At 52.8% G+C, this 115,343-nt stretch carries 106 protein-coding genes and 1 tRNA gene (2 of these 107 cut by a window edge); 36 read left to right on the top strand and 71 right to left on the bottom strand.

The genetic code is table 11. The features are described 5' to 3' along the window. From R70723_RS06315 to R70723_RS06295, 5 genes are all read right to left on the bottom strand, one after another. A protein-coding gene (locus R70723_RS06315) for a hypothetical protein (protein WP_156123788.1) crosses the window boundary here: on the bottom strand, positions 1-27 show its 5' end (the start). Its footprint begins 195 nt before the window's first position; 27 of the gene's 222 nt are visible here — the first part of the coding sequence; the start codon lies at positions 25-27; its stop codon lies off the left edge, out of view. Between the two features lie 334 nt (positions 28-361). Beyond that, on the bottom strand, positions 362-556 hold the full coding sequence (locus R70723_RS06305; RefSeq protein ID WP_039870649.1) for a hypothetical protein: 195 nt from the start codon (positions 554-556) through the stop codon (positions 362-364). Further along, a complete protein-coding gene (locus R70723_RS33290) occupies positions 553-714 on the bottom strand; it encodes a hypothetical protein (protein WP_156123787.1) in 162 nt (53 codons plus the stop codon). The genes R70723_RS06305 and R70723_RS33290 overlap by 4 nt, the downstream gene beginning before the upstream one ends. Continuing rightward, positions 711-995, bottom strand: coding sequence for a helix-turn-helix domain-containing protein (locus tag R70723_RS06300; RefSeq protein ID WP_039870648.1), 285 nt, complete (start codon positions 993-995; stop codon positions 711-713). The genes R70723_RS33290 and R70723_RS06300 overlap by 4 nt, the downstream gene beginning before the upstream one ends. Before the next feature lie 12 nt (positions 996-1,007). Then, complete coding sequence (locus R70723_RS06295; RefSeq protein ID WP_039870647.1) at positions 1,008-1,193, bottom strand: helix-turn-helix domain-containing protein; 186 nt, start codon at positions 1,191-1,193, stop codon at positions 1,008-1,010. A gap of 225 nt (positions 1,194-1,418) precedes the next feature. On the opposite strand from R70723_RS06295, the gene R70723_RS06290 reads away from it, so the two are divergent. The 3 genes from R70723_RS06290 (at position 1,419) to R70723_RS06280 (ending at position 3,583) form a co-directional block, all read left to right on the top strand. Next, positions 1,419-1,793, top strand: coding sequence for a helix-turn-helix domain-containing protein (locus R70723_RS06290; RefSeq protein ID WP_039870645.1), 375 nt, complete (start codon positions 1,419-1,421; stop codon positions 1,791-1,793). Positions 1,794-1,815: 22 nt separating this feature from the next. After that, complete coding sequence (locus R70723_RS06285; protein WP_039870644.1) at positions 1,816-2,283, top strand: ImmA/IrrE family metallo-endopeptidase; 468 nt, start codon at positions 1,816-1,818, stop codon at positions 2,281-2,283. Between the two features lie 73 nt (positions 2,284-2,356). After that, entirely contained in the window at positions 2,357-3,583 is a 1,227-nt protein-coding gene (locus R70723_RS06280) for a tyrosine-type recombinase/integrase (RefSeq protein WP_039870642.1), read from the top strand. Positions 3,584-3,679: 96 nt separating this feature from the next. On the opposite strand, the gene R70723_RS06275 is transcribed toward R70723_RS06280, so the two are convergent. The 3 genes from R70723_RS06275 to R70723_RS06265 form a co-directional block, all read right to left on the bottom strand. Continuing rightward, positions 3,680-3,750 (bottom strand) — tRNA-Gly (locus R70723_RS06275). 77 nt (positions 3,751-3,827) lie between these two features. Continuing rightward, positions 3,828-5,954 carry a putative bifunctional diguanylate cyclase/phosphodiesterase gene (locus R70723_RS06270; RefSeq protein ID WP_039870640.1) on the bottom strand — a complete coding sequence of 709 codons (2,127 nt, stop codon included), beginning with the start codon at positions 5,952-5,954 and terminating at the stop codon, positions 3,828-3,830. A 166-nt stretch (positions 5,955-6,120) separates the two neighbouring features. Beyond that, positions 6,121-7,080 (bottom strand): aldolase catalytic domain-containing protein, encoded by a 960-nt coding sequence (locus R70723_RS06265; protein ID WP_179088005.1) that lies wholly within the window; start codon positions 7,078-7,080, stop codon positions 6,121-6,123. 251 nt (positions 7,081-7,331) lie between these two features. Here R70723_RS06265 and R70723_RS33705 point away from each other — a divergent pair, with 251 nt between their 5' ends. Beyond that, positions 7,332-7,469, top strand: a complete 138-nt coding sequence (locus R70723_RS33705) for a hypothetical protein (RefSeq protein ID WP_179088004.1) — start codon at positions 7,332-7,334, stop codon at positions 7,467-7,469. A 110-nt stretch (positions 7,470-7,579) separates the two neighbouring features. On the opposite strand, the gene R70723_RS06260 is transcribed toward R70723_RS33705, so the two are convergent. The 5 genes from R70723_RS06260 to leuB all read right to left on the bottom strand — a co-directional run bounded on the left by R70723_RS06260 (position 7,580) and on the right by leuB (position 13,228). Continuing rightward, positions 7,580-9,112, bottom strand: a complete 1,533-nt coding sequence (locus R70723_RS06260) for a leucyl aminopeptidase (protein WP_081957244.1) — start codon at positions 9,110-9,112, stop codon at positions 7,580-7,582. 156 nt (positions 9,113-9,268) lie between these two features. Next, positions 9,269-10,369, bottom strand: a complete 1,101-nt coding sequence (locus tag R70723_RS06255; RefSeq protein ID WP_039870639.1) for an ATP-binding protein — start codon at positions 10,367-10,369, stop codon at positions 9,269-9,271. A 398-nt stretch (positions 10,370-10,767) separates the two neighbouring features. Beyond that, positions 10,768-11,175 (bottom strand): hypothetical protein, encoded by a 408-nt coding sequence (locus tag R70723_RS06250; protein WP_039870638.1) that lies wholly within the window; start codon positions 11,173-11,175, stop codon positions 10,768-10,770. 216 nt (positions 11,176-11,391) lie between these two features. Next, complete coding sequence (locus tag R70723_RS06245; RefSeq protein WP_039870637.1) at positions 11,392-11,931, bottom strand: peroxiredoxin; 540 nt, start codon at positions 11,929-11,931, stop codon at positions 11,392-11,394. Between the two features lie 214 nt (positions 11,932-12,145). Then, positions 12,146-13,228 (bottom strand): 3-isopropylmalate dehydrogenase, encoded by a 1,083-nt coding sequence (gene leuB / locus R70723_RS06240; protein WP_039870636.1) that lies wholly within the window; start codon positions 13,226-13,228, stop codon positions 12,146-12,148. A 230-nt stretch (positions 13,229-13,458) separates the two neighbouring features. Between leuB and R70723_RS06235 the strand changes: the two genes are divergently transcribed. Continuing rightward, positions 13,459-14,439: an aldo/keto reductase gene (locus R70723_RS06235; RefSeq protein WP_039870635.1), complete on the top strand. Its 981-nt coding sequence runs from the start codon at positions 13,459-13,461 to the stop codon at positions 14,437-14,439. A 76-nt stretch (positions 14,440-14,515) separates the two neighbouring features. Here the strand turns inward: R70723_RS06235 and R70723_RS06230 are convergent, their stop codons facing one another. The 9 genes from R70723_RS06230 to ilvB all read right to left on the bottom strand — a co-directional run bounded on the left by R70723_RS06230 (position 14,516) and on the right by ilvB (position 31,433). Then, positions 14,516-15,607, bottom strand: a complete 1,092-nt coding sequence (locus tag R70723_RS06230) for a DUF4097 family beta strand repeat-containing protein (RefSeq protein WP_039870634.1) — start codon at positions 15,605-15,607, stop codon at positions 14,516-14,518. 18 nt (positions 15,608-15,625) lie between these two features. Continuing rightward, a complete protein-coding gene (locus tag R70723_RS06225) occupies positions 15,626-16,123 on the bottom strand; it encodes a hypothetical protein (protein ID WP_039870633.1) in 498 nt (165 codons plus the stop codon). A gap of 43 nt (positions 16,124-16,166) precedes the next feature. Further along, a complete protein-coding gene (locus R70723_RS06220) occupies positions 16,167-16,622 on the bottom strand; it encodes a zf-HC2 domain-containing protein (protein WP_039870631.1) in 456 nt (151 codons plus the stop codon). Then, entirely contained in the window at positions 16,619-17,161 is a 543-nt protein-coding gene (locus R70723_RS06215; protein ID WP_047171045.1) for an RNA polymerase sigma factor, read from the bottom strand. Before R70723_RS06215 ends, R70723_RS06220 begins: the two co-directional genes overlap by 4 nt. A 202-nt stretch (positions 17,162-17,363) precedes the next feature. After that, positions 17,364-26,069, bottom strand: coding sequence for a SpaA isopeptide-forming pilin-related protein (locus tag R70723_RS06210; RefSeq protein ID WP_039870629.1), 8,706 nt, complete (start codon positions 26,067-26,069; stop codon positions 17,364-17,366). 302 nt (positions 26,070-26,371) lie between these two features. Further along, positions 26,372-27,913: a 2-isopropylmalate synthase gene (locus R70723_RS06205; RefSeq protein ID WP_039870628.1), complete on the bottom strand. Its 1,542-nt coding sequence runs from the start codon at positions 27,911-27,913 to the stop codon at positions 26,372-26,374. A gap of 108 nt (positions 27,914-28,021) precedes the next feature. Then, on the bottom strand, positions 28,022-29,014 hold the full coding sequence (gene ilvC, locus R70723_RS06200) for a ketol-acid reductoisomerase (protein WP_039870627.1): 993 nt from the start codon (positions 29,012-29,014) through the stop codon (positions 28,022-28,024). A gap of 185 nt (positions 29,015-29,199) precedes the next feature. Beyond that, the gene (gene ilvN / locus R70723_RS06195) at positions 29,200-29,688 is read right to left on the bottom strand and encodes an acetolactate synthase small subunit (protein ID WP_039870626.1); all 489 of its coding nucleotides are present in this window, start codon (positions 29,686-29,688) and stop codon (positions 29,200-29,202) included. Next, a complete protein-coding gene (gene ilvB / locus R70723_RS06190; protein ID WP_039870625.1) occupies positions 29,685-31,433 on the bottom strand; it encodes a biosynthetic-type acetolactate synthase large subunit in 1,749 nt (582 codons plus the stop codon). Before ilvB ends, ilvN begins: the two co-directional genes overlap by 4 nt. A 588-nt stretch (positions 31,434-32,021) precedes the next feature. Here ilvB and R70723_RS06185 point away from each other — a divergent pair. Continuing rightward, a complete protein-coding gene (locus R70723_RS06185; RefSeq protein WP_039870624.1) occupies positions 32,022-32,474 on the top strand; it encodes a GNAT family N-acetyltransferase in 453 nt (150 codons plus the stop codon). On the opposite strand, the gene R70723_RS06180 is transcribed toward R70723_RS06185, so the two are convergent. The 5 genes from R70723_RS06180 to R70723_RS06160 form a co-directional block, all read right to left on the bottom strand. Then, complete coding sequence (locus R70723_RS06180) at positions 32,471-32,812, bottom strand: hypothetical protein (RefSeq protein WP_039870623.1); 342 nt, start codon at positions 32,810-32,812, stop codon at positions 32,471-32,473. The genes R70723_RS06185 and R70723_RS06180 overlap by 4 nt on opposite strands. 266 nt (positions 32,813-33,078) lie before the next feature. Further along, complete coding sequence (locus R70723_RS06175; protein ID WP_039870621.1) at positions 33,079-34,035, bottom strand: ABC transporter permease; 957 nt, start codon at positions 34,033-34,035, stop codon at positions 33,079-33,081. Beyond that, complete coding sequence (locus R70723_RS06170) at positions 34,036-35,109, bottom strand: ABC transporter permease (RefSeq protein WP_039870619.1); 1,074 nt, start codon at positions 35,107-35,109, stop codon at positions 34,036-34,038. Next, the gene (locus tag R70723_RS06165; RefSeq protein ID WP_039870618.1) at positions 35,102-36,640 is read right to left on the bottom strand and encodes an ABC transporter ATP-binding protein; all 1,539 of its coding nucleotides are present in this window, start codon (positions 36,638-36,640) and stop codon (positions 35,102-35,104) included. The genes R70723_RS06170 and R70723_RS06165 overlap by 8 nt, the downstream gene beginning before the upstream one ends. Positions 36,641-36,813: 173 nt before the next feature. Further along, complete coding sequence (locus R70723_RS06160; protein WP_039870616.1) at positions 36,814-37,890, bottom strand: BMP family lipoprotein; 1,077 nt, start codon at positions 37,888-37,890, stop codon at positions 36,814-36,816. A gap of 308 nt (positions 37,891-38,198) precedes the next feature. Here R70723_RS06160 and R70723_RS06155 point away from each other — a divergent pair, with 308 nt between their 5' ends. Further along, a complete protein-coding gene (locus R70723_RS06155; protein WP_047171044.1) occupies positions 38,199-38,744 on the top strand; it encodes an acyl-CoA thioesterase in 546 nt (181 codons plus the stop codon). A gap of 80 nt (positions 38,745-38,824) precedes the next feature. On the opposite strand, the gene rplT is transcribed toward R70723_RS06155, so the two are convergent. From rplT to R70723_RS06135, 4 genes are all read right to left on the bottom strand, one after another. Further along, a complete protein-coding gene (gene rplT, locus R70723_RS06150; RefSeq protein WP_039870613.1) occupies positions 38,825-39,184 on the bottom strand; it encodes a 50S ribosomal protein L20 in 360 nt (119 codons plus the stop codon). A 32-nt stretch (positions 39,185-39,216) separates the two neighbouring features. Then, positions 39,217-39,417 carry a 50S ribosomal protein L35 gene (rpmI, locus tag R70723_RS06145; protein ID WP_019912828.1) on the bottom strand — a complete coding sequence of 67 codons (201 nt, stop codon included), beginning with the start codon at positions 39,415-39,417 and terminating at the stop codon, positions 39,217-39,219. A gap of 57 nt (positions 39,418-39,474) precedes the next feature. After that, a complete protein-coding gene (gene infC / locus R70723_RS06140; RefSeq protein WP_039870606.1) occupies positions 39,475-39,972 on the bottom strand; it encodes a translation initiation factor IF-3 in 498 nt (165 codons plus the stop codon). A gap of 287 nt (positions 39,973-40,259) precedes the next feature. Further along, a complete protein-coding gene (locus R70723_RS06135; protein ID WP_039870604.1) occupies positions 40,260-41,498 on the bottom strand; it encodes a glycosyltransferase family 2 protein in 1,239 nt (412 codons plus the stop codon). 408 nt (positions 41,499-41,906) lie between these two features. On the opposite strand from R70723_RS06135, the gene R70723_RS06130 reads away from it, so the two are divergent. Then, on the top strand, positions 41,907-42,434 hold the full coding sequence (locus tag R70723_RS06130) for a phosphatase PAP2 family protein (RefSeq protein ID WP_039870601.1): 528 nt from the start codon (positions 41,907-41,909) through the stop codon (positions 42,432-42,434). Between the two features lie 54 nt (positions 42,435-42,488). Continuing rightward, positions 42,489-43,604: a UDP-N-acetylglucosamine--LPS N-acetylglucosamine transferase gene (locus tag R70723_RS06125; protein ID WP_039870599.1), complete on the top strand. Its 1,116-nt coding sequence runs from the start codon at positions 42,489-42,491 to the stop codon at positions 43,602-43,604. An 84-nt stretch (positions 43,605-43,688) separates the two neighbouring features. On the opposite strand, the gene trmB is transcribed toward R70723_RS06125, so the two are convergent. Together trmB and R70723_RS06115 are read right to left on the bottom strand one after the other, a co-directional pair. Then, a complete protein-coding gene (trmB, locus tag R70723_RS06120) occupies positions 43,689-44,405 on the bottom strand; it encodes a tRNA (guanosine(46)-N7)-methyltransferase TrmB (RefSeq protein WP_039870597.1) in 717 nt (238 codons plus the stop codon). A 196-nt stretch (positions 44,406-44,601) separates the two neighbouring features. Beyond that, positions 44,602-44,784 carry a hypothetical protein gene (locus R70723_RS06115; protein ID WP_039870595.1) on the bottom strand — a complete coding sequence of 61 codons (183 nt, stop codon included), beginning with the start codon at positions 44,782-44,784 and terminating at the stop codon, positions 44,602-44,604. Positions 44,785-45,165: 381 nt separating this feature from the next. Between R70723_RS06115 and R70723_RS06110 the strand changes: the two genes are divergently transcribed. From R70723_RS06110 to R70723_RS06090, 5 genes are all read left to right on the top strand, one after another. Further along, the gene (locus R70723_RS06110; RefSeq protein ID WP_039878326.1) at positions 45,166-46,089 is read left to right on the top strand and encodes a tRNA modification radical SAM protein MnmL/YtqA; all 924 of its coding nucleotides are present in this window, start codon (positions 45,166-45,168) and stop codon (positions 46,087-46,089) included. After that, the gene (locus R70723_RS06105) at positions 46,089-46,715 is read left to right on the top strand and encodes a tRNA 5-(aminomethyl)-2-thiouridylate-methyltransferase MnmM (RefSeq protein WP_039870593.1); all 627 of its coding nucleotides are present in this window, start codon (positions 46,089-46,091) and stop codon (positions 46,713-46,715) included. Before R70723_RS06110 ends, R70723_RS06105 begins: the two co-directional genes overlap by 1 nt. Beyond that, positions 46,696-47,088 (top strand): VOC family protein, encoded by a 393-nt coding sequence (locus tag R70723_RS06100; RefSeq protein ID WP_039870591.1) that lies wholly within the window; start codon positions 46,696-46,698, stop codon positions 47,086-47,088. Before R70723_RS06105 ends, R70723_RS06100 begins: the two co-directional genes overlap by 20 nt. 37 nt (positions 47,089-47,125) lie before the next feature. Next, entirely contained in the window at positions 47,126-48,094 is a 969-nt protein-coding gene (locus tag R70723_RS06095) for a type I phosphomannose isomerase catalytic subunit (RefSeq protein WP_039870588.1), read from the top strand. Between the two features lie 117 nt (positions 48,095-48,211). Continuing rightward, positions 48,212-49,174: an alpha/beta hydrolase gene (locus R70723_RS06090; protein WP_039870585.1), complete on the top strand. Its 963-nt coding sequence runs from the start codon at positions 48,212-48,214 to the stop codon at positions 49,172-49,174. A 797-nt stretch (positions 49,175-49,971) separates the two neighbouring features. Here R70723_RS06090 and R70723_RS06085 read toward each other — a convergent pair. Genes R70723_RS06085 through recQ form a run of 3 tightly spaced genes read right to left on the bottom strand, consistent with a single transcriptional unit; the run spans position 49,972 to position 54,344 of the window. Next, positions 49,972-50,580 carry a nucleotidyltransferase family protein gene (locus R70723_RS06085; RefSeq protein WP_081957240.1) on the bottom strand — a complete coding sequence of 203 codons (609 nt, stop codon included), beginning with the start codon at positions 50,578-50,580 and terminating at the stop codon, positions 49,972-49,974. 29 nt (positions 50,581-50,609) lie between these two features. Then, on the bottom strand, positions 50,610-52,493 hold the full coding sequence (locus R70723_RS06080; RefSeq protein WP_039870583.1) for a B12-binding domain-containing radical SAM protein: 1,884 nt from the start codon (positions 52,491-52,493) through the stop codon (positions 50,610-50,612). Between the two features lie 15 nt (positions 52,494-52,508). Continuing rightward, positions 52,509-54,344: a DNA helicase RecQ gene (recQ, locus tag R70723_RS06075; RefSeq protein ID WP_039870580.1), complete on the bottom strand. Its 1,836-nt coding sequence runs from the start codon at positions 54,342-54,344 to the stop codon at positions 52,509-52,511. 408 nt (positions 54,345-54,752) lie between these two features. On the opposite strand from recQ, the gene R70723_RS06070 reads away from it, so the two are divergent. From R70723_RS06070 to R70723_RS06030, 9 genes are all read left to right on the top strand, one after another. Next, positions 54,753-56,321, top strand: coding sequence for a spore germination protein (locus R70723_RS06070; RefSeq protein WP_063837754.1), 1,569 nt, complete (start codon positions 54,753-54,755; stop codon positions 56,319-56,321). After that, positions 56,269-57,366, top strand: a complete 1,098-nt coding sequence (locus R70723_RS06065; RefSeq protein WP_039870578.1) for a GerAB/ArcD/ProY family transporter — start codon at positions 56,269-56,271, stop codon at positions 57,364-57,366. The genes R70723_RS06070 and R70723_RS06065 overlap by 53 nt, the downstream gene beginning before the upstream one ends. Then, entirely contained in the window at positions 57,366-58,586 is a 1,221-nt protein-coding gene (locus R70723_RS06060) for a Ger(x)C family spore germination protein (protein WP_039870575.1), read from the top strand. The genes R70723_RS06065 and R70723_RS06060 overlap by 1 nt, the downstream gene beginning before the upstream one ends. Before the next feature lie 29 nt (positions 58,587-58,615). Beyond that, a complete protein-coding gene (locus tag R70723_RS06055; protein WP_039870574.1) occupies positions 58,616-58,801 on the top strand; it encodes a CLC_0170 family protein in 186 nt (61 codons plus the stop codon). A 119-nt stretch (positions 58,802-58,920) separates the two neighbouring features. Next, positions 58,921-59,958 carry an RluA family pseudouridine synthase gene (locus R70723_RS06050; protein ID WP_039870572.1) on the top strand — a complete coding sequence of 346 codons (1,038 nt, stop codon included), beginning with the start codon at positions 58,921-58,923 and terminating at the stop codon, positions 59,956-59,958. Between the two features lie 545 nt (positions 59,959-60,503). Beyond that, entirely contained in the window at positions 60,504-61,019 is a 516-nt protein-coding gene (locus tag R70723_RS06045; RefSeq protein WP_039870571.1) for a hypothetical protein, read from the top strand. Positions 61,020-61,042: 23 nt separating this feature from the next. Next, entirely contained in the window at positions 61,043-61,438 is a 396-nt protein-coding gene (locus R70723_RS06040) for a hypothetical protein (protein ID WP_039870569.1), read from the top strand. 77 nt (positions 61,439-61,515) lie between these two features. After that, complete coding sequence (gene dhaS / locus R70723_RS06035) at positions 61,516-62,085, top strand: dihydroxyacetone kinase transcriptional activator DhaS (RefSeq protein WP_039870567.1); 570 nt, start codon at positions 61,516-61,518, stop codon at positions 62,083-62,085. A gap of 232 nt (positions 62,086-62,317) precedes the next feature. Beyond that, positions 62,318-63,898 (top strand): oleate hydratase, encoded by a 1,581-nt coding sequence (locus R70723_RS06030; protein WP_197071794.1) that lies wholly within the window; start codon positions 62,318-62,320, stop codon positions 63,896-63,898. Between the two features lie 729 nt (positions 63,899-64,627). On the opposite strand, the gene R70723_RS06025 is transcribed toward R70723_RS06030, so the two are convergent. After that, complete coding sequence (locus R70723_RS06025; RefSeq protein ID WP_039870016.1) at positions 64,628-65,905, bottom strand: IS110 family RNA-guided transposase; 1,278 nt, start codon at positions 65,903-65,905, stop codon at positions 64,628-64,630. Positions 65,906-66,008: 103 nt separating this feature from the next. Between R70723_RS06025 and R70723_RS33285 the strand changes: the two genes are divergently transcribed. After that, the gene (locus tag R70723_RS33285) at positions 66,009-66,173 is read left to right on the top strand and encodes a hypothetical protein (protein ID WP_156123786.1); all 165 of its coding nucleotides are present in this window, start codon (positions 66,009-66,011) and stop codon (positions 66,171-66,173) included. Between the two features lie 22 nt (positions 66,174-66,195). Here R70723_RS33285 and R70723_RS06020 read toward each other — a convergent pair whose 3' ends face one another. Next, entirely contained in the window at positions 66,196-66,918 is a 723-nt protein-coding gene (locus tag R70723_RS06020; RefSeq protein WP_039870562.1) for a DsbA family oxidoreductase, read from the bottom strand. 197 nt (positions 66,919-67,115) lie between these two features. On the opposite strand from R70723_RS06020, the gene R70723_RS06015 reads away from it, so the two are divergent. Further along, positions 67,116-67,370, top strand: a complete 255-nt coding sequence (locus tag R70723_RS06015; RefSeq protein ID WP_039870561.1) for a hypothetical protein — start codon at positions 67,116-67,118, stop codon at positions 67,368-67,370. Positions 67,371-68,081: 711 nt separating this feature from the next. Further along, a complete protein-coding gene (locus R70723_RS06010) occupies positions 68,082-69,014 on the top strand; it encodes a glycosyltransferase family A protein (protein ID WP_039870558.1) in 933 nt (310 codons plus the stop codon). A 110-nt stretch (positions 69,015-69,124) separates the two neighbouring features. Here R70723_RS06010 and R70723_RS06005 read toward each other — a convergent pair whose 3' ends face one another. Both R70723_RS06005 and R70723_RS06000 read right to left on the bottom strand, forming a co-directional pair. Then, entirely contained in the window at positions 69,125-71,221 is a 2,097-nt protein-coding gene (locus tag R70723_RS06005) for a YhgE/Pip family protein (RefSeq protein ID WP_039870556.1), read from the bottom strand. Positions 71,222-71,323: 102 nt separating this feature from the next. Next, positions 71,324-71,896, bottom strand: coding sequence for a TetR/AcrR family transcriptional regulator (locus R70723_RS06000; protein WP_039870554.1), 573 nt, complete (start codon positions 71,894-71,896; stop codon positions 71,324-71,326). Positions 71,897-72,136: 240 nt separating this feature from the next. Between R70723_RS06000 and R70723_RS05995 the strand changes: the two genes are divergently transcribed. After that, complete coding sequence (locus tag R70723_RS05995; protein WP_039870552.1) at positions 72,137-73,255, top strand: FAD:protein FMN transferase; 1,119 nt, start codon at positions 72,137-72,139, stop codon at positions 73,253-73,255. Positions 73,256-73,316: 61 nt separating this feature from the next. Here R70723_RS05995 and R70723_RS05990 read toward each other — a convergent pair whose 3' ends face one another. The 9 genes from R70723_RS05990 to R70723_RS05950 all read right to left on the bottom strand — a co-directional run bounded on the left by R70723_RS05990 (position 73,317) and on the right by R70723_RS05950 (position 82,275). Next, complete coding sequence (locus R70723_RS05990) at positions 73,317-74,393, bottom strand: LCP family protein (RefSeq protein ID WP_039870551.1); 1,077 nt, start codon at positions 74,391-74,393, stop codon at positions 73,317-73,319. Positions 74,394-74,846: 453 nt separating this feature from the next. Beyond that, positions 74,847-75,557 carry an HAD family hydrolase gene (locus tag R70723_RS05985; protein WP_081957235.1) on the bottom strand — a complete coding sequence of 237 codons (711 nt, stop codon included), beginning with the start codon at positions 75,555-75,557 and terminating at the stop codon, positions 74,847-74,849. A gap of 25 nt (positions 75,558-75,582) precedes the next feature. Beyond that, entirely contained in the window at positions 75,583-76,047 is a 465-nt protein-coding gene (locus R70723_RS05980) for a GNAT family N-acetyltransferase (RefSeq protein WP_039870546.1), read from the bottom strand. A 114-nt stretch (positions 76,048-76,161) separates the two neighbouring features. Then, positions 76,162-76,668, bottom strand: a complete 507-nt coding sequence (locus R70723_RS05975; RefSeq protein ID WP_039870544.1) for a metallophosphoesterase family protein — start codon at positions 76,666-76,668, stop codon at positions 76,162-76,164. Positions 76,669-76,845: 177 nt separating this feature from the next. Continuing rightward, positions 76,846-78,057 carry an anti-sigma factor gene (locus R70723_RS05970; protein WP_039870542.1) on the bottom strand — a complete coding sequence of 404 codons (1,212 nt, stop codon included), beginning with the start codon at positions 78,055-78,057 and terminating at the stop codon, positions 76,846-76,848. Continuing rightward, on the bottom strand, positions 78,050-78,553 hold the full coding sequence (locus tag R70723_RS05965; protein WP_039870541.1) for a sigma-70 family RNA polymerase sigma factor: 504 nt from the start codon (positions 78,551-78,553) through the stop codon (positions 78,050-78,052). The genes R70723_RS05970 and R70723_RS05965 overlap by 8 nt, the downstream gene beginning before the upstream one ends. 168 nt (positions 78,554-78,721) lie before the next feature. Then, the gene (locus tag R70723_RS05960) at positions 78,722-80,008 is read right to left on the bottom strand and encodes an ATP-binding protein (protein WP_039870539.1); all 1,287 of its coding nucleotides are present in this window, start codon (positions 80,006-80,008) and stop codon (positions 78,722-78,724) included. A 1-nt stretch (position 80,009) separates the two neighbouring features. Next, entirely contained in the window at positions 80,010-81,458 is a 1,449-nt protein-coding gene (locus R70723_RS05955; protein ID WP_039870537.1) for an RtcB family protein, read from the bottom strand. Positions 81,459-82,014: 556 nt separating this feature from the next. Further along, positions 82,015-82,275 (bottom strand): YqkE family protein, encoded by a 261-nt coding sequence (locus tag R70723_RS05950; protein WP_039870535.1) that lies wholly within the window; start codon positions 82,273-82,275, stop codon positions 82,015-82,017. A 90-nt stretch (positions 82,276-82,365) separates the two neighbouring features. Between R70723_RS05950 and R70723_RS05945 the strand changes: the two genes are divergently transcribed. Beyond that, a complete protein-coding gene (locus R70723_RS05945) occupies positions 82,366-82,695 on the top strand; it encodes a winged helix-turn-helix transcriptional regulator (RefSeq protein WP_039870533.1) in 330 nt (109 codons plus the stop codon). Positions 82,696-82,719: 24 nt separating this feature from the next. On the opposite strand, the gene R70723_RS05940 is transcribed toward R70723_RS05945, so the two are convergent. After that, positions 82,720-83,238, bottom strand: coding sequence for a GNAT family N-acetyltransferase (locus tag R70723_RS05940; RefSeq protein ID WP_039870531.1), 519 nt, complete (start codon positions 83,236-83,238; stop codon positions 82,720-82,722). Positions 83,239-83,324: 86 nt separating this feature from the next. Further along, on the bottom strand, positions 83,325-84,170 hold the full coding sequence (locus R70723_RS05935; protein WP_039870529.1) for an SDR family oxidoreductase: 846 nt from the start codon (positions 84,168-84,170) through the stop codon (positions 83,325-83,327). A 167-nt stretch (positions 84,171-84,337) separates the two neighbouring features. On the opposite strand from R70723_RS05935, the gene R70723_RS05930 reads away from it, so the two are divergent. Continuing rightward, positions 84,338-85,054: an MBL fold metallo-hydrolase gene (locus R70723_RS05930; protein ID WP_039870527.1), complete on the top strand. Its 717-nt coding sequence runs from the start codon at positions 84,338-84,340 to the stop codon at positions 85,052-85,054. Between the two features lie 48 nt (positions 85,055-85,102). Next, positions 85,103-86,197 (top strand): M24 family metallopeptidase, encoded by a 1,095-nt coding sequence (locus tag R70723_RS05925; RefSeq protein ID WP_039870524.1) that lies wholly within the window; start codon positions 85,103-85,105, stop codon positions 86,195-86,197. 121 nt (positions 86,198-86,318) lie between these two features. On the opposite strand, the gene R70723_RS05920 is transcribed toward R70723_RS05925, so the two are convergent. Then, positions 86,319-87,044 carry a queuosine precursor transporter gene (locus tag R70723_RS05920; protein WP_039870522.1) on the bottom strand — a complete coding sequence of 242 codons (726 nt, stop codon included), beginning with the start codon at positions 87,042-87,044 and terminating at the stop codon, positions 86,319-86,321. A gap of 392 nt (positions 87,045-87,436) precedes the next feature. Here R70723_RS05920 and R70723_RS05915 point away from each other — a divergent pair, with 392 nt between their 5' ends. Beyond that, positions 87,437-89,125, top strand: a complete 1,689-nt coding sequence (locus R70723_RS05915) for a methyl-accepting chemotaxis protein (protein ID WP_039870518.1) — start codon at positions 87,437-87,439, stop codon at positions 89,123-89,125. 476 nt (positions 89,126-89,601) lie between these two features. On the opposite strand, the gene R70723_RS05910 is transcribed toward R70723_RS05915, so the two are convergent. The 9 genes from R70723_RS05910 to R70723_RS32765 form a co-directional block, all read right to left on the bottom strand. Next, the gene (locus tag R70723_RS05910; protein WP_039870516.1) at positions 89,602-89,928 is read right to left on the bottom strand and encodes a YnfA family protein; all 327 of its coding nucleotides are present in this window, start codon (positions 89,926-89,928) and stop codon (positions 89,602-89,604) included. 2 nt (positions 89,929-89,930) lie between these two features. Further along, on the bottom strand, positions 89,931-91,481 hold the full coding sequence (locus tag R70723_RS05905) for a cobyric acid synthase (protein WP_047171336.1): 1,551 nt from the start codon (positions 91,479-91,481) through the stop codon (positions 89,931-89,933). A gap of 113 nt (positions 91,482-91,594) precedes the next feature. Next, positions 91,595-92,407 carry an adenosylcobinamide-GDP ribazoletransferase gene (gene cobS, locus R70723_RS05900; protein ID WP_039870511.1) on the bottom strand — a complete coding sequence of 271 codons (813 nt, stop codon included), beginning with the start codon at positions 92,405-92,407 and terminating at the stop codon, positions 91,595-91,597. Beyond that, a complete protein-coding gene (gene cobU / locus R70723_RS05895) occupies positions 92,404-92,952 on the bottom strand; it encodes a bifunctional adenosylcobinamide kinase/adenosylcobinamide-phosphate guanylyltransferase (protein WP_039870509.1) in 549 nt (182 codons plus the stop codon). The genes cobS and cobU overlap by 4 nt, the downstream gene beginning before the upstream one ends. Next, positions 92,949-94,022: a nicotinate-nucleotide--dimethylbenzimidazole phosphoribosyltransferase gene (gene cobT / locus R70723_RS05890; RefSeq protein WP_039870506.1), complete on the bottom strand. Its 1,074-nt coding sequence runs from the start codon at positions 94,020-94,022 to the stop codon at positions 92,949-92,951. The genes cobU and cobT overlap by 4 nt, the downstream gene beginning before the upstream one ends. Before the next feature lie 663 nt (positions 94,023-94,685). Further along, on the bottom strand, positions 94,686-95,873 hold the full coding sequence (locus R70723_RS05885) for an aminotransferase class I/II-fold pyridoxal phosphate-dependent enzyme (RefSeq protein WP_047171042.1): 1,188 nt from the start codon (positions 95,871-95,873) through the stop codon (positions 94,686-94,688). Further along, the gene (locus R70723_RS05880; RefSeq protein ID WP_081957233.1) at positions 95,866-96,852 is read right to left on the bottom strand and encodes a D-alanine--D-alanine ligase; all 987 of its coding nucleotides are present in this window, start codon (positions 96,850-96,852) and stop codon (positions 95,866-95,868) included. Before R70723_RS05880 ends, R70723_RS05885 begins: the two co-directional genes overlap by 8 nt. Before the next feature lie 21 nt (positions 96,853-96,873). After that, complete coding sequence (locus tag R70723_RS05875) at positions 96,874-98,331, bottom strand: aminotransferase-like domain-containing protein (protein ID WP_039870503.1); 1,458 nt, start codon at positions 98,329-98,331, stop codon at positions 96,874-96,876. Positions 98,332-98,430: 99 nt separating this feature from the next. Beyond that, positions 98,431-99,267, bottom strand: coding sequence for a helix-turn-helix transcriptional regulator (locus tag R70723_RS32765; RefSeq protein ID WP_231574904.1), 837 nt, complete (start codon positions 99,265-99,267; stop codon positions 98,431-98,433). A gap of 158 nt (positions 99,268-99,425) precedes the next feature. Between R70723_RS32765 and R70723_RS05865 the strand changes: the two genes are divergently transcribed. Then, complete coding sequence (locus R70723_RS05865) at positions 99,426-101,135, top strand: glycoside hydrolase family 2 protein (protein ID WP_039870500.1); 1,710 nt, start codon at positions 99,426-99,428, stop codon at positions 101,133-101,135. A gap of 705 nt (positions 101,136-101,840) precedes the next feature. On the opposite strand, the gene R70723_RS05860 is transcribed toward R70723_RS05865, so the two are convergent. After that, a complete protein-coding gene (locus tag R70723_RS05860; RefSeq protein ID WP_039870497.1) occupies positions 101,841-102,869 on the bottom strand; it encodes a glycoside hydrolase family 88/105 protein in 1,029 nt (342 codons plus the stop codon). 276 nt (positions 102,870-103,145) lie between these two features. Between R70723_RS05860 and R70723_RS05855 the strand changes: the two genes are divergently transcribed. Continuing rightward, positions 103,146-103,832: a sialate O-acetylesterase gene (locus R70723_RS05855; RefSeq protein ID WP_039870495.1), complete on the top strand. Its 687-nt coding sequence runs from the start codon at positions 103,146-103,148 to the stop codon at positions 103,830-103,832. A 45-nt stretch (positions 103,833-103,877) separates the two neighbouring features. On the opposite strand, the gene R70723_RS05850 is transcribed toward R70723_RS05855, so the two are convergent. From R70723_RS05850 to cobD, 4 genes are all read right to left on the bottom strand, one after another. Continuing rightward, positions 103,878-104,582 carry a histidine phosphatase family protein gene (locus tag R70723_RS05850; protein ID WP_047171040.1) on the bottom strand — a complete coding sequence of 235 codons (705 nt, stop codon included), beginning with the start codon at positions 104,580-104,582 and terminating at the stop codon, positions 103,878-103,880. 10 nt (positions 104,583-104,592) lie between these two features. Beyond that, positions 104,593-105,552, bottom strand: coding sequence for an adenosylcobinamide-phosphate synthase CbiB (gene cbiB, locus R70723_RS05845; RefSeq protein ID WP_039870490.1), 960 nt, complete (start codon positions 105,550-105,552; stop codon positions 104,593-104,595). A 112-nt stretch (positions 105,553-105,664) separates the two neighbouring features. Beyond that, entirely contained in the window at positions 105,665-106,420 is a 756-nt protein-coding gene (locus R70723_RS05840; RefSeq protein ID WP_047171039.1) for an adenosylcobinamide amidohydrolase, read from the bottom strand. Positions 106,421-107,199: 779 nt separating this feature from the next. Beyond that, positions 107,200-108,300 carry a threonine-phosphate decarboxylase CobD gene (cobD, locus tag R70723_RS05835; protein ID WP_039878315.1) on the bottom strand — a complete coding sequence of 367 codons (1,101 nt, stop codon included), beginning with the start codon at positions 108,298-108,300 and terminating at the stop codon, positions 107,200-107,202. A 242-nt stretch (positions 108,301-108,542) separates the two neighbouring features. On the opposite strand from cobD, the gene R70723_RS05830 reads away from it, so the two are divergent. Continuing rightward, a complete protein-coding gene (locus tag R70723_RS05830; protein WP_039870488.1) occupies positions 108,543-109,547 on the top strand; it encodes a lipoate--protein ligase in 1,005 nt (334 codons plus the stop codon). Positions 109,548-109,635: 88 nt separating this feature from the next. On the opposite strand, the gene R70723_RS05825 is transcribed toward R70723_RS05830, so the two are convergent. From R70723_RS05825 to R70723_RS05815, 3 genes are all read right to left on the bottom strand, one after another. Further along, positions 109,636-110,784 carry an ABC transporter permease gene (locus tag R70723_RS05825; RefSeq protein ID WP_039870486.1) on the bottom strand — a complete coding sequence of 383 codons (1,149 nt, stop codon included), beginning with the start codon at positions 110,782-110,784 and terminating at the stop codon, positions 109,636-109,638. Beyond that, positions 110,781-111,731 (bottom strand): ABC transporter ATP-binding protein, encoded by a 951-nt coding sequence (locus R70723_RS05820; protein WP_039870484.1) that lies wholly within the window; start codon positions 111,729-111,731, stop codon positions 110,781-110,783. The genes R70723_RS05825 and R70723_RS05820 overlap by 4 nt, the downstream gene beginning before the upstream one ends. A gap of 181 nt (positions 111,732-111,912) precedes the next feature. Further along, complete coding sequence (locus R70723_RS05815) at positions 111,913-112,629, bottom strand: metal-dependent hydrolase (RefSeq protein WP_039870483.1); 717 nt, start codon at positions 112,627-112,629, stop codon at positions 111,913-111,915. A 226-nt stretch (positions 112,630-112,855) separates the two neighbouring features. Between R70723_RS05815 and R70723_RS05810 the strand changes: the two genes are divergently transcribed. Together R70723_RS05810 and R70723_RS05805 are read left to right on the top strand one after the other, a co-directional pair. Further along, on the top strand, positions 112,856-113,800 hold the full coding sequence (locus R70723_RS05810) for a DMT family transporter (protein WP_047171038.1): 945 nt from the start codon (positions 112,856-112,858) through the stop codon (positions 113,798-113,800). A gap of 42 nt (positions 113,801-113,842) precedes the next feature. After that, positions 113,843-114,649 carry a Cof-type HAD-IIB family hydrolase gene (locus tag R70723_RS05805; protein WP_039870481.1) on the top strand — a complete coding sequence of 269 codons (807 nt, stop codon included), beginning with the start codon at positions 113,843-113,845 and terminating at the stop codon, positions 114,647-114,649. Positions 114,650-114,715: 66 nt separating this feature from the next. On the opposite strand, the gene R70723_RS05800 is transcribed toward R70723_RS05805, so the two are convergent. After that, complete coding sequence (locus R70723_RS05800; RefSeq protein WP_039870479.1) at positions 114,716-115,084, bottom strand: hypothetical protein; 369 nt, start codon at positions 115,082-115,084, stop codon at positions 114,716-114,718. Between the two features lie 67 nt (positions 115,085-115,151). Beyond that, a protein-coding gene (locus R70723_RS05795; protein WP_039870477.1) for an MBL fold metallo-hydrolase crosses the window boundary here: on the bottom strand, positions 115,152-115,343 show its end. 585 nt of this gene lie beyond the right edge of the window; the window shows 192 of its 777 coding nt (coding positions 586-777); its start codon lies beyond the right edge, outside the window — the gene reads right to left on this strand; the stop codon is at positions 115,152-115,154.

Genomic DNA, 115,343 nt, shown 5'->3' with positions numbered 1-115,343 from the left:
AAGTGGTCCGGTTACTTTGCTCATCATTCTCACCACCTTTCAAATAGTGCTGATCTGTACCACGACACTTTATTGCACAAACTAAATGCTGCAATCTCCAACCACCTTTATGCCTTTCGAAATGACCCTTGCCTGCTTCTACCAGCCTCCCGCATCGGTAACAGGTGCCAGAATATTTATTTCTCATGGGTAAGCTCTACAATTTTCAGCCATTGCTGGAATAATGTCCGCCGCGAAAGCCTGTAATAGCCCGCCTGGCTTGTGCATGCCTCAATAAACTGTAAGAACGTAACGCCGAACCGCTTGTGATACTCACCTTTTATAAATAGGTCTCCCAGGTAATCAAGCAGTTCGTCCGGCATCATCCAGCCCTCAGCCGTTTGAGCGGCTTATCCCACTCAGCTGTCAGCAGCTCCCGACAAGCATTATGCTGCCGGCGGCAGTAAGCGGCCACTTGCATATGACCGGAGGCAGTTGCGCTGCGCTCCAGGCGCTTGTAGAGCAGAATGCGGGCTTTCAGTTCATTGTCACTTATTTTCCTTGTTACGCGAATCATTCAGGCTCAACCTCCCATAATTCAATGACGAGCTTACCCGGCTCTTGCCATGATTCATTGACGCTGGCACCATTCTGGATGGAGGACAGGACCTCTTGCATCTGCATCAGCAAATTAGTTGGGCGGTCACTCTCTGTCAAAATCCATGTTTTTCTCATGATTTAGCCCCTTTCTGTTCCCTTTTAGCGACCCAACCCTCCAATGAAACTTGCCTGAAGAACAATTGCTTGCGCTGCCGGAAATAGGGAAGATCGTTGTCTGCAATCATGCGTTGAATGGTCCGTGGAGACACTTTCAAGTAGGCAGCAGCCTCTTCAAGATCGAAAATGTTTGAGCGTAGCTGTCGCTGTATCTCTGGTTGCAACTCGGCCAGAATCTCTTCTCGAAGTCCCTGTTTAATTTCTATCCGCATCGCTTCAAGAAAATCAGATGTTGTCATGGAGCACCTCCCTTAAGCCAAAAAGTAATCAACAGTTACGCCGAAATAATCAGCTAAAATTTTAAGTTTTTGGGTTTTTGGCTGATAGTTCCCTTGTTTCCAATTCGTCAGCGTTGCCGTAGAAATACCCGTGTCTTTAGCAACCTGATATGAAGTTTTCCCAGACTGCTCTAATAAGCAAAGGAATTTCTCGTACACACAAAACATCCTCCTTTACAAAAAATGTATTGACGAATAGCTAAGAAAACTTATATAATCGAGGTGTCGCCTAAGTTAAATAAGTTTTCTAAGCCCTTTTCGTTTTAATAGCATAGTTTTCTAAGCTATGTCTGTATATTAGCATAGCTTACTAAGTGCGTCAACGTAATTCGGCTTAGTTTTCTAACTTATTTTTTTCTAAAAGAAAATTGTGGAGGAAAACTAATGTACGAGATATTCGAAAAATTACTACAGAAGCATGGTGTGACTGCATATCGTGTTGCTAAAGATACCGGATTAACTACAGCTACGATTACAAGTTGGAAACAAGGCAAGTACACACCTAAGAGAGAAAAATTGCAAAAGATTGCAGATTATTTCGATGTGCCCCTTGAGTATCTAATGGGTGAAGAAAGCAAAGGACAAGCTGTTACTTCTAAAGAAACGTATCCAGATGTCCAGACAGAGGAGAAGTTAACAGAGGAAGAGATTTTAACTATGGCTGCCCACCAGGTAGGGTACGAAGGAGATTTAACCGAAGAGGATTTGATAAGAATTAAGCTTGCTATGAAAATAGCTTTAAATAAGAATATCAACTAGAATCTCGGCAGGAGGGTTGCCAGTGAACACTTACGACAAACTCACCCGCGAGGTTCCCATTCCATTCAACGACATGGCTGATCTCCCGGAACGGATTAAAGGCTTGTATATAGAAACAAGAAGTTCCAGTATCATTCTGCTCAATAAGAACCTTGACAGTCCTCTTGAGAGGATTTGCGTCCTCGCTGAAGAGTTGGGACATCATTATACTTCAGCGGGGCATATTATTGACCAAACCGATGTTAAGAACCGGAAACAGGAAAAGAAAGCCCGCAACTGGGGATATGAGAAGCTCGTCCCCTTGTCCAGTTTTGTACAGGCCTTCGAGGCAAATGTAAGAAACCGGCACGAGTTTGCCGATCTAATAGGTGTGACAGAAGATTTCTTAGATTATTCAATCAGTCATTATTTAGAAGTATATGGTCTCTACGTTAGATATGAAAACTACGCTATCCGGCTTGATCCGCTTGGGGTAACCAAAATCCTATAAGCCTTCTAATTCCAGCTGAAAGGCTGTTTATATATGCCTCAAAATAGAACATACGTTTGGAGTGATGCAAAATATGGCTTGGAGCGAACATCTTGGAGGCCATAAGTACAAGCTTGTTGAACGAGATCCGGCGAAAGCCTCTCGCCCAAAACGATCTATGGTTGTTGAAATGCCGTACGAAATCGCAAATGCAAAATCAGAGAAAAAGAAAGAAAGCTGGTTGGCTGTTCAGGAGGATAAGTGGAGTCAACTTGTCACGTCAGGTAAGTATGAGGATAAGGGGAAAAACCGAAGCCGCGCAAAGAAAAAAACCTTTGCCGAATTTGTACCGACCTGGAGAAAAGTTTATGCCTCTGAAAACCTGAGTGGCGGAACGATATTCTTTACTGAGAGCATTGTGAATAATCGGATTCTCCCTGAGTTCGGAGATTATTGGATTGATGAAATAACCACGCTCCAATTGGTTGAGTGGTTCTCAGATTTAAGAAATCTGAAAAACGGAAGTCCTCTTGCTACGAACTCAAAGCTGAATATCTACAAAGCGTTAAAGTCGATTTTTGACCGAGCCTATGATTGGGGAGTTATCAAGAAAAATCCTATGACTGGCTTTGAACGCCCATCTGCGAATAAAAAGGAGAAAAAACGGCTAAAGGACGTTAAGCAAAATTATCTTAAAACTGAGGTGGCCGAGCTCTTACTCGCGCTGTATAACCTCCCCACCAGATGGCGGTTATACTTTACGGGAGTAATCCTTGGGGGGTACCGACGAGGAGAGTATCTTGCTGTTGAATGGTCCGACCTAGATTTCGAAAATTCTAGAATCTACATTTCTAAGCAAATTACAATTGATGAAAATGGCCAAAAGATTGAGAGCGAAGTTAAAACGGTAGAATCAGAAGATTGGGTGCCTATGCCCAAGTGGTATATGGATGAGCTAAAACATTTTGAGAGGCAGTGGAAAAAGGAGAAGCTGCAGTGTCGCAAATGGCTTGGAGAAGACAAGCAGTATATTTTTCACGGTGGTAAAGGTGTTATGTATTTTCCCAGTACCGCAACAAATACATGGGCTAAGTTTTTAAAGAAATACAAATTCCCACACGTGAAGCTTCATGGACTTCGTCATACAGCAGCAACATTACTGCGAGAGCACGGAGCTGATCAGCGGAGCATTCAGAAGTTCTTGCGGCATTCAAAGCTCGAAACGACAAATCGATATACTCATGAGGTTGTCTCAGTCGATCGGACTTTAATTAACCATCTTGAAGGTATGAATCCAAAAGTCCGGACAATTGCCCCATGAATTGCCCCATGACTCTATTGTCACCTGTCGTATATCGAAAAGCGCGCATAGAAAAAACCCTTGTGGCGCAAGGGTTTCAGAGCTAAATCTTGTATAAGCGGGTGATGGGAATCGAACCCACGCTATTAGCTTGGAAGGCTAAAGTTCTACCATTGAACTACACCCGCGAGATAATACGGTGAAGACAAAGAATATTGTACCATCTCGTTGAATAAAATGCAACCCTTTAACAGTATAACTAGGCTTACATGGGTACACCAAGCAGAGGTTTCAGGAAAACCGCTTCGAATTCGGCCGCTTTGATCGGCTTGCTGAACAGGTATCCCTGGGCCTCATGGCAATGCTGCTGACGCAAAAATTGCAGCTGCTCCTTGTTCTCCACACCCTCTGCCGTAACCTTCAGCTTCAGGTGATGGGCCATCGACGTGATGGTTGAGACAATCGCCGCATTATTGCTGTCCTCCAGCACATCAGAGACGAAGGAACGGTCAATTTTGAGCCGGTCGATCGGCATATTCTTGAGATAGTGCAGCGAGCTGTAGCCTGTGCCGAAATCGTCTATACTGATGAACACCCCAAGCCGCTTCAAGCGGTTAAGCTGGTCAAAGGCAGTTTCCTTATCCAGAGTCATACTCTCCGTAATCTCCAGGTCAACATAGCGCGGATCAAGTCCGATTTCCTGCAGAAGCATATCTATTTTGCCGGCGAGGTTCGGCTGCAGAAATTGGCGCATGGACAGGTTCACGGAAACGCAGATATGCCGGTACCCTGCCAGCTGCCAGGCTTTATTCTGCTCACAGGCCGTTCTCAGCACCCAGTCACCGATCGGTACGATCATTCCGCTCTCCTCGGCAATCGGGATGAACTCTACAGGGGATACAATTCCCCTCTTCGGATGCTCCCAGCGCAGCAGTGCCTCCATTCCGACAATCTCTTCGGTTTCGAGCAGCACCTGAGGCTGATAGACAAGATAGAATTCATTACGCTCCAGTGCCCGGCGCAGATCATTCTCCAGCTTCAGGCGTTCTTTGGCCTTCATCTGCATGGACGGGATATAGCGGCGGATTTCCACATTCTGCTCTTTGGCATTATGGACGGCCGTATCCGCATTCTGAATCAGCTGCTCTGCTGTATTACCGTCTCCGGGATGAATGCTCATCCCCAGACTCAGTGAAATATGATATTCCCCTGACTCCAGCTGAATCGGAGTTTCAAAGAGCTGCAGCAGTTCAGACGCACGGACCAGACAGCTCTCGACCCCGGTCCGCCCAGTCATCAGGAACGCAAACTCATCCGCTCCCATACCGAACAGCTCCTCATGGCCTTTTACCTCGTTCAGTATCCGCTTTGACACCAGCTGCAGCAGCCGGTCCCCGGCATTATGCCCCAGTGAGTCATTGATATTTTTGAAATGGTTGATGTTCATGATGACCAGTGCCGAAAAACCGCCGCGCCCTTTTTCCTTTTCACTCTGAATAATCATTTCTTCCACACTCTGCATCAGCTTCCGCCGGTTGGGCAGTCCTGTAAGATCATCGTGATACGCCAGATAGTTAATTCTTGCTTCCGCCTGCTGGTTCTCATGAAACGGCTCTTCAATTGTCAGCCGGTATACCCCGGTCAGCATCAGATAATAAGCAATGCCGCTGCTGATCATGCCAAAGAGATTGTCCATCTCACCAACACTGAGCAGATTCATAAAGAACACCTGGGCCAATGCAAAAAAGATCAAGGCGCGGATGATGATAAGCAGTGAAGCAGATTTCTCAATTCTGCCCGGATAGACAATCATTCCGACACTGAGCAGATAGATAAACAGCACCGCCATATCAATCAGATGCTTGACCGTGCTAAGCCACGAGTATGTCTGCAATCCCGGTGTAAGAATATCACTGAAGATAATCAGCATTAATGAGAGGGCAATTACAACAAGGGAAACGGCGAATACCTTCTTCTTCCCTCTTATCGATACAGGCTCATCTTCCTTGCTGAAAATAAACAAAATGCCAAGTGCGCTGGCCAGGCGTGAGAAGGTCAGCAGCCAAAGGGACTGGTCCTGGCTGATGATCGAGGATATTGCGGGAATGCCCACAAAGCTTAGGATGTGTAAGAAGTCAAAGGTGCAAATGCCTAAAAACAGAGCAGAGATATACAATCTTGCCTTGGATAATTTATCGGAGAAAAACAGCCCGCCCTGGGCGAAAACAGCAAAGCCGAAAGCTATATTGCAGCAGCCGGCTATAAGGTAAAGCGCCAGCATGACGTCCTGATTCTCAATCTGGCTGAGCGGAGTGCGGAAGATCTGAATCAGAAGGAACAGCACGGCCCCTATAACTGCCGCTTGGATTGTCTTTCTCTCTTCTTGTCTCATAAGTCCCTCGCGTCTGAAAATGATATCTATAATTAGTGTGAATGTTGTAATTAAGCTCTTCTATAAATATCGGCTTATCCGTCCCGTAAAGTTACATTCCTTACATACAAATAAAAGAAAAAGCACTTCCCGCCAATAGAGGGAAGTGCTTCTGCCTTACAGATTATTATTTATCCCCGAAGGTAACCTCAGGTGTTGTCAGCTTGTCATAGAAATCAACGGCCTTATCCTTATCCTCCGATGCGCGGAGCGCCATTGCCGAGCGCGGGTGCTCGTCCAGCGTACCGGTAATCATGTAGGGAATGATGTATCCCCACTCTTCCTTTTCACGGAGCGGAATCATCAGCTGCTCGATAATATCAAGCACAGGACGCAGCGTATATTTCGTATTCTTAAGGTGGGTAACGAGCAGCTCAGTCGGACAATTCCCCGCCGCACGCCCCATGCCGTAGCAGGATGCATCCAGCAGCTCTACCCCGAGCTCAGAAGCAACAAGAGTATTGGAGAAGGCCAGCTGCAGATTATTATGGGTATGCACACCAAGACGTTTGTTAGGAAGATGGGTTTTGAATTTATCCACCAGGTATTTAATGTCGTTATGATCAAGGCTGCCGTATGAATCCACGATATATACAACGTCTACAACGCTGTCACGGATCATATCAAAGGCTTCCAGCAGCTCATTCTCCATTACATTGGACAGCGCCATAATATTAATGGTCGTTTCGTACCCGCGGTCATGGAAAATCTGAACCAGCTGCAATGCCTTGTCCACATCCTTGCTGTAGCAGGCTACACGGATCAGATCCAGCATGCTCTCGCTGCGCGGCAGGATATCATTTTCATCGACCCGGCCGATATCAACAAGCGCTGACAGCTTGGTATTGCCCTTCTGAGGAATAACTTTGCGCAGAAAATCATCGTTCAGGAACCGCCAAGGTCCGGCGCTTTCCGCTCCCTTAAGCAGCTTAGGGGAGTTTTTGTAGCCGATTTCCATATACTCAACTCCGGCTTCATTCAGCCCGGCATACAGCTTCTGTACAAATTCAACGCTAAAGTCCCAGTTGTTAACGAGACCTCCATCCCGGATGGTACAATCGACAATTTTACTCTGATTATTCTTCACAATATGTTCTCCCTTCAGCATATCCTTCATTATTGCCGTCAGCATAAGCTTACTATGCAATCATTATCGTACAATCATACTTTAATGAAGAATAAAATGTAAAGATTATTTCGCTATCTTCCATAACTGTTTTCAAGGCAGGTCTGCAGCCGCACGCTGGCAGCTTTATACAGCAGGTTTAAACTCCGCGGGTTCCGGGTATGTTTGTTATAAGCAACTGCAGCCAGACCACTACCTAAGGAGGAATAACCATGAATACGAAAAAAACGTTATTTACTACCGCAGCGTTGGGAGCAGTCTATTTACTCAGAAATAAAGATACACGCGATAAAATTATGAATGGGATCCAGTCCTTCACCTCTCAAGTGAAGGCTAAGCGGAACGGATAAACCGTTTCAGCTGTGCAGGCGGCCCGCCCGCAGGCAACCGCAGGCAACCGCAAAAAGCCGCAACCCTCTTATAAAGAGCGTTGCGGCTTTTTTGTATGAATACAATGAACTTAGTTCTTTGCAGAGGGTCCCGGCGGCTGATCCCGGCTGAGACTCAGCAGGTATTCCAGTAAGGTGCGGACCATTACTCCTGATGCACCTTTGGAATTAACCCCCCGCTCCTTGGACAGAAATGCCGTTCCGGCTATATCGAGGTGAACCCATGGCAGCCCCTCAGCAAATTCGCCGATGAACAATCCTGCAGTGGACGCGCCTCCGAACCTGCCGGCAGCATTGCGGATGTCGGCAACCTCGCTTCTAAGCATCTCACGGAATTCAGGATAGGCAGGAAGCTGCCACACAGGCTCACCAGACCGTTCCGAGGCCGCCAGCAGCTCCTGCATAAGCTGCTCATCGTTCGTGACTGCTCCGGTAGCCACATCACCAAGAATGGACAGGATGGCCCCTGTAAGCGTAGCTACATCAATAAAACGCTCTGCTCCCCATTCCCTGGCATAGGTCAAACCATCACCCAGCACCATCCGGCCCTCAGCATCGGTGTTCAGCACCTCGATTGTTTTTCCGCTCAGAGCGGTGACAATATCTCCAGGCTTAAAGGCTGCTGCAGAGGGCATATTTTCGGCGGCCGGTATGACCATGACTACATTAATCTGCGGCCGCAACCGGCCAAGCGCCTCCATTACACCTAATACAGCGGCTGCACCGCCCATATCGCTGATCATATCTTCCATTCCAGGCGCCCGCTTGAGCGATATCCCGCCGGTATCAAATGTGATCCCCTTGCCGATAATACCTGTAACGTCCGTCCATTCTCCGGCACCCTGATAACGGATGACAATCATCCGCGGCGGATGAACACTTCCTTTGCCGACAGCAAGCAGTCCGCCCATTCCACGCTGTTCAATTTCCCGTTCATCCAGCACCTCTACCGGAAGTCCGTGCCGCTCGGCCACTTCGACTGCGGCGGCGGCAAGTCCGGAGGGGGTAAGGATATTGCCGGGAAGATTGGTCAGGTCGCGGGCAAGATTGGTGCCGTCTGCCAGCGCGGAGCCACGCTTTATCCCCTGAAGCCAGACCTGTTGCAGTGCAGGGTCCACCAGACGCTCAGGATGCAGGGTTATTTTATCCGGCTTCACATAGACCGCCTGCTCCTGCTTATAATGCTTTCTGCGGTAGCTGCCCAGCACCAGGCCTTCCGTGAACGCCTGTGCCGCTCCTTCCCGGAGCAGCAGCTGCTCCGGAAGCTCAATGTCAAGCAGCTCCGTCTTTAACCGCACGGCAGCGCGGCAAATATGGGCTGCCAGCACCCTGATCTCCCCGGTTCCGGGGTCTCCCTTTCCGCTTCCGGCTAGAATGACTATAGGGTACCGGGATTGTCCTGTAACCGGCAGGATATAAATCTGGTTCAGCTTACCTGAAAAAAGCCCCGCTCTGTTTATGGAATCTATATCAGCCTTCCATTCGGCAGCCAAACTGCTGTTAAGCAGGCTGCTGTCCGCCAGTCTGTCTTCGGATACCAGAATACATAAGACATTTCCTGCCTCACCGGCCACTGCTCCGGCATTGTTCCATTCAATATTCATGGCATAACCTCCAGCTGTTCTTGAACCTGCTGACCCGCATTACGCAGATAAGGCTGACTTCCTGCACGAAGTGTAATCGTGCCACACAGGAATCAGCCTCTTTAGCATCTCTATATTATAACGTACAGCCAGCTTAGAACACAGCTGCAGCCTCTCTTATTGAATCAGCGGCAAGGAGATAACAAACCGGGTGCCTTCATTCACTCTGCTGCTGACCGAAATACAGCCTCCATGATTCTTGATAATCCGGTCACTGACGGACAATCCAAGCCCCGTCCCGTTCTCCTTGGTAGTAAAAAACGGATTAAACAGCCGGTCAAGCGTGCAGATATCCATCCCTTTTCCGTTATCAGAGATGAAGATACGGACCTCTGCACCATCTCTGCGGGCCCCTACCTCAATTTTGCCTACTAAATCATCCCCACGCTCTGTAATCGCTTCCATTGCGTTTCTTATCATATTCAATACTACCTGCTTCATTTGTTTGGCATCGCCGGAAATAATCAAATCACCCTGTAACGGCTGCAGGTTAATCTGGCAGCCCTTCATCAAGGCCTCACTCTCCGTAAGCAATACGACCTCTTTCAGCAGTGCAGCAACAGGAACCAAGCCAATCTGCGGGGCAGACGGTTTGGAGGATGTCAGAAACTCGTGAATAATGTCATTGGCCCGGTCAATTTCAGCCAGTATAATCTTGGCGTACTCCTCTTTGCCCAGCTGATGCAGATGAGGATGCAGCAATTGTATGAACCCGCGGATTGCCGTCAGCGGATTACGGATTTCGTGTGCAATAGACGCAGATAATTTGCCCAGCATGGCCAGGCTATCATTCTGATAGGCGGTCTGCTCAATCAGCTTATAATCGGAAATTTCCTTGAACGTAAACAGGTAGCTGCCCTTCATCTGCTCACCGGAATGCAGGCTTACCCGCCAGTACCGGCCGTATTCGTCAGCAAACTCATAATTCGGCTTACCCTTCTGCACCATTTCCCGGTATCCGCGCAGCATCTGCTTCTTCTTAAAGCGGTTTAACTGAATATTCGCCAGAAGATGCGTTATCGTGCAGCCCATAATTGCCAGCCTCGGCAGCTCAAGTATACCGAACATCTGTTTATTTGCAAAAGTCAAAACCCCATCTTCATCAAAGAGCATAATTCCGCTGTCAATGTGCTCCAGCACATCCTCATATGTAGTGTCCATTGCCACGGATTGAAACGTTCTTGGTAAAATTAAGCTTTCTTGAAATTGGCTTATCACGATACGAAGTTCCCCCTTTTACTGCATTTGGCGTAGACGCTTAAGCGACATCAAATTACTATGTAAATGAGTATATGACGAAGCCGCCAGAACATTCGGAAATCGTATTATATTATCCAACCGTTTCAACTATATTCCAATCATATCCAAGAGAAGAAGACAACGCAATCAGAGAAACTGTCGAATAGCAAAAAACTTATTAAAATGATTCTTAAGGCATACTAAATATTAACATGAAAGCTGAATTCCGGAAGAAAGCTGCATTATTCCGCCATCTATATATAAGAAACGGCACCATAATAACCGTAAATCCTATTAATGCTCGTCAAAAAAACCCCCGCTGCAGCGGAGGCCCCTGTGCCGGATAAAACCGGCATGTATTATATTACTCTGCAAGATCAGGCTTTCTGCTGGAGGCGGTGGCGGCGCTGACTCATTACAGCCAGACGCTTCTTAAGCTCCCGCTCCCACTTGCTGTCCCCAATCTGCTTGGCTACAGCCAGCAGATCAAGCGCCATATCAATCTGGCTGCGGATGATTGCCAGCGGGTCTTCGCTCTCCATGTTAATAACATTCTCGAAGATGGCTTCCTCATCTTCCATCACATAATCCTGGAAATCAACGTCAGTCACTCCATCGCCATGAGCATATTCCGCAAGGATCTCATACTCGTTCTCGACTTTGTAATGTACCTCTACCCGGTGGCATACCGGGCAAAACAGCAGGGGAACATTATGGACTTGCGTGCGATAATGTTTAAGGGTTCCCTTCGTTCCAACCATACTCGCTCCACAGCAAAAGCTCATTATTGTTCACCCTCCTTGGGTAAGTTCCATTGATTTCTTATTATTGTATTACAAAATAGTACCGGAGATTCCACTCCTACAGCCATTATATTAACCGCGGCGCCTAATTTCAAACAACATTACTGCAGGATACAGGCGTTTTGTTACAAAAAACCCCCTTGGCGGAAAACTTTCCCGCAAGGAGGTCTTATTAGTCTCTCAAGGAGCGGACAGCCTTTACAGGTTCTTGTCGCCCGGTTTCCAGTTCATTGCACACAGACCGCCGGATTGCAGAGCCTGCAGCACGCGAAGCGTTTCTTCTACGCTGCGGCCTACATCATTATGGTTGACCACTGCGTATTTCAGCTCGCCGTCCGGATCAATAATGAACAATCCGCGAAGAGCTATTCCCTCTTCTTCAATCAGCACGCCATAATCACTGGCAACCTTCTTCGTGATATCTGAAGCCAGCGGGAAGTTCACTTGTCCCAGGCCGTTCATGTCGCGAGGGGTTGTAATCCAAGCCTTGTGGCTGTGAATGGAGTCAATGCTGACACCGAGAATTTCTGTATCAAGCTCTGCAAACTCTGCAGCTGCATCGCTGAGCGCTGTAATTTCAGTCGGACATACAAAAGTAAAGTCCAGCGGGTAAAAGAAGAATACAAGCCATTTGCCGCGATAGTCGGACAAGCTGACCTTCCCAAAATCCTTACCGTCGCCTGTTACTGTTTCCATTGTGAAATCCGGGGCTGGTTTACCTACCAAACGTTCTGCCATTGCTTAAATTCCCCCTTTGAATATGTAAGAAAAACAATAAACTCTTATTGATGGAATGAGTCCGCCGCTTGCTCCCGGCTATAGACCAAATGGTATCATCGCACCAAATCAAAGTCAATATTACACTTATTACTTTTTTATAATAATTATAAATAAGCAACATTTTGTGAAGTTTTCTGTTTTTCAAAGTCAAAAAAGGAATATGGCGGCAGTTTTACGCTTTGCGGATAGCAGCAACAATCAGGTCGCCCATCTCCGTAGTGCTGATTGCCTTGCTCTTGTCTACGGCAATATCACTGGTACGGTGTCCGGCATCAAGTACTTCTGCTACAGCTGCTTCAATAGCGGCTGCGGCATCCTCATAGCCGAAGGTCATGCGGAACATCAGCGCCAGCGACAGGATGGTCGCAATCGGATTAGCCAGGCCCTGGCCGGCAATGTCAGGCGCGGAGCCGTGAACCGGCTCATACAGGCCGTAGCTTCCCTCGCCCAGTGAAGCAGAAGCAAGCATTCCGATCGAACCGGTCAGCATCGCAGCTTCGTCACTCAGAATATCTCCAAACATGTTCTCGGTCACAATGACGTCGAAGCTGGACGGACGGCGCAGCAGCTGCATTGCACAGTTATCGACCAGCACATGCTCTAGCTCTACCTGCGGATATTCAGGAGCGATCCGGTTAACAACCTCACGCCACAGGCGGGAAGTTTCCAGTACATTGGCTTTGTCGACGCTGGCCAGCTTGTTGCGGCGCTTGCCGGCAATTTCAAAGGCCTGGCGTACGATGCGCTCCACTTCCGTTACATTATACACACAGGTATCAACTGCCTCTTCACCATGTTCGCCCTGGCGGCGCAGCTTGTCTCCGAAATAAATCCCTCCGGTCAGCTCACGCACAACCATCAGGTCTGTACCTTCAAGCACTTCCGGCTTCAGCGTGGATGCATCCTTCAGGCAATCAAATACATTTGCCGGACGCAGGTTGGAGAACAGGCCCAGCGCTTTGCGGATTCCGAGCAGTCCTGTTTCCGGACGAAGCTCCTTCGGGTTGTTGTCCCACTTTGGTCCGCCGACAGCCCCCAGCAGTACAGCATCTGCACTGCGGCAGATTTCCAGTGTATCCTCCGGAAGCGGTGTTCCCCGCTCATCAATAGCGATGCCGCCAAACAGCGCATGCTCGGTTTCGAAGGCGTAGCCAAATACTTCTTCCGCTTTTTTCAATACTTTTTCTGCTTCAGCCACAACTTCGGGTCCGATTCCGTCCCCGGCAATTACGGCAATTTTTTTAACCTCGCTCATTCCCGTCACTCCTTAGATGGTCTGCTGTGCACAGACATAGTTCTTCTGTATATTGTTGTAACATAACAGGCGGCAAAGGACAAAGATACAGATTCTATGAAAGTGATAGGCATTACCTATAGGATTCACACAGGCTCGCCATTTGCTCTTCATTCCCGGGTTGTATACAATTAATATGCTGTTGTTTTCCTTGTATCGCTGATCTATTTCATAGAAGGAGTGAGTGTGAAATGCAGTATACGAAGCTGGGTAAATCCGGGCTGAAGGTAAGCCGCCTCTGCCTGGGTACGATGAATTTCGGACCGATTACGGATGAGAAGGAAGCCTTCCGTATTATGGACGCTGCACTGGATGCAGGTGTGAACTTTTTTGATACCGCCAATATTTACGGCTGGGGTGAAAATGCCGGACTTACAGAGACGATTATCGGCCGCTGGTTCAAGCAGGGCGGCGGACGGCGGGAGAAGGTTGTGCTGGCGACCAAGGTTTACGGCGCCATGAGTGACAAGCTGGACGGCCCTAATGATGAAAGCGGTCTCTCCTCCTATATTATCCGCCGTCATCTGGAAGGCTCCCTTCAGCGCCTGCAGACCGATCACATCGAGCTTTATCAGATGCACCACGTAGACCGCAGCGTGTCCTGGGACGAGCTGTGGGGCGCCTTTGAGCTTGCCGTGAGCCAGGGTAAAGTCGGCTACGTCGGCTCCAGCAATTTTGCCGGATGGGATATAGCCGTTGCCCAGTCAGAAGCGAAGGCCCGCGGTTTCCTCGGCCTTGTCTCCGAGCAGCATAAATATAGCTTAACCTGCCGCCTGCCTGAGCTTGAGGTGCTGCCGGCTGCGCAGAATCTCGGCCTTGGCGTGATTCCCTGGAGTCCGCTGGACGGCGGGCTGCTGGGCCGCAATGCGCTTATGAAGATTGAGGGCAGCCGCAGCGGCGGCAATACGGAACGCATCGAGCAGCATAAGAGCCAGCTCGAAGCCTTTGCAGAGCTTAGCCGCGAGCTGGGCGAGCCGCAGGACAATATCGCGCTTGCCTGGCTGCTGGCCAACCCGGCCGTCACCGCGCCGATTATAGGTCCGCGCACGCTGGAGCAGTTCGAAAGCGCTCTGCGCTGCCTTGAGGTTGTACTTGAGGAGAGCGTGCTGAAGCGGCTTGACGAAATATTCCCGGGTCCCGGCGGGGCAGCGCCGAAGGCGTATGCCTGGTAATAAACCGGACAACCCCCTGTTTAGACAAAAGAAGCAGCCTCACCCGGATAATGTCCGGGCGGCTGCTTCTTTATTTTTACTCAGCGGTGTCCACAGTAATGGTGCCGTTGCTGGTAGACAAGGACACCTCATGGGTTCCTTCACCCAGCACTGCTCTTCCCTGGTTATCATCATCACGGTCCCAGGCAATATTGCCCTTCAATCCGCCGTTGCTCGTCTCCGCCTTAATCTCAGCGTTCGTTGCTGCCGGAAGACTGACTGTTATTTTGCCGTTGCTGGAATCCAGGTCCCAGTCGCCTGTAACTGCAGAGTTAACTGTGATTCTGCCGTTACTGCTATCAGCCGAGACAGTGCCGTCGATGTTGGTTAATGTAATTGCACCATTTGAGCTGGAGAGCTCGGTTTCGCCCTGAACATTCTGAACGGCTATCGTTCCGTTGCTGGTGCGGGCATCTACGCCGCCGGTGATATCATGAATATCCAGTGTCCCGTTGCTGGTGTCCACCTCAAGCCCGCCCGCCAGGTTACCGGCTTCTATCGCACCGTCACTGGTCTCCACTTCGACTGCCAGGTTCTGCGGAAGGCTGATATTCAGATACGGCTCTTTGGTATAGACACCGAAGTGAATGTTCGACAGCCAGTTCGTCTCCAGATCGAGCTTCAAAACAAGCGTATCGCCCTCTTCAGTTACCTTCCATTTCTTCTCCATCGCATTTGCCGCTTCACTTTCGTTCTTGCCCGGCAGCTCGAGCTTGCCTTCATAATCAAGGGTATTGCCGTCTGTTCCCTGAATCATTACTTTTCCGCTCGGCAGCTCGATCTTCACGCGCTCAATCTTGGACTGCACCTCTATTGCCCCGTTAAGCGGAACCAGCTGTGTCCGTCCGAAGATACCTCCGAGCGTACCTCCGGCAAGCACGGTCTGCCCGCCGCTAGCAAGCACGAGGACAATAACCAGCAGGATGCCCCAGCCGCTTACACGGGTTTTGACATCCGAGCGGATAAACAGCCGGATCAGCATTTCCAGCCCAAACAGAATGAGCAATGCCGGCCACAGATAACCGAGCGCATCATATGAAATTACATTGTATTGGGCCAGAACAATGAGTACCCCTACTGCTATACAGCCTAGTGCAGCCGAAAAGCTGCCGATTTTCCATCTCCCCATGGATGAAATCCCCATTTCTTATGCTTTGGAATTTTTTTTGAGCATTCTGAAGCCGTAGCCGATCAGGGCCAGCGACAGCAGGATCGAGCCGATATTCATATCGGTGAGAATGCGCCAGAGCCATGGAAAAGCGGTAGCCACCAGCAGCACGAAGCCTGCAGCGACACAGCCGATCCCCAGCCATACCGGATTCACGTCGTCCTGCGGATATTCCGACACCGGAGGCATACCCATGGTCCACGGAGCCCCGAAGCTGTCAGGATGGAACATCATCCGTTCATGCTCGGCGATCGTCAGCTTCATCCAGGCCGCTTTTTGCAGAGCGTCAAATAACTGGTAGAACCAGAGAGCGGCCAGCGCGAACGGGAATACCGTCGGCATTGATGGGATGAAAATAATGCATGCCGAGGCTCCCAGCATATATTGCAGGCCAAGCTTTTTAAATCCCAAATATAAATGTCCCAGACCTGGCACGAGCGCCAGAAAAAAAGTAAGCCAGCGTTTTTTCTTAATCATGCTATATCCTCCTAAAGGTTTGGTGAGCATTGCTTCTTCATATCTATTTCTGGCTCCCTTGAGCGTTAAACCAGGCCGTAACTGACGTCGACATCTGCCCGTTAATCTCGGTAATGCCATAGGCCAGGTTCTCAAAAACTCCAAGCTGCAGCAGCAGGAAGGTAAGACCTACCGCAACCCCATAGTGCATCCAGGAGGTCCCCGGCGCATTCCGGCGTCTGGCCGCAGTCGCTTTAACGGTGCGCTCACGGCGGCCTGCTTCCAGCTGTTCAATATGCTCCATCACGTCATTTGTTATATCGGGAAAATCCCATGACTCCGGCGCTTCTAATCCGGCCTCCATCTCATTCCACAGTGCAGCAAGCCCTCTTGCCTCCTCCAGCCAAGATGAGCAGCCGGGACAAGCTTCAATGTGCAGACGGATATTCAGCTCCATCTCCGGAGACAATGTACCTTCGATATAATGCGGCATCCATTCTTTGACTGTTGCACAATTCATCGCCATTCCTCCCCGCTTTTTCTCATCATCTGCCTGGCTCTGTAGAGCTGTGATTCCACTGTTTTGACCGAAACACCCTTCTGCTCGGCAATTTCCTGATAGGAGTGATGCTGAAAATAATACAGCTGCACGACCGACCGGTACGGTTCTGTGAGACTGTTCAAATTCTGATCCAGCTCCTCCGAGGCTTCCTTGCTGAGCACCGCCTGTTCAGGCGTCTGTGAGGTGACCCAGTCATTCTCCGTATAATCTGCTGTACTGCGGTGTTTCCATTCCCTGTCATTGGCCCGTTTCCAGTCGAGACAGGTCCTGTAAGCAATCCGGTACAGCCAGGTGGAGAAAGAGGACTGTCCTCTGAAGGAGGGGAGCGCCTTGTAGGCTTTAATGAAGACTTCCTGGGCCATATCCTTGGCCGATTCGGCTTCTCCGGTTATTTTGATGCACACTCGGTATACCATGCCCTGATAACGCGTGACCAGATGCCCAAAAGCCTGGCTCTGCCCTTTCAGCACGGCTGAAATCCATTCTGCCTCTTCCAAGTCGTTCTCCCCTCCTTCTTCATAACGTTAGACGCCGGACATTCCGCTTCCCCTGCAGACCGTTCGTTTTTTTTTTGAAAAATCTTTCTTAAGCCTATTTTACAGTAAAATCACGGCAAAGGTCCTTAGTTTTCCAGGGTTAGCCCTAAAGCAAACCCACCCGCAGCAGTGCTTCGGGTGGGTTTATTTGAATGATATCCGATTACACCGGTTTGTTGCGTGTTCTGAATCTTAATGCCAGGGCAATACCGATAACTACCAGGGCTCCGCCTGCCAGGTACAGCGGGAGCGGGCTTTCTTCTCCTGTCTTAGGGAGATTGCCCGGCAGACCGTTATTTTCGTTATCCGAATCTGTATGATCTGTGCCATTATCAGTATCAGGCACCGTGCCAAGAGGTATTTCATCAACGCCCACCTCTATAATAACCTCCTGCTCGTTACCGTCTTCATCCGTTACAGTAATGGTGAACTTATCCTTACCGGTATATCCCGGATCAGGAGTATAAGTCCATTTACCGTCCGGTGAGAGAACTACCGTACCATGTGCCGGCTCCTCACTGATGCTCGGTATGCCTCCCAGAGGAATCTCGCCGTCAATCGGAATATCCTCAATTGTTGTTGCAGTTGTCGCTTGCGGTGTTGGCGCAGTGCTTACCGCAGGCGACGGTCCTGGAGTTACGGCCGGGCCTGGCGTCAGACCAGGTGTTGCAGTAACACCCGGTGTCACTGTTGCTGAAGGTCCCGGCGTTACAACGGATCCCGGTACGGTAGAAGCAGCTGGTGTCGGTGCCGGTCCGCCTGAATTCGCCGTTACCGGGGACGTTGTCGGCGACGGCGTTGGTGCAGCTGTCGGTGCCGGTGTTGGTACAACCGCCGGTGTAGCTGTCGGTACCGGTATTACCGGAATCGCCTTGTTCTTGATCGGGTCCAGAGCGATCTGGGCGCCCGATTGAATATTTACATTGTGTACAGCGGCGTCTAACTGATAACCAGCTGGAGCTTTGGTCTCTTTTAACGTATAAGCCCCAAGCTTCAAAGCATTAAATACAATTTCGCCATTGGCATCAGTAACACCCGTCGCCACTGCAACCTCACTGGAACTGTAGAGCTTGAACTCCGCTCCTGCAAGCTTCTTAGCGGTATTATCCTGATCTACCTTGGTCAGCTTCAGTGATCCCAGGATTTCTTTGTTAGTGATCTGCTGCTGCACATCCGGAACGGCAATTGTAAGATTAGCCTTACGCTCCGTGCTGTTCAGCACATAGCCGGTTGGCGCTACCGTCTCCTTGAAAGTGTAGGCTCCGAGCTTCAGATTCTTGAACTCAACGATACCATTTGCGTCACTGATGTCTGTTGCTACCAGCTTGTCGCTGGCATCGTATAGCTTGAACTCTGCTCCTGCCAGCTTCTTCGCGGCATTATCCTGATCAACCTTAGTCAGTTTCAGTGAACCCAGGATCTCTTTGTTGGTGATCTGCTGCTGCACATCCGGAACGGCAATTGTAAGACTAGCATCACGCTCCGTGCTATTCAGCACATAGCCGGTTGGCGCTACCGTCTCCTTGAAAGTGTAGGCTCCAAGCTTCAGATTCTTGAACTCAACAATACCGTTCGCATCACTGATGTCTGTAGCTACCAGCTTGTCGCTGGCATCGTATAGCTTGAACTCTGCTCCTGCAAGCTTCTTCGCGGTATTATCCTGATCCACCTTTGTCAGCTTCAATGAACCCAGGATCTCTTTGTTGGTGATCTCCTGCTGCACGTTACGTGTGGCCAAAGTAAGGCTAACGCTGCGTACCGTACTATTCAGGACATATCCAACCGGAGCTGCCGTTTCCTTGAAGGTATATGCTCCGATTTTGAGATTCTTGAACTCAACAATACCGTTCGCATCACTGATGCCTGTTGCTACCAGCTTATCGCTGGCATCGTAAAGCTTGAACTCTGCTCCTGCAAGCTTCTTCGCGGCATTATCCTGATCCAACTTGGTCAGCTTCAATGAACCCAGGATTTCTTTGTTGGTGATCTCCTGCTGCACGTTACGTGTGGCCAAAGTAAGGCTAACGCTGCGTACCGTACTATTCAGGACATATCCAACCGGAGCTGCCGTTTCCTTGAAGGTATATGCTCCGATTTTGAGATTCTTGAATTCAACGACGCCGTTCGCATCGCTGATGTCTGTAGCTACCAGCTTGTCGCTGGCATCGTACAACTTGAACTCTGCTCCTGCAAGCTTCTTCGTTACAAGGTCCTCATCAACCTTCGTCAGTTTCAGTGAACCCAGGATTTCTTTGTTAGTGATCTGCTGTGTTACATCTGATACAGTCGCAGTAATGTTAACAGTACGTTCAGTACTATTCAGCACGTAGCCTACTGGTGCGACCGTTTCCTTATAAGTGTAAGAGCCGATCTTCAGATCCTTAAATTCAACCACTCCTGAAGCATCTGTAGATTTGGTTGCTACCAAAGCCTTGCTCGCATCATAGAGCTTGAACTCTGCTCCTGCAAGCTTCTTGCTTGCATCATCCTGATCGACCTTAATCAGCTTCAGGGAGCCCAGGATTTCTTTGTTGGTGATCTCCTGCTGCACGTTTGGTGTGGCCAAAGTAAGGCTAACACTGTGTACCGTACTATTCAGGACATATCCAGCCGGAGCTGCCGTTTCTTTAAAGGTATATGAACCGACTTTTAGTTCCTTGAATTCTACAACGCCGTTAGCATCACTAGTCTCTGTTGCAACCAGCTTGTTGCTGGCATCATACAATTCGAACTCTGCTCCCGTCAGCTTCTTCGTTGCAAGGTCCTCATCAACTTTTGTCAGCTTGAGTGAGCCGAGAATTTCTTTGTTAGTAATCTGCTGTGTTACATCTGATACAGTCGCAGTAATGTTAACAGTGCGTTCAGTACTATTCAGCACGTAGCCTACTGGTGCGACCGTTTCCTTATAAGTGTAAGAGCCGATCTTCAGATCCTTGAATTCAACAACTCCAGTAGCGTCTGTAGAGTTGGTTGCTACCAAAGCCTTGCTCGCATCATACAACTTGAACTCTGCTCCTGCCAGCTTCTTCGCGGCATTATCCTGATCAACCTTAGTCAGTTTCAGTGAACCCAGGATCTCTTTGTTGGTGATCTGCTGCTGCACATCCGGAACGGCAATTGTAAGACTAGCATCACGCTCCGTGCTATTCAGCACATAGTCGGTTGGCGCTACCGTCTCCTTGAAAGTGTAGGCTCCAAGCTTCAGATTCTTGAACTCAACAATACCGTTCGCGTCACTGATGTCTGTAGCTACCAGCTTGTCGCTGGCATCGTACAACTTGAACTCTGCTCCTGCCAGCTTCTTCGCGGTATTATCCTGATCCACCTTTGTCAGCTTCAGTGAACCCAGGATTTCTTTGTTGGTGATCTCCTGCTGCACGTTACGTGTGGCCAAAGTAAGGCTAACGCTGCGTACCGTACTATTCAGGACATATCCAACCGGAGCTGCCGTTTCCTTGAAGGTATATGCTCCGATTTTGAGATTCTTGAATTCAACGACGCCGTTCGCATCGCTGATGTCTGTAGCTACCAACTTGTCGCTGGCATCGTAGAGCTTGAACTCCGCTCCTGCCAGCTTCTTCGTTGTTTCATCCTGGTCAACTTTAGTCAGCTTCAGTGAGCCCAGGATTTCCTTGTTGGTGATCTGCTGCTGTACATTCGGTGTTGCTAGAGTAACGTTAACGGTTCGTACTGTATCATTCAGGACGTAACCAACCGGAGCCGCCGTTTCTTTAAAGGTATATGAACCGACTTTCAGCTCCTTGAATTCCACAACGCCGTTAGCATCACTAGTCTCTGTTGTGACCAGCTTGTTGCTGGCATCATACAATTCGAACTCTGCTCCCGCCAGCTTCTTCGTTACAAGGTCCTCATCAACCTTCGTCAGTTTCAGTGAACCCAGGATTTCTTTGTTAGTAATCTGCTGTGTTACATCTGATACAGTCGCAGTAATGTTAACAGTGCGTTCAGTACTATTCAGCACGTAGCCTACTGGTGCGACCGTTTCCTTATAAGTGTAAGAGCCGATCTTCAGATCCTTAAATTCAACCACTCCTGAAGCATCTGTAGATTTGGTTGCTACCAAAGCCTTGCTCGCATCATAGAGCTTGAACTCTGCTCCTGCAAGCTTCTTGCTTGCATCATCCTGATCGACCTTAATCAGCTTCAGGGAGCCCAGGATTTCTTTGTTGGTGATCTCCTGCTGCACGTTTGGTGTGGCCAAAGTAAGGCTAACACTGTGTACCGTACTATTCAGGACATATCCAGCCGGAGCTGCCGTTTCTTTAAAGGTATATGAACCGACTTTTAGTTCCTTGAATTCTACAACGCCGTTAGCATCACTAGTCTCTGTTGCAACCAGCTTGTTGCTGGCATCATACAATTCGAACTCTGCTCCCGTCAGCTTCTTCGTTGCAAGGTCCTCATCAACTTTTGTCAGCTTGAGTGAGCCGAGAATTTCTTTGTTAGTAATCTGCTGTGTTACATCTGATACAGTCGCAGTAATGTTAACAGTGCGTTCAGTACTATTCAGCAAGTAGCCTACTGGTGCGACCGTTTCCTTATAAGTGTAAGAGCCGATCTTCAGATCCTTGAATTCAACAACTCCAGTAGCGTCTGTAGATTTGGTTGCTACCAAAGCCTTGCTCGCATCATAGAGCTTGAACTCTGCTCCTGCCAGCTTCTTGCTTGCATCATCCTGATCGACCTTGGTCAGCTTCAGGGAGCCGAGGATTTCTTTGTTCGTGATCTGCTGCGCTGCATCCGGCTGAGCTGAAGTAAGAGTGGCACTGCGTTCAGCTGAATTCAGTACGTATCCGGCCGGAGCCTTAGTCTCATTAAAGGTATACGTACCTAGCTTCAAGCCCGTGAATTCAACAACTCCTGTTGCATCTGTTATTTGGGTTGCCACCAGAGTCTTTCCCGCATCATACAGCTTGAACTCTGCCCCTGCCAGTACTTTTGCCGGGTCATCCTGGTCAACCTTGGTCAGCTTGATGGAGCCCAGCATTCCTTTATTTGTAATCTGCTGCTGCACGTCGGGAATGGCCAAAGTAATATCGGCCGTTTGCTCCTTTGTATCCAGTACATATCCATCCGGTGCCTTTGATTCATTAAAGGTATAGGTTCCGGGCTTCAAATCCGTGAAAACAACGACTCCTGCTGCATCCGTTGTTTTTGTTGCCACCAGAGCTTTGCTGGAATTATACAGCTTGAACTCTGCTCCTGCCAGCTTCTTGCTTGTATCATCCTGATCAACCTTGGTCAGCTTGATACTGCCCAGGATTTCTTTGTTAGTGAACTGCTGCAGGTTTGGTGTTGCCGATGTAATACTGACACTGACTTCAGCAGTATTCAGTACATATCCGGCCGGAGCCTTTGTTTCCTTGAATGTGTAGGTCCCCAGCTTCAGGTCTTTAAATTCAGCAACTCCATTCACATCAGTAGTTGCTGTACCTACCTCAGCCTTGTCCGCATCATACAGCTTGAATTCTGCTCCTGCCAGCACCTTCGAAGGTTCCGCCTGATCGACCTTGGTGATTTTCAGTGAGCCTAATACAATTTTATCATTGGTTATCGTCAATGTTTTTTGTTGTGCGGGGTCAATAGTTACCGCAGTGCTAGTGGCTGTTATGACATAACCCGCGGGTGCCTTCGTTTCTTTTAGAGTGTAGTTTCCGCCCATCAATTTACTGAACAGCACTTCACCGCTTACATCAGTGGTTCCTGATCCGGCTAATTGGTTAGCAGAGTTGTACAGCTCAAATTCTGCTCCTGCAAGCTTAGTGGCCGTATTTCCTTTCGCTACCTTGGTCACTTTAAGTGAGCCGTTGAAGTCATTGGTCACTGTCATTTGAACAGGTGTGGACGAGTTGATGGTAACAATACGCTCTGTGGCATCAACTGCATATCCGGCTGGCGCCTTGGTTTCCTTTAGCTTATATTTGCCCGCGCGCAGACCAGTGAACTCCAGGGTGCCGCTGGAATTGCTGACCGCCGTCTTTGTATCCTTCAGATCAGAGCCTACAATGCGGCCCAGGGAGAATTCAGCACCCGATAGCGTCAACGTTTGGTCAGCATTCGTTTTGAGTACCTTGAGCGAGCCTGTAACCCCGCTGCCTGTACCTCCGGTATCAACGATTCTGATGGACCAGCTGTTACTAAAGGGCTTGCTAATAGAGGAAGCACCCATACCGCTGAAAGACGCAGCATTGGTTACCGTCACATTATCAACCGCTGTAATAACAGACTGATATTTAAGAATGTAAGGTTTAGATATCGTATTTTTAAAGGCAAGCTTGAAAATATCCTTACCGCTTGAGTCCGTACTGAACTCGAGTGTATAATCTGTATCTTTGACCAGCTTTGTGTTCGTTGCAGTTACTGTTCCGCCGGAGTTGATATTTGTCTCAAATACCTGGAAGCTCGCCGGCAGCAGCACCTGATTCGTACTTGGCGTATCAATAACCTGTGCATTAAGCACTACAGACTGGTTGGCATTAATGGTCAATGACCAGTTCATAATGGTTTGGTCTGTGGAATCGACTGCTCCGGTTTTTGTTACATATTGTCCGCCATTCGTAACAGTTGCAGTACCCTGCAAGGTTTTTGAAACGCCTTCTCCTGCCGCATTGTTCAAAACAGCAGTATTGGTAACGCTCGATGCATTGACATCTCCTGCCGCAAATTCTGTTTTGAAGACCACATAAAAGGCATAATCCACAGCATTTTTAAATTTAACGCGCAGCTTCCCGTCATCCACAGCAACTGTATAATCCGTCTTATTAACCAACGCAGGAGTTAAGGCATAAGGAGTACCGGCAGCATTATAATCCAGTTTATTTACAACTACGCTGTTTTCGTCTGCAACCTGTCCGGCCGGAATCGTGTCAACCAGCTCTGCACCTGCAGCCAGTACTCTTTTGTTATAGTTCGCGCCAACCGTCCAGGTAATTTTTTTGCTGGCTACATCGTATGCACCTGACTTGAATCCGTTGTTTTTAACTTTATTGTCGGGATCGAATGTTTTCCTGGATGTCTGTTCTGGTGTATCTTTAGCCTTTTCAAGCCAGTCAATCGAGGCCGTATTTGAAAAGGCGGATACACCGCTTTTTAACTTATAATAATCAAAATTAGTGGTGTAAGTAATTCTGTAAGCCTGGGAAATCTTCTTTTTAAAAGTAATTTCGAAGCCGGAATTTGTACTGAAATCACTAACCGGAAGAGCGGCAAACACGTAATCAGTACCCTCAACCAGCTTAACCGATGAATCCGTCAGGAGAGTAATCTCCGGTCTGCCAAGCAGCTGCAGGCCTGCATTATCAAACTTATCGGTCAGCACGAGGTTTGTCATGTCTCTTTTATCTTCGTTAATGTTAATTTTCCACTTCACCGTTTTATTCAGATAATCTACATCATTCGCAGGCGTTGAGTTTTTATCTACATCCAGCTTGTTTAAGATACGTTGGGTTGTCTTAGCAGTCGCTGGAACAGTTGAGCCATTGTAGGTTACTTTATTTACAATATCCTCCCCGGCGTATACCCGCCCCGCTACCTTAGTCTTGTACTCAATCCGGTATGCCGATTGGACATCATTATTGAACTGAATCTTAAAACCTGCTGTAGCAGGAGTGACCGTCGTATCGTCAGGCAGATCTGTTAATGTATAATCCACACCTGCAGTCAGCGTTCCATCCGTTGTAGCTGCCCCGTTCACATCCAGCTTCATCCTGGTAATGACCATTGAGCCGGCAACATAATCCTGGCTGATATTAAAGCGGTCCGTCAGCACTGCTTGAGCTGCAGGTATTGCTCTTTCATCATAGTTAAATTTGATCGTCCAGTTTATTTCCTCTGTCGCCGAATTAAAACCGCCTGTAGACTTCTCCAGAGGCTTCCCGTAACTGACCGCAACAGCTGAAGAGGTTGCATTCCAGCTTGTTCCGTTGCCGTTTAACGAAGCTGTGTTCGTGTAACTGGTCTTACCTGTATCTGTTATTTTGGTAGAGAATTTGAGCCGGTAGGCCTCATTTATAGAATTGTTAAATTTCAGATCCAGTTTACTTCCTGTACTGGCTGAAGTATCGTACTCTGCCGGACTGATCTGTCCACCCTGCGTCACGCCCCCCTGAACATCGACTGTAAGCCCGTATACGGCAATAGAGACCGTATCCAGATTCAGGCCTGCCGGGAAGCTATCCGTTACCGAGGCATTATCCACCTTATTCAAAAGCCTATTTACATCAACTGTCCATTCAATACTGGTGGCATTGTACTTTTGCGGCTTAGGTACTCCGCCTTTTTTGATAGCTGCTCCGTTATTAGGCTGGATATTAATAGTAATGGAATTGCTTGCATTGCCCGCTATCGGGAAAAGAAGCTGCTGAGTGGTGCTGCCGGTAACATTCGTTTTACTCAGCTTGGATTCCACCCAAAGGTTCCCTTTTATATCAAACAGCCCTTCAATGTTCTTATTAAATGTGAGTACCACTTTATTGTCAGTGCCTACAGCATAAGTCCCCATACCGTCAGGGAACTCGCTGTTAATCAGCTTACCTGTGTATGCCTGCTCAATCGCCAGCTTCGCTGGAAGTATATAGGTGTATTTAGCCCCTTCTTTATATGTATCATCAGGAAGCTCATAGGTCAGATTGAACCTGTAAATGGAATCGAACTTATACACGCTGCTGGTAACCTGTGTGCCGTTTTCGTACACGGACAGACTTACGGTCTTAACAATATCCTCAGTAATGTTGCCGTCGACTGCATCCGCGTTAACGTTTGTGAAGAAGCCTACTGCAATTGCGAATGTTGTTATAAGGATTGCCAATCCGAGCCAGACAGCCCATGTTTTCTTTTTAATTAATCTCAAGAACGTTCCCTCTCCCTTGGTATGAATAGTTTACACATAACATCTCCAGTAACATTATGTATTCCGTGCTCCAAACTCCTACATTTTTCCTATAAAACAAAGCTGAATTATAGAAGCATGTGTACAAAGGCTTATAATAACAAGAACCATTGTAACTAATTTCACTGACAAATTACTGATAAACTGCTAACGAAAATCATTCCGCTCAGGAAAAACAAAAAAGCCATCCTGCCAGCAGAGTATTTCTGCCGTCAGAATGGCTTAAATCGTTGTTTCCTTAATGTAATTCTACTATATAAGTATCAATGGCTGGCCTGATTGGCCGGATCAAGTGTTTTCCGTTTCTCGATCAGCTTGTTCAGCGCATCCAGATAGGCCCTGGCACTCGCTTCCAGAATATCAGTGCTTAATCCGCGGCCCTGGGCAGCAATTTCACCCTGCGACAGTACAACATGTACCTCGCCTTGCGCGTCCTTGCCTCTGCTTACTGCCTTAATGGAATAGTCGCCCAGCGTAGCTTCTTCGCCAGTTGCCTGGTCAATGGCGTTGTAGATGGCATCGACTGAACCATTGCCTTCAGCAACCGCGACGATTGGCTCCGGCTCCTGTCCGTTAATGATAACCTTTGCTGTTGGTGTAGCCTCATTGCCATACGTAACATAGATCGTCTGCAGACTGAAGGTTTCCGGAGTGTCAATCAGCTTTTCTTCCAGAAGAGCGAGGATATCCTCATCCGAAACTTCCTTTTTCTTGTCAGCCAAATCCTTAAACTTGGCAAAAGCGGCGTTGAGCTCTTCCTCAGAGACATCATATCCAAGATCACTGAGCTTATCACGGAAGGCATGGCGTCCGGAGTGCTTGCCGAGGACCAGCTTGCTTTCCTTGAGGCCGATCGTCTCCGGCGTCATGATTTCGTAGGTGGTCTTCTCCTTCAGCATGCCGTCCTGGTGAATACCGGATTCATGCGCAAAGGCATTGGCTCCGACAATAGCCTTATTGCCCGGCACAACCATCCCCGTAAGCTTGCTTACCAGGCGGCTCGTGCGGGAAATTTCGGACAGCACCAGTGAGGTTTTGGCTCCGAAAAATTCGCTGCGCGTTTCCAACGCCAAAGCTACTTCTTCAATAGCAGTATTGCCGGCACGTTCCCCGATTCCGTTGATCGTGCCTTCAATCTGGTCGGCACCATTCTGGATTGCGGCCAGCGTATTCGCTGTCGCCATTCCCAGGTCATTATGACAGTGGGCGCTCAGCTGAACCTTTTCAATATCAGGCACAGTATCCTTCAGGAACTTGAAGATCGCTCCATATTCTGCAGGGTTCAAATAACCGACGGTGTCGGGAATATTGACTACATTTGCCCCTTCACGGATCGCCATAGCCACCATCTCGGCCATGAAATCACGCTCTGTACGGCCCGCATCCTCCAAAGAAAACTCCAGCTTGGAAAAATACTTCTTTGCGTACCGGATTGCGGATTGTGCCGTTTCAAGGACCTGAGCCTTTTCCATGCGCAGCTTATGCTGCCGGTGAATCGGCGAAGTCGCGAGGAAAATATGGATGCATGGGTCCTGTGCACCCTGCAGCGCTTCTCTGACTGCATCAATATCCGTTTCTCTGGAACGGGAAAGCCCGATTACGGTAACATTCTTCACCGCCCTGGCCACAGCGTTCACCGCAGCCAGATCACCAGGTGATGCTGCGGGAAACCCCGCCTCCATCCGGTCAATTCCAAGCTTTTCAAGCTGGTAGGCGATTTCCACCTTCTCACGCGTATTCAGGTTCACACCCGGCGACTGCTCTCCGTCACGCAGCGTCGTGTCGAACACATAGATTTTCCGCAAGCTGAGCACCTCCTGAAAATTGTGCTAAAACCCTCAAATGCGGCTCGCAAAATCACGGCCGCATCTGAGCTTCACACTATTGGGTATGGCTAATTTAAGTATATGAGCCTATTTCTTAATCCAGTGCATCATTTCACGCAGCTGGCTGCCGACTACTTCTACCGGATGAGCAGCCTCGTTACGGCGGGTAGCAGTCAGGAAGGCACGGCCGGACTGGTTCTCAAGGATAAAGTCACGGGCAAATTTACCCTGCTGGATATCTGTGAGTACAGCCTTCATTGCTTTTTTGGTTTCATCAGTAACGATACGTGGTCCTGTTACATAGTCACCGTACTCGGCAGTGTTGGAGATGGAATCACGCATAGTTGCAAGTCCGCCTTCATACACCAGGTCGACGATCAGCTTCAGCTCATGCAGACACTCGAAGTAGGCCATTTCAGGAGCATATCCGGCTTCAGTCAATGTCTCGAAGCCAGCTTTGATCAGTGCGGATACACCACCGCACAGAACAGCCTGCTCACCGAACAGATCGGTTTCGGTTTCTTCACGGAAGGAGGTTTCGATAACCCCTGCACGGGTACAGCCGATACCTTTAGCATAAGCAAGGCCGATTGCCTTGGCATTTCCGGTTGCATCCTGCTCGATTGCGATCAGTCCAGGTACGCCGAAGCCTTCTACATAAGTACGGCGAACCATGTGTCCAGGGGATTTAGGTGCTACCAGCAGCACGTCAGCATCCTTAGGAGCAACGATCTGGCCGAAATGCACGTTGAAGCCGTGGGAGAACATCAGAGCTGCACCATTTTTGAGGTTTGGCTCAATATCATTTTTATATACGGATGCCTGTGTTTCGTCCGGCAACAGAATTTGTACTACGTCTGCACGGGATACTGCTTCTGCTACAGGCAATACTTCAAAGCCGTCATTTTTGGCAGTTTCGAAGGATTTACCTTCACGCAGGCCGATGACAACCTGAAGACCACTGTCGCGCAGGTTCTGCGCCTGGGCATGCCCCTGGCTGCCGTACCCGATTACTGCAACTGTCTTTCCTTTTAATACGCTGAGTTCTGCATCCTGTTCATAGTACGTTGTCACTGCCATTGTCAATATCCTCCTTTAATTTGGGACCCATCGTAAAGAGCGGGTACTTCAAGAGCACCTGAGGCCGGCTGTTCTGCAGCTCCGTGCTGCTCCTCAAGTCCCCGCTCTTTCGCGGGCGGTTCATTATAATATTATCAAATTAATGCACACCAGCAGCAATCCGTTAAAGCTGTAAATTATACCGATTAAGCATTACCACGGATCATTGCGGTAACTCCGGTGCGGGACAGCTCCTTGATGCCGTATGGCTTCAGCAGCTCGATCATCGCATCGATTTTCTGGGTATCTCCTACCACCTGGACCAACAGGCTGTTCGTACCGATGTCAACTACGGAAGCACGGAAGGTCTCAACAACACCCATAATCTCCGGACGCTCGGCCGGTTCGGCCTTTACCTTGATCAGAGCCAGCTCACGAGCAACCATTGGCTTGGACCCGAGATCTACAACCTTGATGACATCAATCAGCTTGTAAAGCTGCTTCTCAATCTGCTCCAGCGTATGCTGGTCACCGAGTGTAACGATGACCATCCGGGACAGCCCGATTTCCTCGGACTGCCCGACCGTAATACTCTCAATATTAAAGCCGCGGCGGCCGAACAAGCCTGATACCCGCTGCAGTACACCCGGCTGGTCATTCACAAGCACAGAAATCGTGTGTTTCATCACTGTCATTCATCCCCCATAAGCATTTGATCAATGGTTGACCCTTGAGTTACCATCGGGTAAACATTCTCGTCCTTGGGAACAACGAATTCTACCAGAACGGGTCCCGGCGTTTCCAGTGCTTCCTTCCACGCTGCGCCTGCTTCTTCTTTGTTCGTTGCCCGCAGTCCTTTTACGCCGTAGGCTTCAGCCAGTTTTACGAAATCCGGGCTGCCTGCGAGGTCTGTGTAGCTGTAGCGCTTCTCATAAATGAGATTCTGCCACTGCCGCACCATACCCAGAACCTGATTGTTGATGACTACGATTTTGACCGGGATATTATTGATTGCACAGATAGCCAGCTCCTGGGAGCACATCTGCATACCGCCGTCCCCGTTAATGGAAACTACCAGCCGCTCAGGCTGAGCCATTTGTGCGCCGATCGCTGACGGGAATCCGAAGCCCATTGTTCCAAGTCCTCCGGAAGTAATCCATGAGCGCGGGTGGTTAAATTTATAGTACTGTGCAGCCCACATCTGATGCTGGCCAACGTCAGTAGTTACAATGGCTTCGCCTTTGGTAGTCTCATTGATCATTTCAATGACCCACTGCGGCTTAAGCTCTGTATCCGAATCGTTATAGCGGAGCGGTTTTTCCAGCTTCCACTGGGCAATCTGTGTTCTCCAGGCATCCGCATTGGCTGCACGGGTCAGATCCGGAATCAGCATCTCCAGCACCGTCTTCACATCACCGACGATCGGAATATCCGGAGTGACGTTCTTGCCGATTTCTGCCGGGTCGATGTCAATGTGGACAATCTTCGCCTTCGGTGCAAAGCCGTCCAGCTTGCCGGTTACACGGTCATCAAACCGTGCGCCGATGTTAATCAGCAAATCGCACTGCTGTATGGCATTATTAGCTGTGTAGGTACCATGCATACCAGGCATTCCCATCCAGAGCTCATCCGCACTCGGGAAGCAGCCGAGTCCCAGCAGAGTTGTTGTAATCGGGATTTCTGTCCGTTTAACAAACTCGGTCATCGCTTCGTGCGCTCCGGAGTAGATAACGCCGCCGCCCGCAATAATAATCGGACGTTCCGCCGCCGAGATTGCCCGGATCAGCTTATCCAGCTGCAGCTTGTTCGGAACCGTACGCGGGTTGTAGCCGCGGAGATTCACTCCCTGGTTCTGCACCGGTGTGAACAGTGTCTTTGCTGCCGATACATCCTTCGGAATATCGATCAGCACCGGGCCCTTGCGTCCGGTATTTGCAATATGGAATGCTTCGTGGATAATCCGCGGCAGGTCTTCAACATCCCGTACCAGATAGCTGTGCTTCGTGATCGGCATTGTGATTCCTGTAATATCCGCTTCCTGGAAGGCGTCTGTTCCAATCAGGCTGGAGAAGACATTTCCCGTAATGACTACAAGCGGAACTGAATCCATGAACGCCGTTGCAATGCCGGTAACAAGATTTGTTGCTCCGGGACCGGAGGTGGCGATACATACGCCCGGCTTCCCGCTTGCTCTCGCATAACCGTCAGCCGCATGAATTGCACCCTGCTCGTGGCGGGTCAGGATATGCTTGAAATCATCGAATCCGTGCAGGGCATCGTAAATGTACAATACCGCTCCGCCCGGATAGCCGAATACCGTGTCTACACCTTCCAGAACCAGACTGCGCAGCAGGATTTCAGAACCTGATATCACCTCAGGATTTTTCCATTTCTCTCGTAACTCTTCTGTAGACCGCACTTCCGGTGTTTGCGCGCTCATCAGTATTCCTCCCTTCGATAGTTAACATTCATTATGCAAATGACGGACCGTCTTTTATCCAGCAATAGGGGTTTAAATCAAAAAAACCTTCCGCCTCCCACGCGCCAAAGTAAAGCGCGTGAGGGACGAAAGGTTGATCTTCCGTGGTACCACCCATGTTTGCATTACATCTCACGATGCAACGCCTTATCAGGTAACAAAAATCCATCGATGTAGGCAGGGCCCAAATCTTTGTAACCTGAAGTCCGTAACGCGGACCAAACGATTCCCCCTAATAATTCCACCGCTCTTACTGATGGACCTTTCAGGAAAACAGCTCCGAGGTGAGCTCGTATATAAGGGGTTTCGGTGGAGGTTGCAGCAAATCCTCACACTCTCTGAGCAAAAGAGCCCTTAAAACTTCGTCCTCATCATTGCCGATGCAAGTATGTTCGTTAAAATGTTTAGACACATTATATGATTCCTCACATGGATAAGTCAATACCCATATTTCCTAATCTGTCACAAATCGTTGTTCTCCGCTTTCCGTAACGCCCACACCGCTCCAGGCATATGATGTACGACAATGCGTGGAAAGGGGGGCGTGCGATGATTCGTTACCGCAGACCCAAGCAGGATGACAGCGTCATTATGGATTTAATTGAAAAGCAGCTCGTCCCGTTGTCACATCTGCCGCAGACTATAATTAACCAGGTCAGAAAGGACCTGCCCCGCCGTTTAAGCCAGGGAGTTACGCTTGTAGCATGTCCAGATTATGAGAGCGACCCGCTGGGGTTTGTCCATTTCATGCTGCACGGTGATCTGCTCTATATTGATATGCTGGCTATCGCACCGGCAGCGCGCCGCAAGCATTGGGGAAATATGCTGATGGACCGTGCGGAGCGTTTTGCATTATCCCGCGGCTGTAAGCGGGCCAGGGTAGCTGTGGACACCGGGAATACGGCAGGTATATCCTTTTATGAAAAAATGGGCTACAGCGTAGCCCGTTATCAGCCGCAGAATTTTTGCTACGAATTCGAGAAACAGTTCAGTCCAGCTTAAAAGAAGCCGATTGGCGGGTAAGGAGCTCCATAACCCGGTCCAGGCCCATAGCCGCCATAGCCGGGCCCCGGTCCGTAGCCTCCGTAAGGAACACCGCCGTAGCCATAACCGCCGCCGTAGCCGGCATAAGGAGCCGTACCAACAGCAAGCAGATCAAACAGCACCAGCGGAATCAGGGCTTTGGTTTGCACTTTTTTACCACTTACACGCTGCAGAATAAGACGGTTGCCCGCAACGCGCACCAGCTTGCCCGTCACCTTCGAGCCGTCTTTTTTTACAGCGACAATATGCTTGCCGACCAGCTTCATAACCTGTTTCTTTGTAACCGGCTGTGCCATAATATTCCTCCTCAAAAGTTTTGTGAGCGGGGCTTCCTTGGAATTTCTTCGTGCAAAACTTGCTTCGGAAGCATACGCTTAGTTTTGTGAGCTGAGCTTCAACCATAGTCTATTCGGGTAGATTGCCGTTCGCCTGTACAGCTGTCCCGGCCCTGCGGGCGCACCGGGGAGTATCCGTAGTTCTTCCGGGAAGCGCAAAAAAAGCGCACATCCAGAATTGCCTGGACATGCGCTTTTGAGACTGCACGAAGCATAGCTTCGTTGCTTTATCGTTTACCCGGATCGTATGGTTCACCCAATGCTTTGGGAGCGGAGGAGCGGCCCACGGCGCTCACCAGTACGATAATAGTCAGTACGTAAGGAATCATGAAAATGAATTCCTGCGGAATGCTCTTGGACCATTCAAACAGCTGCACATAGTTGCGGATCGCCTGCGAGAAGCCGAAGAATACAGCCGCTCCAAAGGCACCCAGCGGATTCCATTTACCGAAAATCATAGCGGCAATTGCAATGAAGCCCTGACCGGAAATCGTATTATGCGCAAAAGTACCCGTAGTCGTCAGGGTGATGGTCGCTCCGCCGATCCCTGCCAGCAGACCGCTCAGCATAACGCCGATATATCTCATCCGTTTTACGTTAACACCAAGGGTATCAGCCGCACTCGGATGTTCTCCGACAGCGCGGAGACGCAGACCAAATGGCGTTTTGAACAGTACAAAGTAAATGACGATAACGAGGATAATCGCCAGATAGGTTGTCGGATAGGAGTTGAAAATCCCCTCGCCGATAACCGGAATTTTGGACAATACAGGCACAGACACCTTTTTGAACCCGTCAATCAGCGGGGATTCTCCTGCCCCGTCAAAGAACAGCTTAACCATGTACAGCGTGCTTCCTGCAGCGAGGAAGTTGATAACCGTACCACTGATCGTCTGATCCGCTTTGAAGGTTATGGACGCAACCGCATGGATCAGCGAGCCGATAACTCCGACTGCCATCGCACAGAGCACACCAACCCATGGAGCCCAGGCCCCAAAGCCGGCATCCTGGGCATAATGCCCTCCTACCGCAGCAGCGAAGGCACCGAACATCATCAAGCCTTCAAGACCGATATTTACAACACCGGAACGTTCAGAGAAGATGCCGCCAAGTGCAGCGAAAATGAGCGCCGTAGAAAAAACAAGCGTCGTATTGAGCAATTGTCCTAACGTCAGCAGATCCATCTATGACACCTTCTCTTTCTTCCGCTTGAGGTAAAAGGGCTTAAGCACCCAGCGGACAATTCCTTGTGCTGCAATAAAGAATATAATCGAGCCGATAACAATACGGATCAGCTCCGGCGGAACATCCGCCCCGAAGCTCATGCCCGCAGCACCGTAAGTCAGCATACCGTAGAGAATGGCCGCCAGAATAACACCCAGCGGGTGTGTCAGTCCGAGCAATGCTACGGCGATACCGTTAAAGCCGTAACCAGGTGAAGCAGCGAATACGGACTGGTAATGGAATACGCCCAGCACTTCACCCGCGCCTGCAAGGCCGGCAAAGGCACCACTGATAAACATGGCCTTAACAACGTTACGGCCGACATTCATCCCCGCATATTCAGCAGCATTCGGGTTGAGACCTACAGCACGCATTTCGTAGCCCTGCTTGGTCTTCCATAAGAAGACATAGAAAAAGATTGCCGCACAGATCGCAATTGCCGTTCCCCAGTGAACCCGGGCATTATCGAAAACCCCGTTCAGGAAGGTCATGGACAGTGAGGCCGGAATGTCCTCGGAACGGTTCTGCCCCTTGAGTAGCAGGAAGTTTCTTACAATGTAATTCGACAGATAAAGCGCGGTCCAGTTCAGCATGATTGTAGTTATAACTTCATTAATTCCGCGTTTTGCTTTCAGGTAGCCGGCAATTCCCGCCCACAGGCCGCCAGCAAGTCCGGCACCGATTACCGCAAGCGGAACCAGCAGGAACGCCGGCAGGCCTGCCAGCTTAATCCCGATAAGGGAAGCGGCTGTCATCCCGATAAGCACCTGTCCGTCTGCACCGATATTGAACATCCCTGAGCGGAAGGCAAAGGCTACAGCAAGACCGGTGAACATCAGCGGCGTCATTTCACGGATGGCTTCACCGAAATCATACGGGCTGCCGAATACCCGTTTGAACAATGCGGAGTACGCGGCTACAGGATCGTATCCGCCTATCAGCATTACGACGGCTCCGACCAGGAAGCCCATTAAAATCGCAACCAGAGGCACAATGTAGCTGTCTGTTGCGAAGATTTTTTTCAGTCTATGCACCCGCATTTCCTCCCCGCTTCAAGCTGCCCGCCATCATCAGACCCAGTTCCTGATCATTCGTATCCTGCGGGAACACTTCACCGACGATTTGGCCTTCATAAATAACGGCAATTCTGTCGGATACATTCATAATTTCATCCAGCTCAAAGGAAATCAGCAGTACGGCTTTGCCTTGGTCACGCTGGGCGATCAGCTGCTTCTGCACAAATTCAATTGCCCCTACATCCAGACCGCGTGTCGGCTGTGCTGCAATGAGCAGGATCGGATTTTTGTCTATTTCCCGAGCAATAATAGCCTTCTGCTGGTTACCGCCTGACAAGGAACGTGCCTTGGTCTCTATAGAAGGGGTGCGGACGTCAAACTGCTTGATCAAATCCTCAGCATGGCGGTCAATCACATCCATTTTGAGGAATCCGGCCTGATTATAAGGACTCTTATAATAAGTTTCGAGCACCATATTCTCGCTTACGCTGAAATCAAGCACCAGGCCGTGCTTGTGGCGGTCCTCCGGAATATGGGACACGTTCATTTCGGAAATTTTGCGTGGTGACAGGTTAGCAATCTCTTGTCCGGATACAGTAATAGAGCCTGAGTCAATTTTGCGCAGTCCGGTAATGGCTTGAATCAGCTCACTTTGTCCGTTGCCGTCGACCCCTGCAATACCAAGGATCTCCCCTGCCTTCACTTCAAAGCTGAGGCCGTTCAGGACAGGAACTCCATCCTTGTTCTTGCTGTTGACACCTGTCAGCTTCAGCACACTGTCACCGACATGCGGAATCTGCTTGTCCACCTTGAAGGTTACCCCGCGTCCGACCATTTTCTCGGCAAGCTCATTCGGGTTCGTTCCGGAGGTTTCAACCGTATCAATCACTTTACCCCGGCGGATTATCGTAACCCGGTCAGAGATCTGCATGATCTCCTTCAGCTTATGCGTAATCAGAATGATGGACTTGCCCTCTGCAACGAGCCGCTTCATAATCGCCATCAGCTCTGTTATTTCCTGAGGCGTCAATACAGCGGTAGGCTCGTCGAATATAAGTATATCTGCTCCGCGGTACAGGGTTTTCATAATTTCTACCCGCTGCTGCATGCCGACCGAAATGTCATGAATCCGGGCATTCGGATCAACCTGCAGGCCATACTGCTCGGACAGCTTACGAACCTGTTCCGCTGCGGATTTATAGTCGATTTTAAGACCCTTCTTCGGCTCCAGGCCAAGAACGATATTCTCGGTCACCGTAAAAGGCTCCACTAGCTTGAAATGCTGGTGAACCATACCAATGCCAAGCTCAATAGCTTTATTGGGGCTATCGATAATTACCGGTTTCCCGTCGATTTCTATGCTGCCTTCATCGGGCTGGTACAGTCCGAATACGATATTCATCAAGGTTGACTTGCCTGCCCCGTTTTCCCCGAGCAGTGCATGAATCTCCCCTTTTTTGAGCGTCAGACTTATGGAGTCGTTTGCTACAATACCGGGAAAGCGTTTTGTGATTTGCTTCAACTCTACGACAGGAGCCGCAGCACTCATGGAATCACCCTCATCACAGAATATATAAATACCTTACAGACACGGTTAACCGCCCTGGACGGGGCGGCTATCTGCGTCAAACCAAATCATACCTTAACAGGGAACAAGGCCAGCTTAAGGACCGGCCTTGTTTCCTTGTTCTATGCTGTTACGCAAAAGAATTAAGACAAGTATTACTCACCTGGAACAACGATTGTTCCATCGATGATTTGTTGTTTGTATTCTTCAACCTTAGCCAGGATTTCAGCGGAAACGTTAGCCTTGGAAGTCTCAGGAAGGCCTACGCCGTTGTCTTTCAGAGTCAGTACAGTTGTAGTACCGCCTTTGAATGTTCCGTCAACAACCTGCTGGGACACTCTCTTAACCGCTTCGTCAACGCGTTTGATCATGGAAGTCAGGGTTACATCATCGCCAAATTCCAGGGATTGGTCTTTGTCTACACCGATAACCCATACTTTGTCGCCGCCTGCATCGTTGCGGGATTTAGCTTCATTGAACACACCGTTACCAGTTGCGCCTGCAGCAGGGAAGATAATGTCGTTGCCTGCGTTATACAGAGTAGCAGCCAGGGATTTACCAGTGTCAGGCTTGTCATATGCACCTGCATAAGTGATGCTTACAGTTGCATCAGGGTTAACCGCTTCTACGCCGGCCTTGAAGCCAACTTCAAAACGCTTGATAACCGGGCTTTCCATACCGCCGATGAAGCCTACTTTGTTAGTTTTTGTAGTCAGACCTGCAACCACACCAACCAGGAAGGAGCCTTCATTCTCAGCGAATGTTACGGATTCAACGTTAGGAGCGTCTACTACGCTGTCGATGATCGCCAGGTTAGCATCCGGATTTTCTTTAGCAACCTTCAGAAGCGCATCACCAAGGTCAAAGCCGATACCCCAAGTCAGGGCATAGCCGCCTTTAACGAATTGGTTAAGGTTTGGCTCATAGTCAGCACTGGAGTTACTTTGCAGGTATTTAATCTCAACGCCCGCTTCTGTTTTAAGAGCTTCAAGAGCTTCCCACGCGGACTGGTTAAATGATTTGTCATTAACACCGCCTACGTCTGTAACAAGGCCGAATTTCAGGTCGGATTTTGGAGCTTCCGCTGCAGGTGCATTGGTAGCTGTACCAGCGTTACCGCCAGTTTCTCCGTTGGCAGCATTGCCAGAGTTAGCGTTATTGTTTCCGCATCCTGCCAGGATAGCTGTGCAAGCGGTCAACATAACGAGCGACGTTTTCAAAAACTTTTTCATCGATTGTGATCCCCCTTAAAAAATTGGATGTCTTCTGTCTTCTGCTTGGACATACCATTAGCTCAAATTATACCCGCAAAAAAACCTAAAATCCAGTCCATAAATGACCTCAGGTCAATAATTATTTGCATTTTTTCACAAGAAAACGCTTACCGTGACACATTACGTCAGATTAACCTCCACATTGCGTCAGAAAACCTCAAAAGTCATTTTCCTGGGCTAAGTTGTCTATAATATTATTGCACGCCAAACCGTTTTCTATTATCATGAATGCTTACATATCGTAAGAAAAGGGAGTCACTCAAACCATGGAAGATCAACAAATTCATCCTCAAACCTCTCCAGCCTTCAAATACAGCCGCGAATCCCGCGTATTTAAGACAGGACGGGTGTTCCCCAATGACGTAAACAATCACAAGACACTGTTTGGCGGCAAGCTGATGAGCACTATAGATGAAGTTGCTTCGATTTCAGCTATGCGGCATTGCCGTAAAAATGTCGTTACAGCCTCTACAGACTCCGTAGACTTCCTGCGGCCAATCCGCCCTTCTGATTCCGTCTGCTTCGAGTCCTTCGTCTCCTGGACAGGCCGTACCAGCATTGAGGTTTTTGTCAAAATCATTTCCGAAAACCTCTACACCGGCGAACGCGCTGTTGCCGCCACTTCGTTTTTGACCTTTGTAGCCATTGAAGAGGACGGCACTCCCGCACCGGTTCCAGCCATTATCCCCGAGACCGACGAAGAGAAGCTGATCAGCGAATCGGCAGGCGAACGCTCTGAGCTGCGTAAAATTAGACGTGCAAGCAGCAAAAAGCTCGCCGCACAGCTCAGCACCACTAAGTACTGGGAATAGCTCCCGGCCCTTAGCCGCACAAAAAAAGCACCGTCACACGGGTTCCCCCGCAGGCGGTGCTTTTCGGTTATTTATAACACTTACGCGTTGATCTTCTCTTTGGCTACAACAGCCAGGGAGTTGAATGCGTTCAGGTCATTTACTGCCAGGTCAGCCAGCATTTTGCGGTTCACTTCTACGCCAGCCAGTTTCAGGCCGTATACAAGCTTGCTGTAGGACAGGCCGTTCTGACGAGCTGCTGCGTTGATACGAACGATCCACAGCTTGCGGAAGTTACGCTTAGTCTGACGACGGTCACGGTATGCGTAAACCATCGATTTCATTACTTGCTCTTTAGCCGTTTTAAAAATGCGGTGCTTGGAACCGAAATAACCCTTTGCCAGCTTCAATACTTTTTTATGTCTACGACGAACTACAAAGCCGCCTTTAACTCTTGCCATAATAATAAACCTCCCAAAAATGTGTGATCAAACTATTTCAAGTTAGCAAGTCCTTGTTTCAAACGTCTTACATCCCCAGGGGCCATAACAGGATTACCGTTCAATACGCGCTTAGCACGTTTGGACTTGTGGGACAGCAAGTGGTTCTTGTGAGCTTTGTAGCGCAGAACTTTACCGGATCCGGTGATCTTGAAGCGGCCTTTCAGGCTGCTATGTGTTTTCATTTTAGGCATGGTGTTTCCTCCTTGAATATTATGCGGCGCCAAATTGCTGTGCAAGTGACTCCAAATTTATTGGGGCTTAGGAGCCAGAATCATAATCATGCTGCGGCCTTCCAGCTTAGGCTGGCGCTCCACAACAGCTATATCAACCACTTCATTCTTAACGCGTTCCAGAATTTTCTGGCCGATATTAGCGTGGGTAATCTCACGGCCGCGGAAACGGACGGAGCACTTCACTTTATCGCCTTCACCCAGGAATTTGATCACATTGCGGAACTTGGTTTGATAATCATGTTCTTCAATGTTAGCACGGAACCAGACTTCCTTAAGATCAACGATCTTCTGATTCTTACGCGCTTCTTTCTCTTTCTTCTGTGTTTCATAACGGAACTTGCCGTAATCCATGATGCGGCATACCGGCGGTTTCGCCTGCGGAGCTACATTGACTAAATCCAAATTCAGATCAATCGCCATCTGCAGCGCCTCGCGGATCGGCGTAATTCCGATTTGCTCACCTTCCGCTCCAACCAACCGGACCTCTCTGGCCCGAATTTCATCATTGATCATATGTTCCTTACTGATAACGCTCCACCTCCGGATCTATTTGAACAATTTGTTGTGGTTCTCCATAAAAAAGGGGTGCCGGTAACTCCCGACACCCCGTGTTTGATCAACGTTCATGAATTCTAAATTCATAAAGCATTGAGATCAAAACCAGCTGACGTATTGCCAGTCAGGTGAGAAGCCGGTGCTTCTGCTTGCAATCCCTATGTTTTGCATACTTGAATACTATACACCAATGCACAAAGCTTTGTCAACACCTGCAAAACAAAAATAGTAACTGTTTTGACCTATTATATCTGCTTGCTCTGCACTTCCTCAAGCCGGACAACCCGCGTATGCTTCGTGTGGCTCCACTGCTTGTTGTTCTGTGTGAAGAACGCATAAAATGTAATCGGGTACCAGGACAGCAGATAAATCGGGAAGACCAGCAGGTACAGATATACCTTCTTGTACTTCACCTTCTCCAGCGCCATCGACAACAGGAACGTCAGAATATTCGCACCGACAGCTACAAAGCTCAGCCAGATCGGCAGGTGTCCATAGATATTCGCAATATTCGGGCCGTCAAACAGTGAGGTGTCGATCCACATCACTGCAGTCATTAGAAACGTAAGCAGAACGATGTAGACATTAGCCCCATACAGCGCCAGGTCAAACTTCGTCAGGCTGCGCTCCTTGATACTCTGCCACAGCAACGGGAAGAAATAACGGCGTGCTACTGTAAAGTGGCCCTGCATCCAGCGCAGGCGCTGCCTGGAGGAGGCTTTGAAGGTCAGAGGCTTCTCATCATATACCTTTGCATCATAATTGAATTTCGGATAAACGCCCTTGGAGGCACTGCGCATGGTAAATTCAAGATCCTCTACCAGGCTGGTAGCGCCCCAGCCCATTTCCTTAAGCAGGGCGGTTTCGAAGCACATGCCGGTTCCGCCCAGGAAGTTAGCCATCTGCAGATTATGGCGCGACAGCTGCCACAGGCGGTTGATGTACCAGTAGGATACACCGTAAGCCGCTGTGATCCAGGAGTCCTCCGGATTCTTTGTATCAATGTAGCCCTGGATAACCCGGGCACCGGAGCAGAGATCATTGTTCATCTCCATAAGGAATTCCGTATGAGCCAGATTGTCTGCGTCAAACATAACTACAGCGTCATATTGGCGCGGCATGGCCCAAAGCTCCTTCAGCATCCATTCAATGGCATAGCCCTTGCCCCGCAGGTTGTTGTTGGTGCGGACACAGGCGTTCATGCCGTGCTCCCTTACGATCTCCGCCGTCCCGTCGGTGCAGTTGTCGCAGATGACAAATACATCGTACAGATCCCGGGGATAATTAAGCTGCTTCAGGTTTTCCATGAGCGCGCCTACAACCTCTTCCTCGTTGTGTGCCGCAACCAGTACTGCGAATGATTTTTCCGGTGCAAACTGCTCCTTTTTCTTTTTGCGGTGCAGCCCAAACAGCGAAAACGTAAACTGATAAACTGCAATTGCCGCCAAGATCACCTGGAGCGTAACAAACAGTGCGTCTGCCATGATCTTTTGATGCCCCCTTTTTCAATAGTCTGCCTATTTTATTTGTCTCTGGCAGTTTAAACGATGTTGCTGACCCTTTTGTTGCATCCCTTACAATAGATAAGCAAATACCCTTTTCCGCGGCCAGGCGTTCATTTATTTATATCCCGTTTAAAAGATGGTACAGGGATTCCCGTTGAAACGGTTTCCTCATTTTCTCAGTTACCTTTTAAACGCGTCCGGTCCGCTTGAATCATTGTACGGTGTCAGGGTTCTTAAGTCAAAACTGACAAATTCCGCGCTTAACCAGAGCTTTTCCTTGAAATGGACTACCTATAAAACGTATGATAAAGTCAGCTTTGGGGTATTAATTTGGATTGGCGGCAGCAGCGCCAACTATCCTCAGCCGGACTATCGGAGGGACAAGATATGAGACATTTATTCATGAAACTACATCTCTGGGAGCGCCGTCTTTTCAAGTGGATCAACGGCCGTCTGCATAACCCTTTTCTGAACTTCTGGCTCTTCTATCTTACCCATCTCGGCGGCGCAACAAGCGCTATCGGCATCAATGTGTTAATCTGGGCTTTTGCGCCTCCGCCGCTCAGAACTACAGGCCTTCAGGCTCTCACAGCATTGGCCGTCAGCCATCTTCCGGTGGCCGTCGCCAAAAAGCTGTACCCTCGCATGCGGCCGTATCTGGCGCTTCCGGGGACCAATACATTCCACAACCCGCTGAAGGATCATTCTTTTCCTTCAGGCCATACTACGGCTATCTTCGCCTCTACGGTTCCCTATATGGCAGCTTATCCTGCCCTTACCGTTGTTTTGCTGCCGCTGGCCTGCATCGTCGGCTTTTCGAGGATTTATCTGGGGCTCCACTATCCGTCGGATGTCATGGTTGGCGCAGTAATAGGCAGCGGGGTTGCAGCCGGCACGATTGCCCTGTGGATCTGAAGTCCGGCAGGCAAGGACCCGGGAAAACCATTTTGGGAACAGGTGAATCAAACATTGCGCAAAAAAAGAGTACTGTTGCTGTCGGAAGGTTTTGGCGCAGGACATACGCAGGCAGCCTACGCATTGTCGAGCAGCCTGCGCAGCCTGTCGCCTAATATTCAAACCAAGGTGCTGGAGCTGGGGAACTTTCTCAACCCCAAAATGGCTCCGCTGATTGTATCGGCCTACCGCAAAACAGTAACCTCACAGCCGAGGCTGATGGGGTATGTCTACCGGCACCAGAAATCATTTAACCGTCTTACCACGCTTGCCCTGCACCGCTTATTTTATACACATACACAAAATATTGTGCGCCAGCTAAAGCCTGATATTATCGTCTGCACCCACTTTATTCCAGGTGCCGTCATCTCACGCCTCAAACGCCTGGACCCGGGCTTCAAGGTCCCGCTCGTTACGGTTATCACCGATTATGATGCTCATGCCAGCTGGATCAGCCCCGAGGTGGACCGTTATTTCGTCTCCACTCCCGAGGTCAAATCCAAGCTGCGCCGGCGCGGCGTATCCGCCGCCAAAATCCGGGTGACCGGCATGCCGGTTCACCCGAGCTTCTGGGAGCATCCCGGAAGGCAGGATATTCTAGAGCAGTTCAGCCTGCAGGACCTGCCGACCGTGCTGGTCATGGGCGGAGGCTGGGGTATGATGAACGACGAGGTCGTCAACGAGGCGCTGGCCGGCTGGCGGGAGAAGGTGCAGATTGTCTTTTGCCTCGGCAGAAACGAGAAGCTGCTGGAGGAGATGAAGGCAGATCCTGTATACAGGCATCCGAACATTTCCCTGATCGGTTTCACCCGCGAGATCGACAAGCTGATGGAGGTTTCCGACCTGCTCGTTACCAAGCCCGGCGGAATGACCTGCAGCGAAGGCCTGGCCAAGGGCATTCCGATGCTTTTTCATAATCCGCTGCCCGGACAGGAGGAGGAAAACGTACGCTACTTCACCTCGGCCGGGCTTGGTGAGCCGCTTACCTCCCTTGAGGCGATAGACAAATGGATGGAACGGCTGCTGTACCATTATGACGAGGTGCAGGAGAAACGGAAAAGCCATCTGGAGGATATAGCCAGGTTTCACCCGTTGCAGAGCGCCCAGAGCATTATTGATATGCTGGATTAGCCCGGGCAAGAACCGGGCATACAAAAATGGCAGTTACGGGGATTCCCGTAACTGCCATTTCTGTATTCGCTGAGCGGATATCAGCTACAGCCGGTATTTATCCAGCCGGGTGGCCTGATAACGTGCCAGCGCTTCTGCTCCGACGATTGCCTCGCAGCGGTGAATATTCACACCGCGGTTATAGAACTTTGTCTCATACTCCGTCATGACATGCTCTTCGTTGATAACGCCGTCTGTATGCAGGTCAAGCGAAATATTTTTCATCTGCAGGCCGAAATCGGCGAAGGCGTTCAGCGAGAATTCGAACAGGCTGCGCGAATCCGTCTTCAGATGAATTTCACCGAGCGGGCTGAGCAGCCCGCGGTATTTGTCGAGGAAGCGCGGATGGGTCAGGCGCCGGCGCGCATGCTTGCTTTTTGGCCAGGGATCACTGAAATTCAGATAAATCCGCTCCAGCTCGCCTGGTGCAAACACTTCCTCCGCATAGTCAATGTTCGCCAGTGCCACCTTCAGGTTGGGCGGGGTCTCATGTCCCGCAGGCTCCCAGACCAGTCTTGCCTTCTCCGCCGCACGGCGGATCAGCTCATCGTACATATCAACGCCGATAAAATTAATACCGGGATATTTAAAGCTCATCTGGCTGATAAACTGCCCTTTGCCCATTCCGAATTCAACATGAATCGGATTATCGTTGCCGAACACCTCCGACCAGCGCCCCTTAAGGCTCCGTGGATCGAGAACCACCAGGTCTGTCTGTTCCTCCAGGCTTTCACGTATTCCTTTTCTTCCGCGTAAACGCATAGTATTCCTCCGCTTGTTCTCTTATACACTGCTCATTACTGCTACTTGAAACATTGTGCCGAACTTGTCCGCAAAAGTAAAGGGATTTACTCTAAAAACAGCAAAAAGGAATTCTCCGGAGGGCAGGAAGCGGCCGCTGGAGAATTCCTTTTTTGTTGTATTTGGAATTGGGGTCCATTTTTCAACAGTTCATAGTCTACCTTGCCGGCGAATCAAAATCAAATTTCTTTTCAAAAGCGTTTCTGATCTTGCGCTGTGCTTCGGTCTTGATCTTATGATTTCCGTTAAATTCAACGCCGGTAAGCGCCAGGGCCTCATCGGGAGTCAGCTGTACATCAATCGAGCCTTTACCTTCGGCATAAGCCGTTTGAGAATTCATCGTGATCACCTCTTCGGTTTAGTATGGGCGGGACGACACGAAAGTATGAATTCAGGGATAGAGTTTTTAAGTTGCTGCAAACGTTTTTTTACAATTTAAATATAACATATTGTGTAAGCATTAACAAGCGAAATCGCGGGTTTTCCCTGCCTATTTTTCGTCTTTTTTCCGGGTGCCAATGTTACGCTTGACGCTGAATTTTGTTACAATAGACGGGTTAGAAAGAAATGGCTGTACTTCTTTAAACAGACCGTACGCCTGTACGATGCAAATATAAGGATTATGCCGGCCCGGCTGCTGATGCCTGGCTCTCAAAATGAACGTTCTTATATTTAGGAAAGGAGCTTCACCGTGAGTCTTTTACAGACCTCCTCTCCGCTGATGTGGGGAGATAAACGGTTCCATACCTGGAACTACGAAATGCGCGGAACTATGGATACCAAGGTGTTCAAGGTTATGCTTGATGCCGGCTTTACCTGTCCGAACCGCGACGGCTCAATTGCCAAGGGGGGCTGCACCTTCTGCAGCGCCAGAGGCTCCGGTGATTTCGCCGGCAGCCGCCGAGACGATCTGGTCACCCAGTTCAACAAGGTGCGTGACCGCCAGCATCTGAAATGGCCGAACGCCAAGTATATCGGCTACTTCCAGGCCTACACCAATACGTACGCCCCGGTTGAGGAGCTGCGGGAATATTATGAGGTCATTCTGCAGCAGCCGGGCGTGGTCGGCTTATCCATTGCCACACGGCCCGACTGCCTGCCGGATGATGTGGTTGAATATCTGGCGGAGCTTAACCAGCGGACCTACCTTTGGATTGAAATGGGCCTGCAGACGATCCATAACTCCACCTCGGACCTGATCAACCGTGCCCATGATTCCCAGTGCTATATCGACGCTGTCGCCAAGCTGCGCGCCCACGGCATCCGGGTCTGCACCCACATCATTCACGGCCTGCCCCAGGAAACCCACGAAATGATGCTGGAGACCGTATCAGCCGTAGCTGCAATGGATGTGCAGGGGATCAAGATTCATCTGCTGCATCTGATGCGCAAAACCCCGATGGTCAAGCAGTACGAAGCCGGCCTGCTGCGGTTCATGGAGCAGGACGAATACGTTAAGCTGATCGTTGACTCGCTGGAGCTGCTGCCGCCGGAGATGATTGTCCACCGCCTCACCGGGGATGCACCGCGCGAAGCCCTGATCGGGCCGCTCTGGAGCCTGAAGAAATGGGAAGTGCTGAATGCGATTGATGCCGAGCTGGTTGCACGCGGCAGCTGGCAGGGTAAGTACTGGAGGAAGGGCTGATGGGCTTCCTGTCCGTTCTCAGCTTTGCCCATAAGTTAACGGCGGAACGCCTGGCCTCCGGCGGGCTGGCCGTTGACGCCACCGTGGGAACCGGTGCGGATACGCTGTTCCTCGCAAAGTGCGCGGGCGCACGCGGCGGGGTGTACGGGTTTGACATCCAGCCTGCGGCGCTTACGCTTGCGGAAGAGCGCCTGCGGCTGGCCCGGGAGGAAGCGCCTGCTGCGCTTGCTCCCGTAACGCTGCTTGCGCGCAGCCATGCAGCGATGGTTGAGGCCGTGCCGCCGCAGTGGCACGGCCGTGTCTCGGCGGTGATGTTCAACCTCGGCTATCTGCCGTCAGGCGATGCCGACAAGACCATCATCACCGAGACCGGGAGCACGCTGGCTGCGCTGGCTGCCGCCCTGACGCTGCTGCGTCCGGGCGGCATTATTACAGCCGTGCTCTACCCCGGCCACGACGGCGGCGACCGTGAAGCCGCCGCTGTGGAAGCGTGGGCTGCGGGCCTGCCGCAGCAGCTTGCGCAGAGCATTATTTACCGACAGCTGCAGCGGGCGGCCGCCCCGTATGTCATCGCAGTTGAGAAGAAAAAAGGAGCTGAACCGTACGATGGCAGTAAGCAAGCTTGAGCACATCGGCATTAAGGTAGCGCAGCTTGAGCAGTCCCTTGCATTCTACCAGGAGGTCATCGGCCTCACCCTGCAGGACATCATCGGGGTACCGGGCGATGGCCTGCGGCTCGCCTTCCTGAGCTTCCCCGGCCAGACCAGCGTAGAGATCGAGCTGATCGAGCGTGAATGGGCCGGGCTGCCTGATGAAGGCAAGGTCAGCCATGTCGCCTTCACCGTCACCGGGATCGAGGCTGAATACAGCCGGATTGCCGGGCTGGGCCTTCCGGGCCTGACAGCGGTCAGCACACTGGCCAATGGCAGCCGCTATTTCTTTTTTGACGGGCCGGACGGTGAAAAGCTGGAGTTTTTCGAGTCAACACGCAGTAAATAGAAAACAGGTCAAACCAATTGGAGAGGAAGATACTGTAATGACAAAACCATATCCGCTCAAGTTTCAGCCGGAGTTCAAAGAACGCGTGTGGGGCGGACGTGCCCTGGAGAAGTTTGGTTTAGATCTGCCGGAGGGCCATATCGGAGAAGGCTGGATGATCGCTGACCATCCGAACGGCGTATCCTCGGTGGTTAACGGTGAGCTGGCCGGGCAAGGCCTGGATCAGATCCGTGAGCAATTCGGCCGGGAATGGTTCGGCAGCAAGGGCATTACCGGAGACGGCACCCGCTTCCCGCTGCTGATCAAGCTGCTCGACTGCAACGATAACCTGTCTGTACAGGTGCATCCGACAGATGATTACGAAGGATTGCCGAAGGGCGAACTGGGCAAAACAGAAATGTGGTATGTGCTCGACGCCAAGCCCGGTGCCAAAATCATCTACGGCCTGAAGGAAAATGTCACCCGCGAAAGCCTGCAGGCTGCACTGGAGAACGGCACCGTAATGGATACCATGCAGGAAATTACCGTTGCCGCAGGAGATGCCTTCTATATTCCGGCAGGCACTGTGCATGCCCTCTGCGCAGGTGTAGTAGTAGCGGAGATTCAGCAGAACTCGGATACTACATACCGCATTTACGATTACGACCGCCCTGGCCTCGACGGCAAGCCGCGTGAGCTTCATATCGAAGACTCGCTGAATGTTACTGCTTATGAAGGCGCAGGCGCTACTTCCATGAAGACGGACAGTGCTGTTGCCGGAGAATGGCTGCAGATTGCCTCTTCCCCATATTTTATCGTGGAAAAAGGGATCGTGAACGGCGAATGGAATCTCGCCACCACCCCGGACAGCTTCACCATTCTGGTCATCTGCGAAGGCAGCGGGCATCTGACCTGGGAGGGCGGCTCCCAGCCTTATGCCGCTGGCGAATGCTACCTGCTGCCGTCTACGCTTGGCGCGTATGGTATTGAAGGCCACTCCACTGTGCTGCGCTCTTATTTGCCATAGGGCAGGCGTAGTTGAGAATGACTGTAATAGCGATTAACCAGGGTATGCTTTCGAAGCAGTTTTGTACGGTGTAATCTCACAGTAGAGTCGCTCACAAAACTTTCAGGAGGACATGCAATGAGGGAAAACAGCTTTACGATGACCGATCCCTTAGGCGTAAATATCCATGTCTATGTATGGCTGCCTGAACCGGAGGCTCCGGTCAGGGGTATAGTACAGATCGCCCACGGCATGTGCGAGACGGCTGCCCGCTATGCGCGCTTCGCCTCGGCACTGACCGCCGCCGGATATGCTGTTTACGCCAATGACCACCGCGGTCACGGCAAAACAGCGGGCAAGGTCAATCTGCTTGGCGACACCGGCGAGAACGGCTTCTACTGGATGCGGCGCGATTTGGTTCAGCTTGCGAATATCGCCCGCTCCCGGCACGAAGGCTTACCCATCTTTCTGCTGGCTCACAGCATGGGCTCCTTTCTTGCCCAGAAGCTGATGTGCGAGGAAGGCAGCGATGTGTATACCGGTTATATTCTCAGCGGCACCAACGGTCCGCGCAATATGCTGCGGGCCGGTGAATCGCTCGCCGCGCTGCAGCTGAGGCTTCAGGGCGAACGGCATCGCAGTGTGCTGCTTAACGGCATCGTATTCGGGGCCTACAACCGCTCGTTCTCTCCTATCCGCACAGCTTTTGACTGGCTGAGCAGTGATCAGCAGGAAGTGGACCGCTTCATCGCCGACCCGTTTTGCGGAGCGATCTGCACGACCCGCTTTTTCCGCGACTTCTTCCGGCTGCTGCGGGATATCCACTGTCAGGAGACACTGCTCCAGCTATGCAAGGATAAGCCGGTCTATCTTTTCTCGGGCGCCAAAGATCCGGTAGGCATGAACGGCCAGGGCGTGCTGCGGCTCGCCACACTCTACCAGGAACAAGGTCTCAGCGACGTAGAGTACCGCCTGTATCCGGAGGGGCGGCATGAGATGCTAAATGAGGTGAACCACGAGGAGGTCACCGCCGATGTTCTCGACTGGCTGGTCCGCCATCTTCCGGCAGAGTCTCTTCTGCTGCAGCCCGCCGCGAACTGAGCGCCATACAAAGTGATATAACCATAAGAAGCCGTTCCTGTGCCGCTGTTTGGCTGAAGGAACGGCTTCTTGCAGTGTAATGCTGCTAGTGCTGTTAGTGCTGTTAGTGCTGTTAGTGCTGTTAGTGCTGTTAGTGCTGTTAGTGCTGCTAGTGCTGCTAGTGCTGCTAGTGCTGCTAGTGCTGCTAGTGCTGCTAGTGCTGCTAGTGCTGCTAGTGCTGCTAGTGCTGTTAGTGTGGTCCACACTGCTCTCTCCAGTAAACTACACATGCCAAAACCCAGCGCCCTAACCTGTAACGGCCCCAGATAACGTTATTTGCTGATTTTTGAGACACTTCAGGTTCTTACGGACTCAGATGCTCTTATCTATGCTGAATCGCGCCGGATTGTGGATTTTCACCTGTCATAAGGTCTCCTCAGTCCGTTACAATTCTCCCTCCCCCTATGCGGGGCATATCAAGGGCTCTCCGGTCCGTTAGAGGTGACAGCACCGGGCGCATCGGGGGTGTAGACGTGAAGCAGCAGATTCGTAGGCGAGAGGAAGCCGAGGTAGGCAGACACTTCGGGTATGTATCTACGCGGCGGACCTGTGCGTAGGCGAGAGGAGCCGAATTATGCAGACACGCGGCGGCGAGGTATGTTCCGATAGATAGTCTGCTCTATGAGCTTGAACCAGCTATGCCCGCAGAAAGGTACAGCAGTACAAAAAAAGCCCTCTTGTTATGAACAACAAGAGGGCTTTTTGCAGGCTGGATATGCGCGACGGACGAACGTGTATGAAAATGTGCTATTAGCCCCTTAGCCTTCCCAAGGGATAATCTGCAGCTCCGGCCATTTCGCTTGCCATTTCTCGGCCTTGCTGCGGTACACGGCTTCACTGATCAGTCTCTTATTCGGCCTTACCGTCAGGCTGAATAAATCCTCCAGACCGAAGGGTGCGTAGATTTGCCATTCTCCGGACGGCTCAAGCCTTGCTCCAAGTGAGGTTACGGATGTCGGCCAGCTGTCTACGGCTGCTTCCAGGCTGGAGTATGGCTGAAGCCTGATTCCGAATTTGTCCTCATACCACAGATGGACGCGGGCCTGATTCTTGATATCCAGCGGAACAGTAATCCCGTTAAAATGCTCCCGCCCCTCAGCTGCCTGTTCACTCTCTGCCTCAAAGCTTAGATCAGCCGGGTCAAAATAAACCAGATCAATATCGCTGATCCCATACTCCGCCGGGCGCCCGGTCAGCTGATTCCATACGGTCTGGACGAGGCAGCCTGCTCCAACGTAATACGGTAACGGCTCCAGAAACTGTGCCCTGCGGAAAACCTCCATCAGCAGCGGACTCTCCGAAAATAGTCCGGCCAGCCGCTCCAGATACAGATCATGATTCTCCACAAGCTTCAGGCTCTGATTCATCTTCTCTCCCGCTCCCTGTCCAGATAATCTTAATCCAACGGCAAAGCATAATACTGCGCGCGCTGGCTCTCATCCTGCTGGTACAGCACAATCAGCAGGGTACTTCCACCGTCTTCCGGTACCGCTTCAGCAACTGCAACTGCTGCAGCCGGCACGTTCACCGCCATAGCATCGGCCTCTGCAGTTTCACTGCCGGCGGTTTCTCCTGCGGTAACCAGCAAAGCCTCCAGAGCTGCATCCGCCCGCAGCCCGCTGATCGAATTCAGCACAGGCGCAAGCCGGAACGGCAGCACCTCGAGCACCAGGAATTTCTGCAGCTCACGCTCACTGTAGCCAGCTTCCGCAAGTGCTGCGGAGACCCGCTCCGGATGAGCGGCGATTTCTTTCATATGGCGCGCCCACTCCGGCTTCTCCAGCGCGTTTTCCCACCAGATTTTGCGCGGCTTGTATTTGTGCCCCAGGAAGTAATCCAGCTTCATCAGTCCTGTAATAATCTCCATTGAAGGGGTATCTCTGTCCATCAGGAACGCATGCAGCCGAGTGAACAGGTCCTCCAGCTGGTGGCCGATCTTCTGCCAGCCCCGCTCCTCCCAGTAATCGCCGAACTCCTGAAAGAAATCAAACGGTGACTCAAAAATATGGCGGATCAGATACTTTACCGTATGATCCAGCCGGTGGCTGTTCCAGTATTTCTCCAGCACATCCTCCAGCCGCTTCAGCGAGATAATATCGGAGAAGGACATGACGTGGGAGCTGAGAATCTCGTATGGCGCATGCTCCATGTAGGTGTAATCGTATTTGGCCGCCTGGGAGCGCAGCCCGGTGCCGCGCAGCATTTTGAGGAAGCCCAGCTGCAGCTCCTCCGGCTCCATCACGAAAACGTCATTAAAGGTTTTGCGGAAGGTCGCGTAATCCTCCTGCGGCAGTCCGGCGATCAGATCCAGATGCTGGTCGATGTTGCCGCTGGCTTTGATTTTCATCACGGTACGGGACAGCTTGGTGAAATTCTGGCGGCGCTTGACCAGCTCATTCGTCTCATCATTGGTCGACTGCACGCCGATTTCAAAGCGGAAGATACCCGGCGGCGCGTTCTCGGACAGAAAATCCAGCACCTCAGGCCGCATAATGTCGGCTGTAATCTCGAACTGGAACACGCAGCCCTGATGGTTGTCGATCAGGAACTGGAACATTTCCATCGCATAGCTGCGGTTGATGTTGAACGTACGGTCCAGAAATTTAATGACCTTCGCCCCGTTATTGATCAGATAGAGCAGATCCGACTTCACCCGCTCAATATCGTAATAGCGTACACCGACCTCAATACTAGATAAGCAGAACTGGCAGTTGAACGGACAACCCCGGCTGGTCTCAAAATAAACAATCCGCTTGCTTAGATCCGGCAGATCATCGGCGAACCGGTGCGGTGTCGGCAGCGTGTTTAGATCGCTTTTGGGACGCGGAGGGTTGACGATCAGCTCTTCGCCCTTACGGTACGCTGCTCCATAGACAAAATGGAATTTGCGCTCATCCCGCAGCTCCTGCAGCAGATGGTGGAAGGTCTCCTCCCCGTCACCGTTAACGACAAAATCAACGCCCGCCTCCCGCTTCATCCAGTAGAGCGGCTCATAGGATACTTCCGGCCCGCCCAGAATAATCTTAACTTCCGGCAGCACCTGCTTAAGGATACCGACCAGCTTGATCGTCTCCTCGATGTTCCATATATAACAGGAAAAGCCGATCACATCGGGCTTCTTCTGGAATAGGTCTGACACGATATTCATCGCAGGATCTTTGATGGTGTATTCCGCCAGCACAATATCCGGGAATTCATGCTCACTGTACGCCTTAAGGAGGCGGATGGCCAGCGAGGTGTGGATGTACTTGGCGTTTAATGTGGCCAGGACGATTCTCATGCCTTATAACCTTCTTTACATATCATTTTGAAAAAACTCCAGAAACGGCTTGCCGTATTTCCGGTACTTCACTTCCCCGACACCCTTCACTCTCAGCATCTCCGCTTCCGTCTGCGGGCAAACCACACTCATCTCACGCAGGGTCGCATCATTAAAAATAATATAAGAAGGCACATGCTCGCGCCCCGCCAGATCGCGGCGGATCAGGCGCAGCTGCTCGAACACCGTCTCGTTGACGGCGGACGGTGAATGATCGTAGCCCCGGCTGCGGCTCCGTCCGGAGCCGGCACCGCCGGTAACCAGCGGCCGGGCAACCCGCTGCTGCACCTGGCGCTGGCCGCGCAGCACCTCGGCTGCCAGCGGCTGCAGCCGCACTACCGGATACTGGCCCTCTGAAAGGGCCAGATACCCCTCCGAGATCAGCACATTGATGCTCTCGGTAATTTCCTTCTCCGTGCGGCTCGACATCGCACCATGCGTCGGCAGCTGCTCAAAGCCGTACTGCAGCACCTTCTGGTTACGGGAGCCCTTCAGCACCGAAGCGACCAGCGCCACCCCGAAGCGCTCCCGCATCCGGTGGATGCAGGAGAAAATCTTCTGCGCGTCTACGGTCATATCGACCAGCTCGCGTTCATCCGTGCAGTTACTGCAGATGCCGCACAGCTTGTCTTCATCGTCTTCGCCGAAATAAGCAAGCTGCGCGCTGCGCAGGCACCGGGTCGTATAGCAGTATTCAATCATCTGCTGCAGCTTGCGGTATTCATTGGCCTTGCGCTCAGGGTCCTGGGGATTCTGCTCAATCAGGAATTTCTGGGTCATAATGTCCTGCGCGCTGAACAGCAGGATACACTCACTCGGCTCCCCGTCCCTCCCGGCGCGTCCGGCCTCCTGGACGTAAGCCTCCATATTCTTCGGCATGTTGTAGTGAATAACATAGCGCACATTGGATTTGTCGATCCCCATCCCGAATGCGTTGGTCGCAACCATGACCCGGATGTCGTCATAGAGGAAGCCTTCCTGGCTGTCCGCCCGTTCCTGGTCGCTCATTCCGGCATGATAGCGGCCTGCGGCAATCCCCGAAGCCTGCAGCCGCTGGTGAAGATCATCGACCTCTTTGCGGGTCGCAGCATACACAATGCCCGGCTGGTGTGAATGACTTGCGGCATAGTCGAGCACAAATTCGCGCTTGTTCTCGCCGCGCAGCACCGACATCGCCAGATTGTCCCGGCCCAGCCCGGTCATGAACACGCCCGGCTGGCGCAGACGCAGCAGCCGGACCATATCCTCCATTACCTCCGGTGTCGCCGTCGCCGTAAAGGCGGCAAGAATCGGCCGCTGCGGCAGCTCCTCGACAAACGGCGCTACTGCCAGATAGCTGGTGCGGAAGTCATGTCCCCACTGTGATACACAGTGCGCCTCGTCTACAGCCACGCAGGAGATAGAGAGGCCCGCCATCTCCAGGCGGAACCAGTCCAGCTCCAGCCGCTCGGGCGCCACGTAGAGCAGCTTCAGCTCGCCCCGGCGTGCGGCGCGGATCCGCTCGTTCACTTCCTTGCCGCTCAGGGTGCTGTTAATATAAGCGGCCGAAATGCCGGCCGTGGTCAAGGCATCTACCTGATCCTTCATCAGTGAGATCAGCGGCGAGATAACAAGTGTCAGCCCCGGCATCAAGAGCGCCGGAACCTGATAACAGATCGATTTGCCTCCGCCGGTCGGCATAATACCCAGCGTATCGCCGCCTTCGAGCAGATGCTGTACGATTCTTTTCTGGCCTTCCCGGAAATCGGGATAGCCGTAATATTTCTGCAGTTCAGCCTGCGCCTGTTCCATAGTAGGTGCTTGCATATTCATCGCGATCATAACTCCTAAAAGTTTCTGAGAATCTCCGTTATTAAATCCGCTTTTTATCCAAAAATCACTTTCACGGCAAAAGCTTCGGCTTATAATATCCTCTCTTTAGTTTACCGGGCAACGGGGCATTGAGCAACCGCAGAAAGGACAATTCAACACCTGCTCTACACTGCTGTATGTACTTTATTCAGGGCACTATACCCGCATAGCCCGGCTAGAAAGAACCCTTCTTTAAGAGGATCCTGCGCAGGCTTACATAAAAACAGCAGCTGCAAGCAAGACTTTATAGTGATCTTCTAAACTGCCAATCCAAAGGAGGCGGACCCTCTGCAAGCCTGGAAAGAAAAATATACTTCTTATCTCAATAAGCAGCAGTCCGGCTCTCCGCAGCTTTCCGGTGATGACAGCGTGAGCCGCAGCCTGACCGGCAACCTGGAGCAGCTCCAGACGATACTTGGGGATAACGGAGACCTGGTAATCCGGGATTTCCTGCTGTTCGGCCAATATGAGGCTGCACTGGTCTTTTTATCGTCACTTGTGAATGAGGAGCAAATCCGGGAGCATATCCTGAAGCCGCTGCTGGTCTGCCCGGATAGCCCTCCCGGTACTCCTGAGGATCTTGATCATATCATCCATTATGTCTGGACAAAAGCAATCCAGGTCACACAGGGCAATTCTGAGCAGAAGCTTGATCAGCTGCCCCCTGCCATCGTCAAAGGCAATCTTGCCCTGCTGATAAACGGCGTACCCGAGGCCCTTTTGCTGGATATGCGGCAGATTGAACTGCGCGGTGTAGACCAGCCGCAGACGGAGCAGGTCATCCGCGGACCCCGGGAGGGCTATGTGGAAAAGCTGGAGAACAACCTTGCTTTACTTCGCTATCGGCTGCAGAGCACAGATCTGCGGATCGAGATCAGCCCGCTCGGAGCCCGGACCCGGTCAAGGGTTGCCTTATGTTACCTCGACAGCCTCGCCGATCCGCAGCTCGTAGCCGAGGCGATGCGCAGAATCTCCATTATTGAGACCGACGGGATCATCGATGCCGGTTATATTGAGCAGTTCATTGAGGACCAGCCGCTATCTCCTTTTCCGCAGGTGCAGAACACCGAGCGGCCGGACAAGACCGTCGCAGCGCTGCTGGAAGGCAGAGTTGCAATTCTTGTAGACGGCTCACCGTTTGCACTCATTGTCCCGGCCCTGTTCAACCAGTTCTTCCAGACGGTCGACGATTACACCGAGCGGTTCATCATGGGCAGCCTGATCCGGCTGATAAGGCTGATTGCCCTGGCCAGCTCGCTGTTTTTCCCTGCCCTCTATGTTTCTGTAATCTCCTTCAACCCGGAGCTGATGCCTACAGACTTCGCTGTCGCCATCTCAGGGGGACGGGCAGGCGTTCCGTTTCCGGCGGTACTGGAGGTGCTGATTATGGAGGTATCCATGGAGGTGCTGCGCGAGGCAACCATCCGCCTGCCGCAGATGATCGGCGGCGCCCTGTCCATCGTCGGCGTGCTCGTCATCGGCCAGGCTGCGGTGGCAGCCGGGCTGGCCAGCCCGATTACGGTTGTCATCGTGGCGCTGACGACCATCGGCTCGTTCGCCACGCCGGCCTATAATGCGGCGATTGCGCTGCGGATGCTGCGGTTTCCGCTGATTCTTTTGGCCGGAATGTTCGGCCTGTACGGGGTTATGATCGGCACAATCCTCATCATTAACCACCTGCTGTTCCTGGAGTCCTTCGGCGTGCCGTATATGTCCCCGTTTATTCCCGGCAAATGGCGGGACTGGAAGGATACGCTGGTACGGGCGCCGCTCTGGTGGATGCGCCGCCGCCCCAGCTTTCTGCATGTCCGGGACAGCACGAGACTCCCGCAGTCTGTTCCGGCAGCATACGAAGACCAGATTCTCCAGCAGGGAGGCGAAGCAGATGAGCAATACCCGTCAGATCACGACGCTGCGGACCGCAGCCGTAATCGGTAGCACCATTATCGGAGTAGGGATCCTCAGCTTTCCCCGATACATGGCTGCTGCCGGAGGGAGCGGTGCACCGTTTGTCGCCTTTTGCGGCATCGCTATCTCCATTATCTGCTTCTGGCTGCTGGCTTCGTTATGCCGGCGCTTCCCCCGGGAATCTCTGTTTGTCTTTAGCCGCCGCCTGATCGGGAAGCCGCTCTCGTTCATATTCGCCGTGCTGATCCTGCTCATTTTCATCCTGCTGACAGGGCTCACCGCACGCCAGTTCGGGGATGTCGCAACCACCGTGCTCTTTAAAAAAACGCCTATTGAGGCTACGGTTTTCCTGATGCTGCTGCTCTGCCAGCTCTCCTCCAGAAGAAATATCATTAAATTTACTTATATTCACTTCTTCTATCTGCCGCTGATTATTGGGCCGATTCTCTTTATCACGCTGCTGTCGATGCGCAATATGGATCTGCTGAATCTGCAGCCGGTGCTGGTCATGCCTTCGGCAACGTTTTGGAGAGGTACGGTGGAGGCCAGCTACCTGTTCCAGAGCTCTTTTATCATCGTGCTGCTGGTCCCCTTTATGCAGAAGCCGAAGCAGGCCGTGCGGGCCGGTATTCTTGCCATCGCTATCGCCGGTCTTATCTACCTGCTGATTGTTATTGCCGCTATCGGGCTGTTCGGCTCCGAGGAAACGAAGCTGCTGATCTATCCCACTCTGGAATCCGCACGTTCAGCTGCTGTAGGCGAAGGGTTTCTGGAACGGCTGGACGCTATCTTTATTATCCTGTGGGTTATTTCGGTCTTCACCACCTTATACAGCACCTACTATCTGGCCGCTTGTCTGCTTCAGCATCTGTGCGCCTTCCGGGATCAGCGGATGAGCTCCACCCTTATCCTGCCGGTTACCTTCATCATTGCCGCTCTCCCTTCCAATGTATTCGAGACCTATAGCTGGTCCCTTGCCCTGGGTACTGCTTCCATGATTATCCTGTCCCTGTACCTGTTCCTGTTATGGGGCATGTATCTGCTCCGCCGCTCCCGAAAGCGGGGTGTAGCGTAATGAGGCCGCTCCGCAGCTGCGCCCCTGCAGTGCTTGTCCTGGCTATCCTCGCCCTGCTGCTGACAGGCTGCTGGGATCAGGTAGAAATAGAAGACCGGGCACTCGTGCTCGGCCTGTCCATCGATGACGCTTCGCCTGAAGAAATGGCAACGGAAGAGCAGGTGACCCACCTGGACAATACAAAGCTGCCCGGCCGGGGTATCAGCGTGACAGCCCAGATTGCGGTTCCGGGGCGGGTCCCCCTCGGACCGGGCAGCGGCAGCTCCAGCGACGGGGCCAAAGCTAGTCCCGTGTGGGTAGTGACTGTGGCAGGCCATACGCTGGATGATGCAATGAACAATCTGCAGCAGCAGATCGCCGATCCGCGGTATCTCGTGCATCTGCGGGTTATCGTGATCAGCGAATCTATTGCACGCGGCCGCATGGATGAGCTGCATGACTATCTGCGGCGCAATCCCGAAATCCGGCGCAGGACCTGGATGCTTGTCTCGGAGGGCAGAGCCTCCCGTTTCATGGATGTTGATCCGCCATTACAGCGGGTGCCCACCCTCTATATTCTTTCCATGATGGAAAAAGCGGTCGCTTCGGGGAAGTTCCCCCGGGATTATCTCGGCCGCTTCTGGTCTGCTGATTCCAAATGGGGACAAAGCGCCTACCTTCCTTACGTCGCCCTCCGTGAAAAAGAGAATATACTGATTGAAGGCCTGGCCTATTTCAGCAGCAGCCGGATGATCAATACAACTAAGCCGCTGGAAATCGGCGCCTTTATGGCGATACAGGGCATGGACCCGGGCGGCTACTCTACCTTGTTCAGGACCGAAAAGCTCGGTACCGTGATGATTAAAGTCAACCGCCGGTTCACTAAAACAACCAGCTCGATCAGGGATGGTACGCCCCACTTTAAATACGAGCTCTATTTCGAAGGAGATTTGGACGAGCACTTTGACAGCGATAAGCCAATCAGCTCCTCAGCCGCCCTGCATGAAATCGAGCAGGAATTCAACATCCAGATTGCCGAGGTTGTCCGCGGAGTGATTGAGCGTACCCAGAAGGACCATTCGGATATTTTCGGGATGGGCGAGCAGATCCGTGCCCATCATCAAGGCTATTGGAAGCAGCATATCCACGGTAAAAACGACTGGGAGGAGCTGTACAGCCGGGTAAAGGTGGACATCACCCTTCATATGCATTTGCAGAGAGTAGGCTTGAAGGGCAGCTAAATCTTATCTTGATAAAGGAGGAATGCCGGATGATCCGCTTGCTGGCCTGCACCGCCATGGTGCTGCTGTTCTCCGCGCTGGTGCTGCTGGCGGTTGACCGGAATATCTACCGGACCAGCGGCTGGGTCCGCGATTCCAAATATGCGGCTGTCACGGGCTGGACCTGTACAGGTGCAGCAGGGCTCATTCTCGCCGGACTGCTGATTTACATGTAGCCCTCCGTGGCCGAAGCATTGCCGGCTGTCTCGCTTGGCTTTCGCGGCGGCTCCATAGTATTTCTTCAGCACCCGTGTTATATTGAAGAGTACTCTACTACAGGACGGAGAATGCAGTTATGAACACAAGAAGAAATCCCAAGGAAGCGTCCAGACGGGGCGCCAAGCCAGGTGCCTCCTCCCAGGCACAATCACAGTCAAAACCGGGTGCAAGAACCCGTTCCAATAAACCGGGCGGCAAGACTGCTCCTTCAGTCAGGGCAAAGGCTGCGCCTCAGGTCAAAAGCTATACCGTATCCGAGCCGGCTGAGCTCCTGCCGTTCCTGCTGGACAAGCTGAGCGGGCGCGGGCGCAATTCTGTTAAGTCGCTGCTGTCCCGCGGGCAGGTATCCGTGAACGGCAAAGCCGTTACTAAGCATAACTATCCGCTGCAGCCGGGCCATACCGTAGCCATTGACCTGGAGAAGCAGGTTCAGGCCAAGGAGATGGCCGGACTGACCATCGTCCATGAGGATGATGATCTGATTGTCATCCAGAAGGATGCCGGACTGCTGTCCATCGCCACCGGTGAGGAGGATGAACAAACCGCATACCGCCAGCTCATGGAGCATGTGCGCCTGAGTAATCCGCGTAACCGCATCTTTGTAGTACACCGGCTGGACCGCGACACCTCTGGAGTGATGATGTTCGCCAAAAGCGAGGCGGTGCAGCAGAAGCTGCAGATGAACTGGAAGGACACGGTCAAGGAACGTTCTTACGTGGCGCTGGTAGAAGGAGCCGTCAAAAAAGCTGAAGGCACGGTCAGCTCCTGGCTCAAGGAAACCTCCACGCTCAAAATGTACTCCAGCCCGCATGAAGGCGACGGCCAGCATGCCGTAACCCACTATAAACTGATCCAGGCAAACCGCCACTTCTCCCTGCTGGAAGTGCGGCTTGAGACCGGACGCAAAAACCAGATCCGTGTCCACATGGCCGACATCGGCCATCCGATCGCCGGTGACAAGAAATACGGTGCCGAAACCAAGGCAGTAGGCCGGCTTGGCCTGCATGCCCGTGTGCTCTCCTTTGTGCACCCGACAACCGGCGACCTGCTGACCTTCGAGAGTCCGATTCCGAAGACTTTCCTGAAGTACACCGCCCCGGCACCGGCGAATTAAGGAATAATACGACGGCAGATGGCCGGGGCAGAGAATGAATGAGCAGCAAGCAGAGTTTGAATTGGCCGAGGCTGAGCTTGGTCTGACCGGATTGAGTATGGTTTGACCGGAATCTGAGCTTAATCTGACCGGAGGCTGATATGGCTTGACCGGAGGCTGAGCCTCCTCCCGAGTAACAAAGCAGATAGTTGCACTTTGTGCAGCTATCCTGCCTGATTTTTGGAGTTTGTCCATGATAACTGCACTTCGTGCAGTTATTTTTGCGTTTTCCCTGTAAATATCGCTAAATTGGCGAATATAACTGCACAAACTACAGTTATTCTCTCATTTTCCCGATAATACGTCGGAATAAGTGTATAAAGTGCAGCTATGTCGGTATGCGATCTGAGTTACCCAGTTCGGGGCCGCCTTACATGAAGCCTGCCCGGTGCTCATCTCCCCTCCCCCCGTCAATGCAGACACATCGGACGGGCTCCAAGCCGGAACATTTCCGCTCTCTTTTGCGTCATGATACAATAAAAAGAAAAAGGTAAGAAGGTGCGTCCTTGTTCCACCCTACTGTTTTTGACAACATTAAGATTGCCTTTGAAAACCAGCTGTACGACTACGATAATCTCGACGGCGTGCTGACGATTACCGGCCGCACTGACCTGCTTAATCTGGCCGTTATGTCCAGGGAATTCACGCTTGCCTTCAAGCTAACGGACGGAATCAGCGTAACCTCCGAGGTCGTCCTCCGCTCCTCAGTGAAGGAGCTCAGCGATGAAATTCTGGAAGCCCCGGACAGTAATCCCGGCTGCAGCCTGCTGCTCCGCTTTTATATGGAAATTACCGACACAGCGCTTCAGTGCCCTGCAATTGAACGCATTCTGACCGGCATCTGGGGGCCTGAGCTGAAGCCTGAGCAAATCTTAAGCTTCCGCTATGGCGAAGAGGAGCTGCTCTACAGCAACTGTATCCAGCTTACGTTCAAACGGCAGATCACCGAGGAGCAGATGGAGGATATTCCGAGCCTGCTGAACCATCTGCTGCAGAGTGCGGAAGAGCTGGAAAGCATTTAATCTGACAACGGGGTGATCATGGTATGAGATTTCTGCCAACTGCCAAAAGCCACATCTGGTTCCGCTGGATGGCCGTTTACGGTCTCCTGTTCTGGGCAGTGCTGCTATTGTACCGTTTTGCAGTGCTTGCTGAGCCTTTTGATATGATGATCGCCCTGCGGTTCGGCCTGCTTGCACTAGTGGTGTCCGTACTGCTCAATCTGCTGGGCTGGCTCGGTGGAAAGCTGGTCTGGTGCCTGTCCACAGCCGGGCTGATTACCGGACTTATCCTGATGTTCAGCTACGCGTACAGGGATATGTCCGGCTGGGAGGATCTGGCGGGCTTTCTAACCTTCGTGCTGTTTACACTCGGCGGCTTTGCGCTGGGACTGGTGGCCGAGGGGATTTATTTTCTGGTCAAGCGCAGGCGTGAGGGCTGAAGCAGGCTTTTAAAGTACCTGTATTCGTATCTGTATCCGCTTCTGTTTCAGAGGAATCCAAGATGAGGTGACCCCCTATGTCCACTTCCCTTCTGACTAAAAAAGCGCTGGCCCGCTCACTCAAGCAGCTGATGGAGCATACGCCGCTGAATAAAATTACCGTAAAGCTTCTGGTGGAGGACTGCGGATTGAACCGCCAGACCTTTTATTATCATTTCCAGGATATTTTTGAGCTGCTGGGCTGGGTTTACCGGACAGAGGCGGTTGAGAGCATTGCCCGGTACCGCAGCTACAGCACTTGGACCGACGGCTTCTATAAAATTTTCTGCTACATCGAGAACAACAAGGCCTTCTGCTGCAATACGCTGGATTCCCTCGGGAGAACACACTTGGATACGTACCTGTATGAGGTGACAAGCGATCTTGTTATGGGTGTGCTTCAGGAGCTGTCAGCCGGGATGGAGGTCAGCAGTGAGGACAAGGCGTTTATCGCCAATTTTTATACTCTGGCCTTCACAGGACTGATTATTCAATGGATGCGCAGCGGCATGAAGGAGCAGCCGAAGCATATGATTGAACAGCTGAGTATGATGATAGAGGGTAATTTCAGCAATGCGCTGCATAAATACGAGAACAAGCTGGTATAGCCTTAGGCTGTCCGGCTTTTTTTACATACACGCCATTAAAGGATCCAAAGTCCGACCAGCCGGCCGTCCCCTACATATTCTGTATATTTTTGTCAAATAACTAGACACTTCATGCCAAATGACCAAAATCCGGACACTCCGGCGGTTTTGATTATACCCTCTGTTCCGCTCCTGGATTACATTAGGGGCAGCAAGTGAACAGCACATCAACAACCCTATGGAGGCGACTTTTGTGACAAAAGAGCACGGTAACCGGCAGGTTTATTTTGTAGGCGGCGGCATTGCATCCCTTGCGGGAGCGGCTTATCTCGTCAGGGATTGTGATTTTCCCGGGCAAAACATTCATATTATTGAAGAAATGCACATTCTCGGCGGCAGTAATGACGGCGCGGGCGATGTGGATCAGGGCTATGTGATCCGCGGCGGGCGGATGCTTAATGATGAAGTATATGAAAATCTGTGGGAGCTGCTGAGCACCATTCCGTCTATCGACCATCCGGGACAATCGGTGCGCGAGGAGATCATCGCCTTCGATACTGCTAACCCCACTCATTCCAATGCGAGACTGATCGACCGCAGCGGCAAGGTTCAGGATGTGCTGTCGATGGGCTTTGATATGGCTGACCGGCTGGCAATGGGTAAGCTGATCATTACGCCGGAGGAAGCGATGGGTAAGGCGCGGATTAACGACTGGTTCGGTCCGCATTTTTTCGAGACCAATTTCTGGTATATGTGGGCGACCACGTTCGCCTTCCAGCCTTGGCACAGTGCAGTCGAATTCAAGCGGTACATGCTCCGCTTCATGCATGAGTTCCCGCGGATTCAGACCCTGGAGGGGGTAACGCGCACTCCGTATAACCAGTATGATTCCATCATTCTGCCTCTGCAAAAGTATTTGGAGCCGCACGGAGTGGACTTTTCGCTGAAATGTACCGTAACCGATCTGCAGTTCAAGGACGGCGACGGCATTACGGTTACGCAGATGAACGTGTTGCGCGAGGGTATTGCGGATGTCATTGAGGTAAAAGAAGGCGACCTCGTTATCGTCACAAACGGTTCGATGACCGAAAGCGCAAGCCTTGGCTCAATGAGCTCTGCCCCTGAGCTGAACGGCAAAGGAAGCTCCTGGAAGCTGTGGGAGAACATCGCCGCCAAAAAGCCGGGGCTTGGCAATCCGTCCCCTTTTGCCGATTATGTGGACGAATCTAAGTGGGAGTCGTTCACCGTCACCTTTCAGGATTCTGTCTTCTTTGACCTGATGGAGAAGTTTACGCGCAACCGGGCCGGCACAGGCGCGCTTGTTACCTTCAAGGATTCCAGCTGGTTCATGTCGGTTGTGCTGGCCTTCCAGCCGCATTTCCGCAATCAGCCCGAGCATGTCAAGGTGTTCTGGGGCTACGGGCTATATCCGGACAAGGTCGGTGATTTCGTCAACAAAAAAATGTGCGACTGCACCGGAGAAGAGATTATGCAGGAGCTCATCGGCCATCTGCATTTTGAGGCGCACCGCGATGAGATTATGGCTACGGCCAATTGTATCCCGTGTATGATGCCGTACATCACCGCCCAGTTCATGCCGCGGCTTGGCACCGACCGGCCGAAGGTTGTGCCGGACGGATCGACTAACCTGGCTTTTATCAGCCAGTTCTGCGAAATCCCGGATGACGTCGTGTTCACTGAGGAATACTCTGTACGCGCTGCGCGAACCGCTGTCTACACTCTGCTCGGCATAGGCCGTCCGGTGGAGCCGATCCGCCAGTACCATTACGATGTGCGGACGCTGTTCGCCAGCTTCGTGACTTCGTTCAGGTAGCGGGCCGGGGTTATTCTGCGAAGCTCGCTGCGGTTGAATGCTGTAAGCTGCGGGCCCGCTGCGAATATATTGCAAAAAGCCAGATCTCCATTTGCCGGAGATCTGGCTTTTTCGTGTATACTATGCGGCGGTGTAACAGTGCTGAGCAAGCTCGCGAACAAGCACCCCGTCATTCTAACGGACCGTATTGCTCTTATTCAGCCCAAATCCGCCAATTTGTCACGCTAACGGACTCAGTTGCACTTATCGGCCTTAATTCGCACATCATTTCAGATTATGAGAGGCAATAACGTCATCTGAGTCCGTTAGAATCCACAACAGCTGGTTTGAAGCTGAATAGCGCCTGTGGTGTCCGTCCCTCGTATTTAAGAGTTTCTCTCACAAATACTCACTCATTCGCAGGATTTCAACGTACTGGAGTAACAGGGAGTGCGAGTTAATGGTGGGGGTTGAGCTGCCAGGAGCGCTAGGGGCATGCAGGAACAAAAGCAGCGTATGACGTGCTTTAATCCAAGGATATCCTGCATACTCCACTTGGCCCATGGAGGTTCACCCTCCCAGATCTCTACGGGTCTATGCCCTCACATTCCTTCGTTACACCTGTCCATGGCGTGGAGACCGATAGCGTTTAGTTAACGGGTCAAGGCCCTTCCGGACACACACACTCGGTTCTCTTATACATGCAATGTTGTAGAATCCTGCGAACAAGTCAATTCTCGTGGTTCCAATTTATGCGGCAACTGGGGCTGCAGATGCACTTTGGTATGATTCCCCTCGCTGGACCATACCGATCAGGATACGAGCCAGCTTGCCAATCAGTTTAAAAAGCGACGCCTGCTTCTTCATGCCCCGTTCCTGGTTGTGCGTATGCCACCGCTTAAAATCCGGGTTTTGCCGCACCAGATTCAGCATTCCCCAGTAGAAGTGCTTGCGGAGCATGCTGTCCCCCCGCTTGGAGAGCTTGATTTGCCCTTTGAACTTACCGGAGGTACACTCAGCCAGATTCAAACCGGCTCGTCGTAACAATTGCCTGCCGTGCGCATACAGGCGCAGGTCGCCCGCTGAGGCTAGAATGGCTGCCAGCGTCATCGTGCCAAGACCCGGGATACTTCGTAATTGCTCAGCCAAAGGAATTTCTTGCAGGATCCGCCCGAGGGCCTCCTCTATTTCACCGAGCATGACGGTTACCTGCTTGTAGGTTTGAATCAGGCGGTAGAGGTCTTGCCGTGCTTCTTCCGTTGCTCTCGTATCCCCAATACTGCGCGCTGCTGCTGCAAGTAACGCGCCTGCTTTCGCTCTGCCACTGACGCCGGAGGCCCGTTTCATCCCTTGCTTGCGCCAAAGTTTAATCACCTCATCCACACTCAGTCTCTTTAGATCACATGGCAAAGGACAAGCGTGGAGCGATGCTAGCGAACGAAGCACTGTCCAGTCCGGAAAGACTTGGCGGAATTCGGGGAAATAAAGGTCGATCCAGCGGACGATTCGATTGCCCAAGCTTATCGATTGCTTTACCCAGTACTCTCTGTCACTCATGAGTGTCTTTAGACGCTCAAAAGTGGCTTCCTGAGTCACATAGTCTGTGTAGTAGCCGCGACTGACCACGTCTGCAATGACAAGCGCATCCTTGGGGTCATTCTTGGATGGGCTATTGTCCCGGTTTTCCTTATTACGGTGGGTGGTCACCGGGTTCACCAACACCACCTCAATCCCTTGTTGAAGCAGCCAATTGGCAAGGTTAAACCAGTAATGCCCCGTAGGTTCAAGTCCAATAAGAAGGGATGTTAGCCGGTGCTTGCTCTGGGCTTCTTTTACCCAACGCAAAAGCTTCTCAAAGCCTTCTAGCGTATTGGGAAAAGACAGATGGCGGGGAGTAAGCGAACGCCCGCGAAAATCGGTCATCTGCGCGGCGTGCATATCCTTAGCAATGTCGATCCCAACCACTACATGCTGCACCGTAATTCGCTCAATACGTTGATTCGTTGTTTCGTTTCGGTTAAACTTCATAGTAAGCGCCTCCTGATGAGTTTTTGGGCTTCCGACCCCTTATACTCTCATCATACGAGGCGCTCTTGTTTTTGTCTAAGCCAATAACTTAGCGAATACAGGAATGTTTAGCCGGAATGGGTTTGCCGGGTTTGCCGGGTTTGCCGGGTTTGCCGGGTTTACCGGGTTTGCATTTGGCTTGGCATCGCTCCAGCAATTTCAGCAATCCGCCGCCAACGGGTTCGGCATTCCGTCAATCGGATCAACAATCCGCCAGCGGATTCTTTAATATGCTGCAATTCAGCAATCAATCAGATGCTGCAGGAGCCGTCATCGCAGCCTTCGCCGTCCGGAGCCTGAGATTTAGGCTGGCCGACAACCTGCAGTGCAGGCTTACTCTGCTCCTCCGCCCAGACGGTGTCGAGCACCTCAGTAAAGACCGGGCCGGGCTGGGCTCCGGAAACAGCATACTTATTATTGAAGACAAAGAACGGTACACCGGTCACATTCAGCTGCCGGGCCGCATCAATATCCTGATTCACCTCAGCCGAATAAGCATCGCTGTTCAGGACTGCAGCTACTTCTTCCGCATCAAGGTCTACTTCGGCAGCCAGCGAAGCCAGGACATCATGCTTGCCGATATTCACCGAATCAGTGAAGTACGCTTTTAGCAGACGTTCAGTCAGCTCCTTGTCTTTGCCTTTGGTGGCAGCGTAATGGCTCAGGCGGTGTCCGTCAAAAGTATTGGTAGGCACCAGTGTGTCAAAGTTAAACTGCAAGCCGACGCCCTGCGCCTGCCCTGCAAGCTGTTCGTTCATCGCAATAGCCTTATCGCGGGTCATTCCATACTTGGAAGCCAGCATTTCATGAATGTCTCTGCTTTCATCTGTCCGGGCTGTCGGGTCGAGCTGGAAGCTGCGGAATACAACCTCCACCTTGTCGCGGTCCGGGAATTGGCTCAGCGCGTGCTCCAGCCGTCTTTTGCCGATGTAGCAGAACGGGCAGGCATAATCAGACCATACATCTATTCTCATTGTGAGTACCTCCTAATTGTTGTGCATGCTTAGTTAATGTAACCCTTGGCCTCTAATCTGTTGCGTACGCGTATACCAAGGCTCATTAACAAATAATACGTCACTTACAATTATATAGTTATAAACCGAAAATTACAAACGTATTCTGCAGCTTCGCACACGCGCCGGGTTAATCTGTATTAAAGGAGCGTGAGCTGATGGAGGAATGGTCATTGCTTGACTGGTTCACCCGTATGCTGGGAATCATCTTTTTTATTCGCGGAATCCGCTATACCCGGGGCAGGACGGTGGAATATCACAATGCTTATGGAGGAAAAAGCACTGCTTCAGATGATGCAGATCCTAAAATAAGGAATATTGTGCGTGTGGCCGGAGTAGTTGGCATTATTTTGGGTCTGTTAATGATCATTTATGGCGGGGGCGTGCTGGATATCCTGTTTCCTTTTTTCTGAGCACCGGGCGCCAGTTGAAATATTAGTTAAATCCGAAACTGTGAGCGGCGGCCGTATACAAATTGTGGAGAGTCTGAAGGGTATAGGACTTCTTCTCAGCTGCGTTTAAGAATTTAATTGGAAAAGTAATACTTAATTCCGGTTTTCCTCGTACATTATAAGATTTAATTGGAAAATCATCATCTAATTCAGCCTAAATGCGGCATTAGGAGTAAAATCCATACTTTTAGGTGCACTTTCTCCAACTAAACTAGTCTGCAGGACAAATGGCGGGGTAATAAGTGCCTTTTTTTCAACTATATAGATTGAACTTAAGAATTTATGTTAAGGAAAGAGTGGCGGAGGAGAATTTTGGAACTGGAAGAGCGGTAGCGACCGCCTTTGTCTGCGGATTTCAACCGTTAAAAATGGTATAAATCAAGAAATCTGCAGACAACAGCGGCTGGAAGTCCAAACATTCTCTGGAGTCACATGCAATCCCAAAACAGCAATATTATTAGTTCATTCTATATAAATCAATTAAGCAGTGCACTGAAAGCCCCAACTGCTGGTCAGCAGCTGCAAATTTCAGAAAAACCGTAAAAAAGTACACAAAAGTGGTATATACGGCCTCCCCGGGGTGAGGGTACACTTGGGTTAACAAGATTATCCGGCAGCATTCTTAATCCAAGTCAAATGGACGGCTCAGGGCGTCCCGGAAGGAGCAGCAGCATGCATGATGTATCCATAGTCATTCCCACGCGCAACCGGATCAGCGATCTTACGCTGTGCATTGAATCCATCGGCAGGCAGACCGAGCTGGAGGATGTTTCGATCGAGCTGCTGATTGTTGACGACGGCGAGATCGAGGACAGTGTCCTGGCGCATTTCCGCAAGGTACTGGCCCAGATGCCTGATGCCGAGCTGCATTATTACCGCAAAACCAAGCCCGGCGTCTGGCTCTCCCGCTATGAAGCACTCGGGCTGATTGACGGGGAGATCGTGCTTAGCTTCGATGATGATGCCGAGCTGGACGACCCGCTCTATATCCGCCGGATGCTCGACACCTATGCCTCTGACCACTCCATTGTCGGCGTCGGCGGCATCGCCAAGGGCTTATCCAGCAGTGCGTCCGGGAAGCTGCTGGGCAGACTGACCTGCCAGATGTCGGCCTCACCGGGCAGGTTGTCAGCCAGTACGTTAGCTGGTTCGCTGCTGCTCTGGGGGGAGACGGACAATATTTTTGAGACCGACTTCTTCCACGGCTGCAACATGTCGTTCAAGCGGGAATCGCTGAAGGATATGAAGCCCTATCCCTGGATGACCAGCTATGCCGTAGCCGACGACATTTACATGTGCCATCTGGCCAGCAGATACGGCAAGCTTGTCATCAACCCCGAGATGAAGATTACCCATCATGAGTCACCAAGCTCGCGCGACAAGGCCGGGCGGGTAGCACGGGCTACCGCGGTGAACCATTATTATCTGCTTAATCTGCGCAAAGCACCGGTCAAAAATTACGCCGCCCTCCTCTGGACGCTTACTTATCTGACCGGCAAATCTACGCTGAAGCGTAATTTTAATGCCGTATCCGGTTATGCCAGCGGCATTTGGTTTGTCCTGAATCCACGAAAGAACAAATACAGGGAGTTCATGCTGGACTAGCAACACACATCCCCTCCCCCACAGCTGCGTTCCCCGCAGCCAGCCGCTGCCCCGCATACCAAAACACCCGCTGCGCCTTCACCAGGCGTGCGGGTGTTTTGTCATTCTATTTAAGCCGTCAGCTCCTGAACGGGACTTTTCGTCCGTTTGCCATGCTGGCGCAGGAAATACAAGAACGTCAGGCCGAGGAATACCACGGCATAGCTTAGCAGATATACGATCTGCTCACGCATCAGGGCGTAATCGCCGCTGGCGATGATCGCCTTGTAGCCGACAATGCTGTGCGTCATCGGCAGCCACGGATTAACCTTCTGCATCCACTGCGGAAGCAGCTCCAGCGGGAAGGTCCCGGCACTGGAGGTCAGCTGGAAGATCATCAGTACAATCGCCAGGAAGCGGCCCGGATTATCCAGCCACGTTACCAGCGCCTGGACAATCATGGTAAAGGTGAAGCTGACGAGCAGGGTGAACAGATAGAATAGCGGCACGCTCTGCACCTCCAGCTTCAAGCCGTACAGGAGGACAGCATCGGCAAGCAGCGATTGCAGCACGCTGACCATGATGAACATCAGCGTACGGCTGGCGAACCGGCCCATCGGCGATGCATCCGGCACATTCGATTCCCGCAGGGAGAATACGGTTGTGAACACAAGAGCCCCCATAAAGAGCGCAAGCGATAAGAAATACGGGGCAATGCCCAGACCGTAATGATCCAGCTTGCGGTCCGTGTTCTCGACCAGCTTGACCGGCTCGGCGAACATGCTGACTGTATCGTCGCTGGAATTCACGCTGGCCGTTTCTGCTGCCGCGTCACTCAGCTTCTGCGCCAGCTCGCCGCTGCCGCTGGCCAGCTTGCCGGAGCCGTCCTGCAGCTCAACGGCACCCTCCGTCAGCTTGCCGGCGCCTTCCGACAGGCCGTCGACGCCTCCGGCCAGCCTGGTCAGCCCTTCAGCCAGCTGCGAAGCACCCTGCTTCAGGGCCGAAGCCCCGGCAGCCAGCCTGCTGCTGCCGGAGGTCGCATCATTCAGCTTGTCGCCGAATGTGCTTAAGCCGGTGACCAGCTGCGTTCCGCCGCTGCTCAGTGCAGCAGCGCCGTCATACAGCTGCTGCTGCACCTCCGTCAGCTGCGTGCTGCCCGCCAGCAGCTGCTCCTGGCCGCTGTGCAGCTGCGCGCTGCCGGCGGCCACCTGCTTGCTCGCAGCCAGCAGCTGCTGGAACTGCTCGCTGTCCTGCAGCTCCGGCGTCGCTGCGAGCAGCTGCTCCAGCCCGGCCGCTACCTGCCCGGCACCATCAGCCAGCTCGCCGCTCGCCGCCTCGGAGGCCGTCAGCCCAGCGGTCAGCTTACCGCTGCCGTCCTTGGCACCCGCCAGCCCGGCGGCCAGCTGCGAAGCTCCGGTCTGCGACTTCGCCGCGCCTTCCTGCAGCTGCTGCTCCGCTTTGGAGAGCTGGCTGAGGCCGCTGGCCAGATCTGCTGTTCCGTCAGTCAGCGTGCCTGTGCCGTCATTCAGGGTACCCGCTCCTTTATAGAGCAGCTTCAGGCCGCTCTGCAGCTCGGTTGTGCCGCCCGACAGCTTGCTCAGGTTGGTCTTCAGCGTAGACAAGCCGTCTGTCAGCTTGTCTGCACCTTCCTGCAGCTCGCTTGCCCCGCTGCCCGCGTCATCAAGCCCCGCAGCAATCGTATCCACCTGATCGTACATGCTGCGTGTATAGGCTTCAGTAATTTTAGCAGACAGCTTCGACTTCAGCTTATTCATGGCACTGTTGCCGATCTGCCCTGCGACAAAGTTATAATCACTGTTCGGCTCAAAAACAATTTCCGACTGCACCGGCTTTTCCTGCGTCAGAGTAGTCGCGTTTTGCGAAAAATCAGCAGGAATCGTAATCGTCATATAATAGCGGTTATGCGCCATACCATCTTCCGCTTCGGCTGCATCAACGAACTTCCAGTTGAAATCGGTGTTTGATTTTAACTCGTCCACAAAATCATTGCCGGCCTCCATCGTCTTCCCCTCATACTGCGCGCCTTTGTCCAGGTTCACTACAGCCACGGGGAGCTTGCCTGTATTTCCGTAAGGGTCCCAGGAGCCTTCCACGAGAAAACCGCTGTACAGCATCGGCAGTGCCGCCACACCAAGCAGCGTAAGCAGCAGCATCGGCTTCCCGAGCAGTATTTTTAAATCCTTCCAGAATACATTAATGGCTCTCACAGGCTTCACCCTCAATCTGTTAATTGTAAAATCATGAAAACTTTCAATCTTATTCATTATTGGCGGAAAAAAACAGCCCGTTACAGGCCAGGGTGTTCAGCGTTACTTGAGAATACCGTTTGAGATGAACAAAATCATGTGCTCCTTGATACGGGCTTCATCCAGCGGCTCATGCGCCTTGTTCCACTCCGTAGTAAGCGCCAGATAGAGGCGGAGAATCATAAAGGCGGCGACGCTTGAATCACAGGGCTTCACTTCACCGCTGCTGATAGCAGTCTCAATCTGCTGCCTTAGGAAGTCTAGAGCATAGTCCTCCATCCGTTTGACCCCTTCGAGTGCCTGCACCGTACCGATGTCACGCACTTCCTGGGCCAGCTTGACGAACAGCTCATGATCAGAGCGGAACTCCAGGATGGAATCAAGCAGATTAAACAGCTTATGAATAAAGGTGTTATCCTCAGCGGCGATCCGGTTCATCACCGAGGTTAACTCCTGCGAAGCCTTGTCCAGAATTTCCTCGAACAGCTCCTCCTTGGTCTTGAAGAACGTATAGATCGTTCCCTTGCCGACATTGGCGATCTTGGAAACCTGCTCCATCGTTGTCGCTTTATAACCGAATTGTACAAAGGATTTGGTTGCCGCCTGAAGAATTAACGCTTTGCGGTCGATAGACATCGTTCGGGCTCCCTTCTGGGTAACAGCAGCATAATTGACTAAATTATATTTCTGGTCATCCGGTCATTCACTAATTTAACATGTCTGCAGGCAGATGACAACCATTTATTTAAAATTTAATCCTTTCCCGGATCGTACCTGACTCTCCGCAAAATGTCATGAAAGGAGTATCCATTGCCGTCTTTTCTGGGGTATGATAAGAAGGATGTGATCTTGAAACTACATTATGGATGGTGGAATATGTTTAAAAACAAAAAAATGCTGCTTATTCTGGCCGGTCTGGTCATTGTTGCGGCTGTTGTTGTCTGGCTTGCTGTAGGCGGTAAAGGGGATGACAGCGGCAATACCGCTGCAACCGAAACCCCGGGAGGCGCAACCGTAACCGAAGAAGGCGGCACCAAAGCGCTGGCGCAGACTTTTTATATCTATGATACCGTTGTGAACATCAAGATATTCGGCAACGACGCCACCCAGCAGAATATGGATGATATCCAGAGCATGCTGGAGCGGATGGATACCCAGTTCAGCCGCACTAAGGAAGACGGAGAATTGTACGCCGTGAACCGGGCGGCCGGCAAAGAAGCCGTAGCTGTATCCGACGAAACACTTGATATTGTAAAGCTCTCTATTAAATATGCTGAAGATATGGACGGGCTGTATGAGCCGACGATCGGACCGCTGGTGGATCTGTGGGCTATAGGTGAAGGCGGCGAGCGCGTGCCGGATCAGGCCGCAATAGACACCGCGAAGAGCCTGGCCAACTATAAGGATATTATTATTGATGAGAACGCCAAGACCATCAAGCTTGCCAGAGAAGGCATGGTGCTGGACATGGGCGGAATCGGCAAGGGCTATGCCGCTGACCGGATCGCCGACTACCTGAAGGAACAGGGGCTGGACAGCGCAATGATCAACCTTGGCGGCAGCAGCATTATCGCCCTTGGCAACAAGCCAAACGGCTCCCCTTGGAATATCGGCCTGCAGGACCCGGACCAGAGCCGCGGCACCCAGCTGGGCACGATTAAGATCACCGATGAGGTTATTGACGCTTCGGGTGTCTATGAGCGCTATTTCATGCAGGATAACATCCGTTACCACCATATTCTTGATCCGCGTACCGGTTATCCTTCCCAGAACGGGCTTAAGAGCATCACCATTATGAGTCCAAGCGCGACAGATGCGGATGCCCTGTCCACCGGCGTATTCCTGATGGGCCTGGAGGAAGGCATGGCATATCTGAAATCACTTCCTGAAGATGTCGAGGCTTTCTTTATTACCGATGACAACAAAATCTATGCTACGGACGGTATCCGTGAACGGCTGCAGCTGACCGATCCGACGTATAGCTTCGCAGATTAACCTTATATTCCTATGCAAAAAGGAGGAGGCGCTCAGCCCCCTCCTTTTCATATCCTTTCCCCTACCCTTCACGATCCTCCGCAATCAGTTCGCCCGCCGCCGTGTCCGGATTCAGCCAGAGCTCAATTAAATCATGGGTGCTCTGCACATCCTGCTCATCTAAAATGTAGTACCACTGATCCGTCCGCTTATCCGTCCCCTGCAGCATATGGCTGCTGATTTGCGGAGCGCCGCTTTCAAAGATAATCTTCTTCGCCAGATCAAGCATAAGCTCGGCTCTCATATTTGTTTTGAAATTATCCCCGGCAACGCCCATAATTTCTTTGATATTAGCGATATTACTGATATTCTTCATCCGGTCTAATACTGCCTTAAGGAATATTCTCTGCCGCTCTGTACGCTTGAAATCCGAATCCTCCCGGTACCTTACATACATCAAGGCTTCCTTTCCTGAATAAATCGGCTTATTAGGCTCAATACGAAGCTTCTCATGCGCCGGGTTTTTATTCTCAATCACCTTGGTAACCGGCAGCTCCACCCCGCCTATTGCATCCACCACCTCCACCAGTCCGCTAAAATTAATCGTTGCATAATAATTTACCGGTGCATCCAGCAGGTGCTCAACCGTATCCACACTCATCTGCGCGCCTCCGTACGAATGAGCTGCATTAATTTTTGTGTTTTTTCTTGCTCCCTTGACCTCTTCTGCCCCGACAATTCTGGTATACGAATCCCGTGGAACCGAAATGAACAGGACTTTATTGTCTTTCGGCCGGACCACTGTGTAAATAATGGAATCGGACAGGCCGTTCTCCTTGCCCCGCTGATCTGTACCCAGCAGCAGCAGAGAGAATGGCGGACTTTTATCCAGGTTTATTGAAGCATCCTCTGCTTCATCCTTGTTATTGCTGAGCGGAACATAGGAATTCTTAAGCGTCCCTTCTACGGTCGGTGCGACAACATGGTCAAACCCGAACATCATTAATTCCTTGCGGAATATAAAGGACAGGCTTCCTGCAATAAAAATAAACGCCAGAAACGTGAGCCATGCCTTTCTTCTGCGCTTACTTTTCTTTTTGAGTTTGTTCCTGCCTGTTCTTTGCAAGGGCGATGACGGGACCGGGTTATTCTTTTTCATTGGTCAGCGAACCTTTCCTTGTTCTATAATTTTACTCTATTTTACATTTAATGACTCTGGTGAGGGTATGCTTTCTATCATGCTGTTAGGATTTTCTTCCCAAAATTACAAGATTACCAATTCAAGCAATATAGCTTTAAGTGTAGTTCATACAACTAAAACACCTGTTTTTCACCGCATCTGCCGTTTAACTGCACTCTCTGCAATTAAAAAACGGGAAAATGCTGATTCCTGCTGTCTTGGGCTAATTTAATTGTACGAAATGCAGCTATACGCTGAAAAAGCTGATTCTACTGATTTTAATTGCAGAAAGTGCAGCTATATGGAGTTATACACAAGCCCAACAGAAAGGCCTCATATATAACCTCAACTTAAAGTATTTATAGAGGACACAAAAAAGCGCCAGAGCCAAGGCTCCGCCGCTTGCTGTTATCTTTATATTCCGCCAGCCCCTCAGATCAGGGGAAGCCTGCTGAACTCCTTGTAATCTGCAAAAATATAGCTAGGCACATGCTCCGTACGCGGCTCTCTGCCGCGGGGATTGTACCAGCAAACCTTCCAGCCTGCCGACAAGGCGCCAACCACATCATTATCCCACGTATCGCCGACATACAGCGAATTCTCCGGAGTGGTTCCCGTAGCCTCATTGACATGCCTGAAGATCGCCGGGTCCGGCTTAGCCAGTCCGACCGCATCCGAAATGAAGATCATCTCCGCCGGAATCAGCTTGTCGATACCGAGGCCCCGCAGCTTGCTCGTCTGATGCGCTTTCGGCCCGTTGGTGATCACACCCACCTTGTGCCCAAGTGCCAGGAAGCGCCGGATCTGCTCCTCCACCCCGTCAATCATTTCAATGGTATACTGCCGCCCGATATAGGCCGCCTGCACACGTTCCGCCTGCTCCCGGCTAAGTGCGATGCCATACTCGGCAAAAGCCAGCTCCAGGCGCAGCACCCGCGTCTCCTCCAGCTCCATCTCCCCGCTCAGGTACTTCGGCCAGAGCAGATCGCTGTGATGCCTTACCGTATAAAATAATTCCGCATAGTCGAGACTGCCCTCATCCGGCGCCAGCACCTCGCGCACCGCTTCACGGAACGGCACCAGATGGTCGTACAGCGTATCATCCAGATCAAAAAACACTGCTAATTTACTGCTGTTATCCACTACAATTCTCCTTACCTGAAGCTAGTCATTTAAAAATAAGGTCATACGTATAAAATTCCTCGTCCCTTATATAGCCCTGAGCCTCATACAGGCGCTGTGCCCGGATATTATCCGTCATGGTGGTCAGCGTCAGCCCCTTGCTGCCGGTCCTTAAGGCATACTCGCGCACACCTTCCAGCAGCAGCTTGCCCAGAGCCTGACCGCGCAAATGCTCTGCTACAAAGAGATCATTCAGCACCCATAGCCGCTGCATCGTCAGCGAAGAGAACGACGGATAGAGCTGTGCGAAACCGCCGGCCCGCCTGCTGCCAGCCTCATCCTGTACCGCCATAAAAATGACCGACTCTTCTGCCCTCAGCCTGTCCTGTATAAACTGCAGAGCTCCTGCGGGATTGGGCTGCTGCCCGTAAAATACCCTGTAATCATCGAACAGCGGGGCAATCAGCTCCGCATCCTGCAATCCTGCCTGTTCCAAACGGTAAGCTTCCATTCCAGTTCCCTCTTTTCGCCGCCGTGGCTTGTTATAGTAGAATTCTAAAATAACCGCCGCGGCACTGCCATGGAGAGAATGACGGATCATTTGGACAAAAGCTCCAGGCCTCCGCTACTCCTTGGAATCGTAGAAGACATGCCGGGCGCTGATTTTGCCGTCTTCAATATCCAGTATTCCAAAGGAGTACTGCTTCTCACGCCGTTTGTCAGTAGGCGAGCCCGGGTTGAACAGCAGGACGCCGTTCTCCCTGCGCATCAGCGGCTGGTGGGAATGACCAAACAGGATGCAGTCCACCTCCTGGCCTTCAAAGGCCAGCAATGCATTGCCGTCCGTCCCTTTACGGGAGTAAGGGGCATGCCCGTGGATCAGTCCGATCCGCACCCCGTCCAGGGTAACGATCTTCTGTTCTCCGAACCGGCGGATAATCTCCTGGCCGTCGTTATTGCCGGCAATCCCCTCCACCGGGGCAAGCTCAGCCAGCAGGTCATAAATCTCCAGGGCCACCCAGTCTCCCAGATGGAGGATCTGGTCCACCTGGCGGAGTTCCTCCACAAGCGCCTGCGGCAGCTTCTTGGCCGAACGCGGCAAATGAGTATCGGATACGACTCCTATTTTCATCTGATTCAGCTCCTAATCTGCATAATCTCGTACATCTGTCATCGCTTTTAGCGAATGCATATTTTCAGATCATTGTACGATTTGCAGCACACAGAAGCAAGTAAAGCGCTCTCATATAAGGAAGGTGCATCCCTTCTGCGGGAGGTCTGCACCTGATACGCCAGTATTAATCACACTTCAGTCCCGCCAGTTCCACAGCCGTACCTCTCCAATCCGGATACGGCTGACCCAGGCATCCTCCTGAAGCTCAAGCAGCTCCTTCACCGGTCCTGTAACAACCACACCATATACCTGGATCCCGTTCTTCTCAATATAGCTTAACGATTCGTCCAGGTCTAAGAACAACCCTGCGTTACCGGACAGAAGTTTATATTCCTTCAGCAGCCGCAGCGTATCGAGAAAGTTCCTCTCACGGAGATCACTGCTGCCGTAGGCTTCAACGGAAGGTGAACTGGAGGAGCTGGAGGTTACACTGCCGAACCAGCCCCGCTTTTCTGTTGTAGTCGACTGTACCGTCATATCCTTGGCATGCCAGATCGGCTGATAGGGGAAGCCCAGCGGGCTGGTTACCACAGCGTTGGCTGTACTGATGCCATCATCCACGGCGAACCACACAGGCAGCACATCCAGCGGCTCCAGCTTTCTAAGCAGCTCAGCGGTGCTATACAGCTGATCAAGGGAAAGATAGGCTTCGGCCACCGTGCCCTCCGGCAGCTTAGCAAGGCGCTCCCACTGCTCGCTGTCGTCAATACCCTGGGACTGGCCAGCCTGCGGATAGGTAAAAATTTGACGGGAGGTACGCTCATCGGTCCAGTTATAGGTTCCTACTCCCCCAAGCCCGAACAGCATCTGGGTAGAGTAGCTGCCCGCATCGACCTGATCACTTCCAACCTGCTTCAGCAGTCTGCCTGAATAATCCATTCTGAAAAAAGTTTTGGCATTGGAATTTAAATGTACAACTGTATTGGGTCTCGAAACTGCAATAGCTGAAGAGATGACGTCCCTGTACGTTTCTCCCCGTTCTCCGGTGCTGTAATAAACAGCCGTTATAATCGAACTGATGACCGTAATAGTCAGAAAGGCAGACAGCACGGTCATGGTATTAGAGATGCGGGCCTTCCACTTGCCCCGGCGGATGATCCGCTTCTCTCCGGATGCCGCCTTTTTTTTCTTTTTTAATTGCGGATTAGCCCCGCCTTGAGCCGGCATCCGTCCGGAATTCCATGCAGCCTTCTGTGCAGACTGCTTATCCTCCTGCTCCATCAGCTCATCCAGATAGCTCTGATAGGCCTCCAGCTTCTCCAGCTCCTGCTCCATTTCCGCCCGCTCTTCCTCCGGCAGGCTGCCTTCACTGTATTTGCGCAGCCTTTCTTTAAACTCCTCACTCATCTCCGCCGCTCCTCCGTTCTTCTTCCCGCAGCTTCTGCCTCGCCCGGAAGATCAGTATTTTATATTGCGCCAGGCTTACCTCCATGATGGCAGCGGCATCCTTATACGCGATCCCGTGAAAATCATGCAGCAGCAGCGCATGACGCTGCGCCTCCGGAAGCCTGCCGATGGAGACAGCCAGCGCCTCCATCCTCTGCCGCCGCATGAATACCTCCTCCGTTGTATCCGGATGCGGCAGACTATTGAAATACCCGTCCTGTGCCGGAACACTGCGGCGCGCTTTGCGCGTATGATCAATAAAAGCATTATAGGCTACCCGGAACAGCCAGGGCTTGATCCGCTCCTCCCGGCAATCCTCCAGATACAGATAAGCCCGGTAAAACGTCTCCTGTGTCAAATCCTCAGCGAGGTGGTGATTGCGGCAGAGGGCGTACAAATAACGGTATATATCGTGAACATAACTCTGATAGTGATGATCCAGCGAATCCGGCTTCATTCCCTCCCCCCTTACACTAACCACGTCTCAGTGATCCAAAAGTTACATTAATTCCTAAAATTACATCCGTCAAATTATAAACCAGCTTATCTGGTGTACCGGATAACAGTAAAACAGCCATGCTGACCGCTGGTTAAGCGGTCAGCATGGCTCGTATAGGGCTTGCTATTAATAAAATCCGATCGAGGATGAGGCATCCCGCATCCATTCCCGCTTGCGGCCTTTATCCAGCTCGCTGCGCATTCCGCGGACAAGCTCCTCGACATCAGCCGTTCCGTTCTCATGCCACTCCAGCGCAGCACTGACATACAGCTCGCCGAGCTGGGTGAGTGAGAAGTCCCCGGTCAGGCGGGCAGCCAGGCCGACCCCTTCCTCACCGGCAAAAGCAGTGAAGCCGCGCAGCCGCAGGAACTCCAGCCGCAGCGCCTCGTTCGGCATTTTGATCTCATAGGCCCGGTCGAAGCGCCCGGCGCGGTTCATGAGGCCGGGATCGATTTTATCCGGATAGTTGGTCGTTCCGATCAGAAAAATCCCTTCCTTTGAGGTCGCGCCGTCCAGTGTATTCAGGAAGAACGAACGGACCTCCTGCGGCATGGAGTCTATGTCCTCAATGACCAGTACCATGGGTGCCAGCCTGGCCGCAGCCTCGAACACCTCATTCACCGACTCGCTGCTGGTATACTCGGTAATCTGCCAGTACACCACAGGTCCGGGCACGCTGCCGGCAATGGATTTTACAAGCGTGGTCTTGCCGTTGCCGGGATGGCCGTAGAGCAAGATGCCTCTTTTGTACGGGATATCATATTTAACATAAAAGCTGCGGTCCGCATCAAAAAACTGGTCCAGCGAGCGGTAAATTTCCTTCTTGACGGCGGCATCCAGCACAACCTCCTCACGGGAAGCAGCCCGGGTAATCGGCTCATCCTCACGGCAGACCCCATTGCGGCGGTCAGTGAACACCGTGACCTTGTTAATGTTCTGCTCCCGCTGCCGTCTGCGCACATTGCCGAGAAAAGCCTGCAGCTGGCTATCCGATGCGGCGAATACAAAATCCTGAAAATTGATGCCGTTCTCCTGAAATACCGGCACCCGGGCAAGTGCTACACCCATCGACGGATAGGCCAGCACATTATTGCGTATCGAAAGATGGATGTTGTACTCCGGCTGCTCCTTGTCATCGTCGTAAACGAAGGTTCTGTCCTCCAGCCGGTCAAAAATCCGCGCCACATGCTCAACGACCGGATTGCCTGACTGGACATCCTCCTGCAGCAGCTTCCAGTATTCACTGTTCGGATCATCGCTGGCGTACAGCTCATAGCGGACATTATAGCGTGTGTACAGGGCTTCAAGAATACCGTCAACGAGCCGGGCATATACGTCATAGCCCTTGATCAGACCGCCGGCACCTGCATCATAAGGAAAAACTACAGCCTGCTTCTCATACTCCTGCTTCATCCTATTTCGTCCCCTTTATCGCTGCGAGCGGCTTGCATTTGGCTACCACAGCAGCCAGGCCGGCGCCCGTAACGCTTTCTATGATCTCATCTACATTCTTATAGGCTTGAGGGGATTCGTCAATGATAGATTCCAGGGAATGCTGATTTACCACAATCTCATCCTCACTGCCGACGTTGAGTGAACGGGAAAATTCCTGGACAGACACCAGCCGCTTAGTGGCTGAGCGGGAACGGATGCGTCCTGCCCCGTGGCAGATGGAATAGTAATTTTCTTCACCGCCGCTCTGGCCGACCATGATATACGAAGCGGTTCCCATAGAGCCGGGAATAAGCGCCGGATGGCCGGTCGCGGCATAGGCAGCCGGGTTATCCGGGTGGCCGGCGGGCAAAGCCCGTGTCGCCCCTTTGCGGTGCACAAATTTTGTGCCGGAGGAGGTTTCCTCCTCCCAGGCATAATTGTGCATCAGGTCATACAGCGTCCGCAGCTCGCATTTGGTGCCGAACACATCGCGGAAGGCTTCACGTACTCCATATGCGATCAGATGGCGGTTCACTACCGCATAGTTGAGCGCGGAGTACATCAGATTAACGTACCGCTGGGCCTGCGGGTGGGCAAGCGGAGCATAAATGAGCCGCGGATCGGCACTGCCCAGTCCCAGCTGGCCCATGACCTTGGCAAAGGCAGGCGTGCAGAACTGGTTCACCATTCCGCCCCAGGCCCGGGAGCCGGAGTGAATCATCACGGCGATCTGCCCGTCCTTCAGCCCCCAGGCTTCAGCTACGGCCCGCTGCTCCTCAGCGATTTCGATCGCCTGGATCTCTACGAAGTGGTTCCCTCCGCCAAGTGTGCCGAGCTGGCGGTGGCCGCGGTGCCAGGCCATATCCGGCAGCTCGTTCAGAATCTCCTCGTCAAAGCCAAGCCGCTTAATCTCGACATGCGACAGCGCGCTCGATTTCTTCGGTGTGTAGCTGTCAGGGATATATTTATTCGGCAGACCCTGCAGGCCCTTGCGGACAACATTCTCAAGCCTTATATCACTGTAATGGCCGCGCTGCTGCTGCTCCATCGGCAGATATTTCTCGATTGCCTTCACCAGCTTGCGGCGCAGCTTCACCTCGCGCAGATCATCCTTATGCAGATTGGTCAGATGGACCCGCATGCCGCAGCCGATGTCGCTGCCCACGATGGACGGCGACACATAGCCCGATGCGGCATCCCATACCGCAGTAGTACCGATGCAGGTTCCGACGCCTACATGCACGTCCGGAGTATAGCTCATGTATTCAATGCCGGGAATCTGCAGATTGTTATTAGCCATCTCCAGGACCTTGTAATCAAGCGTGCCGAACAATTGCTCACTGGCATATACCTTGAGGTCACCGCCCGGAAGGGCTATTTCATGTTTATAGCGGGGCTCATAGCCCGCTTGCTGTTCTGTAGTATTCATAAATGTATTTAATTCCTCTCGGGTTGGTTAGTATAGAACGATTTTTATTAGAAACAGAATAGTCGTAACTCCGGTGAAAGTTTAGACTTCCGGCCGCTGTTGTCTGCAGATTTCTTGATTACAACCGCTGCTAGCGGTGGAAATCCGCAAACAAAGGCGGTCGCTAACGCTCCTCCAGTTCCAAAAATTCCCCTCCGTTACTCCCTCTTTTCTAAAGAAATTCGCTCTATACAAGTTTTGTTTGTAGGTACAACAAAAAGAGCCGCAGATCAGGTTCTGATCATACGGCTCCGGGTAAGGCAGGGCGGCTTGAGGCTCCGGGCAGCGCCGGCTCAAGCATACCTTAATGCAATTGAGACAGGATAAGCAGACTGCGCATCATGTCGTCCGGACGAAGGCGATGAAATCAGATTGTTCGTATGCGGTTGTGATGCGGCTTAGCGGCAGTGTCTGTGCATTTGTTCCAATCATGACCCATCGGCCTCCCTTCTGTTCTTAGTAAACCCAATATAATCGGCGCTGGTGTAAATTGTCAACCCTGTACTCCGGTAAAAAATTATTTAAATTTGTGCCAATCCTGGCTGCTGTTCTCCAGCAGATGGGCAAAATCGTTCTCCAGCCGCTTCTGCTCAGCCTTTCGCTGATCCTCTGCGGCTTTGCGGACGGCCTCTTTTTTATCCTGCTCTTCAGCCTTTAGCGCATCGGATTGAGCCTTCAGCTTGCTCAGCACATCACTGCTCAGCAGATCCTTGAGTGTAGCCGGGGCCTCTGCTGCTGCAGGGCGCGGAGCACTTGTATTTTGCTTCTTTTTAGCCATTGTAATCGTCCTTTCAGATCCTGTATTATCTTCAAATTTGTTTTAGCAGGCGGTCATTCCGTTTATAATGTACAGTAAGAGGTGAGCCTTATGAAATCCGTAGACCTGTGTCCGAAGCTGCAAAAAAGCATGGATATTATCGGCAGACGCTGGACGGGCTTAATCATCTATCAGCTTCTCCAGGGCCCGCAGCGTTTCAGCACCATTGAGTCCGCGCTGCCCGTCAGCGGCCGGCTCCTGTCCGAACGGCTGAAGGAGCTGGAGCAGGAGGGCATTGTGCTCCGCGAGGTTTTTCCTGAAACACCTGTAAGGATACAATACTCCCTGACGGATAAAGGCAGGGGTCTTGAAGCCGTCATGCGTGATCTGGAAAAATGGTCGGACGCCTGGATTGATTCCGCGGAATGTCCGCCGCAGTAGCCTCAGGAGCAGTGTGCTGTGCCATTACAGCTCAGGCTGCTGCAGCTTGACTCCGATAATGACCAAATCACGCGGGATGCCGTCCATTACGGCAACCCCCGGAAGCAGTCCCCACTCCTTGAACCCGAACTTCCTCAGCAGGGCCAGACTAGGCTCATTGTGGCCGAATACAAATCCGACCAGATTCTGGAGGCCAAGGCGCGGACATTCCTCCAGTGCCTTGGCCAGCAAAATGCTGCCGGCTCCTTTGCCGCGAAATTTTTCATTTACATACACGCTGATTTCAGCAGTTGCATTGTACGCAGGACGTCCGTAGAAGGACTGAAAGCTGAACCAGGCGGCAATCTCATGTTCATGCTTCAGTACCCACAGCGGACGGTGATGGCTGTTGTGCTCATAGAACCACTTCAGCCGGTCCTCCACACTTACCGGCTCAAGATCGGCAGTCACCATTCTTCCTGCAACTGTCGAGTTATAGATTTCCACGATTGCCGCTAAATCCTCAATTGTTGCATCCTCTACGCTGTAATTGTTCCAGGCCATGCTGCTGTTCCCCCTAGTGATCTATACTAATCATTCTATACAAGTACAACATAATGTGCAGTTTTGTTATCCTACCCTGCTGCCGTCTAATCTTCCAGTCCCGTCTGCTCCAAGCTCCATTGCCATAAGCGGGCCGCTTCTTTGGCATCTGCGGCTCTCGGCGACAGCTCCTGGAGTTGGCGGCGGTAATAATATTGCCCGCTGATATTGCTTAGCTCCGGAGCCGTCGCCAGATAAACGGCGGTATCCGCCCCCTGCTCCGGCGTCAGGAAGAAGTACGACAGCAGCTTCAGCACTGAACGGCCGAAGCCGGTTTCCCGGTTCACTCCGATGCTTGTTCCGACAGCTCCCGGATGGACTGCATTAACCGTAACTCCGGTCCCATGCAGGCGGGCAGCCAGCTCCCGCGTGAACAGGATGTTGGCCAGCTTGGAGCGGGCATAAGCCTTGGCCGGATTGAAGCCGCGCGACAGCGTATGGTCCTCCAGGTAGAGCTTGCCGATCTTGTAGGCACCGGAGGCTACAACGACGACCCTGCCCTGCTCCGCCTTCTTAAGCGCCCCGAGCAGCAGATTGGCCAGCAGGAAATGCCCCAGATGATTGACACCCAAATCCATCTCGTAGCCGTCTGAAGTCAGCTCCCGCTTGAGCGTAACCACACCGGCATTGTTGATCAGGACATCCAATACCGGATAAGCCGCCAGAAATTCCCCGGCAAAGCTGCGGATGCTCTGGAAGGAAGCCAGATCACACAGCATCAGCGTAATGTCCTCCGACCCGCTCTGCCGCCGGGCTTCAGCCAGTGCTGCTTCGCCCCGTGTCCTGCTGCGGCAGGCCATAATTACCTTCGCTCCCCGGCGGGCCATTTCAATCGTAGTAGCCAGTCCCATACCGGAGTTGCCGCCGGTGACGAGCACAATTTTGCCATGCATAGCCGCTCATTCTCCTCTCCTGCACAGGACCCTGCCGACTGCAGTCCCGGCCTGGCTTTTACCAGGCAGTTGATCTAAGATAATGTTACATTATATCAGGGGTTCAAGAAAAGAATAGCCCCAAAACTTTCAGGAGGTGAATCCGGGAGACGCTCCCGGAGCTAACGATGCAGATCAGACCGAATATTATAGTGCTCACTATCCCGCTGGGAGAATCCCAGGTGCATCCTGTATTGCTTAAAGACGAAGACGGGCTGACGCTGATTGACACCGGCATGTTTGATCAGTATGAGGCTCTGATTAAGGCCATTGAGGAAGCAGGCGAAGGCCCTTCCAGCCTGAAGCGGATCATTCTAACCCATCAGGATACAGACCATATCGGGAATCTTCCCGCACTTGTCCGCCAATTCCCCGGTATCCGGCTGTTCGCCCATCCGGGTGATCTGCCGGTTATAAGCGGCAGCCAGCCCATGCTCAAAATGACCCCGGAACGGATTGCCCAGCTGCCGCCGGAACGCCGGGAAGCGTTCGGTCGTTTTCTGGAGCAGCTGAAGCAGCTGCCGGAAATCGAAGAGCTTCATGATGCTGAACAGCTGCCCTGGGGCGGCGGGCTTGAGATTATCCATACTCCCGGGCATACACCGGGTCATATCTGCCTCTACCTGCGGGAGCAGGAGCTGCTGCTTGCTGCTGATGAGCTGCGTGTTCTGGACGGGGAGCTGGCCGGACCATGGGATGCGGCCACACCGGATATGCCGCTGGCGCTGCGCAGCCTGCTGAAGCTGAAGGACCTGCCGGTCCGCACCATCCTTTGTTATCACGGCGGAGTATATGAAGGCAGCCCGCAGGAGCTTATCGGGACATTGACGGAATCTCTGCTATAATTAGAGAATTGATGTTTAGAAGGGTTATACGAAAGGGGAATATCTTAAATGAACGATGCTCTGAAAAGTCTAGAGCAAGGAATGGCAGCCGGCGGGCTGGATGCCCTGCTGGTAACCGATCCCAAGCATGTATACTATCTGACCGGATTTGCCTCGAACCCGCACGAGCGGTTTCTGGGCCTTTTGCTGATCCGCGGTGAAGAGCCTGTGCTGATTGTCCCGGCACTGGACAGCGAGGCTGCGCAGGCCGCCTCCTCGGTTACAACAATCCTGACGCACAGCGATACGGATAATCCGTATGAGCTGCTTCAGTCCCGCTTCGGCGGCGCTGCGCCGGCAGTCTTCGGTATCGAGAAGGAGCATTTCTCCGTCAGCCGCTATGAGCTGCTGTCCGCTGCCGTTCCGGCCGGAAGCTTCAGCGACATCGGCCACCTGCTGCGGGCTATGCGCGCCAGAAAGACACCGGAGGAAATCAGCCGGATGAAGCATGCCGCCGAGCTGGTAGAGGAGGTGCTCCGCCGCGGGCTGAGCCATATTAAGAGCGGAGTGACCGAGATCGAGCTGGTTGCAGAGCTGGAGTATCTGATGAAAAAGGTCGGCGCTTCCGGCCCCTCCTTCGACACTATGGTGCTCTCCGGCCCGAATACGGCGCTGCCGCACGGCGTGCCTGGCGACCGGATCATCCAGCCCGGTGATCTGCTGATGTTCGATATGGGCGTATATGCGGCGGGCTACGCCTCCGATATTACCCGTACCTTTGCTGTCGGCGAAATCGACAGCAGGCTGGTTGAGATTTATAATACGGTACTGGCCGCCAATATGGCCGGTATAGACGCTTCCCGGGCCGGGGCTACCTTCGGCTCGGTGGACAAGGCTGCCCGTGATGTGATTGAGGCTGCAGGGTACGGTGAATATTTCATGCACCGGGTCGGCCACGGCCTCGGTATGGATACTCATGAATATCCGTCCATGCATGGACTGAACACCGACATTATTGAGCACGGCAATGTGTTCACTGTTGAGCCGGGCATCTATGTGCCGGGTCTGGGCGGAGTGCGTATTGAGGATGATGTGTTCATTACGCCCGAAGGTCCGGTCACTCTGACCAGCTTCCCTAAAGAGCTCACTGTACTTCATCTGTAGGCAGCAACAAGCCAAGCAAGCTTATATTTATGCAAAAAAGCAGCAGGCCCATTTCCGGGAGCCTGCTGCTTTTTATTTGTACTCAGCCGGCTGTTTTGCCGACTGAGGCATACGTATTCTTTTACAGCTCAAGCTTTGCACCGTCATTATCCTTGCGGGCTCCGGTCTCTTCAGCAAAGCTGAAGGAACGGGCGATGTAGAGGATAGGCGTGCCGGCGCCGGTCAGCAGGAACTTGGATAGATAGGTTGTCAGCAGAATCTCCGTCCATACCTTCAGATCATATAGTCCGGCAAAGGCAATTGTGCAGAAAATCAGCGTATCGACAAAGGAGCTGATCATTGTGCTGCCGTTCGAACGGATCCAGAGCTGGCGGGAGCTGCCGTAATATTTACGGATCCAGGCGTACAGGCGTACATCCAGAAACTGGCTGATGAAATAAGCGGTAAGACTGCCCAGGGCCAGCCTCGGCATCAGGCCGAAAATCGTTGTCAGCGAGGACTGCGCAATGTCCGTCTCCTGCGGCTCAAACACAAGCACCATCTGCATAATCGCTGTCGTCATCAGCAGCGTGAAGAATCCGAACCAGACCGCATTACGCGCTTCAGCCCGCCCGTACTTCTCATTCAGCAGATCACTGGTCAGATATAAGGTGACATACATCGTGTTGCCGAGCGTCATAACGATTCCAAAGGGCATCTCGATCGTCTTGGCTACCTGGATGTTAGCAATAACAGTCGCTATTCCCACCCAGGCGTACAAGCCCTTTTTGCCGAACAGCCGGTAACAGATCAGAAAAAAAGCAAAATTGACAACCACAAACAAAATTCCCCACAGCAAATTAAACATGTATCTATAAATCCTCCTAGTTTTGGTTACGCGGGATGGTTACGAACCGCGGTTATGATGTTATGCCGGAACAAACATTACTACTCTATCACAATAAAACCTTACAGGCCATGAAATTTTGTTTCCAGTAAATTCACTAATTTATCTGTATATTTTCGCAAATAACGAATTTTATCTGAGAATCATTAATTTTTTCAGAAAAAACTGTATTATTATTGCATATTTCACTATTCAACCGGGGGTTAATTCTATAGAATAGTTATCAATCGCATTGCCGTAACCGATATCCTTAATATGACCTATACCTGTGGAATATACTGTGCCTGCTTTACAGTTAAGCATCCGCAGCAGTGGGATATACGATGCATCCAAACGACGAAGGAGAGAATGAAATGGTACGCTTTAAAAATTCGATCAGCCGCAAATTCACGCTTCTTTTGTTTGCCGTATTGTTGCTAACGTCTCTTGTGCTAAGTATCAGCTTCTACTTTATTTCCATGAGCACCATTGACAGCTACGTTATGCCGCAGATTAACAAGCTTTTGACTGCAGCGGCCCAGGATTCTTACAAAGGAATGAATGCAACGCATGCCCAGCAGACCCTTAACCAGAGCGAGCAGGCTGCAACCAATCTTAAATACTATTTTAAGGATAAACGGGCACAGCATGATGTGGAGAGCATCTTCCTGATCAATCTCGCCGAAGGCAAAGCAACTGTGCTGGCTGCTGATCAAGACTCCAAACTGAAGCCGGGTGATAGTCTTGCCGTAAATGCCGTAATGACCCAGGCCTCTAAAGGCAAGCAAGGAATCAGTGATACATATAGTGATAGTAACGGTATACATAGAACCGCATATGTTGGAATTCCCGGCAGTACTATGCTGGTTGGCGTAAGCTATGATGTGGGCTTTGTCCAGGATAAAATCGACAGCATCATTTGGACCAGCGTAGGCATCACCCTAGCCTCCCTTATTGTCAGCCTCACCGCTGCCTATTTCATGACCCGCAGAATTACCCGGCCGCTTACCCAGCTGACAGCCTACAGCAACAAGATGGCAGGAGGTGACTTCACCCAGGAGCTCACGGTCAAGGGGAACGACGAGGTCAGCCAGCTGTCGGAAAGCTTCCGCAGCATGGGCCACAAGCTGAAGGACATGATCGGCCAGGTGCTCGAAACCTCGAATACCGTTGTGGCGGATGCCAATGATCTGAAGACACGGGTCGAGGTGCTGAACGGGATGGCTGAACGCTCCGCCGAGTCTGTGACTGAGATCAGCAAGGGCAGTGCAACCATCGCCAGCAGCGCCTTCGAGAACTCCAGAGCAATGGAGGAGATCAATGTCGGCATCCAGCATATCGCTTCGGCAGCCGGTGAAGTAACCGAGCAGATCACCGAGGCCTCAGCAGAAGCAACCGGCGGTAACGAAATCGCACAGAGTGCTGTGGAGCAGATGCGCCAGGTAGAGCTTGCCTCCGTACATTCGCTTGAGCAGTTCCGCATCATGAATGAACGTTCGCAGATGATCGGCGAAGTGGTTCAGGGCATTACCGAAATCACGAAGCAGATTCAAATGCTCTCGCTCAACGCTTCCATCGAAGCAGCACGCGCCGGTGAGCACGGCAGGGGCTTCGCCGTAGTAGCCGGAGAGGTTCGCAAGCTGTCCGAGCAGTCCAAGGAATCCAATGAGCAGATCCGTGAATTCCTGCTCAGCCTGCAGCAGGATATGAACCGGTCGGTAGAGGAAATGAACCACGTGAATGCGGAGGTATCCTCCGGGGTCGGCAAGGTAGTTGCCGCAGGAGACGCCTTCAACCACCTGCTCATTCTGATTCAGAGCATCAGCCACAGCATCCAGTCCGTGTCGGCCGCTACCCAGGAAATCTCCGCCGGCACCGAGGAAGTCAGCGCCTCTGTCGAAGAGGCAGCACAGATCACTGCGATGTCGCAGACCATTGCAGATTCGCTGGCCGGGGATTCTGCCCGCCAGCATCAGGAGCTGGAAGGCAATGCGCTGACCGTAGAGCACCTGCATGAGCAGGCCGTCAAGCTGCAGAAGGCTGTAGCCCAGTTCAAGATTTAAGAATAAAGGGACTCCATGGAAGCGCCGCTACGCGGCAGGCTTCCTTGGAGTCCCTTTTTGGGTTGAAGCAGAATGCAGGGGACGTGCTTGTTCCATGGCTGTACCTCCAGGCGGATTACAGCAAAGAGACATAACCGTCAGACAACGCAGTCCCTGCGTTTCCTCCGTTTCCTCCGGTTCGCTGTCGCCGGCACACTGGTACAATCCAGCCGGTAAGCTGTTCAATCCGGCTTCTGGTTCGTTTGGCTAGTTTGACCTCTTGGGACTTCCGCCCGGACTTCTGCGAACCCGTTAACGGACCGCAGCGCCGTTATTTTCCCTATCTGCTGCATTTGCCCGGGCTAACGGACTGAGGAGCCTTTATTGCCGGTCTAGAACGTGTTTTTCGCTTCAATATGACTGAATAACGGCGCTGGGGTCCGTTAGAAGGAGAATGTTGGATTGTAGCGGCAAAGAAGATCATTCCGGTCCGTTAACTAGCTTCTTGGAGCCCAGAGGATGACGGATACTCCAATGATGCAGATGGCAGCGCCAATCCAGTCGTACATATCCGGTGTTTTTTTGTCAACCAGCCAGCCCCACAGGACTGCCAGCACAACGAATACACCGCCGTATGCCGCGTACACTCTCCCGAAGGACGGGAATTTCTGCAGTGTCGGGATGATCCCGTATGCGATCAGGATGACAGCGCCTGTAAGTCCGTACCAGAGCGGACGGGACTCACGCAGCCAGAGCCAGACCAGATAACCGCCGCCGATCTCGGCGAGACCGGCCACTACAAACAGCAGAATTGCCATCATCATTGCTATTCCTCTTTTCCGGGCAGGCCCATTATTGCATACACAGCTTCCATATTCAGATTCTCCCGCACAGAGGAAGCGAGCCGGTCGAACTCCTGCTCACGCAGATCTGCTGCCGAGAAGGTTACAGCCTTCGGTGCCAGGCCCTTGGCCACCCGTAGTCCGTCAAGCCAGCGGCGGCGCAGCTCATCGTTATGGAACAGTCCGTGCAGATAGGTTCCCCATATTCTCCCGTCAGGGGTACCCCAGCCCTCAAGCTGCTCCTGCCCGTCCTTTCTATCCAGCCGGAACAGGCTGCGGACTGCGGCAGCATCGTGATTCGTTGTAGCTCCCATATGGATTTCGTATCCGCCTACAGGGATATTCGCCGCCTCCTGCTGTGTAACCCCGCCTAATTGCAGCGGATGGCCGCCAGCCAGCGTACCTGTTACCCGTACAGTCGTTTTGTGCTGCAGAAATACCGTGGACAGCGGCAGATAACCAAGCCCCTCGCTTTCCCCCGGCTCACTGCCCTCCACAGCATCCGGATCAAGCAGCCTTTGTCCCAGCATCTGGTAGCCTCCGCAGATGCCGGCCAGCTGCTGTGTACCCTGGCGGAGTGCAGCTGCGATTGCTGCGGAGAACCCCTGCTGCCTCAGGAATGCGAGATCCGCCGCGGTATTCTTCGTGCCCGGCAGAATGATAACATCCGGCGTACCGAGCTCTGCGGCAGTGTTCACGTAACGTACTGAAGCATCCGGCTCAGCCTGCAGCGGATCGAAGTCCGTGAAGTTCGAGATGCGGGGATAGCGGATGACCGCAATGTCCAGCTCTTTGGAGCTGCCCGCCAGCCGCGCCGGGGCTGCATCCAGCACCACGGAATCCTCCGCCTCGATCCGCAGCTGCGGGAGGAAAGGAAGCACCCCAAGCACAGGAATGCCTGTACGCTGCTCCAGCCAATCCAGCCCCGGCTGCAGCAGCGAAAGGTCCCCGCGGAACTTATTGATGATAAAGCCTTTGACCCGGGCCCGCTCATGCGGCTCAAGCAGCTCCAGCGTACCTACAAGAAAAGCAAACACGCCTCCCCGGTCAATATCGGCAACCAATATAACCGGGGCGTCTGCCCAGCCGGCGAGATTCATGTTGACGATATCGCGGGCCTTGAGATTAATCTCGGCCGGGCTGCCTGCGCCCTCCATCAGCACGGCATCATAGGCCTCACGCAGCCTGCCGAGCGCAGACATTACCGTATCCTTGGCCTCCGGAAGAAATTTCTCGCGGTACTCCCGGGCACTGAGCGCCGTATGCGGCACACCGTGCACCACAATCTGCGCACTCATCTCACCCGACGGCTTCAGCAGAATCGGATTCATATCGGTGGTTGCAGTAATGCCAAAGGCCTCTGCCTGCATTCCCTGGGCCCGGCCGATTTCCTTGCCATCCTCGGTAACGTAGGAATTCAGCGCCATGTTCTGTGATTTGTACGGGGCTACACGGTATCCGTCCTGCATCATAATCCGTCCGATGGCAGCGGTAACGAGGCTTTTGCCGACATCCGAGGCGGTCCCCTGGATCATCAGTACTGCCGCAGGCTGATGCTGTGCATATGTATCTGTTAGCTTTTTCACGTGGACCCTCCTTTCCCTTATTCTGATCCCGGACTGGTTCAGACTAGCTGCTCCTGTGCTGTCTACAGTAGGTTGTGCTGCAGCAGCACGAGAAGCAGCAGCAATGCTGCTTCGAGCAGCTCGTTCAGCGCGCCGTACACGTCGCCGGTGAGCCCGCCGAGCCGGCTGCCGATCTTCCGCGCCGCATACCCGCCGCAGGCAACGGCGGCCAGCGGCGCCAGGCAGGCCGCAGCCAGATGCTGCGGCCACGCCCCGCCTCCCGCGCCGAGCACCAGAGGTGCTGCGGCCGCGGGAAGCGTCAGCAGAGCGGCGAGCAGCATGGCGCGCCGCTCCTGGCGGACCGGCAGCGCGGCGTAGCTCGCTGCCAGGCCTTCATTGCCGCGGGCCAGGGGGAAGCGGGCCATGGCCCGCACCATGTACCAGCGGCTCCACACCGGCGGCAGCAGGAGCAGCGGCAGCTCGTAGTAACGGCTGCCCCCGATGAACGCTGCCAGGAGCGCTGCCTTCAGCAGCAGCAGCAGGACACAGGCAAGCACGCCCATCGCTCCTACGCGGCTGTCCTTCATAATCTCCAGCATCCGCTCCCTTGAGCGGTAGCTGAGCAGCGCATCGGCGCTGTCCATCCAGCCGTCCAGATGCAGCCCGCCGGTCAGCCCCACCCACAGGATGAGGGTTATGACAGCAGCGGGCCAGACCGGCAGCAGCCACGCGGAAGCCGCGGCGGCTGCAGCTGCGCTAAGCCCGATGGCTGCACCGACCAGCGGGTAATAGACCACGCTGCGCCGCAGCAGCTCCGGCGAGAAGTCACCGCCATCCTTGACCGGAAAGCGGGACAGAAACTGAAAAGCGGCAGCGGCATCCCGGCGCGCGCTCACAGCTTATACTCCCGGCTTTTGAGCTCTACCGGAATGCCGGCAGTGACCAGAAATACCTGCCGGGAGTGCGCCGCCAGTCTTGCATTCATCCTGCCGGCCAGATCCCGGTACAGCCGTCCGAGCGCATACTCCGGTACAATCCCGTCACCCACTTCGTTCGTCACAAGCACCAGCGTCCCTTGGAAGGATGACACGCTTTCCTCAAGCCGGGCAATCTCCTCCTCCACCCGCTCCTGCCTGTCGGGCTCGCCTTCAACAGCCAGCAGTACATTGGACAGCCAGAGGGTCAGGCAGTCCACCAGCACCGCCTTGCTTCCCGATAGGCGGCCAAGCACTCCGGGCAGATCATGCGGCTCCTCTACCGTCTCCCATTGTCCGCCGCTCTCTTCACGCTGGCGGCGGTGCAGGGCAATCCGCGCCTTCATCTCTTCATCGAAGGCTTGTCCTGTCGCCACATAGACCGCCTGCTCCGCCAGAGACAGAGTCAGCCGCTCGGCGAAGCTGCTTTTGCCGCTGCGCGCACCGCCTGTAACCAGAATGCTCATCGGCTCTCCGCTCCCGAGACTCCTGCGCTTTCAAAGGTAGCCATTTCGCGCATAATCCGGCTGGCCGCTTCAACCAGATGCAGGCAGAGCACGCCGCCGGTTCCCTCACCCAGCCTCAGCCCAAGGTCAAGCAGCGCTGTCAGTCCAAGCCGCTCCAGCATCAGCTTATGCCCCTGCTCACCGGAAATATGGGAGGCAACCATATAGTGGATAGACTCCGGTGCAAGCGCTTTGGCAACCAGTGCCGCCGCTCCGGAAATAAAGCCGTCCAGCACCACCGGAACCCGGGCTGCCGCAGCGCCCAATATAAGCCCGGCCAGCCCGGCGATCTCAAGCCCGCCGACCTTGGATAACACATCAATAGCATCCTCCGGATCAGGCGCATTCAGCTCCAGCGCCCGCTCCACAACGGCGATCTTATGCCGCAGCCGTTCATCGTCAATGCCGGTCCCCCGTCCGGCAGCCGTCTCCGCCGGAATACCTTCAAGCGCACATAGCACTGCTGCGCTGGCTGTTGTATTGCCGATGCCCATTTCGCCGGTAATAAAAATCTCCGTTCCGCTCTGCACCGCTTCCTGAGCCACACCGATCCCGGCCAGGACAGCCTGCAGCGCTTCTTCGCGGCTCATCGCCGGACCCTGCGCCATATTGCCGCTGCCATAGCGCACTTTACGGGCAATCAGCTCAGGATGGCTGACATCCGCCGCTATGCCGATATCAACCAGCTTCACCTCTGCCCCGGCCTGGCGGGCCAGCACATTCACCCCGGCACCGCCGCTGAGGAAATTGTAGGCCATCTGAACAGTGACCTCCTGCGGAAAAGCGCTAACCCCTTCGCTGCAAACACCGTGGTCAGCGGCCATAACAACCACCGTACGCTTACCGTAAGCCGGCTGCTCCGTACCGGAAATACCCGCTAGCCGCACCGCCAGCTCCTCCAGCCGCCCAAGGCTCCCCGGCGGCTTGGTCAAAATGTCCAGCCGCTGCTCCGCCCGCCGGACCGCCTCCTGATCGGCCGGTGTGATTCTGTTGATTACTTGCCCGATTGCTTGCCCGATTGCTGAATGCATCCTTAATTCCTCCTATGTATCATCTATCTCTCGTCTATCTCTCGCCTCACACTGCCCGCCATGCCATTTGTCATTTGTCATCTGTCATTTGTCGCTTATTGTATACTCTCACCTGCAGCCCCTGGTTCATCAGTTACCTTACTCCGCCTGCTCCCTCACACTTGCCCCGCAGCTGCACCACCAAATGAACCCATCCTACTAACTAACGGACCCTGCAGCCCTTATCTATCAGCAAACGACCCATTCCCTGAGCTAAACGGACTCAGGAGACTTTATTTGCTGACAAAATAGCCAACGAGACGGGTTTTGGGAGTTATAAGCGCACTGGAGTCCGTTAGCTTGGACAAAACGGCTAAAACAAGCAAATAAGGTCGTCTGTGTCCGCTACAACTGAACCGAACACTCATAAGCCAAGCCGGTTAGGGAAGCACTCAGATGGCAGCCCCGGTAGCGTCAACTTAGGCAGGAAGCCGCGAATCCGCAAGCACCTCTGGAATAGCAGTCCCGGCCCTGCAGCACTTTTGTCCGGCCCGTTTTACGCAAAAAAGCCCCCATCCGAAGAAGGGAGCGCCCGTCTGCCGCCGTTATGCATCAGCAAACGTCTCATTGCCATATCCCTTTTTCTTCTTCAAGGATTATAGGGGATACGCCATGATCTTACAATTACATTTTTACCTTCATGAAGCCTTCCATCCGCTCCAGCGCCTCGGTCAGCTTAGCTGTGGAAGCTGCATAGGAGCAGCGGATATGCCCTTCGCCTCCGCTTCCGAACACATGCCCGGGAACAGCGGCAACTCCTGCTTCCTGCAGCAGCCGCAGTGCAAATTCCTCCGACCGCATTCCGGTGCGGGCAATCGACGGGAAGGCGTAGAACGCCCCTTCCGGCTCGCGGCAGTCCAGGCCAATGGTCCGCAGGCCCTCGACGAACAGCGTTCTGCGCTGCCGGAAGACCTCCTTCATCCGGTCCTTGTCCCCCAGCCCGCTGCGCAGCGATTCCAGGGCAGCGATCTGCCCCAGCACCGGCGCGCACATCGCGGTGTACTGATGGATCTTCAGCATCGCAGCCAGCAGCTCGCGGTTCCCGCAGGCGTAGCCGACACGCCAGCCGGTCATGGCGAACGCCTTGGAGAAGCCGCTGATCAGAATCGTCCGCTCCTGCATCCCGGGAATCGAGGCAATGCTGACATGCCTGCTGTCATAGGTCAGCTCGGCATAGATTTCATCGGACAGGACCAGCAGGTTATGCTCCTTCACCAGCTCAGCAATAGGCAGCCAGTCTTCGTAAGACATCACCGCCCCGGTAGGATTGCTCGGGAAGTTCAGTACAAGCAGCTTGGAGCGCGGTGTGATCACCTTTTCAAGAGCTTCTGCCGTCAGCTTAAAGCCCTGCTCAGCCGTAGATTCCACCTCGATCAGAGTGCCGCCGTTCAGATGGGCAATCGGCGAGTAGGCGATATAGCTCGGCGAAGGGATAATAATTTCGTCGCCTGGAGCAGTGAACGCACGCAGCGCCAGGTCCAGCGCTTCGCTGCTGCCTACGGTAACGATCACTTCGTCAGCAGCATTATACTGCAGCCCAAATCCGTTCCGCAGATACTGCGCTATCTCCTCCCGCAGCTCGGGCAACCCGCTGTTCGGCGTATAGGTGGTCTCGCCGCGCTCCAGCGCACGGATACAGGCAGCCCGGATATGCTCCGGCGTCTTAAAGTCTGGCTCCCCCACGCCAAGTGAAATAATATCGTTGTTACCCGCTGTAAGATCAAAAAAAGCGCGGATGCCCGAAGGCGCAATCTCCCGCACACGCGGGGCGATCCACCCCTGCGTGTGCGCAAACACCGGCTCATTAAACATGACTGGTCACCTCCCGTATGCCTATTTCTTCCGGTGCCGCGTGTGCTCCGGCCGCCTCGGCTTCCTTATTATAGCCCCGCTCCCGCAGCGAGCCCTCAATAATCGCATCCAATAGTCCGCTGAACGTATACCCGGCAGCAGCAGCGCTGCGCGGAAGCAAGCTCGTTTCGGTCATGCCCGGCAGCGTATTTACCTCAAGCACGTAAGGCACACCCTTTTGCAGCAGCATATCCACTCTGGCGTAGACAGAGCATTTCAGCGCCTTGTAGCAGGCGAACGCCGCCGTCCGCACCCGTTCATGTGTACCCAGTGACAGCTGGATAATCTGCTCATCCGCTCCGCCCTGCTCGTATTTGGCGCTGTAATCGAACCATTCCGCACCCAGCGACTGGATGCCGATCACCGGCAGCAGCTCCCCGCCAAGGATAGCGCAGGTAATCTCCTGCCCTTCGGTGAAGGCCTCGATCAGGATCGCACGATCCTCGGCAAAAGCTTTTTCCACCGCCACACGCAGCCCCTCAGCGTTATCCACCTTGGACATGCCGATGCTGGAGCCGCCGGAATTGGGCTTTACCATAACCGGGTAGCCCAGCTGTCCCACAGCTTCCTCTGAATAGTCCTCCATGCTCTCCCAGCACAGCCAATTTGGGGTCAGCACGCCTTTGCTGCGGAGAATGGTTTTGGACAGATGCTTATCCATGCACAGGCTGCTCGCCAGCACACCGCTCCCGGAGTAGGGGATACCGAGCGTTTCCAGCGTTCCCTGGACCGTTCCGTCCTCGCCGTAGGCACCATGGAGCGCCAGCAGCGCGAAATCCAGCCCTTTTACCGCATCAATCAGCTGTCCGCGCTCCTCAATTACAACCGGCACCGCCTCATATTTGCTCCGGTCCAGATGTTTTAGCATCTCTTTACCGGTATTCAGCGACACTTCGTATTCAGAGGACACTCCGCCCATAATTACGCCTACTTTTAACATATCCCCATTCCCCTTTTCATCTCATCCGAGTAGTAGTTGCCGTGCTTTCCTGCCGATAATCCCGATTCCCCTGCGTATATCGTCATCCGCCACCCTGGAAAAGCCCAGCCGCAGCGTGTTCTGTCCTGTTCCGTCTGTAAAGAACATATCCCCCACCGTAAAAATAACCCCCTGCTCCCGGCACGCTGCCAGCAGCTCTCGTGTGCTGAAGCCCTCCGGAAACGTGACGAACAGATGCAATCCCCCGTCCCCGCTCACCTTGCAATCCGGCAAAAGCTCCTTACAGCACGCCATCGTCAGCTCATATTTCCGCTTATATTCCGTTCTGGCCCGTTTGAGATACTTCTCCAAATTCCCGCCGAGCAAATATTGATACAGTATGGACTGGTCGAGCGTGGAGGTGTGGATGCTGCGTGCTCTTTTGACACTTTCCAGATAATAGATCAGCTCCTGGTCCGCCAGCACCCAGCCTACTCTAAGCCCGGGGAACAGCACCTTGGAAAAGCTCCCCAGATAAATCACACTGTTGCCGCCCCCGGCCGCCGCGATCAGCGGAGCCACATGCGAGCCGGAATAGCGCAGCTCCTCGTTGAACCCGTCCTCAATCACCGGCACAGCGTAGTCGGCCATCAGCTTCATCACGCGCAGTCTTTTCTCGGGAGACATGACAATTCCGGTGGGATTGTGGTAGGACGGCACGAGGTAGGCACAATCATACATCCCGTCCTCCAGCGCCTGCTTCAGCTCCCCCAGATGGATGCCGTCACGCTCCATGGCGACCCCGCGGATGCCGAAGCCGTTCAGCTGCAGGTTTTTGAGCGCCGTATGATGGGTCGGATTCTCACAGAGCACCTTCCCGTGCCGCTGGCCTAACGCTGACAGCACAATATCAAAACCCTCCGTGAACCCGTTCGTAATCAGCAGGTCCTTGCCGCGCATGTCTACGCCCTTATGCTCCATATATTGCTTCAAAAAATCTATCAAAGGCTTATACCCCTTAGCATAGCCATAGTTCAGCAGCACATTGCCTTCTACAGACATCCGCTCCAGAAAGGCGCGTTTTACATTATCCAGATCGAACAGACTTTCATCAGGTGCGATACTGGTAAAAGAAATCGTGTCCTTCCCCGCGCGGATGCCGCGTTTCATAATATCCAGCTCTTCGGCCAGCAGCGCCCTGCTGCTCAGGCGGCTTTTCCAGTCCACATTCCAGACGGGCGCTGCTGTATTTTCCGGGAGGGCAGCGTTACTGACATAACTCCCCTGTCCCTGCACCGTATAGGCGAACCCGTCATCCTCCAGCGCCATATAGGCTGAGATCACGGAGTTGCGGCTGACCTTGAGCAGCAGGCTCAATTCCCGGGTAGAGGGCAGCTTCTGCTCCCCCTGGAGGGCACCCCTCAGAATAAGGCTTTTCATATAATCCTTAACCTGCACATACACCGGCCGCCCGGCAATGAGCCTGAAATCATTAAACATCCGTTATTCGCCCCCTGTAGCTATCATGGCATAATCTTTTCCGTAAAAAAAGAACCACAGACCCGGCATTTTCCTCCGCCTGTGGTTCCTCTTGTCTGCTTACTCCCCGGTCCGCTGGCTGCTCCGGTAGGCTGTCGGCGATACGCCGTTCAGCTGCTTGAACATTTTGCTGAAATGGTATTCCTCGTAAAAGCCGCACAGCTTGGCAATTTCCCTCACCGGATAATCCGTAAACGTCAGGTAGCGGCACGCCTGCTGGTTCTGGATGTGCATATGATATTCCTTCGGCCCCATGCCGGTATATTTCAGGAAAAGCTTGCGCAGGTACGAGGCCGAAATGCCGTACTCCTCCGCCATTTTTTCGATCCGGTGATGGTCCATGTAGGCATTCTCAAGCTTGCTCTTAATCTGCTCAAAGGCGGCAAAAGCCCCCGACTCCATCAGATTCCAGTCCGCCCGGACGATCTGGTGCAGCTTATGAAGCAGAATCTGTGTTTTGGCGCGGGAAACGGCCGTTCCGGCAGTCTGCCCCGGCAGCCACTCCTGGTTAATCTCCCGGAACATAGCGCCGATCTCCTCAGCCTGCCCGGGGCCATACTGGCCCAGAAAAGGAAGCCGAAGTGTCTCTATGGGCCGGACGTTCCTCCAGACCGCATCATAGCCAAGCTCCGCACAATCGAACAGCAGCATCGTGATGCGCAGCGGGGCTTCCATTTCTGAACGCATGGACATTTTGAGGCCGGGCTTCAGATAAGCCAGCATCCCTGCCTGCACCTTATGCTCCACATTGGTCCGGAAGATCCCCTCCCCCTCATGAATCCAGTACAGGCTATGGACATTGACCATGTTGCGGATATCCTCCCAGCCCGGAAAAGTCACTTTATCCAGCACAAAATGAATATGTACACTCAGGTCATTCAGGTTATAGGCATTCACTTCCAAGACAGTCTCCCCTTTGCTGCTGCAGGCGCGATTTATACAAGACTTTATTGTTTTTTTCTATTCAATGCCGTAATGGTAAATGATACTATCCATACTAACACGATGCCTGTAAAAGACAATGCCATCGCACAATAACGGGGAGGCGCACACACTTGTTAAGAACTTTTCGTCAGCATAATATCCGCGTAACAGAGCTACTGGACGGGCCTTGGGATTTCGTGAAGGATCCTTTAAATGCAGGCCTTGAGGAGAAATGGTTTGAGCGTTTTCCACATTCTCCGCAGACCCTTTACGTCCCTTCCTGCTGGAACAATGAGCTGGGAATGTATGAATATGAGGGCGTAGGCTGGTACCGCAAAAAAATCGTGCTGGGCAGTGAGCAGCATGTCCGGCTGATTTTCCACGCTGTGCAGGGCCACTCCGATGTTTATCTGGACGGGCAGCATCTCGGCTACCACTACGGCGGCTTTACGCCTTTTGAGTTCCTTGTGCCGTCTCTGGCCGCAGGAGAGCATGAGCTGATTATCCGCACGGACAGCACGCTGGACCGCTTCACTATTCCGACTGAGCAGGTGGACTGGTTCCATTACGGCGGTATCATCCGCTCGGTGGAGCTGCAGTTTTTGCCGGACCTCTATATTGAACAGCTAAAGATTGATTATGAGCTGCAGGGTGCAGAGGCTGAGGTGTCTGTACAGGTGCAGTTGCGCTCTTTGCTGACGGACGCGCTGGCGACCAGGCTGGTGCTCAGTGAAGGCGGGCGGGAATTGCATGCGGAGGATGTGCAGGTTGAAGCTGGTCAAGTATTAAACCATGTAATCAAGCTGCGGCTGAAGGACGTGCGTCTATGGAATGTCGGCAAGCCGGAATTGTATACGTTCCAGCTGCGGACTGCGCATGACGACAAGCTTGAGCGGATCGGCTTCCGCACGATTGAGACCAAGGACCACCGGATTCTGATCAACGGCGCCCCGGTCTATCTGAAGGGTGTGAACCGGCATGAGGAGCATCCGGAATGGGGCTTTGCTTTTCCGCCGAAGCTGATGCACAAAGAGCTGGATATCATTCTGGAGCTGGGCTGCAACACTGTCCGGGGCTCCCATTATCCGCAAAGCTCCTATTGGCTCGACCTGCTCGATGAGAACGGGCTTGTATTCTGGAGCGAGATTCCGATCTGGGGCTGCTTCCTGCCGAATGAGACCGTCAGCGAGCCGCTGTTCCGGGACCGCGCCCTGACCATGATTGAAGAGATGATCGGGACGCATTATCATCATCCAAGCGTGGTGTTCTGGTCTGTGCACAACGAGATTGATACCCGCACGCAGGAAGCCTATGCATTCACAGAAGCACTGATCGGACTTGTCCGGAAGCTCGATACCTCACGGCTTGTCACCTATGCGACCATGCATCCGCTGGAGGACATTCTGCTGCCGCTGTTTGATGTGATCGGCATCAACAAATATTTTGGCTGGTACGAAGGCGAGGTCAGCGGCTTCAAGGGCATGCTGGAGCAGTTCCATAAGCGTGCGGAGCAGCTGGGAGCGGGCGACACGCCGGTGCTGATGACCGAGTTCGGCGGTGCCGGACTGTTCGGGGACGCCGGCTGGGAGCCGCGGCTGTTCAGCGAGGACTATCAGGCGCATATCGTGACCGAAGCGCTGAACATCTTCCGCGCTGATCCGAAGATCGGCGGCACCTACATCTGGCAGTTCGCCGACATCCGCGGCGACCTGAAGAGCAGCAGCAGGAACTTCCGCGACCGGGCCCGCGGCTTCAACAACAAGGGCCTCGTCAACGAATACCGCAAGCCCAAGCAGTCGTTCCGCGAGGTGCGGCGGATTTATCAGTCGTGGACTGACTGAGGATTGGTTGATGGTTGAAAGCCCCCGCCTGGCGGCGCGGGCTTTTTTTCTGTATCTTGTGAGCTCCGGCTCTCTGCCGTTGGCTGGCTGGCGCCTGGTTGAGGGAAGATGGCGGGAGCTCTCATGCCGGGCTCTGGTGTTGGATTCTAGTACTGAATGAACCTTAGTGTCGGCTTTACTGCTGGCTGCTGCTAGACACTACTACTAACTTTGCTGCGATCGCTCATTATGGATGCTGAAACCCCAGAACTAACCATCCACCAGCCTAACGGACTCAGATGACGTTATTTCCACAAACTCGCCCTTCGTTCCAACGTAACGGACTCAAATGACCTTATTTACTGCCAAATTACGCCTCCGAGGTCATTTGGCGGCAAATAGCGGCTGCTGAGTCCGTTAGATCAGAAATACTCTCAAAATCCAGTAAATAACGTCTCCTGGGTCCGTTAGCTGAGCCGGCCACAATTTAAACAGGCGAACCAGCGCCTCAATCCAAGGAGCAACGCTGGGTCCGCCTGATTTTTTTGAATATAGTTACTTAATGAAGGAGCTACACTGTTCTGCCGGGCTTTTGCGACATGATCCATTGAAGAGCTACACTGCTCCGTTTAGCCTTTTGCGAAAGTCACTAACAAAGTCTCGTCTTTGCCCCACCTGACTTTTTGCGAGCAGGATACAGATGCTGACCCGGCCTAATGTTCCCGCTTACCGCGCCTGTTCAATCACCGCACAGAGGAAGGCAAGTGCCAGTCCCTGCCCCCAGCCCTGCGCCCACTTCCGGTCGATGCCCAGATAGCCGGCCAGATCGTTCATTACTGCCGTTCCGCCGGATACATTCAGCACACGGCCGTTATCGGCGATATTATCGAGCAGGCCCTGCAGCGCCCGGTTGACATACTTTCCGTGCAGCGGATTCCCCTGCATGACCATGGCAGCGGCAATTCCCGCTGTAGCCGACACCTCGCCATATGCCTCTGGATGGTCGAGCACGGTGCCCCAGAGGCCGTCAGGCTTCTGCAGCTTTTTGATCGCTGCGAGCTGGTCGCGGAGTGAGCTGGAAATATGCATATATGGCGGATACAGGTAGGCTTCCGGCAGGATTTTGCCGACTCTGGACATGGTATAGGCTGCCCAGGCGTTGGCGCGTGCCCAGTAGAGGCCGGACATGTGATTCTGCTCAATGTGATTGTATCCGTGATACCACAGGCTAGTGGTTTCATCCTGCAGATAGTTGATATGCCAGAAGAACTGGTGGAGTGCGTCGTCGATCAGCTTTTTCTCCCCAAGCAGTACGCCTGCACGCAATTCGAAGTAGGCTGCCATGAACAGAGTGTCGGCCCAGGCCTGCTCCGGAAAATCGTTTTTGGCCGAAACCGTATGCTGAAGCACCCGGTCACCAAAACGCAGAGCCCGGTTCTGCAGATAATCCAGCTTGCTGACAATCAGATCAAGATATTTCTGTTCCTTGGTCTGTTCGTAGAGCGTGAGCAGCATATGGCCCATTGCACAGGTATTAACCGTCCATTCAGCCGGCAGCCCTGCCTCTATATATTCCGCACACCAGCCGGCCATCCGCTCCAGGTAGCTTTGCTCCCCCGTGACTTCGAAAGCCCGGCTGACTCCGTAATAAGCAACCCCGCAGGGCCAGTTCCAGGTCAGATCCATGCCGAGTGTGTAATTGACTACGCTGTCTGTTACCTTTTTCAGGTCAATCTCCGATAAGTCCAGCTTCATTTGTCTTAAACCTCCTGTTAGTTATGTACTGCCGTTATTACACGAGAACGGTCCGGCTGCCTCCTCTTCAAATCTCTCATTACCAGAATCCTATCATGCTCCGCCCGGGCACTGGAATGGAAAAAAATAAGCTTCATTTGTAAGATTCGAGCTTTTTCCAGCGGATGTAGCCGTTTTCAAAATTACGTATCTCCGGTCATTGTCATTCTAATCTATCTGTGCTAGTATCCTTTTGAAATTGAGAGCTGTGTAAAAAATAAACAGGGGTGTTGCAGCATGCGCTTATTCTTGTTAATCGGACAATCCAATATGGCAGGCAGAGGACCACTCGAAGGACCGGACATAAACGCGGAGCCTGAGAAAAATATCTATAAGCTGGACGATAACGGAGTTTGGATGAAAGCAAAAGAGCCGCTACATAATGACAAGCCTGCGCTGGTGGGTGTAGGACCGGGACTGACTTTTGCCAGGATCGTTCTGGGTACATTTAACGGAGAAACGGCAGGGCTGATTCCCTGCGCGGTGGGCGGAACGAAGATTGAACGCTGGGTCCCCGGCGGGGATCTGTATGAGCGGGCTGTTACACGGGCACGTCTGGCCATGGAGAGCGGTCAGCTCAGCGGCATTCTGTGGGCTCAGGGGGAGAGCGATTCCGAGCTGGAGGCTGATGCCTCAGCTTACCAAGACCGGTTATTCAACCTAATCACCAGCCTGCGGGAGGAGCTGAATGCACAGGACGTTCCTTTTATCTCGGCAAAATTGGGCGGATTCATCCGGCCGGAAGAATACCCGTATACGGATCAGATTAACGGGGCGCTGGAGTCAGCAGCGGCGGTTTATGACAGGTTCTTTCTGGCGGAGTCGGCCGGACTTACCCATAAAGGCGACTATCTGCATTATGACGCTGCTTCGGCAAAAGAGCTCGGCCGGCGCATGGCTGAAGGTTGGCTAACTTTCCAGTAAAATAAGGCTGCTCTGCCCGAATGCTTGAAAAGCAAACAACCCGCGCTAAGTGCGGGTTGGCGTATGCTGCAGCTGAACGGCTACCGCCGTTCCCGGAGGCGGTGCTGCTGCAGTGCGGAACGTGAGCCCCGGCTGTGTCTCTGCCAGCAAGCGGCGGATCACGCCGCCGTGGGTGACGATGAGGACACGCAGCTTTTGGGGTTCTTGACCTTGGAGGACGGCTGCCTGACTGCCTGGCTGCCCGCTTTCCCTTTGGGGATCAGGGCGGTGTACGGCTGGCGTTTCTGATTCTCCTGCTTCCTGCAGCAACGTTGCCAGGAACTGCTCCAGCCGGGCTGTAAAAGCAGTCCAGGCTTCTCCCGCAGGTGGTGTAACCGCCGCCGGATCATCAATCCAGCTTCTGTACAGCGGATTATCACAGAGCTGCTCATAAGTGCAGCCCTCCCACTCCCCGAAGGAAGTCTCCCGCAGCCGGGAATCGTATACAGCCCGGTCTGCCAGTGATGGCGCCACTGCTTCCAAAGTCTCCCTGCAGCGCAGCAGATCACTGCAGTACACCCGCCAGAACTCCCCGATAAGCTCCGGCAGTTCCTTGCGCGCAGCCAGCTTCTCCCGTTCTTCGGGCAGCAGCGGCAGATCGCTGCTCCCCAGATAACGGCGCTCCTTATTCCACTGCGTGTGCCCATGGCGCAGCAGTACCATTTCTACTATGTGCTTGCCGCGAGACTCCCCTTGTTCCAAGTTATTCATATTAAACTGCTCAGCCCCCGTTCCATATGAAAGCTGCCGCTGCACAAAGGACCACAAAAAGAGTGGACGAAAGCAGCATCAGCCGGGAAGTAACAATAATATCGTCCGGCTCCAGAGCGCGCAGGGGCTCGCCCATATAGGCACGGAATGAAGCCACACCGTGATAGACATTCACCCCGCCCAGGCGGATGCCCAATGCTCCGGCTACTGCCGATTCGGGGTAGCCGCTGTTGGGGCTGGGATGCAGGCGGGCATCACGCCGCACAGTCTGCCAGCATCTGCGCCAGTCCAGCCGGAGCAACCAGGCGCAGAGGGTTAACAGCAGCGCAGTTATACGCGCCGGTATGTAGTTGGCTGCATCATCAAGCCGGGCAGAGGCCCAGCCGAGATTAAGGTATTTGTCGTTCTTATAGCCGACCATCGAATCCAGTGTGTTCACGGCGCGGTAGGCCATAGCGAGCGGCGCACCGCCAAGCAGCGCGTAGAACAGCGGGGAAATGATTGCGTCCACAATATTCTCGGCAACCGTCTCCACCGTACCGCGTACAATTTCCGGACTGTCCAGCTGGGCCGTATCCCGGCCGACAATCATGCCAAGCGCCTGTCTCGCTGCCGGAAGATCACCCTTGCGCAGCTCTGCGTAGACCGCCATCCCTGCATCCTTGAGCCCCTTGGAGGCGATGGTTGTAGAGATCAGCCAGGCTTCAGCCGCCAGCGCCAGCCAAGGCGAGATCTGCGACAGCAGCCAGAGCAGCAGCGCTGTTAGGAGCCAGCTGCCGCCTGCTACCAGCAGAGGCTGCAGGACACCGGCCCGCTTCAGGCTGCGCGGCCGGCTGCTGAAGCGGCGGATTGCCCGCTCCAGCATGGTGATTGCTTTTCCCATGAGTATAACGGGATGGGGCAGGCTCCTCGGATCGCCTATGAGGCGGTCAAGCACATAGGCGGCGAGCAGCAGGATCGCGGCCGTCATGGGCAATTCCTCCATAGCCGGCCTGGTGCAGGGCTTAGTTGTTGAGCCTGCCCTATCCGGTTCCACGCAGCGCCCATTTGCCGGTTATTAACCCCCCGGCGCAGCTGAATGCTCATTCGCCATTCTTCCTTGCCTGCTCCTGCACAGCACGCACCGAGCGGAGGCTGCCCGTTACCGCTGCATACACCAGCCTGCCAATCGCTCCGCCGAGATCGGTCGCTGTACCGGCGTACACATGCTCCGCCCCGTAGCGGCGGCTTCCGCTGACAGCCAGCACGATGGCATCCGTGGTAGTCCCTGTAGCGGTAAGCCCGTTCTCGGAGTCGGTAATGCCGAGGTCGGCCAGGGCAGCGGTCTTGGCTTCGGTTGCTGTAATCACGGCGTTCACCATCGCCGAGGGAGTCAGCAGACCGTCTATGCCCAGCATAATATTGATCGTGCCCGGGCGGTAAGCCTTCAGCACACTGCGCTCCACCCCGGCGCGGGCGGCATTGCCCGCAGCCGCAGTCACGCAGCAAAAGATTCCCGCCGAGCCGGTATCCTCCTCGGCAACCGCTGCATGCTCCAGCGGCACTGCCGTCATCAGACCCGCACAGCCCTCCTGCGGGTAACCCCACTCTGCCAGCTTATTCTCCATATCGCGTACTGGGTTACTACACTCATAGTCACGGCTCACATACTGGTTCACAGCCCGCTTTAGCCGTCCCATTCCTCCACCGTACACTGCACTCGAAATACTATCCGCCTCAGCCGGAAACTCCAGCAGCAGGTGCTCCTCTTTCCACTCCAGCACCAGCCCGGGCCAGACGCCGGAACGGTACGTCCGCGCCCCGCCGGCAAGCTCAAAGGGAGTCTTCACTTCTGTCATACCTACTCACGCCCTTTACTTTTACTTTAGGTTTGTTTGCTTGCACATTCTACTTACTTACTTACTTACTTACTTTACATTTACTCTACTAATTCTATGCTGCTCCCTTTACTCTCACTATTCACTCATTCCGCTCACGATACCGTTTATGTTACGGTCTGCTCCACTGCCTCAAACATTTAGTTGGATTTCTGACACCTAATTCCTTCATTTCTCAGCAATTTTGATGATTAGTTGGAAAAACATCACCTATTTCAGCCCGAATCCTCATTACGGGCATAAACAGTGGAATTAAGTGACCTTTTTCCATTTAGTTTCTTCCTGCCGGTCGCTGGCCCCAAAATAGATGACAAAATTCCACTTAATTAAATTGAAATGCTCAGCGGAGCAAATTTCAACCCTAGAAGTTACCTGCCCTCCACCCAACTGTGTACCGCAACAGCCTAATCAGCCTGGATGCCTTTATCCCCAAAGATGGGTACCCATGCATTCCATAGCACTCTTAGCATCCAGCCGCAGCCAAGAGCACATAGTAGCATCCATAGCATCCAACAGCATACAGTAACATTTAGTAGCATTCAGCATCATTCAATAGTACACAGTAGAACTCAGCATCATTCAACAGGAAACAGTATCAGTATCATTCATAGCACTAGTAGCACCTAATAACATCCAGCAGCATCTAACAACATCCAAGAGCACATAATAGCATCCATTTACAAGCTGTAGCATCCCGCAGCTTTAATTAACTAGCCTTGCAGCATCCAGCCGCCGCAAAACTACTCGCCGGCCAAAACCGCCTCCAGCTCCCGCAGCAGCCGGGCGTTATCCTCCGGCCCCTTGACGGCCACGCGGATATGCCCGGCGACCAGGCCCGGGTACATCGCGCAGCTGCGCACGAGGATGCCCCGGCGGCCAAGCTGCTCCTGCGCAGCCGCAGCTGTCCACCCTTCCGGCAGCTCCGCCAGCAGGAAGTTCGCTTCGCCCGGCGGCACGTGGCAGCCCAGCCGCCTTAGGCCCGCCCGCAGCAGCTCCCGCTCTGCTGCGATCAGCGCACGCGTGCGCGCTGCATAATCGCGCCCGCTGCGCAGGCACGCTTCCCCGGCCAGCTGCGCCAGGCCGTTCACGCTCCAGGTCACCTGCTTGCCGCTCATCCTTGCGGCAAGCTCCGGGGCTGCTATGGTAAAGCCCAGCCGCAGCCCCGGAATGGCAAAAAACTTCGTCATCGAGCGGATCAGCACCGTATGACGTAACCCGGCCAGCTCCGGCAGCAGCGACTGCCGCCGCTCCTCCGGGATGAAGTCGATGAACGCTTCATCCACGGCAAGCAAGGTCCCGCAGGCCTCTGCCTTGCGGGCCAGGAGCCGCAGGTCGTCCAGCGCATACTGGACGCCGTTGGGGTTGTTCGGCTGGCCGAGGAACAGCAGATCCACTCGCTCCAGCAGACCGGCGATTCTATCCGCCCCCGCCCGGTACTCCTGCTCCTCCGTTCCCTGAACGGAGAGTACCTCAGCACCAAACTGCTCAGCCAGCTGGCGGTACTCGGAGAAGCAGGGATCGACGATTCCGACCCTGCGCGGTGCTGCAGCCAACAGCAGCAGGGCCATGGACTCCGCCGCCCCGTTGCCGACTGTTATCCATTCAGCCCCAACGTCCAGCTCGGCGGCCAGCAGCGCTTTTAACCGGCGGTGCCCCGGGTCCGGATAAGCTGTAACAGCAGCCGCAGCATCCCGCAGCAGCTCCAATACGGCTGGCGGCGGGCCGAGCGGATTAATATTAGCGCTGAAGTCAATAAAAGCGCCATCCCTGTCCCCGCTTCCTTCCCCGTAGAGCTCCGCTGCCGTCAGCAAATCACCACCGTGGCCATATTTTTCAAGCATCATTCCACTCCCTCTGATTACCTTCATATTCAACATCTATAGCCCCAATTATTGCCTTTACCGCAGAAGCGCGTCAATGATGGATGTGGGACTCTTTTGCCATTGTAACCGGCCTGCACAAATCGCACCTGCCCCAGCCCCCTGTGCACCCGTGCTGAAATACACTTTCTATTTTGTGAAATGCGAGTTTTTAGATTAGAATAAATGCAGTAGTTAACCATGTACAGGCGGAGGAATATACTATGCTCTTTATTGATAACACCGGCATTACAGATGCTTCGATCAACCTGGCCATTGAGGAGTTCGCGCTCAAAAACCTCCCGATGGACGACAGCTACCTGCTCTTTTATATCAACAGCCCGTCCATCATCATCGGCAAGCACCAGAATACAATTGAAGAGATCAATCAGGAATATGTAAAAGAAAACAACATCCAGGTCGTGCGCCGGCTCTCCGGAGGCGGAGCAGTGTATCATGACCTCGGCAACCTGAATTTCAGCTTCATCACCAAGGATGACGGCGAATCGTTCCACAACTTCCTCAAATTTACCCAGCCGGTCATCGACTATCTGCAGTCCATGGGAGTCAACGCTGAGCTGAGCGGACGCAACGACCTGCAGGTCGGCGAGCGCAAAATCTCCGGCAACGCCCAGTTCTCCACCCGCGGACGGATGTTCAGCCATGGCACCCTGATGTTCGATCTGAATCTCGATGATGTACAAGCTTCCCTGAACGTGAACCCGGAGAAGTTCAAATCCAAGAGCACCAAGTCCGTGCGCAGCCGGGTTGCCAATATCAAGGATCTGCTCGGCAATACAGAAATGACGATTGAGGAATTCCGTGAGGGACTGCTGCGCTCGATCTTCGGCATGGAGGCTTCCGAGGTTCCGCAGTACAAGCTGACAATGGATGACTGGGTCCGCATCAATGAAATCTCCAAGGAGCACTACCAGAACTGGGACTGGAACTACGGCCTTTCGCCAAAAAGCAATGTGAAGCACACCCGCAAATTCCCGGCCGGTCTCGTCGATATCCGCATGGATATTGAGGATTCCTACATTAAAGACATCAAAATCTACGGCGATTTCTTCGGCGTCGGTGACGTAGCAGATGTGGAAAATGCACTGCGCGGCAAGCGTTACGAGAATGCTGAGGTCAGAGAGGCGCTGTCCGGGCTTGATTTGAAGCATTATTTTGGACGGATTGAGCCGGAGGACTTCATCGGACTGGTGTTTTTGGAGGAATAGCTCTTCTGGAATACCTTTTATTCGCAGGCAAAATAGAACCAGCCAATTCCGGGACCCCGGGGTCGGCTGGTTTTTTAATGGAATCCGCTTATGCTTTGGAAAGTCTGCGTTTCCGGTACAGCAGGAGTCCTGCCGCAAAATAAACCATGGTAAGCAGGGTGATCATGATAAGCTCCCATCCCACCTCCGGCAGACCCGCACCATCATTCAGAATTTGATTAAAGGCACTGGCAGTATGCGTAAGCGGCAGCAGATCTGTCATGCCCAAGGCGTGCCCGTGTACAGTAATTACATTCAGCTCCGGAAGGGGGAACATGCTCCCCGAAAAAAACATCAGTATAAAAAACGGAAAGCAGCCGACCGTCAGCACATCAAACACCGTGTTCAAAAAGCTGGCCACAATCAGGCTAACCGCAACCATCGCGATACTCGACAGCACCCCAACAGCCAGAATAGCGCCAAAATCCCCTTCGGGCTCATAACCTAATCCGAGTGCCGTCCAATAAGACAGAACAACTGCACAGGAAGCAACCGCCGCCTGGGTAATGCAGATTCCGCCCAGAAAGTTAAAAGCGCCAAGGCGGCTGAGCTTGAGCCTGAGCAGTGTTTTTTTGTCATTCTCCTTCACAATGGAGGCCGAGGCCGGGAATAGAACCATCAGCACAGCAAGTGAGATTAGTCCCGGGACATAGCTCTCGAATTCGTTTAAGGGCTGTTTTTTTTCAACAAAGGTTTCTTGTATAACGGCCGGAAGTGTGATCTCTGCTGCCTTCATTCCCTGCCTGTTCACCTGCTCGGCTGCCCAGACTGCTGCAACAGGATACCTCACATTCCCCATGCTCCCAATAAAGCTGACCTGCGCCGCACTGGCATTCTCTCCTTTAGCCTTAGAAGCAAGTGCCGCTGAATAGTCCGCCGGAATAACTAGGCCGATTTCAATTTCCTTTTCTTTTACCTTGGCCTGCAGCTCATTCCTGTTTGAAAAGCTTATTACATTGAATACCGGAGACCGGCCCTCGTCCTGCCCCTGCATCTGCTCCAGACTGCTGATAAGCTGAACCGATGCACGTCCCGCATCCAGATTCAGGACGCCCAGCTTATAGGTAACCGCGTCCCCCCCGTAAAAAAAGGACATCAGCAGCAGAAAAAAAGGAGAAAATATCAGCACCATAGCAAGCATCTTCCAATCCCTTATGCTCTCCCTTATAGACTTGTTAACCGCTGCCGCAAGCTTCATTCCCGCAGTCCCCTTCCCGTCAGTGCAATGAACGCATCCTCAAGCGTCCGTTTGCGGAGCGTTATATCCTCAATATGCAGACCTTGAGCCCTCAGCCGCTGCTGCACCTCCGGAATCCCTTCAAGAACGTTACCTCCGCCAAGCAGCAGCAGTCCGTCGGTGTAGGTTTTTTCTGTGCATTCCGGCGGCAACGTCCGCAGTACCTTCTCAGCCAGCTCCCTGCTGATTCCCGTCACCCGGACCTGCAAAAGCTCACCCGTGCCTGTTATGGCCTTCAACCTGGCCGGAGTATCCAGCAGCAGTATTGTTCCGTGATCCATAATCGCGATCCTGTCCGACAGCCTGTCAGCTTCATCCATGTCATGTGTAGTAAGGATTACCGTCTTATCCCGGGCCAGCCCTCTTATGAAGTCGCGCACCAAAATCCGGCTCTGCGGGTCCAGTCCTGCCTGCGGCTCATCCAGAATAATCAGCTCCGGATCATGGACCAGGGCCAGTGCGATGTTGAGCCTCCGCTGCATCCCTCCAGAGAGTGTCCGGGCCAGCTTGTTTCTTTTGTCCCAGAGGCCGAGCGCGTGCAGCAGGCTTTCCGCCCGGTTGCCCGCTGCTCTGAAAGTAAGCCCATAGGATATACCGGCGAACCGCAACTGCTCCAGACAGGTTAGCAGCTCCCAGATGACAATGTCCTGCGGACACAGGCCGATCATCGGCTTAATCCGCTCATAACAGCCGGAGGTCATTGGTATGCCATTGATATGAATCCGGCCAGCGTCCGCTTTTAGCAGCCCGCACAGCATCCTGATCGTTGTTGTTTTTCCGGCTCCGTTGGGTCCCAGCAGGCCGAATACTTCTCCTTTGCGTACCGTGAAGCTTATGTTATCCACTGCAAGCAATGCCCCGTATTGTTTGCTCAAGCCCGTAACCGAAAGAACCGCCCCATTCTCCATGCAGCACCTCATATTCCATTTATTCCTAAATGGTGATACCACTAATTTATCAGAGCTTTTACGAAGAGGCAGTGAGCTAACGCTCATGGTTCCTAACGGGGGCTTGACTGTCCCAAAGCACAAAAAAGCTCCCCGCTTCATACAGCGGAGAGTCTTATTATGCCTATTGGCCCCTTTCCCCTCAAACGGGGGTAATCACGAACACATACGCGACGAGCAGCAGCGTGAGCACAACGCACACCTTCTCCACCTTGCTGCCCTTTTTCGTACCGGTGCTCATCAGCTTCAGACGAAGCTTGAAGGGCAGCGGCGGCAGCGGCGTAATTCCGCGCTGTGTCAGGGAGTCAGCCAGCAGATGCAGCGCATACGACAGGCCTCCGGCAATCCACAGGCTGCCGCCGTCATTCATGCCGAGGGAGACAAAGTACAGCAGCGCCCCCCAGCCGGCCACCGCATATAAGGTATGCGTGATTCCCCGGTGCGGGACAACGGAAGCTACAACGAGTATGCAGGCCGCGATATAGTTCCACGGATCATAATCGGCAGCGAACGCGAACAGCGCGAGAGCGATCAGCAGCATGACCAGCTGCCGCAGCCTCCGGCCCGGAAGGAACGATACACTGCCCACGAGCAGCGCCAGCACCATATTCCATGGCGTTTCAACGATTCCGGCAAAATACAGATAAATCGCCGCTCCGATCAAAGCTACCTGCAGCAGCCTTAGCACAGATTCGGGCACAGCACTGCGTACCAGCAGCGAATTCGGCTCATCAATATCGGGCAGCAGGGAGCTGACCGCCGCCACAGCAGCCGCCGGAACCGTGATCTCATAGCCGAGCAGATTCATCACAGAGAGCGTAATCCCGGTGCTGATAATGAAATGGGATTTGCCCATCATCTTTGAAAACCGCCCCTTTCTAAGCTGTCAAAAAATAAGAACAAATGTGCGGTTACCAAAGTATACTAAGAGAGCGTTTTTTTGTCCAGCCTGCAGCCGCATTATATTCCCGGAAAGCCTTTAGCTGCCGGGCTTCAGTACAGTTATGGCTTGTCCTCCCCTGTGTTTTAGGATACAATTTGGACAACTTGATACGTTTTCTGTATTTCATGAAAGGATGACGACTGTGAGCCGCTCGCGAATCGCTGATCTCAGCCTGCTGCTGGTGGCGCTGATGTGGGGCTGTACCTTCCTGATCGTCCAGCATGCCGTCAGGGTACTGCCGCCGCTTGCCTTCAACAGCATCCGGTTCACTGGTGCGGCTCTGTTACTGGCCTTGATTACGGCTGTTTTTTACCGTCATGAATGGAGACAGCTAAGCTGGCGTATGGTACTGCATGCCCTGCTGCTGGGTCTTTTTCTGTTTATGGGCTATGGTCTGCAGACGATGGGACTGCTGTACACAAGCACCTCCAATACCGGGTTCATCACCGGCCTGTCCGTCGTGATCGTCCCCTTCCTGTCACTCGCGCTGCTGAAGCATTCCATCTCCCGCTATACATGGCTCAGTGCAGCTATTGCCGTAGCAGGACTGTATCTGCTGACCTTCACAGGCTCGGCATTTTCGCTTGGACTGGGTGACAGCCTGGTACTGCTCTGCGCGGTCGCTTTTGCCCTGCAGATTGCCTATACCGGCGTGTATGCGCCGCGCTATCCGGCTCTGCCGCTGGCCACGCTGCAGCTTGCTGTTGTCGGCCTGCTCAGCATCGCCGCCTCACTGATTGTTGACGGCAGCGGCCCGCTGCTGCAGAGTGCGGAGCTGGTCAGGGAGCCTGATGTGCTCTGGGCGCTGCTGATCTCCATCGGGCCGACCAGCGCATTTGCCTTCTGGATTCAGACCGCCTGCCAGAAATACACCACACCGTCCCGGGTGGCCATTATCTACGCGATGGATCCGGTGTTCGCCGCTTTTACCGGACTTGTCTTTGGCGGTGAGAAGCTCGGTTTATCCGCCGGGCTTGGCTGTCTGCTCATCCTTGCGGCCATGCTTACTGCCGAGCTCAGTCCTGTGTCTGACAAAGACGGACATGCTGAAGGGGAATCCGGTAACCTGGCTTCATCAGACGGATAATTTCATTTATACTAGAACAATAACCTTTAGGAGAGAACCCGAATGTACAAACTGATTGCAATTGATATCGACGACACACTGATTAATGATGACAAGGAAGTAACCCCTGCCACACAGACCGCGCTTGAGCAAGCTGTCGCTGCAGGTGTTGTAGTAACGCTGGCAACCGGCCGTGCTTATGCTTCTGCCCAGGCTATTGCCCGCCAGACCGGCCTCAATGTGCCGATCATCACTTACCAGGGTGCGCTGGTTAAGAACCTGATGGACGAAAAGGTGCTCTACGAGCGTTATGTACCGCAGGATGCTGTACGCAAGCTTTTCCAGTATTGTGTGGAGCATGATCTGCACCTGCAGACATATATTGATGACAAGCTGTATGCGCGCGAGGAGAACCAGAAGCTGATTGAATATTCCCAGCTGAACCGGACCCAATACTTCATTGAGCCGGACTGGGAAAACAAGCTTGTTCCGCAAAAAACACCGAAAATGCTCATCATCGACGACCCGGCCTACCTGGACGAGCTGTCCCCGATTCTGCGTGAGCTGCTGGGCGACTCCGTTCACATTACCAAATCCAAGCCGCACTTCCTGGAGATCATGCATAGTGAAGGCACCAAGGGCATTGCGCTCGAGTTCCTGGCAGAGCATTTCGGCTGCGAGCTGTCCGAAACGATTGCTGTCGGCGATTCCTGGAATGACCATGAGATGCTGGAAGCGGCCGGTCTTGGAGTTGCAATGGCCAATGCCATTCCTGCGCTCAAGGAAATTGCCGATTTCGTCACCCTCAGCAACAACGAAGACGGCGTGAAGTATGCGATCGACAAGTTTATTTTGAAGACAGTAGAATAGTTACTTTTATGACAAAAGGGTGCGCTGCCGCCGGTTTACAATCAACCGGCGCAGCGCACCCTTCTTTTATTTGCCGGTCAGACAACCCGTCCGCCTGGTCTTCCGGCTAAAACTCCGCTCCGCGCACCTTGGCATACACTTTACTGTCATGCAGTTCCCCGTCAAAGCCGCGCATGCCGAGCCGCAGAATACGCCGGAATCAGAGGCACTTTTGCCCTTCATTTCGCCCATTCTGCCAACTCCGCCGGAATCAGAGGCACTTTTGCCTTTGATTTCGCCCATTCCGCCGATTGCGCCGGAATCAAGGGCACTTTTGCCCTTCATTTCGTCCATTCCGCCAACTCCGCCGGAATCAGAGGCATATTTGCCTTTCCTTTCGCTCATTCCGCCGCCTGCGCCGGAATCAAAGTCACTTTTGCCTTTCCTTTCGCCCATTCCGCCAACTCCGCCGGAATCAGAGGCACTCCCCTTTCTTCCAACCATTCAGCCGTCCAGCCCGACTCTACACCCGCTCCAGTGCAAGCCTCATCCCCGTAACGGCCAGAGTAACGCCCTCCGGCAAAATGTAGTCCTTGCGGATGTCCACATCATGCGACATGTGCGTATAAATGGTGCGGGCCGGCTGGACCGTCTTCAGCAGCTCCGCTGCTTCCGTCATATCATACACAGAGCGGGTGGACAGCTCGGCGGCTTC

This window comes from Paenibacillus sp. FSL R7-0273 (assembly GCF_000758625.1).
Lineage (GTDB): Bacteria > Bacillota > Bacilli > Paenibacillales > Paenibacillaceae > Paenibacillus_AQ.
This window is presented reverse-complemented; position numbering and strand designations above follow the sequence as displayed.

Coding starts and splice junctions, on each gene's coding strand:
- R70723_RS05995 (WP_039870552.1), top strand. CDS start 72,137: ATGTTTAAAAACAAAAAAATGCTGCTTATTCTGGCCGGTCTGGTCATT.
- R70723_RS05875 (WP_039870503.1), bottom strand. CDS start 98,331: ATGTTTAATGATTTCAGGCTCATTGCCGGGCGGCCGGTGTATGTGCAG.
- R70723_RS06230 (WP_039870634.1), bottom strand. CDS start 15,607: ATGGGGAGATGGAAAATCGGCAGCTTTTCGGCTGCACTAGGCTGTATA.
- ilvB (WP_039870625.1), bottom strand. CDS start 31,433: ATGAGCGCGCAAACACCGGAAGTGCGGTCTACAGAAGAGTTACGAGAG.
- R70723_RS06260 (WP_081957244.1), bottom strand. CDS start 9,112: ATGAATATTGAATGGAACAATGCCGGAGCAGTGGCCGGTGAGGCAGGA.
- R70723_RS05825 (WP_039870486.1), bottom strand. CDS start 110,784: ATGAAGCTTGCGGCAGCGGTTAACAAGTCTATAAGGGAGAGCATAAGG.
- R70723_RS05965 (WP_039870541.1), bottom strand. CDS start 78,553: ATGAAGCCGGATTCGCTGGATCATCACTATCAGAGTTATGTTCACGAT.
- R70723_RS05955 (WP_039870537.1), bottom strand. CDS start 81,458: ATGAATACTACAGAACAGCAAGCGGGCTATGAGCCCCGCTATAAACAT.
- R70723_RS06305 (WP_039870649.1), bottom strand. CDS start 556: ATGATTCGCGTAACAAGGAAAATAAGTGACAATGAACTGAAAGCCCGC.
- R70723_RS05940 (WP_039870531.1), bottom strand. CDS start 83,238: ATGGCCTGGAACAATTACAGCGTAGAGGATGCAACAATTGAGGATTTA.
- R70723_RS05855 (WP_039870495.1), top strand. CDS start 103,146: ATGCGCTTATTCTTGTTAATCGGACAATCCAATATGGCAGGCAGAGGA.
- R70723_RS06040 (WP_039870569.1), top strand. CDS start 61,043: ATGAGATTTCTGCCAACTGCCAAAAGCCACATCTGGTTCCGCTGGATG.
- cobD (WP_039878315.1), bottom strand. CDS start 108,300: ATGCTTGAAAAATATGGCCACGGTGGTGATTTGCTGACGGCAGCGGAG.
- R70723_RS06110 (WP_039878326.1), top strand. CDS start 45,166: ATGTGGGGAGATAAACGGTTCCATACCTGGAACTACGAAATGCGCGGA.
- trmB (WP_039870597.1), bottom strand. CDS start 44,405: ATGCGTTTACGCGGAAGAAAAGGAATACGTGAAAGCCTGGAGGAACAG.
- R70723_RS06025 (WP_039870016.1), bottom strand. CDS start 65,905: ATGAAGTTTAACCGAAACGAAACAACGAATCAACGTATTGAGCGAATT.
- R70723_RS06220 (WP_039870631.1), bottom strand. CDS start 16,622: ATGAATTGTGCAACAGTCAAAGAATGGATGCCGCATTATATCGAAGGT.
- cbiB (WP_039870490.1), bottom strand. CDS start 105,552: ATGACGGCCGCGATCCTGCTGCTCGCCGCCTATGTGCTTGACCGCCTC.
- R70723_RS06090 (WP_039870585.1), top strand. CDS start 48,212: ATGAGGGAAAACAGCTTTACGATGACCGATCCCTTAGGCGTAAATATC.
- R70723_RS05930 (WP_039870527.1), top strand. CDS start 84,338: ATGCAGATCAGACCGAATATTATAGTGCTCACTATCCCGCTGGGAGAA.
- R70723_RS06095 (WP_039870588.1), top strand. CDS start 47,126: ATGACAAAACCATATCCGCTCAAGTTTCAGCCGGAGTTCAAAGAACGC.
- ilvC (WP_039870627.1), bottom strand. CDS start 29,014: ATGGCAGTGACAACGTACTATGAACAGGATGCAGAACTCAGCGTATTA.
- R70723_RS06060 (WP_039870575.1), top strand. CDS start 57,366: ATGAGGCCGCTCCGCAGCTGCGCCCCTGCAGTGCTTGTCCTGGCTATC.
- cobT (WP_039870506.1), bottom strand. CDS start 94,022: ATGCATTCAGCAATCGGGCAAGCAATCGGGCAAGTAATCAACAGAATC.
- R70723_RS06015 (WP_039870561.1), top strand. CDS start 67,116: ATGGAGGAATGGTCATTGCTTGACTGGTTCACCCGTATGCTGGGAATC.
- R70723_RS06300 (WP_039870648.1), bottom strand. CDS start 995: ATGACAACATCTGATTTTCTTGAAGCGATGCGGATAGAAATTAAACAG.
- R70723_RS06290 (WP_039870645.1), top strand. CDS start 1,419: ATGTACGAGATATTCGAAAAATTACTACAGAAGCATGGTGTGACTGCA.
- R70723_RS06175 (WP_039870621.1), bottom strand. CDS start 34,035: ATGGATCTGCTGACGTTAGGACAATTGCTCAATACGACGCTTGTTTTT.
- leuB (WP_039870636.1), bottom strand. CDS start 13,228: ATGAGCGAGGTTAAAAAAATTGCCGTAATTGCCGGGGACGGAATCGGA.
- R70723_RS06185 (WP_039870624.1), top strand. CDS start 32,022: ATGATTCGTTACCGCAGACCCAAGCAGGATGACAGCGTCATTATGGAT.
- infC (WP_039870606.1), bottom strand. CDS start 39,972: ATGATCAATGATGAAATTCGGGCCAGAGAGGTCCGGTTGGTTGGAGCG.
- R70723_RS05915 (WP_039870518.1), top strand. CDS start 87,437: ATGGTACGCTTTAAAAATTCGATCAGCCGCAAATTCACGCTTCTTTTG.
- R70723_RS06130 (WP_039870601.1), top strand. CDS start 41,907: ATGAGACATTTATTCATGAAACTACATCTCTGGGAGCGCCGTCTTTTC.
- ilvN (WP_039870626.1), bottom strand. CDS start 29,688: ATGACAGTGATGAAACACACGATTTCTGTGCTTGTGAATGACCAGCCG.
- R70723_RS06135 (WP_039870604.1), bottom strand. CDS start 41,498: ATGGCAGACGCACTGTTTGTTACGCTCCAGGTGATCTTGGCGGCAATT.
- R70723_RS05990 (WP_039870551.1), bottom strand. CDS start 74,393: ATGAAAAAGAATAACCCGGTCCCGTCATCGCCCTTGCAAAGAACAGGC.
- R70723_RS06010 (WP_039870558.1), top strand. CDS start 68,082: ATGCATGATGTATCCATAGTCATTCCCACGCGCAACCGGATCAGCGAT.
- R70723_RS06105 (WP_039870593.1), top strand. CDS start 46,089: ATGGGCTTCCTGTCCGTTCTCAGCTTTGCCCATAAGTTAACGGCGGAA.
- R70723_RS06050 (WP_039870572.1), top strand. CDS start 58,921: ATGAACACAAGAAGAAATCCCAAGGAAGCGTCCAGACGGGGCGCCAAG.
- R70723_RS05960 (WP_039870539.1), bottom strand. CDS start 80,008: ATGAAGCAGGAGTATGAGAAGCAGGCTGTAGTTTTTCCTTATGATGCA.
- R70723_RS05820 (WP_039870484.1), bottom strand. CDS start 111,731: ATGGAGAATGGGGCGGTTCTTTCGGTTACGGGCTTGAGCAAACAATAC.
- R70723_RS05860 (WP_039870497.1), bottom strand. CDS start 102,869: ATGAAGCTGGACTTATCGGAGATTGACCTGAAAAAGGTAACAGACAGC.
- R70723_RS05975 (WP_039870544.1), bottom strand. CDS start 76,668: ATGAAAATAGGAGTCGTATCCGATACTCATTTGCCGCGTTCGGCCAAG.
- rpmI (WP_019912828.1), bottom strand. CDS start 39,417: ATGCCTAAAATGAAAACACATAGCAGCCTGAAAGGCCGCTTCAAGATC.
- R70723_RS05830 (WP_039870488.1), top strand. CDS start 108,543: ATGCTCTTTATTGATAACACCGGCATTACAGATGCTTCGATCAACCTG.
- R70723_RS05945 (WP_039870533.1), top strand. CDS start 82,366: ATGAAATCCGTAGACCTGTGTCCGAAGCTGCAAAAAAGCATGGATATT.
- R70723_RS05840 (WP_047171039.1), bottom strand. CDS start 106,420: ATGACAGAAGTGAAGACTCCCTTTGAGCTTGCCGGCGGGGCGCGGACG.
- R70723_RS06250 (WP_039870638.1), bottom strand. CDS start 11,175: ATGAGCTTTTGCTGTGGAGCGAGTATGGTTGGAACGAAGGGAACCCTT.
- R70723_RS06020 (WP_039870562.1), bottom strand. CDS start 66,918: ATGAGAATAGATGTATGGTCTGATTATGCCTGCCCGTTCTGCTACATC.
- dhaS (WP_039870567.1), top strand. CDS start 61,516: ATGTCCACTTCCCTTCTGACTAAAAAAGCGCTGGCCCGCTCACTCAAG.
- R70723_RS05805 (WP_039870481.1), top strand. CDS start 113,843: ATGTACAAACTGATTGCAATTGATATCGACGACACACTGATTAATGAT.
- R70723_RS06065 (WP_039870578.1), top strand. CDS start 56,269: ATGAGCAATACCCGTCAGATCACGACGCTGCGGACCGCAGCCGTAATC.
- R70723_RS06165 (WP_039870618.1), bottom strand. CDS start 36,640: ATGAGTGCTGCGGCTCCTGTCGTAGAGTTGAAGCAAATCACAAAACGC.
- R70723_RS05815 (WP_039870483.1), bottom strand. CDS start 112,629: ATGATGGGCAAATCCCATTTCATTATCAGCACCGGGATTACGCTCTCT.
- R70723_RS06180 (WP_039870623.1), bottom strand. CDS start 32,812: ATGGCACAGCCGGTTACAAAGAAACAGGTTATGAAGCTGGTCGGCAAG.
- R70723_RS05980 (WP_039870546.1), bottom strand. CDS start 76,047: ATGGAAGCTTACCGTTTGGAACAGGCAGGATTGCAGGATGCGGAGCTG.
- R70723_RS06115 (WP_039870595.1), bottom strand. CDS start 44,784: ATGAATTCTCAAACGGCTTATGCCGAAGGTAAAGGCTCGATTGATGTA.
- rplT (WP_039870613.1), bottom strand. CDS start 39,184: ATGGCAAGAGTTAAAGGCGGCTTTGTAGTTCGTCGTAGACATAAAAAA.
- R70723_RS33705 (WP_179088004.1), top strand. CDS start 7,332: ATGAATACGAAAAAAACGTTATTTACTACCGCAGCGTTGGGAGCAGTC.
- R70723_RS06085 (WP_081957240.1), bottom strand. CDS start 50,580: ATGAATCAGAGCCTGAAGCTTGTGGAGAATCATGATCTGTATCTGGAG.
- R70723_RS05950 (WP_039870535.1), bottom strand. CDS start 82,275: ATGGCTAAAAAGAAGCAAAATACAAGTGCTCCGCGCCCTGCAGCAGCA.
- R70723_RS06235 (WP_039870635.1), top strand. CDS start 13,459: ATGCAGTATACGAAGCTGGGTAAATCCGGGCTGAAGGTAAGCCGCCTC.
- R70723_RS05910 (WP_039870516.1), bottom strand. CDS start 89,928: ATGATGATGGCAATTCTGCTGTTTGTAGTGGCCGGTCTCGCCGAGATC.
- recQ (WP_039870580.1), bottom strand. CDS start 54,344: ATGAATATGCAAGCACCTACTATGGAACAGGCGCAGGCTGAACTGCAG.
- R70723_RS06100 (WP_039870591.1), top strand. CDS start 46,696: ATGGCAGTAAGCAAGCTTGAGCACATCGGCATTAAGGTAGCGCAGCTT.
- R70723_RS05935 (WP_039870529.1), bottom strand. CDS start 84,170: ATGCATGGCAAAATTGTGCTCGTCACCGGCGGCAACTCCGGTATGGGA.
- R70723_RS05925 (WP_039870524.1), top strand. CDS start 85,103: ATGAACGATGCTCTGAAAAGTCTAGAGCAAGGAATGGCAGCCGGCGGG.
- cobU (WP_039870509.1), bottom strand. CDS start 92,952: ATGAGCATTCTGGTTACAGGCGGTGCGCGCAGCGGCAAAAGCAGCTTC.
- R70723_RS06225 (WP_039870633.1), bottom strand. CDS start 16,123: ATGATTAAGAAAAAACGCTGGCTTACTTTTTTTCTGGCGCTCGTGCCA.
- R70723_RS33285 (WP_156123786.1), top strand. CDS start 66,009: ATGTTTAGCCGGAATGGGTTTGCCGGGTTTGCCGGGTTTGCCGGGTTT.
- R70723_RS06080 (WP_039870583.1), bottom strand. CDS start 52,493: ATGAGAATCGTCCTGGCCACATTAAACGCCAAGTACATCCACACCTCG.
- R70723_RS33290 (WP_156123787.1), bottom strand. CDS start 714: ATGAGAAAAACATGGATTTTGACAGAGAGTGACCGCCCAACTAATTTG.
- R70723_RS06160 (WP_039870616.1), bottom strand. CDS start 37,890: ATGAAAAAGTTTTTGAAAACGTCGCTCGTTATGTTGACCGCTTGCACA.
- R70723_RS05970 (WP_039870542.1), bottom strand. CDS start 78,057: ATGAGTGAGGAGTTTAAAGAAAGGCTGCGCAAATACAGTGAAGGCAGC.
- R70723_RS06055 (WP_039870574.1), top strand. CDS start 58,616: ATGATCCGCTTGCTGGCCTGCACCGCCATGGTGCTGCTGTTCTCCGCG.
- R70723_RS06245 (WP_039870637.1), bottom strand. CDS start 11,931: ATGGCAGAACGTTTGGTAGGTAAACCAGCCCCGGATTTCACAATGGAA.
- R70723_RS05880 (WP_081957233.1), bottom strand. CDS start 96,852: ATGTTAAAAGTAGGCGTAATTATGGGCGGAGTGTCCTCTGAATACGAA.
- R70723_RS05920 (WP_039870522.1), bottom strand. CDS start 87,044: ATGTTTAATTTGCTGTGGGGAATTTTGTTTGTGGTTGTCAATTTTGCT.
- R70723_RS06155 (WP_047171044.1), top strand. CDS start 38,199: ATGGAAGATCAACAAATTCATCCTCAAACCTCTCCAGCCTTCAAATAC.
- R70723_RS06000 (WP_039870554.1), bottom strand. CDS start 71,896: ATGTCTATCGACCGCAAAGCGTTAATTCTTCAGGCGGCAACCAAATCC.
- R70723_RS05905 (WP_047171336.1), bottom strand. CDS start 91,481: ATGATCCAGGGGACCGCCTCGGATGTCGGCAAAAGCCTCGTTACCGCT.
- R70723_RS05850 (WP_047171040.1), bottom strand. CDS start 104,582: ATGAATAACTTGGAACAAGGGGAGTCTCGCGGCAAGCACATAGTAGAA.
- R70723_RS06280 (WP_039870642.1), top strand. CDS start 2,357: ATGGCTTGGAGCGAACATCTTGGAGGCCATAAGTACAAGCTTGTTGAA.
- R70723_RS05800 (WP_039870479.1), bottom strand. CDS start 115,084: ATGGGCGAAAGGAAAGGCAAAAGTGACTTTGATTCCGGCGCAGGCGGC.
- R70723_RS05885 (WP_047171042.1), bottom strand. CDS start 95,873: ATGTTTAATGAGCCGGTGTTTGCGCACACGCAGGGGTGGATCGCCCCG.
- R70723_RS06270 (WP_039870640.1), bottom strand. CDS start 5,954: ATGAGACAAGAAGAGAGAAAGACAATCCAAGCGGCAGTTATAGGGGCC.